This is a genomic window from Kitasatospora sp. NPDC054768, assembly GCF_053612025.1.
This window is the reverse complement of record NZ_JBSHBN010000001.1, coordinates 57672-143658: the sequence shown is the minus strand read 5'-3', so window position 1 is coordinate 143658 and position 85987 is coordinate 57672. Positions and strand designations below refer to the sequence as shown.

75 protein-coding genes, 1 rRNA gene and 5 pseudogenes (1 of these 81 running past the window's edge) are annotated in these 85987 nt (G+C 73.9%); 46 read left to right on the top strand and 35 right to left on the bottom strand.

The window, feature by feature from the left end:
- Positions 1 to 177 precede the first annotated feature (177 nt).
- Positions 178 to 294, top strand: a 5S ribosomal RNA gene (gene rrf / locus ACWGKU_RS00655).
- A 63-nt stretch (positions 295 to 357) separates the two neighbouring features.
- Here rrf and ACWGKU_RS00650 read toward each other — a convergent pair.
- Together ACWGKU_RS00650 and ACWGKU_RS00645 are read right to left on the bottom strand one after the other, a co-directional pair.
- Positions 358 to 819, bottom strand: coding sequence for a GNAT family N-acetyltransferase (locus tag ACWGKU_RS00650; RefSeq protein ID WP_401049643.1), 462 nt, complete (start codon positions 817 to 819; stop codon positions 358 to 360).
- A gap of 115 nt (positions 820 to 934) precedes the next feature.
- Positions 935 to 1726 carry a VOC family protein gene (locus ACWGKU_RS00645; RefSeq protein ID WP_401049641.1) on the bottom strand — a complete coding sequence of 264 codons (792 nt, stop codon included), beginning with the start codon at positions 1724 to 1726 and terminating at the stop codon, positions 935 to 937.
- Positions 1727 to 1909: 183 nt separating this feature from the next.
- Between ACWGKU_RS00645 and recD2 the strand changes: the two genes are divergently transcribed.
- The 3 genes from recD2 (at position 1910) to ACWGKU_RS00630 (ending at position 6939) form a co-directional block, all read left to right on the top strand.
- On the top strand, positions 1910 to 4147 hold the full coding sequence (recD2, locus tag ACWGKU_RS00640; protein WP_452180206.1) for an SF1B family DNA helicase RecD2: 2238 nt from the start codon (positions 1910 to 1912) through the stop codon (positions 4145 to 4147).
- A gap of 225 nt (positions 4148 to 4372) precedes the next feature.
- Positions 4373 to 5662, top strand: a complete 1290-nt coding sequence (locus ACWGKU_RS00635; RefSeq protein WP_401049637.1) for a citrate synthase — start codon at positions 4373 to 4375, stop codon at positions 5660 to 5662.
- A 557-nt stretch (positions 5663 to 6219) separates the two neighbouring features.
- On the top strand, positions 6220 to 6939 hold the full coding sequence (locus ACWGKU_RS00630; RefSeq protein ID WP_380550267.1) for an SDR family NAD(P)-dependent oxidoreductase: 720 nt from the start codon (positions 6220 to 6222) through the stop codon (positions 6937 to 6939).
- A 100-nt stretch (positions 6940 to 7039) separates the two neighbouring features.
- Here the strand turns inward: ACWGKU_RS00630 and ACWGKU_RS00625 are convergent, their stop codons facing one another.
- Complete coding sequence (locus ACWGKU_RS00625; protein ID WP_452191298.1) at positions 7040 to 9289, bottom strand: heavy metal translocating P-type ATPase; 2250 nt, start codon at positions 9287 to 9289, stop codon at positions 7040 to 7042.
- A gap of 230 nt (positions 9290 to 9519) precedes the next feature.
- Here ACWGKU_RS00625 and ACWGKU_RS00620 point away from each other — a divergent pair, with 230 nt between their 5' ends.
- On the top strand, positions 9520 to 9801 hold the full coding sequence (locus ACWGKU_RS00620; RefSeq protein WP_452178173.1) for a metal-sensitive transcriptional regulator: 282 nt from the start codon (positions 9520 to 9522) through the stop codon (positions 9799 to 9801).
- Between the two features lie 50 nt (positions 9802 to 9851).
- On the top strand, positions 9852 to 10751 hold the full coding sequence (locus tag ACWGKU_RS00615) for a hypothetical protein (RefSeq protein WP_452178172.1): 900 nt from the start codon (positions 9852 to 9854) through the stop codon (positions 10749 to 10751).
- Positions 10752 to 10854: 103 nt separating this feature from the next.
- On the opposite strand, the gene ACWGKU_RS00610 is transcribed toward ACWGKU_RS00615, so the two are convergent.
- From ACWGKU_RS00610 to ACWGKU_RS00595, 4 genes are all read right to left on the bottom strand, one after another.
- Positions 10855 to 11640 (bottom strand): helix-turn-helix transcriptional regulator, encoded by a 786-nt coding sequence (locus tag ACWGKU_RS00610; RefSeq protein WP_401054229.1) that lies wholly within the window; start codon positions 11638 to 11640, stop codon positions 10855 to 10857.
- 32 nt (positions 11641 to 11672) lie between these two features.
- The gene (locus ACWGKU_RS00605) at positions 11673 to 13355 is read right to left on the bottom strand and encodes an amidohydrolase (protein WP_452178171.1); all 1683 of its coding nucleotides are present in this window, start codon (positions 13353 to 13355) and stop codon (positions 11673 to 11675) included.
- A 173-nt stretch (positions 13356 to 13528) separates the two neighbouring features.
- Entirely contained in the window at positions 13529 to 14665 is a 1137-nt protein-coding gene (locus ACWGKU_RS00600) for a CU044_5270 family protein (protein WP_452178170.1), read from the bottom strand.
- A 122-nt stretch (positions 14666 to 14787) separates the two neighbouring features.
- The gene (locus tag ACWGKU_RS00595) at positions 14788 to 15435 is read right to left on the bottom strand and encodes an RNA polymerase sigma factor (RefSeq protein ID WP_380547576.1); all 648 of its coding nucleotides are present in this window, start codon (positions 15433 to 15435) and stop codon (positions 14788 to 14790) included.
- 94 nt (positions 15436 to 15529) lie between these two features.
- On the opposite strand from ACWGKU_RS00595, the gene ACWGKU_RS00590 reads away from it, so the two are divergent.
- On the top strand, positions 15530 to 17179 hold the full coding sequence (locus tag ACWGKU_RS00590; protein ID WP_452178169.1) for a serine protease: 1650 nt from the start codon (positions 15530 to 15532) through the stop codon (positions 17177 to 17179).
- A gap of 74 nt (positions 17180 to 17253) precedes the next feature.
- Here ACWGKU_RS00590 and metF read toward each other — a convergent pair whose 3' ends face one another.
- Positions 17254 to 18180: a methylenetetrahydrofolate reductase [NAD(P)H] gene (metF, locus tag ACWGKU_RS00585; RefSeq protein WP_452178168.1), complete on the bottom strand. Its 927-nt coding sequence runs from the start codon at positions 18178 to 18180 to the stop codon at positions 17254 to 17256.
- 254 nt (positions 18181 to 18434) lie between these two features.
- On the opposite strand from metF, the gene ACWGKU_RS00580 reads away from it, so the two are divergent.
- Together ACWGKU_RS00580 and ACWGKU_RS00575 are read left to right on the top strand one after the other, a co-directional pair.
- Positions 18435 to 18755, top strand: coding sequence for a heavy-metal-associated domain-containing protein (locus tag ACWGKU_RS00580; RefSeq protein WP_452178167.1), 321 nt, complete (start codon positions 18435 to 18437; stop codon positions 18753 to 18755).
- Positions 18756 to 18828: 73 nt separating this feature from the next.
- Entirely contained in the window at positions 18829 to 19149 is a 321-nt protein-coding gene (locus tag ACWGKU_RS00575; protein WP_452178166.1) for a metal-sensitive transcriptional regulator, read from the top strand.
- 176 nt (positions 19150 to 19325) lie between these two features.
- Here ACWGKU_RS00575 and ACWGKU_RS00570 read toward each other — a convergent pair whose 3' ends face one another.
- Positions 19326 to 19868, bottom strand: a complete 543-nt coding sequence (locus ACWGKU_RS00570) for an MOSC domain-containing protein (RefSeq protein ID WP_452178165.1) — start codon at positions 19866 to 19868, stop codon at positions 19326 to 19328.
- Between the two features lie 60 nt (positions 19869 to 19928).
- Positions 19929 to 20537 (bottom strand): TetR/AcrR family transcriptional regulator, encoded by a 609-nt coding sequence (locus ACWGKU_RS00565; protein WP_452178164.1) that lies wholly within the window; start codon positions 20535 to 20537, stop codon positions 19929 to 19931.
- Between the two features lie 102 nt (positions 20538 to 20639).
- On the opposite strand from ACWGKU_RS00565, the gene ACWGKU_RS00560 reads away from it, so the two are divergent.
- The gene (locus ACWGKU_RS00560) at positions 20640 to 22259 is read left to right on the top strand and encodes an FAD-dependent monooxygenase (RefSeq protein WP_401053182.1); all 1620 of its coding nucleotides are present in this window, start codon (positions 20640 to 20642) and stop codon (positions 22257 to 22259) included.
- Here the strand turns inward: ACWGKU_RS00560 and ACWGKU_RS00555 are convergent.
- Positions 22241 to 22657 (bottom strand): DUF4345 domain-containing protein, encoded by a 417-nt coding sequence (locus tag ACWGKU_RS00555; RefSeq protein WP_452178163.1) that lies wholly within the window; start codon positions 22655 to 22657, stop codon positions 22241 to 22243. The two genes, ACWGKU_RS00560 and ACWGKU_RS00555, sit on opposite strands and share 19 nt — an antisense overlap.
- Positions 22658 to 22758: 101 nt before the next feature.
- Between ACWGKU_RS00555 and ACWGKU_RS00550 the strand changes: the two genes are divergently transcribed.
- Both ACWGKU_RS00550 and ACWGKU_RS00545 read left to right on the top strand, forming a co-directional pair.
- Positions 22759 to 23397, top strand: coding sequence for a TetR/AcrR family transcriptional regulator (locus tag ACWGKU_RS00550; protein ID WP_452178162.1), 639 nt, complete (start codon positions 22759 to 22761; stop codon positions 23395 to 23397).
- Between the two features lie 102 nt (positions 23398 to 23499).
- Complete coding sequence (locus tag ACWGKU_RS00545; RefSeq protein ID WP_452178161.1) at positions 23500 to 24768, top strand: cytochrome P450; 1269 nt, start codon at positions 23500 to 23502, stop codon at positions 24766 to 24768.
- Positions 24769 to 24954: 186 nt separating this feature from the next.
- Here ACWGKU_RS00545 and ACWGKU_RS00540 read toward each other — a convergent pair whose 3' ends face one another.
- Entirely contained in the window at positions 24955 to 26172 is a 1218-nt protein-coding gene (locus ACWGKU_RS00540) for a Dyp-type peroxidase (protein WP_401054017.1), read from the bottom strand.
- A 31-nt stretch (positions 26173 to 26203) separates the two neighbouring features.
- On the opposite strand from ACWGKU_RS00540, the gene ACWGKU_RS00535 reads away from it, so the two are divergent.
- From ACWGKU_RS00535 to ACWGKU_RS00480, 12 genes and pseudogenes are all read left to right on the top strand, one after another.
- Positions 26204 to 27565 carry a right-handed parallel beta-helix repeat-containing protein gene (locus tag ACWGKU_RS00535; RefSeq protein WP_452178160.1) on the top strand — a complete coding sequence of 454 codons (1362 nt, stop codon included), beginning with the start codon at positions 26204 to 26206 and terminating at the stop codon, positions 27563 to 27565.
- Between the two features lie 270 nt (positions 27566 to 27835).
- Complete coding sequence (locus ACWGKU_RS00530; RefSeq protein WP_401055164.1) at positions 27836 to 29146, top strand: MFS transporter; 1311 nt, start codon at positions 27836 to 27838, stop codon at positions 29144 to 29146.
- Between the two features lie 127 nt (positions 29147 to 29273).
- Positions 29274 to 29873, top strand: coding sequence for a hypothetical protein (locus ACWGKU_RS00525; RefSeq protein WP_401055163.1), 600 nt, complete (start codon positions 29274 to 29276; stop codon positions 29871 to 29873).
- Positions 29874 to 30370: 497 nt separating this feature from the next.
- Positions 30371 to 31099: a DUF4097 family beta strand repeat-containing protein gene (locus ACWGKU_RS00520; RefSeq protein WP_401048033.1), complete on the top strand. Its 729-nt coding sequence runs from the start codon at positions 30371 to 30373 to the stop codon at positions 31097 to 31099.
- Positions 31100 to 31198: 99 nt separating this feature from the next.
- A pseudogene (locus ACWGKU_RS00515) lies at positions 31199 to 31465 on the top strand (helix-turn-helix domain-containing protein); the annotation flags it as partial.
- A 312-nt stretch (positions 31466 to 31777) separates the two neighbouring features.
- Positions 31778 to 33412, top strand: coding sequence for a ribosomal protection-like ABC-F family protein (gene abc-f / locus ACWGKU_RS00510; protein WP_452178159.1), 1635 nt, complete (start codon positions 31778 to 31780; stop codon positions 33410 to 33412).
- Between the two features lie 377 nt (positions 33413 to 33789).
- Positions 33790 to 34353 carry a CGNR zinc finger domain-containing protein gene (locus tag ACWGKU_RS00505; RefSeq protein ID WP_452178175.1) on the top strand — a complete coding sequence of 188 codons (564 nt, stop codon included), beginning with the start codon at positions 33790 to 33792 and terminating at the stop codon, positions 34351 to 34353.
- Positions 34354 to 34471: 118 nt separating this feature from the next.
- A pseudogene (locus ACWGKU_RS00500) lies at positions 34472 to 34717 on the top strand (hypothetical protein); the annotation flags it as partial.
- A gap of 316 nt (positions 34718 to 35033) precedes the next feature.
- Positions 35034 to 38210, top strand: coding sequence for an AfsR/SARP family transcriptional regulator (locus ACWGKU_RS00495; protein WP_452178158.1), 3177 nt, complete (start codon positions 35034 to 35036; stop codon positions 38208 to 38210).
- A gap of 504 nt (positions 38211 to 38714) precedes the next feature.
- Positions 38715 to 39134: a BlaI/MecI/CopY family transcriptional regulator gene (locus ACWGKU_RS00490; RefSeq protein ID WP_452178157.1), complete on the top strand. Its 420-nt coding sequence runs from the start codon at positions 38715 to 38717 to the stop codon at positions 39132 to 39134.
- Positions 39131 to 40072, top strand: a complete 942-nt coding sequence (locus ACWGKU_RS00485) for a M48 family metalloprotease (protein ID WP_452178156.1) — start codon at positions 39131 to 39133, stop codon at positions 40070 to 40072. Before ACWGKU_RS00490 ends, ACWGKU_RS00485 begins: the two co-directional genes overlap by 4 nt.
- Positions 40073 to 40185: 113 nt before the next feature.
- Complete coding sequence (locus tag ACWGKU_RS00480) at positions 40186 to 40761, top strand: MarR family winged helix-turn-helix transcriptional regulator (protein ID WP_452178155.1); 576 nt, start codon at positions 40186 to 40188, stop codon at positions 40759 to 40761.
- Between the two features lie 18 nt (positions 40762 to 40779).
- Here ACWGKU_RS00480 and ACWGKU_RS00475 read toward each other — a convergent pair whose 3' ends face one another.
- The 4 genes from ACWGKU_RS00475 to ACWGKU_RS00460 are packed head-to-tail and all read right to left on the bottom strand — an operon-like array spanning position 40780 to position 45639.
- Entirely contained in the window at positions 40780 to 42243 is a 1464-nt protein-coding gene (locus ACWGKU_RS00475; protein ID WP_452178154.1) for an ABC transporter ATP-binding protein, read from the bottom strand.
- Entirely contained in the window at positions 42240 to 43088 is an 849-nt protein-coding gene (locus ACWGKU_RS00470; RefSeq protein WP_452178153.1) for an ABC transporter permease subunit, read from the bottom strand. Before ACWGKU_RS00470 ends, ACWGKU_RS00475 begins: the two co-directional genes overlap by 4 nt.
- The gene (locus tag ACWGKU_RS00465; protein ID WP_452178152.1) at positions 43085 to 44083 is read right to left on the bottom strand and encodes an ABC transporter permease; all 999 of its coding nucleotides are present in this window, start codon (positions 44081 to 44083) and stop codon (positions 43085 to 43087) included. Before ACWGKU_RS00465 ends, ACWGKU_RS00470 begins: the two co-directional genes overlap by 4 nt.
- Positions 44080 to 45639, bottom strand: coding sequence for an ABC transporter substrate-binding protein (locus tag ACWGKU_RS00460; protein ID WP_452178151.1), 1560 nt, complete (start codon positions 45637 to 45639; stop codon positions 44080 to 44082). Before ACWGKU_RS00460 ends, ACWGKU_RS00465 begins: the two co-directional genes overlap by 4 nt.
- A gap of 383 nt (positions 45640 to 46022) precedes the next feature.
- Here ACWGKU_RS00460 and ACWGKU_RS00455 point away from each other — a divergent pair, with 383 nt between their 5' ends.
- From ACWGKU_RS00455 to ACWGKU_RS00435, 5 genes are read left to right on the top strand one after another with little or no spacing between them, the layout of a single operon-like run.
- Entirely contained in the window at positions 46023 to 47012 is a 990-nt protein-coding gene (locus ACWGKU_RS00455) for a TauD/TfdA family dioxygenase (protein ID WP_452178150.1), read from the top strand.
- Between the two features lie 42 nt (positions 47013 to 47054).
- A complete protein-coding gene (locus tag ACWGKU_RS00450; protein ID WP_452178149.1) occupies positions 47055 to 48041 on the top strand; it encodes an ornithine cyclodeaminase family protein in 987 nt (328 codons plus the stop codon).
- A complete protein-coding gene (locus tag ACWGKU_RS00445; protein ID WP_401049757.1) occupies positions 48032 to 49363 on the top strand; it encodes a type III PLP-dependent enzyme domain-containing protein in 1332 nt (443 codons plus the stop codon). The genes ACWGKU_RS00450 and ACWGKU_RS00445 overlap by 10 nt, the downstream gene beginning before the upstream one ends.
- 47 nt (positions 49364 to 49410) lie before the next feature.
- Entirely contained in the window at positions 49411 to 50442 is a 1032-nt protein-coding gene (locus tag ACWGKU_RS00440) for a cysteine synthase family protein (RefSeq protein WP_401049754.1), read from the top strand.
- Positions 50443 to 50466: 24 nt separating this feature from the next.
- Positions 50467 to 51873, top strand: coding sequence for an MATE family efflux transporter (locus tag ACWGKU_RS00435; RefSeq protein WP_452178148.1), 1407 nt, complete (start codon positions 50467 to 50469; stop codon positions 51871 to 51873).
- A 68-nt stretch (positions 51874 to 51941) separates the two neighbouring features.
- Here ACWGKU_RS00435 and ACWGKU_RS00430 read toward each other — a convergent pair whose 3' ends face one another.
- Complete coding sequence (locus ACWGKU_RS00430; RefSeq protein ID WP_452178147.1) at positions 51942 to 52901, bottom strand: pirin family protein; 960 nt, start codon at positions 52899 to 52901, stop codon at positions 51942 to 51944.
- A gap of 132 nt (positions 52902 to 53033) precedes the next feature.
- A complete protein-coding gene (rpe, locus tag ACWGKU_RS00425) occupies positions 53034 to 53717 on the bottom strand; it encodes a ribulose-phosphate 3-epimerase (RefSeq protein WP_359897365.1) in 684 nt (227 codons plus the stop codon).
- Between the two features lie 264 nt (positions 53718 to 53981).
- On the opposite strand from rpe, the gene ACWGKU_RS00420 reads away from it, so the two are divergent.
- The gene (locus ACWGKU_RS00420) at positions 53982 to 54833 is read left to right on the top strand and encodes an SCO6745 family protein (RefSeq protein ID WP_359897366.1); all 852 of its coding nucleotides are present in this window, start codon (positions 53982 to 53984) and stop codon (positions 54831 to 54833) included.
- Between the two features lie 13 nt (positions 54834 to 54846).
- On the opposite strand, the gene ACWGKU_RS00415 is transcribed toward ACWGKU_RS00420, so the two are convergent.
- From ACWGKU_RS00415 to ACWGKU_RS00395, 5 genes and pseudogenes are all read right to left on the bottom strand, one after another.
- Positions 54847 to 55521: a C39 family peptidase gene (locus tag ACWGKU_RS00415; protein ID WP_452178146.1), complete on the bottom strand. Its 675-nt coding sequence runs from the start codon at positions 55519 to 55521 to the stop codon at positions 54847 to 54849.
- 238 nt (positions 55522 to 55759) lie between these two features.
- Positions 55760 to 56248, bottom strand: a pseudogene (locus tag ACWGKU_RS00410) (DUF4188 domain-containing protein); the annotation flags it as partial.
- A gap of 213 nt (positions 56249 to 56461) precedes the next feature.
- Entirely contained in the window at positions 56462 to 57448 is a 987-nt protein-coding gene (locus ACWGKU_RS00405; RefSeq protein ID WP_452178145.1) for an aldo/keto reductase, read from the bottom strand.
- 70 nt (positions 57449 to 57518) lie between these two features.
- Positions 57519 to 58340: an ABC transporter permease gene (locus tag ACWGKU_RS00400; protein WP_380542771.1), complete on the bottom strand. Its 822-nt coding sequence runs from the start codon at positions 58338 to 58340 to the stop codon at positions 57519 to 57521.
- A complete protein-coding gene (locus ACWGKU_RS00395; protein WP_401046083.1) occupies positions 58337 to 59308 on the bottom strand; it encodes an ATP-binding cassette domain-containing protein in 972 nt (323 codons plus the stop codon). Before ACWGKU_RS00395 ends, ACWGKU_RS00400 begins: the two co-directional genes overlap by 4 nt.
- 104 nt (positions 59309 to 59412) lie before the next feature.
- On the opposite strand from ACWGKU_RS00395, the gene ACWGKU_RS00390 reads away from it, so the two are divergent.
- A complete protein-coding gene (locus tag ACWGKU_RS00390; protein ID WP_452178144.1) occupies positions 59413 to 60180 on the top strand; it encodes a TetR/AcrR family transcriptional regulator in 768 nt (255 codons plus the stop codon).
- Positions 60181 to 60187: 7 nt separating this feature from the next.
- On the opposite strand, the gene ACWGKU_RS00385 is transcribed toward ACWGKU_RS00390, so the two are convergent.
- The 3 genes and pseudogenes from ACWGKU_RS00385 to ACWGKU_RS00375 form a co-directional block, all read right to left on the bottom strand.
- Complete coding sequence (locus tag ACWGKU_RS00385) at positions 60188 to 61567, bottom strand: pyridoxal-phosphate dependent enzyme (RefSeq protein ID WP_452178143.1); 1380 nt, start codon at positions 61565 to 61567, stop codon at positions 60188 to 60190.
- A gap of 282 nt (positions 61568 to 61849) precedes the next feature.
- Positions 61850 to 62560: pseudogene (locus ACWGKU_RS00380) on the bottom strand (vWA domain-containing protein); the annotation flags it as partial.
- Between the two features lie 118 nt (positions 62561 to 62678).
- The gene (locus tag ACWGKU_RS00375; RefSeq protein ID WP_401046077.1) at positions 62679 to 63239 is read right to left on the bottom strand and encodes a DUF3885 domain-containing protein; all 561 of its coding nucleotides are present in this window, start codon (positions 63237 to 63239) and stop codon (positions 62679 to 62681) included.
- A 141-nt stretch (positions 63240 to 63380) separates the two neighbouring features.
- Here ACWGKU_RS00375 and ACWGKU_RS00370 point away from each other — a divergent pair, with 141 nt between their 5' ends.
- Positions 63381 to 64523: a serine hydrolase domain-containing protein gene (locus tag ACWGKU_RS00370; RefSeq protein WP_452178142.1), complete on the top strand. Its 1143-nt coding sequence runs from the start codon at positions 63381 to 63383 to the stop codon at positions 64521 to 64523.
- Positions 64511 to 65077 (top strand): hypothetical protein, encoded by a 567-nt coding sequence (locus ACWGKU_RS00365; RefSeq protein WP_452178141.1) that lies wholly within the window; start codon positions 64511 to 64513, stop codon positions 65075 to 65077. Before ACWGKU_RS00370 ends, ACWGKU_RS00365 begins: the two co-directional genes overlap by 13 nt.
- 94 nt (positions 65078 to 65171) lie before the next feature.
- On the opposite strand, the gene ACWGKU_RS00360 is transcribed toward ACWGKU_RS00365, so the two are convergent.
- Together ACWGKU_RS00360 and ACWGKU_RS00355 are read right to left on the bottom strand one after the other, a co-directional pair.
- On the bottom strand, positions 65172 to 65981 hold the full coding sequence (locus ACWGKU_RS00360) for an alpha/beta fold hydrolase (RefSeq protein ID WP_380542756.1): 810 nt from the start codon (positions 65979 to 65981) through the stop codon (positions 65172 to 65174).
- Between the two features lie 275 nt (positions 65982 to 66256).
- Entirely contained in the window at positions 66257 to 67768 is a 1512-nt protein-coding gene (locus tag ACWGKU_RS00355; protein WP_452178140.1) for an outer membrane protein assembly factor BamB family protein, read from the bottom strand.
- Between the two features lie 317 nt (positions 67769 to 68085).
- Here ACWGKU_RS00355 and ACWGKU_RS00350 point away from each other — a divergent pair, with 317 nt between their 5' ends.
- Positions 68086 to 68862: a class I SAM-dependent methyltransferase gene (locus ACWGKU_RS00350; protein ID WP_401050166.1), complete on the top strand. Its 777-nt coding sequence runs from the start codon at positions 68086 to 68088 to the stop codon at positions 68860 to 68862.
- A 119-nt stretch (positions 68863 to 68981) separates the two neighbouring features.
- Here the strand turns inward: ACWGKU_RS00350 and ACWGKU_RS00345 are convergent, their stop codons facing one another.
- Both ACWGKU_RS00345 and ACWGKU_RS00340 read right to left on the bottom strand, forming a co-directional pair.
- A complete protein-coding gene (locus tag ACWGKU_RS00345) occupies positions 68982 to 70385 on the bottom strand; it encodes a carotenoid oxygenase family protein (RefSeq protein ID WP_452178139.1) in 1404 nt (467 codons plus the stop codon).
- Entirely contained in the window at positions 70382 to 71017 is a 636-nt protein-coding gene (locus tag ACWGKU_RS00340) for a TetR/AcrR family transcriptional regulator (protein ID WP_452178138.1), read from the bottom strand. Before ACWGKU_RS00340 ends, ACWGKU_RS00345 begins: the two co-directional genes overlap by 4 nt.
- 130 nt (positions 71018 to 71147) lie before the next feature.
- Between ACWGKU_RS00340 and ACWGKU_RS00335 the strand changes: the two genes are divergently transcribed.
- From ACWGKU_RS00335 to ACWGKU_RS00285, 11 genes are all read left to right on the top strand, one after another.
- The gene (locus ACWGKU_RS00335) at positions 71148 to 71945 is read left to right on the top strand and encodes a hypothetical protein (RefSeq protein WP_452178137.1); all 798 of its coding nucleotides are present in this window, start codon (positions 71148 to 71150) and stop codon (positions 71943 to 71945) included.
- Positions 71946 to 72243: 298 nt separating this feature from the next.
- On the top strand, positions 72244 to 72573 hold the full coding sequence (locus ACWGKU_RS00330; protein WP_359897392.1) for a hypothetical protein: 330 nt from the start codon (positions 72244 to 72246) through the stop codon (positions 72571 to 72573).
- Between the two features lie 32 nt (positions 72574 to 72605).
- A complete protein-coding gene (locus ACWGKU_RS00325) occupies positions 72606 to 73295 on the top strand; it encodes an alpha/beta hydrolase (RefSeq protein WP_452178136.1) in 690 nt (229 codons plus the stop codon).
- Between the two features lie 320 nt (positions 73296 to 73615).
- Positions 73616 to 74803 (top strand): serine hydrolase domain-containing protein, encoded by a 1188-nt coding sequence (locus tag ACWGKU_RS00320; protein WP_452178135.1) that lies wholly within the window; start codon positions 73616 to 73618, stop codon positions 74801 to 74803.
- Between the two features lie 60 nt (positions 74804 to 74863).
- A complete protein-coding gene (locus tag ACWGKU_RS00315; RefSeq protein WP_452178134.1) occupies positions 74864 to 75811 on the top strand; it encodes an aminoglycoside phosphotransferase family protein in 948 nt (315 codons plus the stop codon).
- Between the two features lie 166 nt (positions 75812 to 75977).
- A complete protein-coding gene (locus tag ACWGKU_RS00310) occupies positions 75978 to 76334 on the top strand; it encodes a DUF6204 family protein (RefSeq protein ID WP_401054266.1) in 357 nt (118 codons plus the stop codon).
- A gap of 74 nt (positions 76335 to 76408) precedes the next feature.
- Positions 76409 to 76954, top strand: coding sequence for a MarR family winged helix-turn-helix transcriptional regulator (locus ACWGKU_RS00305; RefSeq protein ID WP_401054267.1), 546 nt, complete (start codon positions 76409 to 76411; stop codon positions 76952 to 76954).
- Positions 76955 to 77147: 193 nt separating this feature from the next.
- Complete coding sequence (locus ACWGKU_RS00300; protein ID WP_452178133.1) at positions 77148 to 77834, top strand: class I SAM-dependent methyltransferase; 687 nt, start codon at positions 77148 to 77150, stop codon at positions 77832 to 77834.
- The gene (locus ACWGKU_RS00295) at positions 77831 to 78154 is read left to right on the top strand and encodes a sulfurtransferase TusA family protein (protein ID WP_452178132.1); all 324 of its coding nucleotides are present in this window, start codon (positions 77831 to 77833) and stop codon (positions 78152 to 78154) included. The genes ACWGKU_RS00300 and ACWGKU_RS00295 overlap by 4 nt, the downstream gene beginning before the upstream one ends.
- 134 nt (positions 78155 to 78288) lie before the next feature.
- Complete coding sequence (locus ACWGKU_RS00290; protein ID WP_452178131.1) at positions 78289 to 79284, top strand: polysaccharide deacetylase family protein; 996 nt, start codon at positions 78289 to 78291, stop codon at positions 79282 to 79284.
- A 41-nt stretch (positions 79285 to 79325) separates the two neighbouring features.
- Positions 79326 to 79775: a hypothetical protein gene (locus ACWGKU_RS00285; protein WP_359897480.1), complete on the top strand. Its 450-nt coding sequence runs from the start codon at positions 79326 to 79328 to the stop codon at positions 79773 to 79775.
- A 71-nt stretch (positions 79776 to 79846) separates the two neighbouring features.
- Here the strand turns inward: ACWGKU_RS00285 and ACWGKU_RS00280 are convergent, their stop codons facing one another.
- The 4 genes from ACWGKU_RS00280 to def form a co-directional block, all read right to left on the bottom strand.
- Positions 79847 to 80851: a MerR family transcriptional regulator gene (locus ACWGKU_RS00280; RefSeq protein ID WP_452178130.1), complete on the bottom strand. Its 1005-nt coding sequence runs from the start codon at positions 80849 to 80851 to the stop codon at positions 79847 to 79849.
- A 211-nt stretch (positions 80852 to 81062) separates the two neighbouring features.
- On the bottom strand, positions 81063 to 82496 hold the full coding sequence (locus ACWGKU_RS00275) for an RsmB/NOP family class I SAM-dependent RNA methyltransferase (RefSeq protein ID WP_452178348.1): 1434 nt from the start codon (positions 82494 to 82496) through the stop codon (positions 81063 to 81065).
- A 113-nt stretch (positions 82497 to 82609) separates the two neighbouring features.
- A complete protein-coding gene (fmt, locus tag ACWGKU_RS00270; RefSeq protein WP_401053234.1) occupies positions 82610 to 83548 on the bottom strand; it encodes a methionyl-tRNA formyltransferase in 939 nt (312 codons plus the stop codon).
- Between the two features lie 124 nt (positions 83549 to 83672).
- Positions 83673 to 84218 carry a peptide deformylase gene (gene def, locus ACWGKU_RS00265; RefSeq protein WP_359897412.1) on the bottom strand — a complete coding sequence of 182 codons (546 nt, stop codon included), beginning with the start codon at positions 84216 to 84218 and terminating at the stop codon, positions 83673 to 83675.
- Positions 84219 to 84472: 254 nt separating this feature from the next.
- Here def and ACWGKU_RS00260 point away from each other — a divergent pair.
- Positions 84473 to 84817: pseudogene (locus ACWGKU_RS00260) on the top strand (hypothetical protein); the annotation flags it as partial.
- Between the two features lie 564 nt (positions 84818 to 85381).
- Here ACWGKU_RS00260 and ACWGKU_RS00255 read toward each other — a convergent pair.
- Positions 85382 to 85987: the 3' end of a primosomal protein N' gene (locus tag ACWGKU_RS00255; protein WP_452178347.1), read on the bottom strand. It continues 1479 nt past the right edge of the window; only the last 606 of its 2085 coding nucleotides appear in the window; its start codon lies beyond the right edge, outside the window — the gene reads right to left on this strand; it ends in the stop codon at positions 85382 to 85384.

The following is an 85987-nucleotide window of genomic DNA, read 5'->3' as shown; positions in this document are numbered from 1 at the left end:
GGCTCCCAGTAGACGACTGGGTTGATAGGCCGGATATGGAAGCCCTGTGAGGGGTGGAGTTGACCGGTACTAATAGGCCGAGGGCTTGTCCTCAGTTGCTCGCGTCCACTGTGTTGTTCTGAAACAACGACCCGCCCGAATCTTTTTGTCGGGTGTGCGGTGACAGTTTCATAGTGTTTCGGTGGTCATAGCGTGAGGGAAACGCCCGGTTACATTCCGAACCCGGAAGCTAAGCCTTACAGCGCCGATGGTACTGCAGGGGGGACCCTGTGGGAGAGTAGGACGCCGCCGAACAATTCTTCAGAAGAACCCCCATCCGGGATCCGGATGGGGGTTCTTCGCGTTTCCCGGCGATTGTCAGAGCTTGAGTTTGAACCCGACGTGCGAGGCCGTGAAGCCGAGCCGCTCGTAGAAGCGGTGCGCGTCCGTGCGCGTCGCGTCGGAGGTGAGCTGGACGAGGTCGGCGCCGAGTTCCCGGGAGCGGTCGACGGCCCAGCGGATGAGGTCGGTGCCCAGTCCGCTGCCGCGTTCCTCGGCGTGGATGCGGACGCCCTCGATGATCGTTCGGGTGGCGCCGGCCCGGGAGAGGCCCGGGACGACGGTGAGCTGCAGGGTGCCGACGGTGCGGCCGGCCCGGTCGGCGACGACCAGGTGCTGGTGGGGGTCGCCGTCGAGGCGGGCGAAGGCGGCGCGGTAGGGGGTGAGGTCGTCGGGGCTCTCGCGGGTGGCGCCCAGTGGGTCGTCGGCCAGCATGGTCACGATCGCCGGCAGGTCGTCGGCGGTGGCCCGTCGGATCGTCAGAACAGCCGTTTCAGTCATGATCAGAGACTAGAAGCATGTGAGGCGGCCACCACACCCTGTCTACGCCCGTAGCACCCCTTCACGGCCCTTCTGAAGGGCCGTGGGTCCCGAGGGGCGTGGGCCCCATCGGCCGTCACTCCCCGGGCTTGGTGCTGGTGATGACGGCGAAGACGGCGCCGTGCGGGTCGACCAGTTGGGCCAGACGGCCGACGCCGTGCACGTCCATGGCCGGGATCCGTACGGTCGCGCCGAGGGTGGCGGCGATGGCGAGGCTGGCGTCGGTGTTGGGGACCTCGAAGTAGGGGAGCCAGTGCGAGCCGGTGCCGCGTGCGGTGTGTTCGGGGCCGAGCTGCATGATGCCGCCGTGGGCGTCGTCGGTGCCGCCGCCGGCCGGGGTGAGGACGGTGTACATCAGCTCGCCGAGCGGGACGTCCTGCTCCTGCCAGTCGAAGACGGCGCGGTAGAAGGACTTGGCGCGTTCGGCGTCGACGCTGTAGCACTCGGCCCAGCAGAGGCTGCCCTCCTCGGTGACGAGGTCCAGGCCGCGGGTGTCGTGCGGCTGCCAGACGGCGAAGTCGGCGCCGGTCGGGTCGGTGCAGCCGGCCATCCGGCCCGCGGTGAAGACGTCGAAGGGGGCGTACCGGACGCGGCCGCCGGCCTGTTCGACCAGGGCGGTGGTGCGGTCGGCGTCCTCGGTGGCGAAGTAGAGCGTCCAGCCGGGCGGGGTCGCCTCGTCGGGGAGCGGGCCGAGGGCGGCGACGGTCCGGCCGTCGAGCTGGAAGAAGCCGTAGCCGCCGGCCTCGGGACCGGCCGAGTCGAAGGTCCAGCCGAACAGCGTGGTGTAGAAGTCGACGGACGCGCGGGTGTCGGGGCTGCTCAGGTCGAGCCAGTCCGGGGAACCGGGGCGGAAGTCGGTGTTGAGCATGGCGGCACTGCTCCTCGGACGGGGCCCGGGCGGGCGCGGTCGACGGCGGTCCCCCTCGGTCCCTCCCAGCCTGGCACCTCGGCCGGGGCGGTGCACGGCAGGCAACGGGTTCCGGGGCTGTCGGTACGGGGCGGTACGGTGCGTAGCGGCATTGATCCACCCGTACCGGTCGAAGGGGGTCCGGTGAGCAAGCAGGCGGCGCAGTCCGGGCAGCAGGTGCCGCACCAGCTCGCGCAGGTCGAGGGCGTGCTGGAGCGGATCACCTATGCCAACGAGGAGACCGGTTACACGGTGGCCCGGGTGGACACCGGGCGGGGCGCGAACGACCTGCTGACGGTGGTGGGCGCGCTGCTGGGGGCGCAGGTCGGCGAGTCGCTGCGGTTGCACGGGCGGTGGGGTTCGCACCCGCAGTACGGGCGGCAGTTCACGGTCGAGAACTACACCACGGTGCTGCCCGCCACCGTCCAGGGGATCCAGCGGTACCTGGGCTCGGGGCTGATCAAGGGGATCGGGCCGCGGTTCGCCGAGCGGATCGTGGAGCGCTTCGGGGTGGAGACCCTGGACGTGATCGAGAACGAGCCGGGCCGGCTGATCGAGGTGCCGGGGCTGGGGCCGAAGCGGACGAAGAAGATCGCGGCGGCCTGGGAGGAGCAGAAGGCCATCAAGGAGGTGATGGTCTTCCTGCAGGGGGTCGGGGTGTCCACCTCGCTGGCCGTGCGGATCTACAAGCAGTACGGCGACGGCTCGATCGGGGTGGTGCGCAACGAGCCCTACCGGCTGGCCTCGGACGTGTGGGGCATCGGCTTCCTGACGGCGGACCGGATCGCCCAGGCGGTGGGCATTCCGCACGACAGCCCGGAGCGGGTGAAGGCCGGCCTGCAGTACGCGCTGTCGCAGAGCACCGACCAGGGGCACTGCTTCCTGCCGGAGGAGCGGCTGATCGCGGACGGGGTGAAGCTGCTCCAGGTGGACGTCGGGCTGGTGATCGACTGCCTGGCGGAGCTGGTGACGGCGGAGGGGGTGGTGCGCGAGGCGGTCCCGGGGGAGGGCGGCTTGCCGGTGACGGCGGTGTACCTGGTGCCGTTCCACCGGGCGGAGATCTCGCTGGCCAACCAGTTGGTCCGGCTGCTGCGGTCGGACGCGGACCGGATGCCGTGGTTCGGGAACGTGGACTGGCCGGTGGCGCTGGAGTGGCTGGCGAAGCGGACCGGGGCCGAACTGGCGCCGGAGCAGGAGCAGTCGGTGCGGCTCGCGTTGACCGAGAAGGTCGCGGTGCTGACGGGCGGTCCGGGGTGCGGCAAGTCGTTCACGGTGAAGTCGATCGTGACGCTGGCGCTGGCGAAGCGGGCCAAGGTGGTGCTGGCGGCGCCGACCGGCCGGGCGGCGAAGCGGCTGGCGGAGCTGACCGGGGTGGAGGCCTCGACGGTGCACCGGCTGCTGGAGCTGAAGCCGGGCGGGGACGCCGCGTACGACCGGGACCGGCCGCTGGACGCGGACCTGGTGGTGGTCGACGAGGCCTCGATGCTGGATCTGATCCTGGCGAACAAGCTGGTCAAGGCGGTGCCGCCGGGGGCCCACCTGCTGTTCGTGGGGGACGTGGACCAGTTGCCGTCGGTGGGCGCCGGGGAGGTGCTGCGGGATCTGCTGGCCGAGGGCGGGCCGATCCCGTCGGTGCGGCTGACCAGGATCTTCCGGCAGGCCCAGCAGTCCGGCGTGGTGACCAACGCGCACCGGATCAACGAGGGCAGGCCGCCGCTGACGGACGGTCTGGCGGACTTCTTCCTGTTCGCCGAGGACGACGCGGAGCGGGCGGCCGGGCTGACGGTGGACGTGGTGGCGCGCCGGATCCCGCAGAAGTTCGGCTTCGACCCGCGCCGGGACGTGCAGGTGCTGGCGCCGATGCACCGCGGCCCGGCGGGCGCGGGGAACCTGAACACCCTGCTCCAGGCGGCGGTGACGCCGGCCCGGGAGGGGTTGGCCGAACGCCGTTTCGGCGGGCGCACGTTCAGGGTGGGGGACAAGGTCACCCAGATCCGCAACAACTACGACAAGGGGCGCAACGGTGTCTTCAACGGCACAGTGGGAGTGGTGACCGCCCTGGCTGTCGACGACCAGCGGCTGACGGTGCTCACCGACGAGGACGAGGAGGTGTCGTACGACTTCGACGAACTGGACGAGCTGGCCCACGCGTACGCGGTGACGATCCACCGCTCGCAGGGCAGCGAGTACCCGGTCGTGGTGATTCCGGTCACCATGTCCGCTTGGACGATGCTCCAGCGAAATCTGCTCTACACCGCTGTGACCAGGGCGAGGAAACTGGTGGTGCTGGTGGGGTCACGCAAGGCGATCGGGCAGGCGGTCCGGGCCGTCAGCGCAGGTCGGAGGCACACCGCGCTCGACCATCGGCTGACAGCTGGATGATTATCCAACGGGATGGTTGCCTCTAATGTTCTCTTGACGTGAAGAGATTTACGGCAGAGCCTAGGGTGGTGCCGATCTTGTCCGGTTCGTACCGGCTGCGGCGGCAGGTTTTGTAGGGGCGGGCCCTTTCGGGCCACCCCGGGTGCGCGACTGTCCTCCGGATGGGGGATGGTAGAGACAGTCAGGGCACCTTGGAAGAGGATTCATTTCGTCGGTGAGGAAGACGTGAGCGACAACTCGGTAGTACTGAGGTACCAGGACGGCGAGTACGAGTACCCCGTCGTCGAGAGCACTGCGGGCAACTCCGGCTTCGACATCTCGAAGCTGCTCCCGCAGACCGGCCTGGTCACCCTGGACAACGGCTTCGGTAACACCGCCGCGTACAAGTCCGCGATCACCTTCGTGGACGGTGACAACGGCATCCTGCGGTACCGCGGCTACCCGATCGAGCAGCTCGCCTCCGATGGCGGCTTCATCGAGACCGCGTACCTCCTGATCAACGGCGAGCTGCCCAACACGGACCAGCTGGCGGAGTTCAACCGCGAGATCACCCAGCACACCCTGCTGCACGAGGACGTCAAGCGCTTCTTCCAGGGCTTCCCGCGGGACGCCCACCCGATGGCCATGCTGTCCTCGGTCGTCGGCGCGCTGTCCACGTTCTACCCGGAGAGCCACAACCCGTTCGACGCGGCCCAGCGCCACCTGTCGACGGTCCGCCTCCTCGCCAAGCTGCCGACGATCGCCGCGTACGCGTACAAGAAGGCGATGGGCCAGCCCTTCGTCTACCCGCGCAACGACCTGAGCTACGTCGAGAACTTCCTGCGGATGACCTTCGCCGTCCCCGCCGAGGACTACGAGCTCAACCCGGTCGTCGTCAACGCGCTGGACAAGCTGCTCATCCTGCACGCGGACCACGAGCAGAACTGCTCGACGTCCACCGTGCGCCTGGTCGGCTCCAGCCACGCCAACCTGTTCGCCTCGATCTCGGCCGGCATCTCGGCCCTGTGGGGCCCGCTGCACGGCGGCGCCAACCAGGCCGTGCTGGAGATGCTGGAGAGCATCCAGAAGGACGGCGGCGACGTCGACGCCTTCATCACGAAGGTGAAGAACAAGGAAGCCGGCGTCAAGCTGATGGGCTTCGGTCACCGGGTCTACAAGGCCTTCGACCCGCGCGCCGCCCAGGTCAAGCTGCTCGCGCACGAGGTCCTCGGCCAGCTCGGCAAGAGCGACGAGCTGCTGGACATCGCGCTCAAGCTGGAGGAGCACGCCCTCAAGGACGACTTCTTCATCTCGCGCAAGCTGTACCCGAACGTGGACTTCTACACCGGCCTGATCTACCGCGCCATGGGCTTCCCGACCAGCATGTTCACCGTGCTGTTCGCGCTCGGCCGGCTGCCGGGCTGGATCGCCCACTGGCACGAGATGATCAACGACCCGACCAGCCGGATCGGCCGTCCGCGCCAGATCTACACCGGCACCGCGATCCGCGACTACGTCCCGCTGGACGCCCGCTGACCGTGGCGGAGCCGACCACCGGCCCGCGCGGAAGCTGAGAGGGGCCCGGCCGCTGTCGAGCGGCCGGGCCCCTTCGCGTCCCGGTGGCGCGCCCGAGGGCCCGCGCGGGGACGGAACCGTACGGCGCACGACTCCGGGGTCGGCCGCAGCCGGGGACGGCCGCTCAAAGCGTCCCAGGCCCGCCAGGACCCCGGCGTCGTGCGCGAAGGCCGTCGGGTTCGACGACCGTTCCCGGGGCCCGCCGGAGCCCCGTCGGCGACAGTCCTGGAAGCGCGGGGACACATTGCCGTTCAGCGTGTCCCCGCCCATCGGAAAAACTGCCGCACTACCAACCTAAGACGTATCAGGGTGCGAGAAGTTACGCCCGGGGGGTGTGAGCTGCCTCTCGCCACGCTCCGTGTGCGCGTCGTACCACGCCCATATCACACCTTCGCTCGCGCGGGACGTCACCCTCCCCGCAGTCACGGCAACCGAGCGTGATAGGAATCGTGGCATTCCGGTACGGACCGTCGCGCACATTCGCCGCGCGACGGCGGAACTGGGGAGGGAGTGCGCAGATGGCCAGGAACGTCGTCGTCACCGGCGGTGGCACGGGAATCGGGTACGAAGTCACGCGGCGGTTCGTCGAGGCCGGCGACCACGTGGTGATCGTGGGGCGCCGCCGGGAGGTCCTGGAGAAGGCCGCGGCCGACCTCGGACCGAACGTCACCCCGCTGGTGTGCGACCTCGCCGACCCGGACGCCGTCGAGGCCGCGCTCGCCGAACTGCCCGAGCGCATCGACGTCCTGATCAACAACGCCGGCAGCCGCGAGACCGTGGTCGGCGGCGGGCCGCACGCCCTGCTGGCGCGCTGGCGCGGCGACTTCGAGCGCAACGTGCTGACCGTGGTGCTGCTCACCGAGTCGGTCCGCGACCGGCTCACCCCGGGCTCCGGCCGGGTGGTCACCGTCAGCTCCATCGCCGCCCTGCGCGGGGCCGGCTCGTACGGCGCGGCGAAGGCCTCGCTGCACGCCTGGAACCACTTCCTGGCCGCCCAGTTGGGCACCTCGGGCATCACCGCCAACATCGTCGCGCCGGGCACCGTCGCGGGCACCGAGTTCTTCGGGCCGCGGCTGGACGAGGCCGAGGTCGCCCGCCGGGCCGCCCGCACCCTGCTCGGGCGGATCGGCGAGAGCGGCGAGGTCGCGGCGGCGGTGCACTTCCTGGCCTCGCCCGAGGCCGGGTTCATCACCGGCGAGATCCTGCACTGCAACGGCGGCGAGCTGCTGGGGCGTTGAGCCGCCCGGACGTTCGGGCGCCGGAACCCCGGGGCGCCGGGCGTCGAGACATGCCGCAGGCCCCGACCGGAACCGGTCGGGGCCTGCGGCGTGTACGGGCTCAGGCGGGCCGGAAGCGGCGCAGCCGCAGGCTGTTGGTGACCACGAAGACCGAGGAGAAGGCCATCGCGGCCCCCGCGATCACCGGGTTGAGCAGGCCGGCCGCGGCCAGCGGGATCGCCGCCACGTTGTAGCCGAAGGCCCAGAACAGGTTGCTCTTGATGGTGCCCAGGGTCCTGCGGGAGAGCCGGATGGCGTCGGCCGCCGAGCGCAGGTCGCCGCGGACCAGGGTGAGGTCGCCGGCCTCGATGGCGGCGTCGGTGCCGGTGCCCATCGCCAGGCCCAGGTCGGCCTGGGCGAGCGCGGCCGCGTCGTTGACGCCGTCGCCGACCATCGCCACGACCCTGCCCTCGGCCTGCAGCCGCTTGACGGTGTCGACCTTGTCCTGCGGCATGACCTCGGCGATCACGTGCTCCGGCGCGATGCCGACCTCGGCCGCCACGGCCTCGGCGACCAGCCGGTTGTCGCCGGTCAGCAGCACCGGGGTCAGGCCCAGTGCGCGCAGCTTGCCGATCGCCTCGGCGCTGGTCGGCTTGACCGCGTCGGCGACCTCCAGCACGGCCCGCGCCTCGCCGTCCCAGCCGACCGCGATCGCGGTGCGGCCGGCCGCCTCGGCGGCGGACTTGGCCTCGGCCAGCGTCTCGGGCAGGTGCTGCGACCACGCGTTCAGCAGGGCCTCCCGGCCGGCCACCACGGCGTGGCCGGCCACCACGCCCTGGACGCCCAGGCCCGGGACGTTCTCGAAGCCCTCGACCGCGGGCAGTTCGCCGGCCTTGGCGGCGGCGGTGGCGATCGCCCGGGCGATCGGGTGTTCGGAGGCGTGCTCCAGGGCGCCGGCCAGGCGCAGCACCTCGGCCCGGTCCACGCCCTCGGCGGTGTGCACCGCGAGCAGGGTCATCTGGCCGGTGGTGACGGTGCCGGTCTTGTCCAGGACGATGGTGTCGACCTTGCGGGTGGACTCCAGCACCTCCGGGCCCTTGATCAGGACGCCCAGCTGGGCGCCGCGACCGGTGCCGACCAGCAGGGCGGTCGGGGTGGCCAGGCCGAGGGCGCACGGGCAGGCGATGATCAGCACGGCCACCGCTGCCGTGAAGGCGGCGGTCCAGCCCTCGCCGGTGCCCAGCCAGTAGCCGAGGGTGGCCACCGCGAGGGTGATCACGATCGGCACGAAGACCGCGGAGATCCGGTCGGCGAGGCGCTGGGCGGCGGCCTTGCCGTTCTGCGCGTCCTCGACCAGCCTGGCCATCCGGGACAGCTGGGTGTCGGCGCCGACCCGGGTGGCCTCGACCACCAGGCGCCCGCCCGCGTTGACGGTGGCACCGGTGACGGCGTCCCCGACCCCGACCTCGACCGGAACGGACTCGCCGGTCAGCATCGAGGCGTCCACGGCCGAGGCGCCCTCGACCACCGTGCCGTCGGTGGCGATCTTCTCGCCCGGCCGGACCACGAAGCGGTCGCCCACCGCGAGATCCGCGATCGGGATGCGCAGTTCGGTTCCGCCGCGCAGCACCGTCACGTCCTTGGCGCCCAGTTCCAGCAGCGCCTTGAGCGCGGCCCCGGCGGTGCGCTTGGAGCGCGCCTCGAAGTAGCGGCCGGCCAGGATGAAGGCGGTGACGCCGGCCGCCGCCTCCAGGTAGATGTTGGACGAGCCGTCGCTGCGGCCGATGGTGAACTCGAAGCCGTGCCGCATGCCCGGCATCCCGGCGTCGCCGAGGAACAGCGCCCACAGCGACCAGAGGAACGCGGCGAGGGTGCCGAGCGAGACCAGGGTGTCCATGGTCGCGGCGCCGTGCCGGGCGTTGGTGAACGCGGCCCGGTGGAACGGCCAGGCGGCGTAGGTGACGACCGGCGCGGCGAGGGTCAGCGACAGCCACTGCCAGTTGTCGAACTGGAGGGCCGGCACCATCGCCATCGCGATCACCGGGACCGCGAGCGCCACCGCGGTGAACAGCCGCTGGCGCAGCGGGGCCAGTTCGTCGGCCGGCTCGGCCTGCTCGCCGCTCCCGCCCTCGGCGACCGGGGGCTTGGGCAGCGCGGCGGTGTAGCCGGTGGCCTCGACGGTGGCGATCAGGTCGGCGACCTCGACCCCGCCCTCGAAGGAGACCTTCGCCTTCTCGGTGGCGTAGTTGACGCTGGCGGTGACCCCGTCCATCCGGTTGAGCTTCTTCTCGATGCGGGCCGCGCAGGAGGCGCACGTCATTCCGCCGATCGAGAGTTCCACCTCCGCGGAGGCGGGTGCCTGGGTAGTCATCGTCGCTCCTCGTGACGTCGTCGTGCGGTACGTTCGGCGGCCGGGCCTTCATACCTAGGAGGGGTATCGGGCGGTGCCGGGTTCATTTATACCCCAGAGGGGTATCGACCGCAAGGGTTGAGCGATACCCCCGGCAGGTATTTTTCCGGGGTGGCGACCGCTTGAGTGAATACCCCCATGGGGTATTCACTCAAGGCATCGAACCCCGCCGGAACCCCGAGGAGGACCCCATGGCCGGCTACCACGACGACAAGGACCGGCTGCTGCGCCGGCTGCGCCGCGTCGAGGGCCAGATCCGCGGCCTCCAGCGCATGGTCGACACCGACACCTACTGCATCGACACGCTCACCCAGGTCTCGGCCGCCACCAAGGCCCTCCAGTCGGTCGCCCTGCAGCTGCTCGACTCCCACCTCGCCCACTGCGTCCACGACGCCATCGCGGCCGGCGGCGCCGAGGCGGACGCCAAGGTCGCCGAGGCCACGCAGGCCATCGCCCGGCTCATGCGGGCCTGAGCGCCCGCCCCGCCCCCCTTTCGCTCCGCGCCACGAGGAGAAACCGCGTCATGAACACCCCGCTGCGCATCACCGCCTTCGCCGCCGGACTCGCCGCCGCCTTCGGCCTCGCCCTCGGCGTCGGCCACGCCACCGGCAGCGGCGGCCCCTCCCCCAAGCCCGCCATGGCCGGGCACGCGGGGCACACCGAGGAGTCGGGCGGCGGCGCCGAGCACCTGCCCGGCGGGCTCCAGATCTCCGAGCGCGGCTACACGCTCAGCGTCGAGAACCCCTTCGTGACCGCCGGCTCCCCCACCGACCTGCGCTTCCGCATCCTCGGCAGCGACGGCAAGCCCGTCACCGCCTACCGGCAGGAGCACGAGAAGGACCTGCACCTGATCGTCGCCCCGCGCGACCTGTCGACCTTCCAGCACCTGCACCCGACCCTGGCCGCCGACGGCACCTGGAGCGCCCGCACCGCCGTCCCCGCCGCCGGGGAGTACCGGGTCCTCGCGGACTTCACCCCGTCCGGCGCCGCCGAGGGACTCACCCTCGGCGCCGACCTGCACGCCGCGGGCGACCTGCGGCCGGCCCCGCTGCCGGAGACCGGACGGACCGTCACGGTCGACGGCTACACCGTCACCCTGGGCGGCGACCTCACGCCCGGGCGCAGCGGCAGGCTGACCCTGAGCGTCAGCAAGGACGGCAGGCCCGTCACCGACCTCCAGCCCTACCTCGGCGCGTACGGCCACCTCGTCGCGCTGCGCGCCGGCGACCTCGCCTACCTGCACGTCCACCCGGACACCGGCGCCCCGGGCCCGGAGATCGGCTTCACCACCACCGCCCCGAGCACCGGCGGCTACCGCCTCTTCCTGGACTTCAAGCACCAGGACACCGTCCGCACGGCGGCCTTCACCGTGACGACGGACGGCGCCGCCGAGGCCCCGGCCCCCGCCGACCACCAGCACTGAGCGGGCCCGTCCGCAGGGTGCCGGACGATCCCGCGCCGACCGCCCCGCCCGGACGGCTCGGACGGCTCGGACGGCTCGGACGGCCGCGGGCCGCCGGTCAGCGTCAGCGGGAGCAGCCGATCCCCCAGGCCGCGGCCCGGGCCGCGGCGGCCGCGCGGTTGGGGAGGTCGAGCTTGGCGAGGATGTGCTCGATGTGGGTCCCCACCGTGCGCGGCGTGATGTACAGCCGCTCGGCGATCTCCCGGTTGGTGCGGCCGGCCGTCAGTTCGGCCAGGACCTGGAGCTCCCGGGGCGAGAGTCCGCCGGGCCGGGACGACGCGGGCGGGACGGCCGCGGTCGCGCCCTCGGGCCGCGAGCCCGCCCGGGGGGCGACGGCCGCGGCGAGCGCCTCGCTGAGCAGGGTGACCACGGCCCGGGCGGGATCGGGCGCGCGCCGCGGCCGACGGGTGCTCACGTTCAGCATCCCGACGTACCGGCCGTCGACGGCGAACAGGCACTGGGCCACACCGCCCTCGATGCCGAGGGGGCGCAGCACCTCCCGGAAGCCCGGGGAGGCCGCGAGGAGCCGCCCGGGGACGTCCCCGAGCCACAGGCCGCCCCGGGCCGGACTGCGGAGCACGGGGAACACCGGATCGTGGTGCAGGCGGGTCTCGATGTACGCCGTGGCGTCGTCCGGGTAGCTCCCGGCCAGGGTGGTGTGGTGCCCGCGCAGCGGATCCCACCGGGCCAGGGAGGCGTGCTCGTACTCCATCACCTCCGACAGTGCCGCCAGGACCGCGTCGAGGCCGGTCGTACCGGCCGCGGCACCCCTGGCGGCCTCGCGGACCCGGACGGCCGCGTCCAGGATGTCCGTCCCGTTCCGTTCCGCCCCGCTTCGCTCCGCTGCCACCGTCCAAGGATGATCATGTGCCCGGAGTTACGTCAATCGCGCGGGGCCTCGTGCACGATCCGCCCGTCCATGACGGTGAGGACGACGGGCATCGTCGGGATGTCGCGGGGGTCGGCGGCGAGCAGGTCCCCGTCGAGCACGCACAGGTCCGCGGCCTTGCCCGGCTCCAGGGAGCCCTTCCAGTCGTCGGCGAAGTCCTGCCAGGCCGCGTCGATCGTGTAGGTGCGCAGCGCCTCGGCCAGGCCGATGCGCTGCTCGGGGCCGCTGACCCGGCCGGCGGCCTTGGACTCGCGCAGCATCATGGTGGCGACGCCCTGGCGCCAGTCCGGGTGGGTGACGGGCGCGTCGGATCCGCTCGTGACCCGCACACCGGCGTCGACGGCGTCGCGGTAGGGCCAGGCGTACGCGGCCCGCTCGGCGCCGACGAGCTCCTCCTCCATGTCGGCGACGGTCCACTTGATGGTGGGGTTCATGTTGACGCCGAAGCCGTGCGCGGCCAGCACCTCCATGCTGTGCGCGGTGAGGAAGTCGCCGTGGATGACGTAGTGGCGGGCGTCGGGCCGCGGGTGCTCGGCCATGGCCGCGGCGAAGGCGTCCGCGACGGTGTCGATGGCCCGGTCGCCGGTGACGTGGACGCCCAGCTGGTGCCCGGCGGTGTGGGCGAGCCGGATCATGGCCCCGATCCCGGCGGTCCGCTCGCTGTCGGTGTCGCCGCCGACGCACAGGGAGCCGCAGCCGCCGCCGACGTACGGCTCGTGCATCCAGGCCGTCCTGTTGGGGACGATGCCGTCGGCGAAGACCTTGACCCCGTGGACCGCGAGGCGGCGCGGATCCGTGTCGCCGAGCCCGCCGAGGGCGGCGAGGCCGCGGGCGAACTCCCCGGTGGTGCTCGCCATGCCGGTGGGCAGCAGCAGGACGCCGACGCGGGCGGTCAGTTCGCCGTCGGCCAGCAGCCGGCGGTAGACGTCGAGGGTCTCCTCGCCGAGCGCGCCCCGCATGATGCCCTCCCCGCCGGGGCCGAGCCCGGGCTCCGTGTAGCTGGTCACGCCGAGCCGGGCGAGGGTGGCGAGGGTCGTCCTGATCGCGTCGGTCCGCTCCTGCCGGCCGAGCGGCGGCAGCGCGTTCTGGACGAGGGCCTGGGCCCCCTCGTGGAGCAGCCCGGTGGGCTCCCCCGCCTCGTCCACGACGATGGCTCCGCCGGGCGGGGCGACGGTGTTCCGGTCGATCCCGATGAGCTCCAGGGCCTTGGAGTTGACCCAGGTGGCGTGTCCGGAGAAGGAGTACAGCACGACGGGGTGGTCCGGGCTCACGGCGTCGAGGTCGTGCCGCGAGGGCTGCCGCGACGGGTCCAGGAGGCACTCGTCGAGGTACCCGGTGTCCCAGCCGTGCCCCGTGGTCCACTGCCCGGCCGGGGTCCGTCCGACGGCCTCCCGTACCGCCTCGGCCACGTCCCCGAGCGAGGACACCGCGGGGTGGCCGAGGTCGAGGGAGAGCGGCGGCGTCGCCATGCCGAAGGCGCATCCGTGCAGGTGGGAGTCGTTGATGCCGGGAAGCAGCGTCGCCCCCCGCAGGTCGACGACCCGGGTGCGGGGCCCGATGAGCGGGGCTACGTCGTCCCTCCCGCCGACGGCGCTGATGACCCCGCCGGTCACCGCCAGGGCCGAGGCGACGGAGAAGTCCGCGTCGACCGTGACCACCCGCCCGTCGAGAAACACCAGATCCGCATACGCCGCACACGAGTCCACAGGACGTCCTTTCGGTAACCGGGCGCACCGCGGCCACCCGCGGACGCTCCTGCCAGGACTATGGCCGCGCCCCCGCCGCCCGCACATCGGTCATCCCACCGATGCGCGCGGGCCCGGGGAGGAGCGCGGGGCCGGTGCGGCCGTCAGTGCGCCGGCGGCCCGGATCGGTCTGCCGCCCGCGGGAGTTCGCCGACCCGGTCGACCGCCCCCTTGACGAGGACCGCGGACGTGCCGACCACCGTCCCGGCCGGCCCCGCCTCGCCGGCCTCGCTGAGGACCGTGCGCTCGCCGAGGAACGCGTACGTGGTCCGGTCGAAGACCCACTGCGTCTGCCGCCCGTGCGCCGTACGGGCCACGGCGACGCCCTCCCGGCCGGCGGCGTCCCCGGCGGACGGGACCACGGTGACCCCGGGGATCCGCTCGGCGGCGCGGTAGAGCGCGGCACTGACCTGCGGCGGCGCCCAGGTCTCGGCCAGCAGGTCGCCGATCGCCGCGAAGGCCCGCTGGTCCGGGTCCTGGCCGTCGCCGCCCCGGCCCGCACCGTCCTGGCCCGCACCGTCCTGGCCCGCACCGCGGGTCTGTTCCCGGATCAGCCTCAGCAGGGCTTCCGGGTCGGTGGGCAGGGAGGCGACGTACGCGTGGGTCGGTTCGCCGATCGATGGGCCGCTCCCGCGCGAGGCATCGGGCCGCGGCGACGCCCCCGGCCGGTCGAGAAGGAGGACCGGCCCGTCCTCGCCGAGCCGGGTGTCGGGCCCGCCCTCCTCGCGCAGCAGGCCGGGACGGCTGCCGTCGGCGGACAGCCAGACCTGCCGGGTGTGCGCGGGAGCCATCGTCACCGGGCCACCCGCCGCACTCTGCGCGGCGTAGGCCACCCTGCTCTCGATGAAGACGAACCGGTCGGCGCCGACCGTCGGCTGCTCCGGCCCCGCCGCGGCGGCGAGCGCGATCCGGTCGAGGAGCCGAACCGCTTCGGAGGCGACGGCGGCACCGCCCTGCGCCGCCGTACGGTCGCGCCCGGCCGTCCCCGCGCCCCCGAGGTCCACCACCAGGACACCGGCGACCGCGAGCGCGCAGGCCAGCGCCGGCACCGCGATCCGGAACCTTGCCGGACGCCGGAACGGGGCCCGCGGGGCGGAGCGGCGGCCCGGCGGCTCCGCGGATGCGGCGGCCCGGCGCAACACCTGCTCCCTCAGCCGCAGTTGACGATCCGCACGCAGGCCGGGCACCGCCGGCGGCGGCAGCAGCTCGGCGAGCTCGCGGCGCTCGGACTCCCCGGACACGTCCGATCTCCCGGGTTCCCCCGACTCCTCGGGCTCCCTGGGCTCCTCAGGTTCCCCGGACTCCCCGGGCTCCCCGGGCTCCCCGGACGACGGGCGCGGCCTACCGCGCCATGGGGTGGCGTTCATCCGTGGCTCTCCTGGGTCGACGGCCGGAGCGCGGGGAGGCGGCCCGGTACGGGCAGGGCGGGGACGGCGGCGCGGGCCCTGGCGTGCGCCCTGGCCGCGGCTCTGGCCTCGGCATGGGCCTCGGCCTCGGTGAGTTCGCGCAGTCGGGCGCGGGCCCGGGACAGCCGCGAACGGACCGTGCCGACCGGCGTGCCGAGCGCCTCGGCCGCGCTCGCGTAGTCCAGTCCGGCCCACACCACGAGGGTGAAGACCTCCCGGTCGCGGCGCCGGAGCCGGGCGAGCGCCCGGCGCGCGGCACGCAACTGCTCCACGTCCGCGAGATGCGCGACCAGGTCGTCTGCGAAGTCCGGGACCGAACCGCGCTCCGGGATCCGGGCGAGCGCGAGGTCACGACGCCGACGGGCACGGGCGTTGCGGCGCATGACGTTGGTCGCGATCCCCAGCAGCCACGGGCGCAGCCCGTCGCCGTCGGGGTGCAGCCGCTCCCGGCCGCGCCACGCCTCCAGGAAGGTCGTCGAGACGACGTCCTCGGCCTCCGCCCAGTCGCCCGTCACGCGCAGGGCGTAGCGGTACAGCACCTGGGCGTGCTCGTCGTACAGCTCGCCCAGGACGTCGGGGTCGCCGCGGCGAAGACGCGTTCTCATGAGTGCTTCCACACTCTGCCCTGCCCGGTCCGGCGCCCGGGTTCCGGTGACGTGCGTCACAGGAACTCCCCCGTCCGTCCGAGCAGTACAGGACATGACCGCAACCTCCGCTCCCCGTTCCGCACGCCGCTCCGTCGCTCGTTCCGTCCCTCGTTCCGCCACCCGCTCCGTTCCCCGCCGGAACGCCCTCCGGGCCCTGGCCGTCGCCGTCGCCCTGGTCGGCACCTCGACCCCCGCCTTCGGCGGCACGGCCTTCACCGGCACGGCCTTCGCCGCGGAGCCGGAGACGTACACCCTCACCGTCAAGCACCTGGACCGCGCCGGCCGCGCGACCGCGCCGTACCGGACCAGCGTCACCGGGATCTCCGGCCCCGGCGCCGACACCTCGGTCCAACTGGACGCCCCCTCCGGCACCACCACCGTGCGGCTGCCCAAGGGCCGGTACCTGCTGGACAGCAACCTGACCTCGGGTCTGGAGCCGGGCGGCACGATCTGGACGGACTGGATCGTCCAGCCGCGCCTCGACCTCGACCACGACACCACCGTCACCGTCGACGCGCGGACCACCGCCCTCGTCGACGTCCGGCCGCCGGACGACACCGCGCGCTTCCGGCACAGTGGGATGTTCGTCGAGGTCACCCACGAGGGTGCCACCCGGACCGTCAACGTCGCCAACGGGTCGCCGAACCTGCGCGTCGCCCACCTCGGGCCGGAGACCGAGACCGGGGAGGTGAAGCAGTGGTTCGACGTCAACTGGGAGACCGGCACCCGCGGCTACCTGCTCGGCAGGACCTTCTCCGGCACCCGCGCGCTGACCGGGCTCAGCAAGCACTACTCCGCGCGGGAACTGGCCACCGTGAACATCCGCGGTGCCGCCGGCCCGGGCGGCGCCGGCACCGCGCTCGTCAGCCTCCAGCCGACCGACGGAGCGAGCATCGGCGAGTCCCGGAGCATCGCCACCCCCGGCACCGCCACCTTCCTCGTCGCACCCGAGCGCGGCACCTGGGACATCGGCGTCACCGTCCCCCGCGCCGACGGCACCCGGCCGAACCACTACACCGCCGACCGCCTCGCCGTCCGGGCCGGCACCACGACCACCCACACCTTCGACGGCCCCGTCTTCGGCCCCGCACTCACCGACCGGCCCGCCGTCTCCCGCGACGGCGACCGGATCACCGCCGACGTCCCGCTGCTCGCCGACGGCGACGGCCACGCGCCGTGGACCCCGTCGTTCGACACCGCCTACACCTCGCTGTACCGCGACGGCGTGCTGGTCGGCGCCGCGTCCGGCGCGGCGGGACGCGGCGAGTTCACCGTGACCCCGGACAAGGCCCCGTACCGCCTGGCCGCCACCGCGACCCGCAAGGCCGCGGCCGGCGCGACCACCCGCGTCAACGCGTCCTGGACCTTCACCTCGGCCGCCACCACCGAGCCGACCGCCCTCCCGGTGAGCGTCGTACGGTTCTCCCCCGAGCTCACCCCGGCCGGCACCGCGACGGCCGGCAGCCCGCTGCGCATCCCGATCACCGTGCAGGGCGCCGCTGCCGACGGCCGCACCCGCTCCCTGACCGTCTCGGCCTCCACCGACGGCGGCGCCTCGTGGACCCGCCTCCCGGTCGAGGCCGGCGCCGTCACCGTCCAGAACCCGCCGACCGGCACCGCCGTCTCCCTGCGCGCCGAACTCACCGACGCCGACGGCAACACCCTCGACCAGACCATCACCGACGCCTACCGCACCCGGTGACCCCCGCCCACACCTGACGGCCGCCCACCGGAAGTCCCGGCCTCGCGGAACGGATCCGTGGGGGGAGTTCGGGGTCAGGCGGGGGTGGCGGTCAGGAGGCGGGCCGTCGGGTCGAGGTTGCGGTGGATCTCCAGTGCGGCGGTGGAGCGGTTCAGGGTGATGTAGTGCAGGCCGGGGGCTCCCTCGTGGAGGAGGCGCTCGGCCATCCGGGTGGCGTGGTCGACGCCGATGCGGTGGGCCGCCGCTCGGTCGCCACGGGCCGCTTCCAGTCTCCGCGCCAGGCCGGCCGGGAAGGACGCGCCGCTGAGCTCGGCGAAGCGGCTGATCTGGCGCACGTCGGTGGCGGGCATGATCTCGGGGATGACCGGGGTGTCGCAGCCCGCCGCGGCCAGCCGGTCGCGCAGCCGCAGGTAGTGCTCGACCTCGAAGAACATCTGGGTGACGGCGTAGTCGGCGCCGGCGCGGCACTTGGCGACGAAGTGCCGGATGTCGCCGTCCCAGTCCGCCGAGCGCGGGTGGCGTTCCGGGAAGGCGGCCACGCCGACGGTGAACGCGCCGCAGTCCTTGACCAGTTGGACGAGCTCGGCCGCGTACCGCAGGCCCTGCGGGTGCGGCTGCCAGGCGCCGTTGGGGTTGCCCGGCGGGTCGCCGCGCAGGGCGAGGACGTCGCGGATGCCGGCGTCCGCGTAGCGCCGCAGGACTGCCTGGAGTTCGGCGGTGGAGTGGCCGACGGCGGTCAGGTGGGCCACCGGGCGCAGGGTGGTCTGCGCGGCGATCAGCTCGGTGGTGCCGATGGTGCGGTCGCGCGAGGAGCCGCCGGCGCCGTAGGTGACCGAGACGAAGGTCGGCGCGACCGCCTCCACCCGCCGGATCGCCGCCCACAGGGCGCGTTCACCGGCCTCGTCCTTGGCGGGGAAGAACTCGAAGGAGTAGGTCCGCTCGCCGGCCGCGAGGATCTCGCGCAGGCCGCGCGGGGCGGCGGGCCGGGTGCTCTGGTCCATGGGGTTCACCTCTGGTGGTGGTGTCGGTCGTCCGGGGATGCGGGGCAGCTCCCCCACCTTGCCCGGCACCCGCAACAGGACTGCCACAGAGCCGTGTTGACGCCCGCGTCGCGCCGGACGGCACTGCGCCGGCCGGACGGGAGGCGCCGCGGGGAACCCTCTTCATTACCCTAGGGGGGTATGGTATGTTCACCAGCGAAGCAGCCGCCCGGACAGCCCGGCCGGCGCCGGGCATCCACGACAGGAGCACACCCATGAGCGAGACCACCGTCACCGTCGAGTCCGCCGCCACCGAGACCTCCTCCTGCTGCGGCTCGTGCGGCACCGGCGCCGGCGCGGCCCCGGCCGCCGACTCCGCCCGGACCTCGGTCTTCCAGGTGAAGGGCATGACCTGCGGCCACTGCGTCACCTCGGTGACCGCCGAGCTGAAGAAGCTCGACGGCGTCGACGACGTCGCCGTGGACCTCGCCACCGGCAAGGTCACCGTCGGCAGCACCCGGTCGCTCGCCGACTCCGAGGTGGCCGCCGCCGTCGACGAGGCCGGCTACGACCTGGTCGGCCGCGTCGAGGGCTGACCCGCAGACGTCGGCCCGGGCGGGCACCACCCCGCCCGTCCGGGCCGACTCCCCCTACCGCGCCGCCGGTAGAGTGTGGGCACGCCTCACCGCACAGGAACCGGAGACGGCCATGGCCAGCTACAGCTCCCACAAGGACGACTTCCTCAAGCGGCTCCGCCGCATCGAGGGCCAGATCCGTGGTCTTCAGCGCATGGTCGAGCAGGACACCTACTGCATCGATGTCCTGACCCAGGTCTCCGCCGCCAGCCGCGCCCTCCAGTCCTTCGCCCTCCAACTCCTCGACGAGCACATCGAATGCTGCGTCCGGGACGCCATCGCCGAGGGCGGCCAGGAGGCGAGCACCAAGATCCGCGAGGCCAATCAGGCCATCGCCCGTCTGGTCAGGTCCTGACCCTCGTCAGCGACGCAGGCTCCACCCCGGCTCCCGGCTGCTTACGCGCCGGGAGCCGTCGCCATGACGGGGTGGGGGTATGCTCGACGGGCCATCCGGCCTGTGGAGCAGCCGACTTGGGGGATCAACCGGGTCGTCGATCGACGACGCCCCGACGCCCTGACGCCCTGACGCCCTCAGACCCGGTCGAGCGGGCGGTGCGGGCCGTCGGGCAGCTCGACCGCGATGGTGTCGCCGGGCCGGACCGGGCCGCCGGTGCGGACGATGCCCATGATTCCGGCGCGGCGCACGATCGTGCCGTCCTCGGCGCGGCCGACGACCTGCTTGAGCAGGCCGGGCCGGTAGGCGTCGATCTGGGCGCACGGGTTGCGCAGGCCGGTGATCTCCACCGCCGCCTCCGGGCCGATCCGCAGCACGGCGCCGACCGGCAGGCCGAGCAGGTCCACGCCCTCGGTGGTGATGTTCTCGCCGAGCGCGCCCGGTGCCACGTCGAAGCCCGACTCGCCGAGTTCGGCGAGCAGTTCGCGGTGGATCAGGTGGACCTGGCGCAGGTTGGGCAGGGTCGGGTCCTGGGCTACGCGGGAGCGGTGCCTGACCGTCACCCCGGCGTGCACGTCGCCCTCGACGCCGAGTCCGGCGAGCAGCGTGATGCCGTCCCGGTTCGGCTTGGTGAACGAGTACTCGGCGTTGCTGCTGACTGCCACCACGATGCCGCTCATGTTCCGGGCTCCCTTCACGGACGTTCGTTCGATCGACACTGAAGCACAGCCACCGTGCGGTCAGCCCTCCGAGGGTGCCCGCAGCAGCGGCAGCACGACCTCGTCCAGGATCTCCTCCACCACCTGGTCCGGCGCCACCGTCCCGCCCGTCAGGAAGGCGTCGCGCAGCAGGTCGAGCGGGAGCGAGACGACCCTCGGGGTGATCCGGTCGGGGTTGATCTCGCCCCGGTCGGCGGCTCTGCGCAGCATCGTCTCCAGGGTGTTCACCGGGCCGCCGGAGGTCAGCGAGCCGGTGAAGCGGGCCCGGAGTTCCGGGTCGCGGAGCAGGTCGACCAGGAAGGCGTGCACGGCCTCGCCCGGCAGGTCGTCGAAGCGGTGCAGCAGGCTGCGCATGAAGAGCAGCATGTCGGTGCGCAACTCGCCGGTGTCCGGCGGTTCCTGGAAGTCCGGGGCGTTGTGACCGAGGGCGGCGATGACCAGGGCGGGGCGGTTCGGCCAGCGTCGGTAGAGCACCGGTTTGCTGGTCCGGGCGCGGGCGGCGACGCCGTCCATGGTGAGCCGGTCGTAGCCGTGCTCGACGAGTTCGCCCCAGACGGCGTCCAGGATCGCCCGTTCCAGTTCGTCGCCGCGCCGCCGCACCGGCTTGCCCTGCTCCACGGGTTTCCGCACCCACCCCTCGTAGATACGTTGCGTTTCTTGTGGGCCCGAGTCTACAGTCGGAAGCAGGAAACGCGCCGTATCTTATGGCCGGACGGCCGAGGGGGATCCGTCATGCTCACCGTTCACAGCACTCGCCCCGCCCACCCCGACCGTGCGACCGAGGTCCTGGTGGTCGGCGCCGGCCCGGTGGGCCTCGCCCTCGCCCTCGGCCTGGCCCGCGCCGGGGTCGCCTGCCGCGTCGTCGAGCGGGAGCCGGGCTTCCGCGACCGGGGCGTGCGCGGCAAGGGGATCACCCCGCGCACGCTGGAGGTCTTCCACGACCTCGGCGTCGCCGACGCGATCCTCGACCGGGGCACGCTCAACCTCAAGGTCCGCACCTACGAGGGCGACCGGATCGTCGGGGAGGTCGACCCGGCGCCCACCAACCGCCCGACCCCCGACCGCCCGTACAACGGCATGCTGCTGCTCGCCCAGCACCACACCGAGGCCGTGCTGCGCGAGCGGCTCGCCGGGTACGGCGTCACCGTCGAGACCGGCACCGAGCTGGTCGGCCACACCCAGGACGCGGACGGCGTGCTCGCCACCCTCCGCCGCGACGGCCGCACCGAGCAGCTGGGCGCCCGCTACCTGGTCGGCTGCGACGGCGGCCGCAGCACCGTCCGCAAACTGGCCGGCATCCCCTTCCTCGGCGAGACCTGGGACGAGGAACGCTTCCTGATGGCCACCCTGGACGTGGACGGCCTGGACGCCGACCGCATGCACCTGTGGAACCACCCCCGACTGGGGGTCGGCGCCCTGGTGCTGGTCCCGATGCGCGAGGACGACACCTGGGCCGCGCACGTCCTCGTCGAACCGGACGGGCACGGCGAGCTGCCGGCCCCGACCCCGGAGACCTTCCGCCGGTTGTTCGCCGAACGGGCCGGTCTGCCCGGGGTCCGGCTGCACGAGCCGACCTGGTCCACCGTCTGGCGGCCGACGGTCCGGATGGTCGAGCGCTACCGCGACGGCCGGGTGTTCCTCGCCGGGGACGCCGCGCACTGCCACTCGGCGGCGGGCGGCCAGGGCATGAACACCGGCATCCAGGACGCGCACAACCTGAGCTGGAAGCTGACCGCCGTGCTGCGCGGCGCACCCGAGGCACTGCTGGACAGCTACCAGGCCGAGCGGCTGCCGGTCGCCGCCGCCGTCCTGACCGCCACCTCCACCCAGCACCGCAGGCTGTTCAGCGCCGACGGCGCCCGCGCCCTGACCGACCAGTTCCGCACCATGTCCAACGCGGCGGGGGCCGACTTCACCGGGCTGTCGGTCGGCTACCGGGGCGGGCCGCTCGGCCGCGACCTCGACGACACCACCGGCATCCGGGCCGGCGACCGCGCCCCCGACGCGCCCTGCACCACCGCCGACGGCACGCCGACCCGGCTCTTCGACCTGTTCCGCGGCCCGCACCTCACCCTGCTGACGGTCGGCGAGCACCCGGCCCTGCCCGCCGACTCCACCCTGTCCGACCCGTCCGACCCGTCCGACCCCTCCGACCCGTTCGATCCGCCCGCCCTCCCGGGCCTGCGCCGGGCCGCCGTGCTCGATCCCGGCGGCCACGTCGCCCGGGCGTACGGGCTCCGCGGCGACGCCGTCGTGCTGGTCCGCCCGGACGGCTACGTCTCGCTGACCGGCGCCACCGTCGACCGGGCCACCCTCGCCGCCCACCTGGCGGACTACGCCCCGGTGGGCTGAGCCCCGGTCCGGGCCCGCTCGTCGGCGTCGGCGTCGGCGTCGGCGAGCCACAAGTACACCGGCGCGAGCCCGAGTTCGATCGCCATCAGCACCAGCTGGAACCAGTGCGGCCGGCCGTCCACCACGATCGACAGCACCCGCGCGAGGCCGCCCAGCAGGAGCACCGCCGCCAGCCACCGGACCGCCCGGGCGGGCACCGGCGCCTGCCGGGCGGCCCGGATCCAGGCGACGCCGTACCCGGCGAAGACCGCGCCCATGAAGCGGCCGAAGCTGCCGACCGTCGGACCGGCATCCGCGATCCCGGGCATCGCGGCGTTTCCCAGCAGGATGTGGAGGAACCCGATCGCCACGCAGGCGATCCCCATCGTCCACGTGAGCACCCGTAACGCCTTGGCCATGACCCACCCACCCGTCAGAGGTCTGGTTGACACGTGTCTACCAATCGTGCCCCACCATGCCGGCGCCGACAAGTAGACATGTGTCAAGTAGCCTGGCCCGCATGCCAGTCCACGAACGACGCCGTCGGCTCTCCCTCGCCGAGCGACGCGCCCAGCTGCTCTCCGTCGGCGCCCGACTGTTCGCCGAACGGCCGTACGAAGAGGTGCTGATGGAGGAGGTCGCCGAGCGGGCCGGAGTCTCCCGCGCGCTGCTGTACCGGCACTTCGCGAGCAAGCACGACCTCTTCGCCGCGGTCTACCGGGAGGCCGCCGACGGCCTGCTCGCCAAGACCCGCTTCGACCCGGCCGACACCCTGATCGAGCAGCTGATCGAGGGCATGGACGCCCACCTGGACTACTTCATCGCCAACCGGCACGCCGTGCTCACGGCCAACCGGGTGCTGGCCGGGGACCAGGTGATCCAGACGATCATCGCCGAGGAGCTCGACGCCCTGCGCGGCCGGCTGCTCGGCGTCCTCCCGCTCGCGGACGAGCGGGCGCGGCAGGCCGTGTCACAGGTCCTGCGCGGCTGGCTGGTGTTCGTCCGGGTGCTGGTCATCGACTGGCTGACCGAGGAGACCTGCACCCGCACCGAGCTGCGGGACGCCTGCATCGGTGCCGTACTGGGCGCCCTCCGGCCGCTGCTGCCCGCCGATCCGGCACCCGACCGGGGGCGCCGAGGGCATATCATCGGGGCGTAACGGGAGAAGCACCGCAAGCGTCCAATTGCCTATGAATATATGACAATTAAGCGCTTCGACTCCTCTCGACCAGCCGGACCTCCGAACCCCGCGAAGGGACCCATGGACTCCGTCGCAGCCGACCCCCGGACCACCCTCCCCCCACTCCACCGGCTCCCCCTCACCCCTGCCCAGCCGCCCCACCCCACCACCCTCCCGGACGGCACCCCCGCGTGGCTGATCACCCGCTACCACGACGTCCGGCAGGTCCTCGGCGACCCCCGGGTCACCCGGGCCGACCTGCATGACGTCGGCACCGCGGGTGCCACCGCCGACGTGGCCGCCAACCCGGCGTCCCTGTTCAACCAGGACGGGCCCGCCCACCGCCGGCTGCGCGGCACCGCCCAACGGGCCTTCACCCCGCGCGCCATCGCCGGCTGGCAGCCCTGGGTCGCCGCCGCCGTCCAGCAGTCCGTGGACCGGCTCGTCGCCGCCGGCCCGCCGGCCGACCTCGTCCCCGCGTTCGCCCGGCCGGTGCCGTTCGCCGTCACCACCCGGCTGATGGGGCTCGACGGGGACGGGCCCGACCACCTGGACGAGGAGCGGCTGCACCGCTGGACGCTCGCCCTGCTCGCCCAGGGCGAGGACGAGGGCGAGAACCAGAGCTCGAACCAGAACGAGGGCCACAACGAGGGCCAGGCCGAGGACCGACGCGGCGCCGAGACCGGTCACGACGACACCCTCGCCGAATTCGGCGCCTTCATGGGCGAGTTGGTGGCCCGTCGGCGCCGCGCGCCCGGTGACGACCTGGTCAGCCGGCTGGTCCGGGCCGCGGACCAGGACGGCGGCGTCCCCGAGGAGTCCCTCGTCTTCCTGGTCGCCGGGCTCACCGCCAGCGGCAACGAGAGCGTCGCCGGTGCGCTCGCCAACGCCCTGGTCTATGTGCTCGGCGAACGCCCCGAGCACTGGCCGCGCCTCGCCGACCCGGGCATCGCCGAGCGCACCGCCGAACGCCTGCTGCACTACATCCCGCTCGGCGACGACGAGGCCACCATCCGCCGCACCACCGCGCCGATCGAGGTCGGTGGCGTCGCCATCCCGGCCGGCTCGGTCGTCGCCGTCAGCCTCGGCAGCGCCAACCGCGACCCGGCCGTCCATCCCGAGGGCCTCGACGCCGACCTCGGCCTCCCGCTCGCCGCCCCCACCCTCGCCTTCAGCGCCGGACCGCACTACTGCATCGGCGCCTGGCGGGTCCGCCTGGAGATGCGCGAGTCCCTGCACCGCCTCGCCACCGCGCTGCCCGGCCTGCGCCTCACCGTCCCGGTCGCGGACCTCGCCTGGCAGCTCGGCGGCACCACCCGGAGCCCGGCCCGCCTCCCGGTGGACTGGTAGCCGCGTCCGGGAGCGCGGTCGGCGCCCGCTCGGCGTCAACAGTCGGGCAGGGCACTCGGCCACCGCTCCCGGCGCCGCTCGACGCACTCGGCGTCGCTGCGCCGGTGCTCATGTTCCCGCCGGACAGCGGCTGTTCCTCCGCACCGTTCGCCCGAACAGCTCGTCCGAACGGCTCGTCCGAACGGCTCATCCGAACAGCCCGTCCCCCAGCGTCCCGCCCTCGGGCGCGCCCGGCAGCACGTAGGCCACCGCCGAGGCCGTGTGCTCGACGAAGGCGTTGAGGGCGTCGCGGGCGGCCAGCCGGTTCTGGACCCGGGTGAACTGGGCCGGGTCGCGCATGAAGGCGCAGAACAGCAGGCCGCGGTCGCCCGGGCCGTCGTCATAGCTGTAGCCGCGCCGCAGCATCCGGGCGCCGCCGTCCAGCCGGGGGCTGGAGAGGCGGACGTGCGCGGTGGCCGGGATGACGTACGAGCCGTCCGGGTTCTTGGTGTAGATGTCCGGCTCGTCGTGCTCCGCCGTGCCGGTGAGCGGGGCGCCGTCGCCGGCCCGGCGGCCCATCACCTGCTCCTGGCGGTCCCCGGGGAGGGCGGCGAAGGCGGCGGTGTCCATCCGGATCCGGCGGTAGACCAGCGTCGTCCCGTGCTCGTACGGTCCCGGCGGCCCCCAGACCCACTGCCCGCTGTCCGCACCGTCCGGGTTCGCCGTGCCGTCCTTGAAGCCGAACAGGTTGCGCGGGGTGGCGCCCCCGGTCGTCCGGGCCAGGAAGCCGGACTGCGTCCAGCGCACCGTCGCGCCGGCCGCCCGGGCCGCATCGCCCACCTGCTCGGCGACCACGGACAGCGGCCAGCGGTCCACCGCGCACAGCTGGACCACCAGGTCGCCGCCGCCGCGCGCCGGGTCGAGCCGGTCCCCGGGGAAGGCGGGCAGCTCGGTCAGCAGGGCCGGCGGAACGTTCAGCCCCAGCCGGGCGGCGAGGCCCGGCCCCACCCCCACCACGCTGCTGAGCCCGGCCGGCCGGCCGTCCCGCAGCCGCGCGTCCGCCGGGCGGTCGCCCGCCGCCTCGGCCAGCACCCGGGTCAGCCCGCCGAGCAGGCCGCGCAGGGCGGCCCGCCCGTCCGAGGTCGCGGCCGGCGCCAGGTCGAGGGCCAGCAGCTGGGTGGCCGGCTGCTGCGGGGCCGTCACCCCGGCCTGCCGTTGGCCGTGGAAGGGCACGGCGGACGGCTCCGGCGCCGCCGCCGGCCGGCCGGGGTCCGCCCGGCCGTCGCCGCCGCCCAGGGCCAACGCCGCGGCCCCGGCACCGAGTCCGGCGGCCGCCACCGCCCCGCCCGTGATCAGAGCCCTCCGACCCACACCGGTCCTGACGGTCGGTGTCCGGTCCTGCGCCTTTCCGGCTTCGGCATGCATGGGCGACATTGGAGACGATAGAACACGCCGTATGCAACTTTTGACCGCCCGTCACCCCGGACCGACCGCAACACCCTCACACGGGACCCGAACCGTCAGGCGCCTGCCCGCGCTGCTCGCCGCCGCCGTCCTCGCCCTCGCCGGCTGTTCCTCGGGCGGCTCGGCCTCCTCCGACGCCAAGCACCCGGACGGCACGGTCATCCGGGTCCCGCAGCACTTCCCGACCGTCCAGCAGGCCGTCGACGTGGCCCGCGAGGGGGACACCGTGCTGGTCGACCCGGGCACCTACCGGGAGAGCGTGCGCCTCACCAAGCCCAAGATCGTGCTGCGCGGCACCGACCGCAACACCGTGGTCCTGGACGGCGGCCTGCGGCTGGTCAACGGCATCACCGTCTCCGGCCCCGGCTCGGTGGTGGAGAACCTCACCGTCCACGGCTACCTCGCCAACGGCGTGCTGTTCACCGGCGTCACCGACGAGAAGCTGCAGCAGCACGGCGCCGGCGGCTCCGCCTACGACCCGCTGGACACCGTCCGCTTCCCGCCCGTCCAGGGTTTCCGCGCCAGCAACGTCACCGCGTACAACAACGGCCTGTACGGCATCTACGCCTTCGACGCCCGCGGCGGAGTCATCGAGGACTCCTACGCCTCCGGGGGCGCCGACTCCGGCATCTACGTCGGCCAGTGCAAGCCCTGCGACACCCTGGTGCGGGGCAACACCGTCGAGCGCAACGCCGTCGGCATCGAGATCACCAACGCCTCCGACAACCTCACCGTCGTCGGCAACCTGGTCCGCGGCAACCGGGTCGGCGTCACCCTCAACTCCAACGACCTCGAAGCCCTCGCCCCCCAGCACGGCGCGGTGCTCGCGGGTAACGTCGTCACCGACAACAACGCCACCGACACCCCCCAACAGGCCGACGGCGCCTACGGCATCGGCATCGGGATCGGCGGCGGCACCGTCAACCAGGTGCAGCGCAACCTGGTCCGGGGCAACCGCGCGGCCGGGATCCTCGTCACCGACCCGCCCGGGCACCCGGCGAGCGGCAACCGCGTCGAGGACAACCGGGCCACCGGCAACGGCACCGACCTGGTGCTCGCCTCCGTCGACCCGGGCAACTGCTTCACCGGCAACCAGCCGGCCGTCCAGAGCCCGGACGGCCTGGAGGGCCTGGCGGGCTGCGCCGTCCAGGGCCGCGGCGCCCCGCCCCTCGGCCGGACCAGCCCGGTCCAGTCGCCGCCCGGCATCCCGTTCAGCCAGGTCCCGGCCCCGCCGGCCCAGCCGTCGCTGCCGGACCCGACCGCGCCCGGCCGCCCGGCGACCGACCTCCCGGGCCCGGTCGACCCCGGCGCCTACCCGCTGCCGGAGTCCGCGGACGCCGTGCCGAAGCACTGACCCCGGGCGCGACCGGGGGCGCGCTGGCGCTCGCGTCGCGGGCGCGTCCGGCTTCGCGTTCGCCCGCCCCGCCCCGCCCCGCCCCGGCCGGGCGGGCGGGCGGGCGGGCCAGGGCGGGCCGGGAACCCGGCCGGATCCACCGAAGCCCACCGGACACTCCGGACACCGGTGGATGAGCCCGACACCCCTCCCGACACGGACAGTTCGGGACACCTCAGGCAGTTCGGAAACCGCCCGAACGACCCTCCGCGGACATGACATACTGCGTCGGTGACCTCAGCCGACCTGGCCGCGAAGCCCTCGAAAAGCCGTCCTCAACTGGGCCGGAAGTTCCACCTGCTGTGGTCCGCGTCGGCGATCTCCTCGGTCGGCGACGGCATGCGGGACTCCGCCCTGCCGCTGCTGGCGGTGGCCGTCTCCGACTCCCCCGGCGCGGTCTCCGTGGTCTCCGTCGCCGCCTCCCTGCCCTTCCTCCTGATGTCCCTGTACGGCGGAGTGCTCGCCGACCGGGCCGACCGGCGACGGCTGATGTGGACGATCGACGCGGCGCGCGCCGCCGTCGTCCTGGGCTTCGCCTGCTGGATCTTCGTCGCCGACCCGCCGCTGGTCGCGCTCGCCGCACTGGCCTTCCTGCTCGGCTGCGGCGAGACGGTCTTCTCCAACGCCGCCACCTCGGCCGTCCCCGAGCTGGTCCGCCCCGAGCAGCTCGACGCCGCCAACGGCCGGATGCAGGCCAACATGCTCGTCGGCGGCAACCTGATCGGCCCGCTGCTCGGCTCGGCGCTGTTCGCCGTGGCCGCCGCGGCCCCCTTCACGGTGGACGGCGTGTCCTTCGCGCTCGCCGCCGTCCTGGTCGCCGCCACCGGCCGCTCCACCGCGCCGCGCACCCGGGCCGACCGCCGCCCGGTGCTCACCGAGATCCGCGAGGGCGTCGACTGGCTGCTCCACCACCGCGACGTGCGGATGCTCGCCGTGCTCTCCACCCTCGGCGCGCTCGCCTGCTTCATGGGCACCACCATGATGGTCCTGATGGTCACCAGGGTCATCCACGCACCCGCCGCCGCCTACGGCATCGTCCTCGCGGCCGGCGCCATCGGCGGCACCGCCGCGAGCACGCTGGCCGGCCGGCTCAGCCGGCTGCTCGGCCGGGGCACCCGGATCGCCCTCGCCTTCCTGCTGATGGGCGTCTCGCTGATCCTGATGGGCCTGAGCACCTCGGTGGCCGAAGTGGCCGTGCTGTACGGCGTGGTCGGCTTCGGGATCGTCACCTGGAACATCCAGGCGATCTCGCTGCGCCAGCAGGCCGTGCCGAAGGAGCTGCTCGGCCGGGTCAACAGCTGCTACATGCTGCTGAGCCGCCTCGGCATCATGGCCGGCGCCGCCCTCAGCGGCTGGATCGCCTCCGCCGTCGGCATCCGCACCCCGCTGCTGATCGGCGGCGGCCTGCTGCTCGCCCTGCTGGTCGCGGTGCTGCTCCTGCTCCCGCGGATGACCGCGCTGGAGACCGTCCCGGCGGGCGCCGCGTCGGACTCCGGCGCCGGCGTCGAGGCCGGGTCCAGGTCCGGGTCCGAGGCCGAGTAACCCCGGTGCCGGAAGGGCGGCTTTCGCGTCCTCCCACTCAACGGCCCCTGCCGGCCGGTATGGTGACCCGAGGGGTGGCGCCGGGAAGACTGGTCGGTGCACAGCACCGCATGCCCTGAGGAGAGCCGTGAACGCCCACCACTCCACCGCCGCGGACCGGTCGACCGCCTCCGACTCCCCCGATTCCCCCGGTGCCTCCCGCGCCGAAGCGCCGCCCGTCGGCCTCGGCCCCCTGGTGCGGATCGACGGCGGCTGGTTCATCGGCGACCACGAGAGCACGGCGCACCTCGCCGTCCTCCCCGGGGGATTCGAGCACCGCGTCGCCGGGCGGGATCCGTTCCTGGTGCCGTGGGACCGCCTGATGAGCCTGCAACTCGGTTTCACCCGCGGCCGGTTCCCCAGCACGCCGGTCGGCGGCCTCCTGAACTCGTACGACGGCGCGATCGGCGCCCACGGCTCCTGCCTCAGCGCCATGGTCCGGCACCCCTACGACCTGTGGCGGCCCCGGTTCGTCCACCACGGGTGGTGGTACCCGGCGCCCGAGCTCACGGTGCTGCGCCAACTACTGGGGGACATCGTCGACCTCGGCCACGTCGAACGGCTCGGTGACGACGCCTGGCTGACCTCGGCCGTCGAGGAACTGGCGGCGGACCGCCACCTCCGGAAGTGGCGGACCGGCAAGGCCGTCATGGAAGGCGTGAAGGAGATCATCACCCGCGGGGCGTGACCTTCGCCCGGAGCCCGGACTCCCCATGGACAGGTCAATCCGTTGTCCGTAGAATTCTTCTGACAGGTCGACAGATCGGGGCGGCCGTGACGGCGCAGCCCCGGTCGGCCCGTACCGGGTGATGCGGCAAGGCCGCAGCCCCCGACGCCGAGCCGGGCGCCGGATCGCTCCCCCGTCGATCCGGCGCCCCTCCGCCCGAATGTCGCCCACAGGGCACGTCGTACCACCCACCGGGACCGTGATCTCGCCGCCGCTTCCGAGGGCCTCTTCTCTTCCTGCGAGCGTCGCGCTTGCTTCGGGCGCCGCTTCCGCCAGGCCTCGCCCTGCGCCGGTTCGCCGGTGATCCGCGGGCGCCCGGCGCTCCCGAGGTGGGGGAACTCCCCACCCGGGAACGGGGGTTAGCCCCATGGCCGATGACTTTCGCACCGGGATAGCGTCGTCGGGTCCGCCCCGCGACGGGGCCCGTTCAGGAACGCCCTCCAGATCTGGGGAATGACATGCGCCAGCAGTCCGGCCGTCTCGCGTCCTTCGTCGTCCTCGCGGCCGCCGTGGGCGGTCTCAGTGCCTGCGGGTTGGCTCCCGACAACACCTTCGACGACGACGCCGCGGTGAGCGGGACGATCACCGCGGTGAAGCTCGACACCACCTCCGGCGGCGTGACCCTGCGCGGCAAGGACGGCCTCGACAAGGTCTCCGTGCACCGGTCGGTCAGCTACAAGAACGACAAGCCGGGCGCGACCAGTCGGGTCGAGAACGGCGTGCTGGTGCTCGGCGGCTGCGGCCAGTACTGCTCGGTCACCTATACCGTCGACGTCCCCGCGGGGCTGCCGGTCAGCGGCCGGACCTCCACCGGCGCGGTCAGCCTCTCCCGGGTGGGCGCCGTGCAGGTCTCCACCCACTCCGGGGCGGTCGACCTGGACGGGGTGAACGGCAGCACCGAGGTGACGACCACCAACGGCGCCATCACCGGGCGCGGACTGAACGGCGACCGCATCCAGGCCGAGACCCACAACGGCGCGATCGACATCACCTCGACCAGGCCGCAGGACGTCTCCGCGTCGACCTCCAACGGCGCCATCACCCTGCTCGTGCCGGCCGCCACGTACAAGGTGTCCGCGAAGAGCGACAACGGCCACCAGGACATCGGGGTCTCCGACGACCCGTCCGGCCGGTACCGGCTCACCCTGAGCACCGGCAACGGGCGCATCACGGTCAAGCAGGCCTGACGATCCCCGCGGCGTGCTGCCGCCCGCGCCACCGCCCACTGACGACCCGCACCGCACCCGTGCCCGGCACCGTCACCCGGCGGTGCCGGGCACGGGCCTGCGCAGGGGCCAGCCGCGGGCCGTGTCGCGGCCCTGACCTGGCAGGAGCGCCGGATCGCGGACCTCGCCGCGGGCGGTCTGACCAACAAGGAGATCGGCCTGCGGACGCGGCTGTCCCCGCGCACCGTCGGCTCCCACCTCTACCGGGCGTTCCCCAAGCTCGGGATCACCTCCCGCGCCGCCCTGCGCGACGCCCTCGACCGGATGCCCGCCGCCCCGGACGCCCGACCCCGCCGTACGGCGGCGGCGCCGGGCCCGCCCGCTTGAATCGCCACGGGGCGAAAGCGGCCACGGCGAAGGGCAGTTGCCGGTCGACACCCGTCGGGGCGCACACCCGTCCGGCCATCCGGCCGGCCGGCGGCTCCTGCTACAGTGGCCGTGACCTGTAGTCGTGTGATCGAGGAGTGGCAGACGTGGCGGGTGACGACGACATCTCCGGGTGAGACCCGGATCTGACGGCCACCGGCCGGTGCTTCAGGAGCGCCGCCGAGGTGGTCGGCTTCGTCGTACCCCTCTTCCGCACGTCTGCCCAGGGCAGAGGTCCGTCTTCCTGCCCTCATTCCCTTCGAGGTCATCCCCATGTCCGACGCTGCCGTCGTCTGCTCCAACGTCTCCTTCGCCTGGCCCGACGACACCCCGGTCTTCCACGACCTGTCCTTCACCGTGCCCGCCGGCCGGACCGGCCTGGTCGCCCCCAACGGCTCCGGCAAGAGCACCCTGCTCGAACTGATCGCCGGCGAACTCAAGCCCGCCACCGGCTCGGTGACGGTCACCGGACGGCTCGGGCACCTCCGCCAGAGCCTGCCCCTGACCTCCGGCCTCACCGTCGCCGAGGTGCTCGACATCGCCCGGATCATCCGGGCCATCGACGCCGTGGAATCCGGGGACGTCGACGAGCGGCACTTCACCACCATCGGCGACGACTGGGACATCGAGGAGCGCACCCGCGCCCAGCTCGACCGTCTCGGCCTGGCCGACCTCACCCTGGACCGCAGCCTGAGCACGCTCAGCGGCGGCCAGATCGTCTCCCTCGGCCTCGCCGCCCAACTGCTCAAGCGCCCCGACGTGCTGCTGCTCGACGAACCGACCAACAACCTCGACGCGCACGCCCGGCACAAGCTCTACGACGTGCTGGAGGACTTCAACGGCTGCCTGCTGCTGGTCAGCCACGACCGCGCACTGCTCGACCGGATGCAGCACATCGCCGAACTCGGCAACGGCGAACTGCGCTTCTACGGCGGGAACTTCACCGCGTACGAGGAGGCCGTCCGGGCCGAGCAGGAGGTCGCCGAGAAGAACGTCCGCAACGCCGAACAGGAGCTGAAGCGGGAGAAGCGGGAGATGCAGCAGGCACGCGAACGCGCCGAGCGCCGCCAGAGCAACGCCGCCCGCAACCTCAAGAACGCCGGCCTGCCCCGCATCTTCGCCGGGAACATGAAGCGCGGCGCCCAGGAGTCCGCGGGCCGGTCCGGCCAGATGCACGCGGCCCGGGTCGGCGAGGCCAAGGCCCGGCTCGACGAGGCCGGGCGCGCCCTGCGCGAGGAGCAGCGCCTCTCCCTGGAACTGCCCGACACCCAGGTGCCCGCCGGACGCAACCTCTTCCTCGGCGAGGGCCTTCAGGTCCGCCACGCCGGCCGGCCGGTGTTCGCCGAGGGCGGCGTCGACCTGAGCGTCCGCGGCCCCGAGCGCATCGCGCTGACCGGGCCCAACGGCGCCGGGAAGAGCACCCTGCTGCGCCTGGTCACCGGCGAACTCGCCCCGGACAGCGGGGAGATCAAGCGCAACGACGGGCGGATCGCCTACCTCTCGCAGCGCCTGGACCTGCTGGACCTCGACCGCTCCGTGGCGGAGAACTTCGCCGCGTTCGCCCCCGAGCGGCCCGAGACGGAGCGGATGAACCTGCTCGCCCGCTTCCTCTTCCGCGGGGCCCGGGCCCACCTGCCGGTCGGGGTGCTCTCCGGCGGCGAGCGGCTGCGCGCCACCCTGGCCTGCGTGCTGTGCGCGGAGCCGGCCCCGCACCTGCTGCTGCTCGACGAGCCGACCAACAACCTCGACCTGGTCAGCGCCGGCCAGCTGGAGAGCGCCCTGAACTGCTACCAGGGCGCCTTCCTGGTGGTCAGTCACGACGAGCGCTTCCTCGCCGAGATCGGGGTGAACCGCTGGCTCCGGCTGGCCGACGGCACGCTGAAGGAGACCGGGGCGCCCGCGGTGTGATCCGCCGACGTGCGACGCGGCCCGCCGAGGCACCGTGCCCGGCGGGCCCGCCACCCCTCACCTCGGAAGGTTCCCCGTGCTCCAGCACGCCCTGATCGCCCACGACCTCGTCCGCGACCTCGGCGGCCGGCGCGTCTCGGCGGCACCGGGGAGGGCCCGCGACCGCTGGCGTCGCTCCGGGCGTCCGGCTGCCCGGCCGGCTCGTGCTGGACGCCCCGGAGGTGGCGGCGACCGACCGGCTGCTGGTCACGGGCGGCAACGGGACGGGCAAGTCGACGCTGCTCGCCGTGCTCGCCGGGCCCCTCTCCCCGCGGCTGTGCGACGACCGGAGCCACGCGTCATTGCACCTCGACACAGTCACCTGTCAGCATGGTGACGTGAACCTTGACTATGTCTTCGTCTGCGGGCACCCGGCCCTGGACTTCGCGGCCACGCTCCGTGCACGACGCACGGTCCGGTTCGAGATGTTCGTGACGCCGGAGCGCCTGAACGCCTGGTATCTGGACTGCGGGCTGGTGGACACGATCACGCCCGGTGACGAGCACGACGTCCGCGAGGCGACGACCGTCCGCGAGGCGATCTACCGGCTCGTCACCAACCGGCGACTCGACGAGCCCTTCGACCGCGAGGCGCTCGCCGTGCTCAACGCCGCCGCGCGCAAGCCGCCCGTGACACCGCAGCTCACCATGACCGGGCGGCACAACGAGGCGACCCCCGAGCAGGCGCTGGCGACCGTCGCGCGCCAGGCGGTCGAACTCCTCAGCGGCCCGGACGTCCCCCTGATGAAGGAGTGCGGCAACCCGGAGTGCACCCGGGTCTACATCGACCGCTCCCGGGGCATGCGCCGCCAGTGGTGCGGCATGGAGTCCTGCGGCAACAAGATCAAGGCCGCCGCCTACCGCGCGCGGAAGAAGACGCCGTCCACCGCGGGTGCCCGGTAGTCCCTCCACGACCGCGCGCCTCGGCGGCCGGACCCCGGCACGGGTACCGTGCATCACCGTCCATGCCGAGGGAGTGAACGGTTGCGACCCGCCGGATGCCCGCACCACGGACGCCGGCACGACGAAGGCCGGTGCGAAGGGGGCCTCGCACCGGCCTCTGCTCGGTGACCTGCTCGCGGAACTCCTGGGCCGGCACGACGAACCGTGCCCGGCGAAGGACCTGCGGGACGAACTCATGGAGAAGCACCCGAAGCGCGCCCCGACGCCCCAGGTCGTGCGGAACACCCTGGAGTCGCTCGTCGCCAAGGGCCGCGTACGGCGCCACCAGCAGCAGCGTTCCGTCCTGTGCACCCTGGTGCGGCCGGGCCCGGCCGCCCGTGGACACGCGTGCACCGGGAAGCCATGTGCCGGCCCTATCGTCACCAGTCAAGCCGGTGACGCACTCCGATGGTCTTCGTACCGCCGCCGAACCGCCTGCGGGAGAACGGCCCCGACCGACGCCGGGCCCGAGCGACGGCGACCCCGGGGCAGATACCACACAGCAGGCGGAAAGCCGGAGAACATGCCGAAGCCGAACCGCCCCGAGGCCGGTACGTGCTATGGCCGACCGGCCGCACACATGCCATGCTCTCCGAGGCGACGGATGGGGACCGACCGGCGGGGGTACCGTGGAGTTCCATGTGCTCGGAGCAGTCGAACTGTCCGTCCACGGAAGGCCCGTGGCGCTCGGGACCAACAAGCTGCGCTGTCTCGCCGCGGCACTCGCACTCGACGTCGGCCGACCGGTACCGCTGGACACCCTGATCACCCGGCTCTGGGGCGACGAGCCCCCGGCCAAGGCCCGGGAGGCCGTGCACTCCTACGTCTCCCGGCTGCGCTCCGCGCTCCGGAAGGCACAGCACGCCGACGACGGCGCGCCGCCCGCGGTGATCAACCGCAAGTCGCACGCCTACGCCCTGGACACCGATCCGAACCAGGTCGACTGGCCCCGGTACGTCCGGCTCGGGCGACGCGCCCGATCGCTCGCCGACGCGGGCAACGACCGCCAGGCGCTCGAACTCCTCCGGCGCGCCGACGACACCTGGCGGGGCGAGCCCCTCGCCGGCCTGCCCGGCCAATGGGCCCGGGCCACCAGAAGCACCATGCGCGACCAGTGGCTCGCCACCATGCTGACCCGCTGCGAAGTCGAGCTCAGACTCGGACACTTCGCCGAACTCGTCCCCGAACTGGCCGCGTTGGCGGAACAGCGACCGACCGACGAGCGGGTGGCGGGCCACCTGATCACCGCGCTCTACGGCTGCGACAGGTTCGCCGAGGCGCTGGACGTGTTCCGGCGGACCCGGCGGGAACTGCTGGAGTACCTCGGCGCCGAACCCGGCGAACAGCTCAGGGCACTTCAGCAACGCATCCTTCGCCGCGCCCCGATCGGCGAGATCCTGACCCGCCCGGGACGGCCCGTCGCTCCGCCCATCGCCGCCGAGCACGGCCCCGCGCGCAGCAACTACCTCCCCGTGCGGCACCGGATGGTGGGCCGCGACGCGGAACTCCGGCACCTGTTGTCGGCGCCCACGAGCGGCTCGCCGGACGGCGCGGGCGGCTGCATCCGCGCGGTCTCCGGCATGGCCGGCACCGGGAAGACCAGCCTCGTCGTCACCGCCGCGCACCTCCTCCGGGACCGCTTCCCGGACGGCCGGTACTACGTCGACCTCCGCGCCAACGGGGGCGCTCAACAGCCGCTGGACACCGAGGCGGTGGCGACGTTGCTGCTCAGACAGTTCGGGGTCCCGGCCGCCTCGATCCCCACCGACCGGGACGAGCTGGCGTCCCGGTGCCGCGGCCTGCTCGCCGAGCGCCGGGCCGTGGTCGTACTCGACGACGCCCGAGGGCCCGGACAGGTCCGCCCCCTGCTCCCGGGCAATCCCGCCTCCTGCATCCTCGTCACGAGCCGTCACCGGCTCGCCGAACTCCCCTGCAGTCCGCTCTACCTCGACCCCATGTCGCCCGAGGACGCGGCCGGACTCTTCACCGCGCTGGTCGGAAAGGAACGGGCCGGCGACCCCGCGGGGGTCGACGCGCTCGTCGAGCGGTGCGGCCGGCTCCCGCTCGCCCTCGACCTGGCGGCGAGCCGGTTCAAGGCCCACCCCACGTGGTCCCTGGACCACTTCGTCCGGCGGCTGTCCCGCAGCGGCGGCCGGCTGAACGAGCTCCGCCACGGGCTCGAAAGCGTGGCCCTGGCGTTCGACGTGTCGTACCGCTCGCTCTCCCGCACCCAGCAAGAGGCGTTCCGCCGCCTCGGCCTGCACCCCGGTCCCGACTTCGGCCCCGACACCGCCGCCGCCCTGGTCGGACGGCCGCTGCGGGAGACCGACCGGATCCTGGAGAGCCTGCACGACCTGCACATGCTCCAGGAGAATTCGCCGGAGCGGTACGTACTGCACGATCTCCTGCGCGAGTTCGCCGTCGATCTCGTCACGGCCGAGGAACGGCAGCAGGCGGTTCGACGGCTCATCGGATTCGCGCTGCGGGCGGCCGATCGAGCCGACCGCACGCTCAATCCCCGGCGCTTCCGGCTGCCCCTCCCCCGAGCGCCGCACCCCGCCCCCGTGGACGCGCTGGTGGACGGGCTCGACTGGCCCGACGACAAGGCCGTCAGGGCCTGGCTGGGGGTGGAACTCCCCGGCCTGGTCTCCGTGGAGGCCCACGCCCGGGCCACCGGCATGACCGAGGAGGCGGCCTGGCTCGCCCACGCCCTCGCCGACCACCTCGAAACCGAGGGGCTGTGGCGCGAGGCCGACGAGATGCACCGGGCCTCGGCACACCACTGGCACGGCCGCGGCGAGGACCTGGCCGAGGGCCACGCCCTCCTGGCCCTGGCCTCGATCCGGATCCGCACCGCCCGGTACGCCCTCGCCCAGCGGGCCTCGGAGCGCGCCCTCGCCATAGCGCGAGCGGCAGGCAGCGCCGAGTGCACCGCGGCGGCGCTGGAGAGACTCGCCCAGATCCGGTGGAGCCAGAGCGATCTTTCGGCTTCGCTGGCGACGCAGCGCGAGGTCGTCGAGATTCACCGGCAATCGGGGGACGAGTGGAACACGGCCCGCTGCCTGAACAATCTCGGCACCATCCTCCTGCACCTCGGCGACAGCCAGGCAGCGCTCGACGCCTTCTCCGAGGCCCTCCCCCTCGCCAAGACCCTCGGTGCCGCACGACTCGGTCTGCAGCTTCTCGGCAATCTCGGCGGAATACACCTCAGCAGTCAAAACCCGAATGCCGCGCGCGACGCATTCGAGCAAATCCTGGCAACCGGGGAAAACATCCTGCCGCCGAACGATCTCGCCGCCATCCGCGTGAACCTCGCGGCGTCCCTGCGACTCCCCGCCGAAGCCGACCGAGCCGCAGAACTCTACCGGGCCGCGCTCCGAACCTTCCGCCAGACGGGAAACCGACGGGCCGAGGCCGACGCCATGAACGGACTGGGCGCCGTGCATCTGGAGACAGGGCAGTACGACGCCGCCCTCGACCAGAACTCGCGCGCACTCGAACTCGCCCGATCGATCGGCGCCCAGCGCGAGGAGGCCGGGGCGCTGCGCGGGTCGGGCCGAGCCGAGCACGCACTCGACCGGACGTCCGAGGCGCTCGACCATCTCCGCCAGGCCGTCGCTCTCGCCCGGCAGATCGAGGCACCGGAGGAGGAGGCCCACGCTTGCGAGGCATTGGCCGAATTGCAGCTGCGAACCGGTCGGACGGACGCGGCCCGCACGACAATCCGACGCGCCATTGAACTTTCCGAGTCGACGCGCACTCCAGAATCGAAAACAATGCGCAATCTCCGCAGGCAATTGGATCAAACAAGCGAATAGAACTCGCCCGGCCGGCCATGGCAGACCTAGGACTCGATTTGATGGGCCGGGCAGCTCTGGTGTATCAATTCCGGTGTTATGTTCAGACGAACACCTGGAAGAATGCTCATGCGTAAAATTTTCTCGTGTGCGGCAGCCATTCTGACCATAGGTCTGGCCGTCCTGTCCGTTCCCGTACTCGCCACTTCGCACCAGCCGGCGGCGACCGCCAAGGCCTGGCTTCCGATCTGGGCATTCCGCGCGGCGGTCGATACCCCCGCCGCCGGGACCGAACCCACGGCCGACACGGCCGCCTGAAGCACCCCGGCGCAGGAATCGGGCCGGCATCCCCCTCGCCGGCTGGCACCGGCTCGGCGGCGATCCGCATGCCCCGTAAAGTTAGCTGAGGCACACCTAAGTCACCCAGGCCGTACCCCTTCTCGCCGCACCGGCGCGGGCGGCCTCGTCTCCGACCGGTGTCGGCGTCGGGGTGTGCCGGGCGAACGCTTCGGGACAGGGAGAGAGATGCCGAGGGACGGTCAGGAGGCCAGGCGTCCGCACGGGGAACTGGTCGCGGACGTGATGACGGTGCTGTGGGCGGCCGGTGAGCCGATGACCGCGCAGCAGGTCAAGGCGGCGCTGCACCAGGACCTCGCCCGGACGACCGTGGCGACGATCCTCACCCGCCTGCACGAGAAGGGGACCCTGGAGCGCACGCGGCCAGGGCGTTCCTTCGCCTACGCGCCGGTCGCGGACGCCGCCGGGCTGGCGGCCGGGCGGATGCGCCAGGAGCTGGAGAAGGAGCCGCAGCGGGACCTCGTCCTGAAGCGGTTCGTGTCCTCGCTGTCCACGGACGACGGGGACGTCCTGCGGCGCCTGCTGATCGAGGCGGAGGCCGCACCGGCTCCGGCCGGGGGCGAGGCCGTGCTGGAGGGCGGGGCGTGACGCTGTTCCTGGTGGTCGTCGCCCTCACCGTCGTCCTTCCGTGGGGAGCGGCGCCCGCGGCCCGTCGGCTGGCCGGGCTGCTCCCGCCGCGCGAGGCCTCGCTGACCCTCGCGGGGGCGGCCGTGCTGCTCGCGGGCGGCACGGTCGCGGCGCTGACGGGGCTCTTCCACGTGCCGTTCCTGGCGGGGCTGGAGCACCTGCGGTTCGCCCGGGTGACGGCGGACTGGCCGGCGGTGGTGCCGGTGTCCGGTGCCGCCGGGGTCCTGCTCGCCGTGCAGGCGGTGCGGCTGGTGCCGGCCGCTCGCCGGCAGCGTGCGCTGCTGGCCCGCGCGTGGGCGCTGACCGGCGAGGGGACGGCCGAGGGCGACGTGCTCGTCGTCCCGGGTGAGGAGGCGGAGGCCTTCGCCCTGCCGCGTTTCCGTGGCCGCGCCGCCCGCGTCGTCGTGTCGGAGGGCATGCTCAGGGCGCTCGGGCCGTCGGAGCGCACGGTGCTGTTCGCCCATGAACGGGCTCATCTCCGCGGGCGGCACCATGTGCTCTCGGCCGTCGTCGACCTGGCCTCGGCCGTGCATCCGGCGCTCGCGCGCCTGGGGCCCGCGCTGGAGTTCCACCTGGAGCGGTGGGCGGACGAGGCCGCCGCGACGGCGGTGGGGGACCGGAGGGTCGCCGCGACCGCCATCGCCCGCGCCGCGCTGGCCGGCTCGGCCGGGACGGGGGTGCGCGGCAGCCGGCTCCTGTCCGTGAGCACGGGCCCGGTCCCCCGGCGGGTTCAGGCCCTGCTGGAGCCGGAGCCCGCCGGGCCCAGGGGGCGCGGGCCACGTGCGGCCGTGTCCGGTCTCGTCGCCGCGGTGGTGGTGTCGGCCCTGCTGGCGCTCGGCCTCGCCTACGGCCTGCACGAGTACGTGGAGCATGCGGCCAGGAGGATCGTCGGCCCCTGACCGATCTGACGACATCGATGTAGACCAACGATCGGAAGCGTGGGTATGGTGAGCCTCGGCTTGCTGCTTTCGACGCCGAGGGCGTCGCGCTTTTCCGATGATGGGGACACGGTTTGTACGACGGACGGCAGGGATCGTCGAGTCCGTTCGAGCAGTCCGTCTACCTCCTGTCGGAGGCCGGGCGGGCCGTCGACCGTCTGCTGGCGGAGCGGCTGGAACACCGGGGGCTGACCCCGGTCCACCACGCGCTGCTGTCGGCGCTGGCGCGGCTGGGACCGCACGGTCGGCACGATCTCACCTCCCGTGTCACGGCGCCCGCGGCCGAGGTGGACCAGGCCCTCGACGATCTCCTGTCGGCACGCCTGCTGCAGTCGATGGTCGTCCACGTCGGTGGTCGGCAGGAGGTGCTGACCATCACCTCCACGGGCGAGTCCGCCCTGGACGTGCTCCACACCGATGCGTCGGCGACACAGGACGACCTGCTGGCGTCCTTGACGAAGGGGCAGCGCGTCGAGCTCAACTCCCTTCTCCGGCGCGTGTGCGCGGCCGCCGCCCGCGGAGCCGGGCAGCGGCCGCGGCTCCGCGGGACGAGCGGCTGGACCCTGACCCCCGGCTCCCGGCGGACCTGGGCCAGGGTTCGGGAGGGCGTCGGCCCGGCCGAAGGACCGGACGTCGGAACGCCGGACTGACCCCCCTGCGCGGAGAGCTCAGTTCGGCACCGGGCTCGGGGCCGCGCGGTGCTTGGTGAGCGGCACCCCGTCGGCGCCGTCGAGGGTGAGGAGGAGGTCCGCGTGGGCCGAGAGCAGCGCCAGGTCGTGGCTGACGAGGACGACGGCGAGGCCCCGGTCGGTCCGTAGGCCGCGCAGGAGTTCCATGATGTCCTCGGCGGTGTCGGCGTCGAGGGCGGAGGTGACCTCGTCGCAGAGCAGGACATCGGGTTCGGCGGCCAGGGCGCGGGCGATGGAGACGCGCTGGCGCTGTCCGCCGGAGAGTTCGTGGGGGTGACGGTCGGCGTGGCCGGGGGTGAGGCCGACCGCGGTGAGCAGTTCGGCGACGCGGGCGTCGCACCGGTCGGCGGGCCGTACGGAGTGGAGCTTCAGCGGGCGGGTGAGGGTGGCGCCGACGGTGTGGGCGGGGTTGAGGGCGCCGAGCGGGTTCTGCGGGACGAGTTGGACGCGGCGTCGTTGGTCGCGGGTGCGCCGACGGTAGGAGGAGGCCAGGAGTTCGCCGCCGAGGGTGATCCGGCCGGCCTCGGGGCGGTGGAGTCCCGCGAGGGCGCGCAGCAGCGTGGTCTTGCCGCACCCCGACGGGCCGGTGATCCCGGTCAGCGTGCCGGGCCGCAGGACGAGGTCGAGGCCGGTGAAGACCCGGTGGCGGCTGCGGCCGGTGCCGACCCGGGCGTCGAGTGCCTTCACCTCGACGACGGGCACCGCGTCGGCGCGGACGCGAGCCGGTGCGGGCGCCGGGGGCGTTGCGGGCGTGCCCGGGGCCGTGACCGGACGGTCGGGCCGCAGGGCGAGGACGTCGTCGGCGCAGCGGGCGACGACGTCGGGGTCGTGGCTGGTGAGGGCGATGGCGATGCCGTCGCGGTCGGCGATGTCGTGCAGCAGGTCGGCGATGTCGTCGCGCAGGGCGGCGTCCAGGCCGGCGGTGGGTTCGTCGAGGAGGAGGATCGCGGGGCGGCGGGCGAGGGCACGGGCGAGGGCGACGCGCCGCTGCTGTCCGCCGGAGAGGTGCTCGGTCCGGCGGCGTTCGAGGCCTTCGTCGACCGGCAGGCGGACGGCGCGCAGCAGGTCCGTGACGGAGGTGCCGCGGCGGTCGGCGGCGGTCTCGGTGATGAGGCGATCGACGCGCATGCGGGGGTTGAGTCCGGAGCCCGGGTCCTGGCCGACGAAGGCGAGCCTGTGGCGGCGCAGCCGGCGCAGCTCCTCGGGCGGGAGGGCGAGGATGTCGTGGCCGAGGACGGTGAGGCTGCCGGCGGTGACGCGCGCGCCCGGCGGGAGGGCGCCGACGAGGGCGCGCAGCAGGGTGGTCTTGCCGGCGCCGGAGGGCCCGGTGACGGCGGTGACGCGGCCCGGGGCGAGGGTGAGCGTGGCGTCGGTGAGCAGCGGGGTGTCCCCGAGGGTGACGGACAGGGCGGCGGCACGGGCAGCGGGGTCGGTGGTGCTCACAGCGGGGTCTCCGGGGTGGGCCGGGCGGGGGCGAGGGCTTCGGCGGCGAGGGTGACGCTGATGGCGAGCAGGCCGATGGCGAGGCAGGGCGCTCCGACGGCCCACGGGTTGAGGGTGATGCCGGCGGCGTTCTCGCGGATCATCAACGCCCAGTCGGCTTCCGGGGGTTGGGGGCCGAGTTGGAGGAAGGCGGCGACGGAGACGATGTAGACGCCCTCGACGAAGCGCAGGCCGAACAGGGCGAGGAGGGTGGAGCGCAGGTTGGGGAGGACCTCGTGGACGGTGAGGTGCCAGAGGTTCTCGCCGCCCGCGGCCGCGGCCTCGACGAAGCCGGCGGTGGCGAGGGGGGCGGCCGCGGCAGCGACGATCCGGACCGCGTAGGGGATGCCGAGGAGGGTGGCTGCGGCGGCGACGGCGAGGCGTCCGCCGCCGGGCCAGGCCAGGGCGATCAGCATGATGGCGAGGACGGACGGTAGCAGGATCGTCAGGTCCGCGGCGCGTTCGATCCACCGGCCGAGGGCCGGGCGCAGCACGGCGAGGATGCCGATGGCGGTGGCCGCCGCGGTGACGACGAGGGCGATGGCCAGGGCGGTGGCGATCAGGGGCGCGCCCCCGGTCAGCAGGCGGCTGAGGACGTCGCGGCCGAGCTGGTCGCCGCCGAGCGGCGCGTCGCCGCCCGCTTCGGCGAAGGGGAAGGTGACCGGGGTGTCGACCGGGTGCGGGGCGAGGAGCGGCCCGGCGAGTGCGAGGGCGACGAGGGCGAGGGCGGGAACCGCGCGCATGAGCACCCGTCGCTTCCCTCGGGTGGCGGGCGCGGGGGCCGCTGTCGGGGCGTCGGCGGTCATCGTCGCTCTTCTCCGAGGGTGGTGGTGCGGACGAGGTCGGCGAGCAGCAGGAGCAGGCTGATGGCGGCGCCGGCCGCGGCCACGACTCCGGCGACGAGCGGGGTGTCGCGGTCGGTGATGGCGCCGGCCAGGACGGCACCGACGCCGGGGTAGTTGAAGAGGGTTTCGACGACGACGGTGCCGCCGAGGAGCATGCCGGCGGAGGTGGCGATGCCGACGGCGACGGCGGGCAGGGCGCCGGGGAGCATGTGGTGGCTGAGGATGCGCCGGCGGGGCAGGCCGTCGAGGACGGCGGCCTGGACGTGCGGCAGGGCGGCCTGGTCGGCGAGTGCGCCGCGCACGATGCGGGTGTTCCAGCCGATCTGGGGGACCGCCAGGGAGAGCAGGGGCAGGACGATCATGGTCCACGACTCGGGTCTGCCGTCCGCGCCGGTGAGGGTGACGGCGGGCAGCCAGCCGGTCCACTGGGAGAGCAGCAGGAGCAGGGCGACCGAGACGACGAACTCCGGGAGGGCGAACGCGGCGGTGGACAGGGTGTCGACGGCGCGGTCGACGCGCCCGCCGGGGCGCAGCGCGGCCCAGCCGCCGAGGGCGAGGGCTCCGGCGGTGCTGAGGGCGAGGGCGAGGGTGCCGAGCAGGAGGGTGTTGGGGAAGGGGCCGGCCAGGACGTCGGTGACGTGCTGTCCGCGCGCGGTGGTGCCGAGGTCGCCGGTGGGCAGGCCGGTCATCCAGTCCAGGAAGCGCTCGGCGACCGGGCGGTCGAGGCCCATGGCGGTGCGGCGGGCGGCGAGGTCGGCGGCGGTGACACCCCGGTCGGAGCTCGCGCCGGCGGCGTCGCCCGGGAGGAGCTCGACGGCCGCGAAGACGGCGGCGAGCAGGACGACGAGCAGGACCAGGCGCCGTACGGCCTGCCGGGCGACCCGGCCCGCACCGGGGAGGATGCGGGCCGGGAGGCTTCGGGGCGCTTTCGCGTCCACCGGGTGAGGGGTGGTCAACGCGCCAACCAGGTCTTCTCGAACTGGACGCGGCCGTAGCCGGGGAGCTTGGGCAGGTCGCGCACGGCCGCGCCGGCGAGGTCGATGCCGTCGGCCATGCCCCACAGCAGGTAGCCGGACTTCGCGAACTCGATCTCCTGGAGCTGGTGGAGCAGCTTGCCGCGCTCGGCGGTGTCGGCGGTGCCCATGGCCTTGCGGTAGCTCTCGTCGAAGCCCGGCTCGTTCCAGCCGGACTCGTTCTGGCCCGCGTCCGAGAGCATCGTCTTGGAGGCGAAGAAGACGACGGAGTCGTTGGTGCCCCAGTAGCTGGTGTAGAGCGTGCCCTTGAGCCAGGTGTCGTCCCAGAACACCTTGGAGTCCTGCTTCACCACGTTGATCTTCACGCCGGCCTCGCGGACCTGGGTGGCGAAGAGGGTCGCGGACTCGGCGAGTCCGGCGATGTCCTCGGTGGTGGTCAGGTCGTAGGTCCTGGAGGTGTCGAAGCCCGCGTCGGCGAGCAGTTGCCTGGCCTTGGCGAGGTCGCGGGTGCGCTGCGGGATGTCCTTGGCGAAGGCGGGGTCGCCGGTACCGAGGACGTCGTTGGCGACGCTGCCGTAGCCGGAGAGGACCTGCTTGACCATGGCGTCGCGGTCGACGGCGAGCTTGAGGGCCTCGCGCACCCGTACGTCGGCGAACGGGCCGTCCGCGGTGCGCATGACGACGGGCATCGCCATGTCGTTGGGCCGGCGGACGATCTGGACGTCCTTGCGGGCCTCGGCGGTGCGGGCGGCGACGGCACCGACGTTGGAGGCGACGTCGATCTGTCCGGCGAGCAGGGCGTTGGCCATGGCCTGGGGGCTCTCGAACAGGCGGACCTCGACGGCGTCCAGCAGGACCTTGCCGCCGTACCAGTTGTCGTTGCGCACCAGGCGGGCGTTGCCGTCGCGGTACCAGTCGAGCTTGAAGGGGCCGGTGCCCGGGGCGCCGGCGACCGCGTCGTCCTTGGTGTCCTTCTTGAGGACGAAGGTGGTCAGGCGGGTCAGCAGCGGCAGGTCGGCGTTGGCGTAGTCGGAGACCAGGACGACGGTCCTGGCGTCCTCGGCGGTGATGCCCTCGGGCTGGATGCCGGGCAGGCGGCTCTTGCCCGCCGGGGTGTTGCGCAGCCGCTTCAGCGACCAGACGACGTCGTCGGCGGTGACCGGGGTGCCGTCGTGGAAGGTGGCGCCGTCGGCCAGGGTGAAGCGCCAGGTCTTCAGGTCGTCCGACGGCTTCCAGGAGGCGGCCAGGCGGGGAGCGGTGTTGGCCGTGGCCCCGGGTATCGCGAGCGTGTCGTAGATCAGGCTGATGATGAGGTAGTCGCTCTCGTTGGCCTGGGTGCCGTGCGGGTCCCGGGTGACCGCCGAGGCCTTGCCGAGCGCACCGACCTTCAGCGTCCCTCCGGGGCGGGGCTGCTGGCCGGTCCCACCGGAGACCGCGGCTTCCCCGGCGCCACCCTTGCCGCCACCGCAGGCGGCGAGCACGCCGATCGCCCCGGCTCCGGCTCCGGCCCACAGCAGCTGTCGTCTGGTGACGCCCACGTTCGATCCTCGTCTCGGTTCCGTGCTCGATTTGCTTAGGGTTACCTACCCTAAATTCAAGACAAGTCGCAAGCCGTCCGACGGGGCGCACTCGACTTCCGGCCATGCGCCCCAGCGCCCCAACCCGGCCCGCGAGCAGGGAAGTTGCCCCTGCGCCGCACGTGCGCCGCCGCCCGGAACCGAGACTACGCAAATGTAGACATCCAGCCGGGTAAGGCTTGCCTTACCTAAAAGTCGTTGTTACGTTTCCTGTCGTCCGGCCGTTCGAGCCGCCCCGGACCGATGCCCCACGCGCAGCTCCCGTCGCCGTCCCACACCGGCGAGGTGACGCCACGTGCCCGCACCCCGCACCTCTTCTCCCCCTGTCCCCGGAAGGTCCCGCCGTGCCCACCTGCCCTGCCCCGGTACGCCGTCTCGACGCCGACGCCGTCGCGGAACTCACCTCCACCGCGGCCGAACTGCTGGCCCTCCACGGCTCCGCGACCAGCCCCGCCCTGCTGGCCGACCTGCCCGAGAAGTGCGCCCGGCTCGGCGAACCGCTGCGCCACCGACTGCGTCCGGTCGACACCGCCGACGGCCTGTTCGTGCTGCGCGGACTGGAGATCGACGACACCCGCCTCGGGCCCACCCCCGACCACTGGTCGACCGTCGGCGACTCCGGCGCGCTCTGGGACGTGGTGCTGCTGCTCGTCTCCACGGCGATGGGCACCCCGATCGCCTGGGACGGCCAGCAGGACGGCCGGTTCGTGCACAACATCGTCCCGACACCGGGCCACGAGAGCGAGCAGACCGGGGCCTCCAGCTCCGTCCTCCTCACCCCGCACACCGAGGACGCCTTCCACCCCGGCCGCGCGCACCTGCTACTGCTGTGCTGCATGCGCAACCACGACGCCATCGCCACCACCGCGGCCAGCGTGCGCCTGACCGACCTCCCCGACGCCGACGTCGAGCAGCTGAAGCGGCCCGTCGCACCGATCCTGCCCGACGACGCCTACGAGCAGGCCCGGAAGTTCGGCGGCCGGCCCGCGCCGGTCCCCACCCTCTTCGAGGCCCCCGAAGGCCTGACCATGCGCTACGACCCCGCCTACACCCCGCTGGACGAGGCGGACGAGGCATGGCGCGCGGCCTACCGGCGCCTCGGTGACGAACTGGCCCGCGTCTCGGTCGCGGTGAGCCTGGAACCGGGTGACGTCCTGGTCGTCGACAACGACCTCGTCGTCCACGGCCGGGTGCCGTTCCGGGCCCGCTACGACGGCACCGACCGCTGGCTCAAGCGCGCCTCGGTACGCGTGGAAGGCCGCCCCACCCGCCCGCTCGCCGAGCACGACGAACACGGCTACGGCCAGGCCGCCCTCACCGCCCGGGCCGCCTGAACCACCACTGCCGCCGCCTCACCACCTCGAAAGGGCACCCTCATGGACCGGGACGACACCACCCTGCGCGTACTGTCCACCAGCGACCTCGCCGGCCTGGACATCACCCTCGCCGACGTCGTCGACACCGTCGAACAGGCCTACCGCACCCTGGCCGCCGGCCAGTCCGACAACCCGCGCAAACTCACCGTCAAACCCGCCGACGGCCACTCCGTCTCCTACGCCATGCTCGGCCGCGACGGTGTGCGCAACGTCGTCGCCGTCAAGACCTCCTACAAGCACGGCCTCGACCGGAGCCGCGCGAACCAGCACTACTACACGACGCTGACCATCTACGACGACGTCACCGGCCTGCCCGTCGCCATGATGGACTGCTCCCGCATCGGATCCCTGCGCACCCCGGCCGTCTCCGCCCTGCTGGCCCGCGAGTGCGCCGCCCCCGACGCCTCGACCGCGCTGGTGATCGGCACCGGCACCCAGGGGCGCCTGGCGCTGCCGCTCCTACTCACCGCCCTGCCCGGGCTGGAGCGTCTCCTCCTGTCCGGGACCCACCCCGACGGCATCGCCGCCGTCCGCGCCGAACTCGCCCGGCACTTCCCCGACCGCGAGCTCGAACTGGTCACCGACCTCAGGGCCGCCGCCCGCGACGCCGACGTCATCGTCGCGACCGCCGGCGGCCACACCCCCGCCGCCGTCGAGGCCGACTGGCTGAAGCCCGGCGCGGTCTCGATCCTGGTCGGCCACGGCCTCGCCCCCTCCACCCTCCACCGGGCGGACCGGGTGATCGCCACCAGCGAGGCCCAGATGCGCGTCACCGGCACCGACATGGCCGACGCCGACGGCAAGCTCCCGGCCGTCGACCTGGAGCTGCCCGTCGTCATCTCCGGCGCCGCCGCCCGCACCGCCCCCGGGCAGCGGATCTTCGCCTACAACAGCGGACTCGTCGTCACCGACATCGCGCTGGGCCACCGCTTCGCCCAACTCGCCGCCGCCCAGGGCCTCGGAACCGAGGTGGCCCTGTGGCGCTGAGCCTGCCCGCCCACCCCGACCCGCTCACCGACCGGATCCACGACAGCGGGCTGCTCCACGAACTCGCCCACGGGCTGGACGGCCCCTTCCACTACCTGCTGCCCGAACGCTTCGACGACAACCTCGCCGCGTTCCGCGCCGCCCTGGCCGACGCCGGGGTCGAGGGCCGCGTCCACTACGCGAAGAAGGCCAACAAGGCCTCCGTGTTCGTGGAGCGCTGCGCCGCGGCCGGCGCCGGAGTCGACGTCGCCTCCCTCGGAGAACTGCGCGACGCCCTCGGCCACGGCGTGCGCGGCGAGGACCTCGTCGTCACCGGCCCCGCCAAGAACGAGCAACTGCTGCGCGTCGCCACCCGGCAGGGCGCGCTGATCGCCGTCGACGCCCTCGACGAACTGGAGCGCCTGCTCGGCCTCGACACCGACCGTCCCGTCCGCGTCCTGCTGCGCCGGCACCCGCCGGCCCAGCCGCGCAGCCGGTTCGGCCTGGACGACGTGCAACTGCACCAGGCCCTGCGGCGCTGCGCCGAGGCCGGGGACACCGTACGGATGGAGGGCTTCAGCTTCCACCTCTCCGGCTACGCGGTCCAGCCACGCGCCGACCTCGCCGGAGAGCTCGTCGAACTCTGCCTCAAGGCCCGGTCGTCGGGCCTGCCGGCGGACCGGATCAGCATCGGCGGCGGCTTCCCCGTCGACTACGTCGCCGCCGATGCCTGGGACACCTTCCTCACCGAACAGGGCCCCGGGCACTACCACGGCGAGAAGGCCTTCGCCGCGGGCGACTTCTACCCGTACCACTCCCCCGTCGCCGGCGCGGACGCACTGCGCGCGATCCTCGCCGCCCGCCCCGGCGGTACCGGACCGAGCCTCGCCGAGCGGCTGCGGCAGGCCGGCGTGACGCTCCTGCTGGAGCCCGGCCGCGCCCTGCTGGACCGCGCCGGGTCGTCGGTGTTCCCCGTCCAGGGCGTCAAGGACCGCGCCGGGTACGGCATCGTCACCGTCGACGGCACCAGCCTCAGCCTGTCCGAGCAGTGGTTCAACAGCGAGTACCTGCCCGACCCGGTCCTGCTCGGCGACCGCGCCGGGCCCCCGGGGCAGCCGTACCGGGCCTGCGTGGGCGGGGCCAGCTGCCTGGACTCCGACCTGCTCACCTGGCGCAAGATCGCCTTCCCCGCCCGGCCCCGGGTGGGCGACCTGCTCGTCTACCCCAACACCGCGGGCTACCAGATGGACTCCAACGAGTCCCCCTTCCACGAGCTGCCACTGCCGCCGAAGGTCGTCATCGACCACCACGGCGACCGCCCGCGCTGGCGCCTCGACCGCTGACCCCCCGCACGAACCTCACCGCCCCGCCGTCCCCACGGAGCTCCACCATGACCGACGCCCTGAACCGCCCCCCGGTGGTCGGCCGGATGTCCGACCTCATCGGCCGCACCCCGCTGTTCGAACTCGCCCGCGCCGACAACGGCGCCCGGCTGCTGCTGAAACTGGAGATGTTCAACCCCACCGGCAGCGCCAAGATCCGCATGGCCCGCCAGATGGTCCTCGACGCCGAGGAACGCGGCGACCTGCGCGAAGGCGGCCACATCATCGAGTCCACCTCCGGCAACACCGGCCTGGGCCTGGCCGTCGTCGCCGCCGAACGCGGCTACCGCTTCACCGCCGTCGTCGACAACCACGCCGCCGCCGACAAGCTGCGCGCCATGAAGGCGATGGGCACCGAACTCGTCTTCGTCGACGCCGACACCGACGGCGAGGAACTCCACACCGCGGCCCGCGAGGAACTCGCCGAGGAGATGGCCCGCGGCAAGGACAACACCTTCTTCACCGAGCAGCACAACAACCCCAGCAACGCGGTCGGTTACCACGCCGTCGGCCGCGAGATCGCCCAGGCCCTCGACAACCGGGTCGACGTGCTGATCGGCGCGGTCGGCACCGGCGGCGGCCTGTGCGGCACCGCCCGCGAGCTCAAGCGCTCCGTGCCCGGCGTCGCCGTCGTGGGCGTCGAACCGAAGGGCTCGATCGCCTTCGGGCCGCCCGCCCACGACTACTACCAGTCCGGCACCGGCACCCCCGAGGGCGCCACCATCGGCCTGCTGGTGGACTACGACCTCATCGACGAGGGCGTGAAGGTCGGCGACATCGAGGCCTTCGCGACCGCCCGCGTCGTCGCCCGCCGCACCGGCCTGCTCATCGGCGGCTCCGCCGGAGGCGTCGTCCACGAGGCCCTGAACCGCCTGCCGGCCCTGGCCCCGGATGCCGTTATGGTCGCCTTCGTCAACGACGGTGGCGAGAAGTACATGGACACCGTCTTCAACGACGACTGGATGAACGCCCGCGCACTGCTCGACGAGGCCGTGGAGGCCGACATCGACGAAACGCTCACCAAACTCCGCAGGCCCTGACTTCCGAGAAACGTGACACCCACGATGCAGCAGCTAGCCACCCTCGCCCGCGACAGCCGCGCACTCGCCGCCCTCGCCGTCCCGCTCGCCCTCACCCAGCTCGCCCAGGTCGCCCTCACCACCACCGACACCATCATGATGGGCGTGCTCGGCACCGAGGCCCTGGCCGCCGGCGGCCTCGCCCTGGTCGTCTTCAACCAGCTGCGCACCATGGGCGTCGGCCTCGTCACCTCCGTCGGCAACCAGGTCGCGGCCGCCGCCGCGCGCGCCGAACGGGACGAGGACACGGCCGACGACGGCGACGAGGTCCGCGGCCTGGTCCGGGCGGCGATGGCCGTCGCCACCCTGGCCGGCCTCGCGGGCGCCGTCCTGATGGTGCTCATCGGCCAGGCCGCCACCTGGCTCGGCCAGGACGCGGACGTCGCCCACCGCGCCCAGGGCATGCTCGCCGCCCTCGCCCCCGGCCTGGTCCCCTGCCTCTGGTTCCAGGCGATCCGCCAGTTCACCGTCGGCATGCGCCGCCCCCAGGCCCTGCTGCAGATCACCATCGCCTCCGTCGCCATCAACGCCGGACTCAACTGGCTCTTCATCCACGGCACTTGGGGCCTGCCCAAACTCGGCCTCACCGGCATCGGCGTCGCCACCAGCAGCGTCTACCTGCTCTCCTTCCTCGCCCTCTACGCCTCGGCCCGCCGCGACCCGCAGCTCGCACCCCTGCTGAGCCCGGACTTCTGGCGCGCCGACGCCCCCACCGTGCGCCGCCTGCTCGGCCTCGGCACCCCGATCGCCGCCACCTACGGCTCCGAGGCCGGCTTCTTCTCCGTCACCGCCCTGCTCGCCGGCAGCTTCGGCGCCGCCGCGCTCGCCGCCCACACCGCCGTCAACCAGCTGATCTACATCGTCTTCCAGGTCGCCGTGGGCCTCTCCCACGCGGCCTCCATCAACGTCAGCCGCGAACTCGCCCTCGGCGAGTACGCCGCGGCCCGCCGGATCAAGAACACCGCACTCGCCTGCGGCGCCGCCGTCACCACCCTCGTCGGCATCGCCTACCTCACCGTGCCCGACCTCGTCCTGCGGCCCTACTTCGACCCCGGCGCGGCCGCCGACCAGCAGGGCCTGCGGATCGCCACCGGGCTCCTGGCCGTCGTCGCCGTGCTGCAGTTCTTCGACTGCGCCCAGAACATCGGCGTCGGCCTGCTGCGCGGCCTCGACGACACCCGGAGCGGCTTCCGCATCACCCTGATCGGCTACTGGCTCGTGGGCCTGCCCGCCTCCTGGCTCCTCGCCTACCCCCTCGGCGGCGAGACCCGCGGCCTCTGGCTCGGCCTGCTCGTCGGCCTCGCCACCACCGCCGTCCTCCTGCTGCGCCGCTACGGCCGCGCCCTCTCGGCCAAGGCGGTCACCTCACCCGAAGCGGCCGTCGCCGGCTGAGCCGGCCGGCGGCACCCGTCCCGCGGGTACGGCCCGATGGGTCCAAAGGACCGACACCCGCCCGCGGGTCAGCGCTCGCGCCCCCGCGCCTTCAACGGAATCACCGGCAGCTCCGGGGCCGGCAGCCGCTCGCCGTCGTAGCCGTGCACCTCGCCGAAGCGGGTGCCGGTCATCCAGTCGGCGCGCGCCCGCGCGATCTCCTCGGTGGAGCGCCCGATGAAGTTCCACCACATGACGATCCGCTCGTCGAAGGGCTCGCCGCCGAGGAGCAGGACGGCGGCGTCGCCGTGGGCGCGCAGCGGGAGGTCGGGGCGCCCGCAGCCGAGGTAGAGCAGGGAGCCGGGCTCGACCGGGACGCCGTCGACGTCGACGCGGCCGGACATGGCGAGGACGGCGTACTCGAAGTCGGGGAGGAGCGGGAGGCGGAGGTCCGCGCCGTCGGCGAGGGCGAGGTCGGCGCCGACCAGCGGGGTGTGGGTGGTCCCGGGCGAGGTGGCGGTGTCGAGGGTGCCGAGGATGACGGTGGCGCGCAGGCCCCGGCCGGTGACCACGGGCAGGTCGGGGTGGTGCTCGAAGGCGGGGGCGATGTTCCGGCCGGCCTCCGGGAGGGCCACCCAGAGCTGGGCGCCGTGCAGGTGGCGGGCGTGCGGGCGCGGGGACTCCTCGGAGTGCGAGATCCCCCGGCCGGAGGTCATCAGGCCCAGCTCGTACGGCCGGACGGTCCGGAGGCTGCCGAGGCTGTCGCGGTGCAGCACCTCGCCCTGGTGGAGCCAGCTGACCGTCTGGAGGCCCATGTGCGGGTGCGGCGGGACCCGCATGCCGGGCTCGTCGGCGATGTCGTCGGGCCCGTAGTGGTCCACGAAGCACCAGGCGCCCACCATCCGGCGGCCCAGGTTGGGCAGCAGGCGCTGAACCACCGTGTTGCCGCCGAGCGGGAATTGACGGGCCGTCAGCAGATCCTTCACCGGGCCGGCGCTGGCCTCGCGGCCACAGCCGGCCGGGGCGGGCCTGAGGTCGAGGTTGCTCATCGCGGTTCCACCACCGTACGGAGAGGGGCCGGGCGGGCCCCAGAGGGCGCCGCCACCGATCATCCGCCACGGTGCGGCGTTCCTCCACCCGCGCCCGGCCATCCGGCGGCAGCCGGGACGAGCGGACGGGCCTCAGTGCCCGCAGGCCCACCAGGCGTCCGCCGTCGCCTTGTCGGCGAGGTCCCGCAGTTTGCGGACCGCCTCGGCCGGGTCCTCGGCCCCGTACACCGCCGAGCCGGCCACGAACACGTCCGCGCCCGCCTCCGCGCAGCGCTCGATCGTGTTCGCCGCGACGCCGCCGTCCACCTGCAGCCACAGCTCCAGGTCGTGCTTGGCGATCAGCTCCCGGGTGCGGCGGATCTTCGGCAGCATGATGTCCAGGAAGGCCTGGCCGCCGAAGCCGGGCTCGACGGTCATGATCAGCACCATGTCGAGCTCGGGCAGCAGGTCCTCGTACGGCTCGATCGGGGTGCCCGGCTTGAGCGCCATCGACGCGCGGGCGCCCTTGGCGCGGATCTCGCGGGCGAGCCGGACGGGCGCGGCGGCGGCCTCGACGTGGAAGGTGACCGAGCCGGCGCCGGCCTCGACGTACTGCGGGGCCCAGCGGTCCGGGTCCTCGATCATCAGGTGGAGGTCGAGCGGGGTGTCGGTGGCGCGGGCGAGCGACTCGACCACCGGGACGCCGAGGGTCAGGTTGGGCACGAAGTGGTTGTCCATGACGTCCACGTGCAGCCAGTCGGAACCCCGGACGGCCTCGGCCTCGTCGGCGAGCCGGGCGAAGTCCGCGGACAGGATGCTGGGGTTGATCTGGGCCATGACCGACTACCTTCGTACGAGGACCTGCGGGGCTGGGCGCCCCCGGGGGCGGGCACCTCATCCCATCATCCCGCGCCGTACCGCCGCCGGGCGCACAGCGCCACCTCGGCGTGACCGTCATCACACCCCCCGGCAGGATTACCGGGGCCCTCGCCGTGGTCATCAGCCCTTGAACGGGCCACGGCCCGCCGCGGCTCCCGCCGGGCCGTCCCGACCACCGAGCTCCCCGGCCCGCCCGGAGCTCCGTCCGAGGAAGGTCTCCCGATGACCGATCTCGTCCACCCCGCCCGCGCGCTGTGGTGGCTCTTCGAGCCGGTGCACGCCGTCACCTACTTCCTGCCCGAGGGCCGCGCCGCCTTCGAGGAGGCCGGTCTGCACGGCCGCCTGCACGGCTACTTCGCCACCCGATCGGCCCCGCTCGGCGCGGTGGACGCCCCGCCGGTGACCGCCGCCTTCTTCAACTTCTCCCCCTCGATGGTCGAGCGCGCCCTGCCGGAGGTGTGGAACCACGCGAGCCCGGAGGAGGCGCTGACCGCCCGGCTGAAGGCCTCCGCGACGATCCTGGAGGGGCTGCTGGAGCACGTGGACAAGGAGCAGGTCGAGCTGGTCGCCGAGACCCTGGAGCAGGCCGCCACCCGGCTGGACTGCGCCGGGCGGGTGCTGGCCGCCGCCAACGCCGCGCTGCCCCGCCCGAGCGGCCTGTACGAGCGGCTCTGGCAGGCCGCCACCGTGATGCGCGAGCACCGCGGCGACGGCCACGTGGCCGCCCTGGTGGCGGCCGGGCTGGACGGCTGCGAGGCCCTGGTGGTCCGCTGCGCGATGGACATGCGGCGCGAGATGCTCCAGCCGCTGCGCGGGTGGACGGACGCCGAGTGGGAGGCGGCGGCCGACCGCCTGGTCGAGCGCGGCTGGCTGACCGCCGAGGGGACGGTCACCGAGCTCGGCCGGATCCGTCACCAGACCCTGGAGGCCGCCACCGACCTGGCCGCGGCCCGGGTCTGGGACGACTACCCGCGGACCGAACTCGACCGGCTCGCCGCGGCGTTGAAGCCGATCTCGGCGCTCTGTCGCGGCCGGCTGCCGATCAACCCGATGGGACTGCCGGACAACCAGTGACCGCTCCGCGACGTCAGGGCGAGGAGACCCGGGGCGGGCCGAGCACGATCCCGCGTCCGGCGTAGAACCGCCCGAACGACCGCCACGGCACGCGCGCGAAGGCCTGCGACTCCCCCGGGAACCCGGAGGGGTTGTGGATCAGCAGCGCCGTGTCCGTGGCACCCACCGCCAGGACCAGGTGCCCACCGCGCCGCACCGGCTCCGGCCCGTACGGCTCCCGGATCGACGGGTGCACCGAGACCATCACCAGCCGGCCGTCGGCCACCTCCGACGACACCTCCTCGGGCGTCAACTCCCCTGCCCGCGTGGCCAGTCCCCAGCGCCGCTCGACGTACTCGGCGAACGGCGCGTGGATCAGCCCGCGCAGGCTGTCACCGTCCCGCAGGTAGGCGCCGGCCGCCACGCACTCGCCCGCGAGCGCCAGCGCCGCCGGGGTCACGCCCCACCAGTGCGCCAGCGCCATCCGCAGACAGGCCACCCCGCACAGCCGCCAGGACCACCACGCGTACTCCTCCGCGGTGGCCGCGCCGGACTGCCCCCAGCGCGGATCGGCGGACGCCTCCAGCCGCCCGTCGACGATCTCCCGCACCAGCTCCGCCGACTCCCACTGCGCGCGGTACGGCACCTCGTGCACCACCCGCACCGACCGCGCCGGCGCCTGCGGCCGCGCGTCGCCCCGATCCACCATTCCCCGACGCTCTCACGGCACGGCGGCCGGGCGGCCCACGACACTCCCGGCGCAGCCGTACTCAGGCGCCGGGGGCCGGCGCGGCCCCGACCTCGGACTCGCCCGCCCCGACCTCGGACTCGCCAGCCCCGCCCGGCGCCGTCCGTGCCCCACTGGTCTCCGGCTCCGACCGGCCGGCCTGCGGCTGCGGCTGCGGCTGCGGCTGCGACCCAACGGCCTCCGGCTCCGGTGCCGGCTCCCGGTAGGCCAGCCGCTGCGCCGCGTGCCGGCCGCGCGCCTCCACCGGCAGCGAGCCGGTGGCGCCGGCCAGACCGAACGGCGGCATGTCGAAGTAGATCGACTCGTACCCGCCCGGCGGCGCGATGTACGTCTCGTGCCAGAGCCCGACGTGCCCGCGGGCCTTCCCCTCCCGCAGCTTGCGGTTGGCGATGCCCCACACGGTGTGGTGGAAGCCGTCCGGCGCGCTCGCGTAGCCGTACAGCTTATCCTTCGACTCCCAGTACTGGACCACGTAGTAGGTGCGCGGCGAGGCGGTCAGCAGGATGCGGCCGCGCAGGCCGCGCTCGGGGGCGCGGCGCAGGTCGTACAGCATCCGGAGCATCGAGAACATCACCGGGCCCCAGTGGTGCACGGCCCAGAAGCGGTTGATCCGCATGCCGATCAGCAGCACCACGGTGTCGCCGGTGGCGGCGGCGGTGGTGTAGCCCGGCTGCGGCTTGGCGAACAAGGCCAATTGTGCCTCCCCGTACCCTTGCCCATGTAAGCGGTGACTAGACCAGTGCCGGGCGGCCCGGTCAAGGCTCGCCACCCTCACAATTCGGCTACTGTGCGGGCGGGTTGACGACACCCGAGGCCGGGGGTGCCGGTCCGCGGCCGGCTCCCGCGGGTACGCGCGGGGCCCCGGCGCCCGACGAAGGGGCCGGGGCCGGACGCGGACGGCCTACCAGGCGTAGTCCTCCGGGGCGGGCCGGTGGCCCGGGAAGAGCTCGTCGAGGTGGTCGAGGGTCTTCTGGTCGAGCTTGAGGTCGAACGCGCCGATGGCGGCGTCGAGGTGGGCCGGGGTGCGGGGGCCGATGATGGGGGCCGTGACGGCCGGGCGGGAGAGGAGCCAGGCAAGGGCGAGGTCGGCGGGGTCGGCGCCGAGTTCGGCGGCGAAGTCCTCGTAGGCCTGGATGCGGTCGCGGTGCTTGGCGAGGAGTTCGCCGGCGTAGGGCATGGCGCTGCGGTCGCGGGTGCCCTCGCGCTCCTTGCGCAGGACGCCGCCGAGCAGGCCGCTGCGCAGCGGGGACCACGGGATCAGCCCGAGCCCGTAGTGCTGGAGGGCGGGGACGACTTCGAGCTCGATGGCGCGGTCGAGCAGGTTGTAGAGGGACTGCTCGCTGACCAGGCCGAGGAAGTGGCGGGCGCGGGCGGTCTCCTGGGCCTGGGCGATGTGCCAGCCGGCGAAGTTGCTGGAGCCCACGTAGACGATCTTGCCCTGGGCGACCAGGACCTCCATCGCCTGCCAGATCTCCTCCCAGGGCGTGGCCCGGTCGATGTGGTGCATCTGGTAGAGGTCGATGTGGTCGGTCTGGAGGCGGCGCAGGCTGGCCTCGACGGCCTTGCGGATGGCGAGCGCGGAGAGCTTGCTCTCGTTGGGCCAGTCGCCCATGTCGCCGTAGGCCTTGGTGGCGAGGACGGTGCGCTCGCGGCGTCCGCCGCCCTTGGCGAACCAGCGGCCGATGATCTCCTCGGTCCGCCCCCGCAGCCGGCCCTCGCTGTCGCGGCCGTAGGTGTTGGCGGTGTCGAAGAAGTTGATGCCGCGCTCGTGGGCGGTGTCCATGAGGCGGTGGGCCTCGGCCTCCTCGGTGTGGGGGCCGAAGTTCATGGTGCCGAGGCAGAGGCGGGAGACGGTCAGGCCGGTGCGGCCGAGGTGGGTGTACTCCATGGCGCCCCACCCAAGACCACACCGGCTCCGCTGTCCAGCACATTTGGCGGGAGTGCCGGAACCCGGCGGATCACCGCCCGTGAGTGGCGAACTTCCGTACGGCGAGCGGCATGCAGACTGCCAGCAGCAACGCGCTCCAGAGCAGTGCGGCGAGGACGGCGTGCTGTGTGGGCCAGGCGGAACCGGCCGCCGAGGGGTTGCCGAACAGTTCCCGGCAGGCCTGGACGACGGAGCTGACCGGGTTCCAGTCGGCGAGGAACCGCAGCCAGCCGGGCATGCCGCCGGTCGGCACGTACGCGTTGGTGATCATCGCCAGCGGGAAGACCGCCACGGACAGCTGACCGGCCGCCTCCTCCTTGCCGACGGCCAGGCCGAGCAGGGTGCCGACCCAGGTCATCACGAATCGGAAGAGCAGCAGCAGCGCGAACGCCCCTGCCGCGTCGGCGAGTCCGTTCCGGGCCTGCCAGCCGGTGGCGAGCCCGACCAGGGCCAGCAGGGCCAGGACGACCATGCTGACCAGCAGGTCGGCGAGGGTCTGCCCGAGCAGCAGCCCGGTGCGCGAGACGGGCATGGAGCGCAGCCGGTCGGTGACTCCGCGCGAGACGTCGCGGGCGGCGCCGACCATGGTCGGCATGATGCCGTTGGTGGCCACCATGGCGAACAGGCCGGGCATCAGGAACTCCCGGTAGTCGCCGCCGCCCGGCACCTGCATGGCACTGCCGAGGACGTAGCCGAAGACCACCACCATCACCACCGGCACGCCCAGGGAGGCGGCCAACAGGCCCGGTGAGTGGCGGTAGTTGAGCAGGACGCGGAGCACCGAGGTCCAGGTGCCGGTGGCGAGCCGGCCGATGCCGGACGGTCGCGCCGGGGCGATGTGCGCAGTGGTCACCGGGCGGCCCTCCCGGCGTCCGCGGACTCCTGGGTGAGCGCGAGGAACACGTCGTCCAGCGAGGGCGCCCGCACCGCGACGTCCTGCGCGACGACCCCGGCGCCGTCCAACTCCCGGACCAGCGACGGCAGCAGGACGGACACGCCGGGCGTGGTCAGCACCGCGACGGTCCGCTCGGCGACGTCCACCCGGGCGTCGCCCCCGGTCATCGAGGACAGCACGACGGCGGTGGCGGCGAGTTGTCCGGGGTCGGCCAGGGTGACGGAGACCTGGCTGCCGATCGCCGCCTTGAGGCGGTCGGGCGGCCCGGTGGCGATGGCGGCGCCGTGGTCGACCACCACGATGTCGTCGGCGAGCCGGTCGGCCTCCTCCAGGTACTGGGTGGTGAGCAGCACGGTGGTGCCGCCGTCCGCGAGCTCCTTGACGGTGTCCCAGATCGCCTGTCGACTGCGCGGGTCGAGCCCGGTGGTGGGCTCGTCCAGGAAGAGCACCGGCGGGCTGGTGACCAGGCTGGCGATGAGGTCGAGGCGTCGGCGCATGCCGCCGGAGTAGGTGCGCACGAGCCGGTCGGCGGCCTCGGCGAGGCCGAAGCGGGTGAGCAGTTCGTCGGCGCGCTCCCGGGCCCGGCGGGCGCCGAGGTGGTGCAGCCGGCCGAGCAGGCGGAGGTTGTCGCGGCCGGTGACGCCCTCGTCGACGGCGGCGTGCTGCCCGGCGAGGCCGATGGCGCGGCGGACGTCCTCGGCGGCGCGGACGACGTCGTGTCCGGCAACCCTGGCGGTGCCGCGGTCGGGGGCGACCAGGGTGGCGAGGACGCGGACGGCGGTGGTCTTGCCGGCGCCGTTGGGGCCGAGCAGGCCGCAGACGGTGCCGGCCGGGACGGCGAGGTCGAGGCCGCGCAGGGCCTCGGTGGCGCCGAAGCGTTTCTCCACGCCCGCCATCTCGATGGCGGGTCGGGCGGTGTCGGACATGGCTCTGCCCCTCTCTAGGTACAGCGTACGTAGAAGCGCGCGCAGGCGCATCCTACTACGTACGCCGTACGTATCTACGATGGGGAAAACGAGGTGATCTTCCAGTGCCGTCCAGCAAGCCCACGCCGTCCAGCACGCCCGCACCGGGCGGGTCCGCGCCGGCGTCCAGCAAGCCCACGCCCCCCGAGGCCCCCGAAGTGATCTGGCTGCGCCCCGAGCGCACCGGCCGCGGCCCGCGCCCGGCCCACAGCCGCGACTCGATCGCCGCCGCGGCCATCGGGATCGCCGACGCCGAGGGCCTGGACGCGGTCTCCATGCGGCGGGTCGCGGCGGCGCTCGGCGCGGGCACCATGTCGCTCTACAACTACGTGCCGAAGAAGGAGCACCTGCTCGACCTGATGCTCGACGCGGCCGCCGCCGAGTACCGGTTCCCGGCCGCGCCGAGCGGCGACGTCCGGGCCGACCTCGCCGACCTCGCCCACCAGCAGCTCGGCATCTTCCGCCGCCACCCCTGGCTGCCCGCGCTGGTGCTGGCCCGCCCCGGCATCGGCCCCAACGCCCTGCGCTACACCGACCACTTCCTCGCCGCCACCGCCCCCACCGGCCTCGGCGGGAGCGACCGGATGGAGGCGATGGCCCTGATCAACGGCTTCATCGCCCAGTTCGCCCAGTTCGAGCGGACGGCGGCCGCGGGCGCCAAGTGGCAGTCCGAGCTGGTCGGTTACCTCGGCCGGGCGGCGGCGAGCGGTGAATTCCCGCACCTGGCCCAGGCCTTCGCCGCCGCGGGCCCGCCCGCCGACCCGGACCGGGCGTTCGACCGCACCCTGGACCGGGTGATCTCCGCCATCCTGATGCCGACGGGCGACAACTGACGAACCATCAGCCCGTGAGGACCTCCCTGGTCAGCAGCCCCGCCACCCGGCCGTCCAGCAGCACCAGCACCGCGGGGCGCCCGCCCGCCAGCGCCGCCCGCGCCTCGGCCGCCGACTGCCCGACGCCGACCGTCGGCAGCGCCGGCCCGAGCAGCGCGCCCAGCGGGTCCTCCGGCTCGGCCCTGCCGTCCGCGAGCGCCGCCGTCAGCACCTCCCGGGACACCGAGCCCGCCACCTCGGTCGCGTTCACCCCGAACGGGCGCGCCGGCCGCGCCAGCACCGCCGGGGCGACGCCGCCCGGCGCGTCCCGCAGCGCCCGGGCCGCCTCGCCGACGGTGGTGCCGGCGTCGACCGTCACCAGCGGCCCGGCCGCCTCCAGCAACGGGCGCAGGCCCTCCGCCTCCTCCTCCAGGAAGCCCCACTCCCGCATCCACGCGTCACTGTGCACCTTGGACAGGTAGGAGCGGCCCGAGTCGGGCAGCACCACCACGACCAGGTCGTCCGGCCCGAGCGTCCGCGCCACCCGCAGCGCCGCCGCGACCGCCGTGCCGGAGGACGGGCCGGCCAGCAGGCCCTCCTCGCGCGCGAGCCGGCGCGCCGTCAGCAGCGACTCGCGGTCCTGGATCCGCTCGAAGGAGTCGATCACCTCCGACCGGTAGGCCTGCGGCCAGCGGTCCTCGACGGTTTCGGGGTGGAGGAAGTGCCCGATGCTTTCGACGAACCACGGGCTGCCGTCCCCGCCCCCGTACGAGGAGGACTCCGGGTCCGCGCCGACCACGGTCACCGTGCCGCCGGAGGCCTCCTTCAGGTATCCGCCGGTACCGGTGATGGTGCCGCCGGTACCGACGCCCGCGACGAAGTGGGTGACCCGGCCGCCGGTCTGCTCCCAGATCTCGGGGCCGGTGGTCCGGACGTGCGCGTCAGGATTGGCCAGGTTGTCGTACTGGTTGGCCAGCCAGGCACCGGGGATCTCCTCGGCCAGCCGCTGGACCACCTTGAACAGGTGCCTCGGGTCCTCCTGGGGCACCAAGGTCGGCGCGAGCACCACCTCGGCGCCGTACGCGCGCAGGATGTCCGCCTTCTCGGCCGCCGCCTTGTCCGCCACCCCGGCGATCACCCGGTACCCGCGCTGCCGGCCGACGATCGCCAGGCCGATGCCGGTGTTGCCGGAGGTCGCCTCGATGATCGTCCCGCCCGGCCTCAGCAGGCCGTCCCGCTCGGCGGCCAGCACCATCGACAGTGCGGCGCGGTCCTTGACGCTGCCGCCGATGCTGAGGAACTCCGCCTTGGCGTAGATCGGCGCGGCGATCCCGGCGCCGAGCCGGGCGAGGCGGATCAGCGGCGTCCCGCCGATCGCGTCGAGGACGGATTCGTGAACTGCGGCCATCGTTGGCCCCTTTCGCTGGCGCTGTCCGTCCGAGCCTGCCCAGGCCAGGGGCCCGGTAGACGGCGGCGACACCGTTCCTCACGGACCGCCTTCGTCCAGGCCGTCGACGCCCGCCCCCTCCCCCCTCCCCGCCTCACCGCGCCGGCTCCGCTTCCCCGGGCCCCCGGTCAGGGTGGCCCAGAAGCCCCGGCGCTCCGTCGGCGGGACCGCCGGGGCCGCCGTCGGCTGCGGCTGCGGCTGCGGTTGCGGTTGCGGTTGCGGTTGCGGCGCCGGTTGCTCCGGGACGATGCCCTGGGACCGGGCGGCCGCGAGCCAGCTCGGCAGCTCGGCGAGCAGCAGGTCGTACAGCTCCTCGTCGGAGACCGTCCGGGGATCGCGCCCCAGGTGGACGAAGCCCGCGTTGTCGATCGGCCGCTTCTCCGGGACGGGCAGTTCGTCCAGCTTCCGCAGGAAGTCGAACTGCCTGCCGTCCGGGTCCCCGAAGCCGATGAACTGCCAGAAGATCGGCAGCGTCGCCGCCTCGCACAGCCGCTTCTCCGCCGCGCTCTTGCTGATCGGGCCGCCGTCCGTCTGGAACAGGACGAAGGCCGGCGCCGTGGCCCCGCTCTCCCGGTAGTGCCGGACCACCGCGTCCATCGCCAGGTGGTAGCTGGTCTTCCCCATGTGCCCGAGGCCCGCGACGATCCGGTCGATCCAGCCCGCGTGGTCCGTCAGGGCGATCTCGGCCTGGGCGTCGACCTCGGTGGAGAAGAAGACGACCGGCACGCTCCCGTCGTCGTCCAGGTGGGCCGACAGCCCCAGCACCCGGTCGGCGAGCGCCTGGACGCTGCCGTCCTTGTAGTAGGGCCGCATCGAACCGGAGTAGTCGACCACCAGGTACACAGCCAGCCGCCGGCCGTTCAGCCCGCGCCGCTCGACCGAGGCGCCGGCCGTCTTGTAGAGGCTCACCAGCCCGGGTGCGCTCCGCTCGACCTTGCTCAGACTGACGGCCATGTCCCGCTCCCTTGCCCACTGCGGCAGCCGAGCTGCCGGCGCGCGTGATCGTCAACGCGCTCCCGACACTCTGCGGGGCGGACGACGGCCACGGCAAGCCTTCGCCCCGACCCGCCGCTCACCAGCCGTCCGGGTGCCGCGACAGCCAGTCGGCGTGCCGCTCCTTCAACCGGTCGCGCTCCTCCGGTGTGGCCAGGTGGACGTCCGCGCCGCCGTCGTACGGGTGGTACAGCCGCCGCATCCCGGTGTCCGTGACGATCACCCCGGCCTCCCGCTCGTCGGCGACCCGGCGCAGCAGCCGGTCCAGGCCGCCCCGCCGCCACTGCCGCCGCTCCACGAAGACGTGGCAGTAGGTGCGGAACTCCGGCTCGGGGTCGTCGCTCTGGAGCCAGGTGCGCCAGTGCCTCGCGTCCCGGCGCATGCGGGGGACGCTCGTCCTGCTCGTCCACCTGGGCGTGAGGACGTACACCTCGGCGCCGGCGAACAGCTCGTCCAGCACGGTGTTGTGGCGTTCCAGGACGATCGCGTACTCGCGCTCGTCGTCGGGGTACCGCTTGGACTCCGGCAGGCTGTGGAAGCGCACCCAGACGTCCCGTGCCCGGCTGTCGATCTCGTGCCCGACGGGCTCCGTGCCGGGCCACCGCCGCTCCCAGAGCGCGGTCAGCGCGTCGCGATCCACCAGCTCCCCTCCTCCGTTCCGGCAGACGAGTCTGCCACATCCGTCCCACCAGTCCCGGCCTGGTGAAATCCCCTCGTCACGGCCGCCCGGCTCCCGTAGCGTGGTTCGGTCGATCTTGAGGGCAGAACGGGGCACCACATCATGCAGCAGCACCACGGCTGGGCCGACGAGCGCTTCGGCGCCGTCGCGGACGCCTTCGCCGCCAACTTCACCGAGTTCCCCGAACTGGGCGCCGCCGTCACGGTGTTCTCCGGCGGCCGGAAGGTGGTCGAGCTGTGGGGCGGCACGGCCGACGACCGCACCGGCCGGGCCTGGACGCAGGACACCGTCGTACCGGTGTTCTCCTGCGCCAAGGGCCCGGTGAGCATCTCCGCGCACCTGCTCGCCCAGCAGGGCCGGCTCGACCTGGACGCGCCGGTCGCCCGCTACTGGCCGGAGTTCGCCCGGAACGGCAAGCAGGCCGTCACCACCCGGATGATCCTCGGCCACCGCGCCGGCCTCCCGGCCCTGGACGCGACGCTCTCCTTCGAGGAGGTCGCCGCCTGGGATCCGGTGATCCGGGCGATCGAGGCGCAGCGGCCGCTCTGGGAGCCGGACTCCACCCACGAGTACCACGGCCATGTGTTCGGCTTCGCGGTCGGCGAGGTGATCCGCCGGATCACCGGGCTGACCCCGGGCGTGTTCCTGCGCGAGGAGATCGCCGAGCCGCTCGGGCTGCCGGTCCGGATCGGCCTGCCGGAGAGCGAACTGCCGCGCCTGGCACGGCTGGTGGAGGCCGATGGCCGCCGTCCGATGCCGGGCCCGGAGCACCTGCTCACCCGGATCGTCACCATGAACGGCGCCCTGGTCTTCCCCGGCCTGGACGTGCCGCACGGCTGGAACGACCCGGACCTGCACGCGATCGAGCTGCCCGGCGCGGGCGCCGTCGCCTCGGCCACCGGTCTGGCGGGCCTCTACGCGGCGGCGGCCACCGGCCTGGACGGCGGCGAGCGGCTGCTCTCCCCCGACACCGTGACCGACGCGGTGCGCGAAGTCTCCTCCGGAGCGGGCTTCCTGGGCTTCGACCTGGGCGCCCGCTGGGGCTCCGGCCTGCTGCTGGACTCCCCCGCCTTCCGCCCGCTGCTCGGCGCGCGCAGCTTCGGCAACGACGGCGCCGGCGGCCAGTTCGCCTTCGGGGACGACGAGTTCGGCGTCGGCTTCGGCTACGTCGCCAACCGGATGATCGGCCACGGCGACGCCCGGGCGAACCGCCTGATCGAGGCGGTGCGCGGGTGCCTGGGCTGACGGGCTTCCTCCCGCTCGTCACCGGCCTGGCCACCACCGGCGGCCTCGGCGAGCTGCGCTACGGCGCCTCGCTGCCCGAACTCGCCGCCCACTACGGCGATCCGTGGGACGGCGGCCGCGTCCACCGCGGCCACCGGTGGCCGCACGCCTTCGGCTGGGGCGACGTGCAGACGGTGTTCTGCCGCTGCCGCCGGCTCCACGCGCTGTCGCTGCCGGTCTGGCACGGCGAGCTCGACCTCCCCCGGCCGGGCGGCGGATCGGTGACGCTCGACACCCACGTCTCCGAGCGGGACCTGATGGCGGCGCTGACCGCCACCGGCCACAGCTGGCGGACGGTGACGTACGAGAACCTCCCGGGCCAGCGGAACCTGGAGTTCTCGCCGGCCGAGGAGGTCCGGGTCGAGCTGGTGCTCACCGACCGCGACGGCTACGACCGGCCGCCGCTTCCGGAGTGGGTGCTGCACAAGGCGGTGCTGTGGGGCTTCGAGCACGTCGAGTGCCCCGCGCCGGACGGCGACCTGCCGGACGACGGCTGGGGCGCCGGCGACCGGTAGGGCCGCCGCCGACCGGTAGGGCCGCGGCCGACGCCCGCCCGGGCCGCCCCGTCCCCGGTGGGGGGTCGGCCGGCCGCAACCGCGACGGCGCGCCTCAGCCCAGCGCCCTCGGCAACACCACGCGCACCCACTCCTCCGGCTGCGAGAGGTGCGGGGCGTGCCCGGCGCCCGCGTACAGGTGGCGTTCCGGCTTGGGCAGGGCGAGGTCGATCAGGTCCAGCACCTCGCCGAACATCGGGGCGCTGTCGTCGCTCTGGGTGAGCAGCGCGGGCTCGCCGAACCGGGACAGCCCGGTGAGGTCGAGGTCGAGCGCGTCCGGGTCGCGCAGCTCGTCCAGGTAGGTGGGCGCATTGCGGATGTAGGTGTGCCGGACCGGCGCGGGCAGCTGCTCCCAGGCGCCGGGGCCGAGGGCGAGGCTGTCCACGTACAGTTCGGCGGCGGCGGCCGACTCCGCCTGCTCCAGCAGCTCCCGGACGGCGGCGATCCGGCCGGCGAAGGCGGTGCCGATCGGGCGCAGGTCCGGGTCCGCGAGCAGGATGCCGGTCCCCGGCGGCTCGTGCACGGCGATCCCGCGCAGCAGGTCGGGCCGGGCGGCGGCGAGCCGGAGGGTGACCAGTGCCCCGTAGGAGTCGCCATAGGCGAAGGCGGGCGCCAGGCCCAGCCCCTGGATCAGCCCGGCCAGGTCGGCCGCGTCCTCGTGCACCGAACCCTGGGTGAGCGGGTCCTCGCTGCGACTGTGCCCCCGGCGGTCGTAGGCGACCGCGGTGGTGGACTCGGCCAGGCCCGGCAGCACCCGCGCCCAGGAGTCCGCATCGCTCCAGGAACCGTGCACCAGGACGACGCCGGGGCCCTCACCACGGGCCTCGTAGTGCAGCGCCACCCCGTTCACCCTGATCTCGGCCATCACGAGTCTCCCGATCTCGGCGGTGCTCCCCCACCAGCGTGACACAACCGCCCGGAAGGCTCAGGTCCTCCGGTGGCGGGCCCGTCGAGGGCGGCCGGGCGGATCGCGAGGGCCGCCTCCCCTGGTGATCGGGCGCCGCGCGGCCGTGCCGGACCGCCGTCCCCGGCCACCGCGGTCGCCCGGCGCCCCGCCCACGGCGGTCACCCGGCGTCACCGGCCGCCCCGCCACCGCCCGTTGCGGTGACGGTCCGTTACCGGTGTTCCGGGTGCGGGCCTCAGCTCAGCACCCGCACCGGCGGCTCGTCCCGGGTCCCGTCCTCCGCGACCACCGTGAACCGCTCCGGGCCCGACACCGACAGGTCCACCGGGTAGAGCGACGCGGTGTCGTTGACGTCCAGCACGGCGCTCTGCCGCCCGGTCGCCACCTCCACCCTGGTCACCCGGCCCCGGGTCATCGCCCACACCGAGCCGCCGTCCACCACCAGGCCGGTCACCTGGTCGTCCAGCCCCGCCGTCCAGCGCCTGCCGCCGTCCGTGAGCGAGTACGCCAGCAGCCGGCCGGTGGCGGTCCGGCTGGGGTGCTTGCCGCCGCTGATGCCGATGTCGCCGGGCTTCTCCCCCGGCACGACGAACAGGTCCCCCACCACCGCCCCGCCGAACAGCGGCCGGGCGGTGAACTCGTCGAAGGCGTGCAGCCCGCCCAGCATCACGTCCAGGTCGTACTCGTCCCCGGCGACCGGTATCGCCGCCCGCTGCCGGCCGGTCCGGTCGTAGCTGAGCACCGCGTGGGTGCCGCGCTCGGCCTGGGCGTCCACCCACACCGCGAGCGGGTCGACCGACACCACCGCGAGGTTCTTCAGCCCGCCCGCCGCGGGCAACGCGATCCGCTGCTGCTCCCGGCCGTCCGCCGGGGCCAGCGAGCGCAGCACGGGAGCGGCGTCGCCGCACTGCGCGACCGTGACGGCGTCCCCGGGGCCGCCCGCGACCTGCAGCGGGGCGCAGCCGGGATCGGCCGCGCTGTGCCAGACGTCCCGGCCGTCCGTCAGCCGTACGGCGCGCCAGCCGGCCTTCTCCTGGAGCAGGGCCTGCTGCCCGGCCACCGCGACCACGTCCGGCGTCGCGTCGTCCCCGTCCCGGGCGGGCGCGTCCACGGTGGCGGTCCAGCCCTCCCGGCCGTCGGCGAGGTCGAGCGCGGTGACGGCGGAGCAGGGCCCGTCGTGCGGCGAGTGGCCGATCAGGCCGAGGGCGTCGCCGCGGGCCGTCCCGTCGGGCCCGGTGCCCCGGCTCATCGCGCACACCGTGTCCTGCCCGGGCGGGGACCAGCTCCAGGCGACGGCCCCGGTGGCGCTGCGGTAGGCCACCACCAGGTCCGGACGGACCCGCACCACGAGGTCCCCGCTGGTCCAGCTGCCCACCGCACGGACCGTGGAGGGCCGGTCCAGCGGCGCCTTCCAGGAGTCGTTGAGGCCGTCCCCGGCGAAGCCGACGAAGATCGTGAGCCCCACCAGCGCCCCGACCGCGGCCGAGGGGAACCCGGCCTTCGGGTGGATCAGCGCCCAGACGAAGCCCGCACCACAGGGCATCAGCCCGAGGATGCTGATGATCCCCATGTACGCGAGGCTCTCGCCGCCGAACCCGTTCGCCGGGCCGAACAGCACCGCGAGCCCCATGCTCGCGAACATCGCCCCCAGCACCCCGCCGGAGACCACCATCCAGGTCTCCTTGTCCCAGGCGAACCTGGCTCCCCACCTCGCCCGGACGACAGTGTCCTCGGGCCGAACGGCCATGCCGGTCTCTCCCCTGCGACGCGCCGCCCACCGCGTCGGGGCGACGATCATCGGATCGTCGCAGAGCGCGCCATGATCCGGAACAAAGAGCAGGGAAAACCCCGGCCATGACCCGCACATACCAGGTCCCGAGCGCCGGAACCGTGACGAATCCTCCCTCCGCGCGCCGGCTGCCGCCCGTCCGCGCCCCGTCCACCGTCGGCCCTGTCCGGCCTCCGTACGCCCCCTGCCCGCCCCCGTCCGACCTCCGTCCGACCGCCGTCCGACCGGCGGAAATCGATTGCCGGCCGCTGGGGCGCTGGCTAGCGTTGCCCGACATGACCGCGACCCCCGCCATCCCCGACTGGCGCACCGCCAACCGTGCGAACTGGGACGAGCGCGTGCCCGTCCACGCCACCGGCCCGTTCTACGACCTGCCCGGCTTCGTCGCGGGCCGTGACACCCTCCAGGACTACGAGCCCGCCGAGGTCGGCGACGTCACCGGTCGCACGCTGCTCCACCTCCAGTGCCACCTCGGGCTCGACACCCTCTCCTGGGCCCGCCGCGGCGCCGTCGTCACCGGGCTCGACTTCTCCGCCCCGGCCGTCGCGGCCGCCGCCGACCTCGCCGCCCGGATCGGCGCCGACGAGGCCCGGTTCGTCACCTCCGACGTCTACGAGGCCGCCGAGGCACTCGACGGACGGACGTACGACATCGTCTACACCGGTTTCGGCGCGCTCTGCTGGCTCCCCGACCTCACCCGCTGGGCCCGGACGGTCGCCGCGCTCCTCGCCCCCGGCGGCTTCCTCTACCTCGCCGAGCACCACCCGGTGGCCGACGTCCTCGCCGACGACGGGCGCAGCTTCGAGGAGGACTACTTCGAGCGCACCCCGATCGTCGTCGACTACCCCGGCACCTACGCCGACCCGGACGCCCGGCTCGACTCCACCGTCACCGTCCAGTGGCAGCACGGCCTCGGCGAGGTCGTCACCGCCCTGGCCGACGCCGGCCTGCGCCTGGACTTCCTCCACGAGCACGCCCACGCCCACTTCCGCGTCCCCGCCGGCTCCCCCGCGCCGCAGTCCTACTCCCTCCGCGCCACCCGGCCCCGCTGACCCCTCCCGGGCCGCGCCCGGCTCTCCGCCCGGCTCTCCGCCCGGCCCAGCGGCCTGCCCACGGGCGCGCCCTGAACGGCCTCCCGGCACGGCCTCCCTGGCGGGCACATATTGGCCCCTCAGCCTCGGCCCGGTTCCCCACCCGGCACCCAGTTGCCGTGCAGGCCCAGGGGCACCCGCACCGGCAGGTGGATGCGGGCCACGGGCTCGCCGGTGAAGTCCTGGGCGGCGAGGATCACCAGGTCCGCCGCTCCCCGGTCCGGGTCGTGGACGTACGCCATCAGATACCCGTCGTCCTCCGCCGTCGGCGACTCGGCGGCGACGAACACCGCCTCGCCCACCGCCCCGTCGCGCCCGAACTCGTGGGCCTCGACGGTCCCCCGGCTCAGATCGTGCTTGAGCAGGGCGTTGCTGAAGCCCTCGTCCGGGCGGTCGTCCCCGGGGCCGTTCGGCGGCGCGTAGAGCTCGACGGCGGCCGCGTAGCCGTAGCGGTAAGGGCGGCCGGTGTGAAGGGAGTTGACGCGCGGGAATTCCTGGACCCGGTCGTCCAGCCGCTCCTCCCGCACCGTCCCCGCCGCCAGGTCGATCGTCCAGCGGTCGAGCGTGGGCCGGCTCGCGCCGATGTCGCGCAGGTCGATGCCCGGCGGGTGCCGCACGACGTCGACCACCAGTGAGTCCGCCGTCCGCTCGTACGCGTTGAGGGTGTGGCCGACCAGGTGCGGCGCGAGCTCGAACCACCGCACCGCGCCGCCCTCGCGCGGCATCACCCCGATCCGCGCGGCGCGCCGCCCGTCCCAGGTGAAGGGCACCCCGGTGGCCAGGTGCGCCGCGCTGAACACCACCGGCGTGTCGTACAGCAGCACGAACCGCTCGGTGAGCGCGAAGTCGTGCATGTACGGGTTCCCGGGCACCTCGATCAACGTGCTGCGCCGGACGGCACCGGCGGCGTCCATCACGATGTGCTGCACCTGGTCGGAGCCGTACCGGAAGGCCAGCGAGTGCAGTTCCCCGCTGTGCGGGTCGAGGATCGAGTGGGCGTTGGCGGAGAACCCCTCCGGCGTGGCGCCCAGTTCGCACGGCCCCACCGTGTCCAGCTCGTAGGTGAGTTCGTACGGGCGGATGCCGCCCTCGATCAGCGCGTAGGTGCGCCCGGCGAGGCCCGCGACCTGCACGTTGGGGGAGATGTCCAGCCGCTCGTCGACGGGCGTGCCGCGCCGGGGCTCGCCGAGCCGGTCGGCGACCGCACCGGAGCGGACCCAGCGGTTGCGGTACCACTCGGCGCGCCCGTCCCGGATCCGGACACCGTGCACCATGCCCGCGCCGAGGGTCCACAGGTGCGCGGCCGGATCCTCGATGCCCAGCGGATTGGGGCCGTTGCGCAGGTAGCGCCCGTCGAGGTGGGCCGGTATGCGGCCGGTGACGGGCAGGTCGTGGGCGGTGACCTCCTCGGTCACCGGGGCGAAGTTCCCGCGCAGGAAGCGGTTGCGGCTCGTGCCGCCACGGTCCGGGCCGTCGGTGCTCATGGTGTCGACCTCTCGTCAGGTGATGGGATGGCGGCGGCGAAGGCCCGTCCCAGTGCGGCCATCAGCGCCTCGTAGCGCGCCCCGGCCTCGGCCGGCGCGAAGTGGCCGGCGAGTTCCAGGCTCACCGCGCCGTGGGTGGCCGCCCAGAAGAGCTTGGAGACCTCGCGGGCGTCGCCGGGCCGGAAGACCCCGGCCGCGATGCAGGCCTCCACGGCGGCCACCGAGGCACCGAACGCGCCGTCCGCGACGGCCAACGCCGCGGCGCCAGGGCGGGATCCGGGGACCGGCTGCTCGAACATCACCCGGTAGTAGGCGGGTTCGGCGATCGCCCGCTCCCGGTAGGCCCGGCCGAGCTCGGTCAGATAGGCCAACGGGTCGACCCCGCATGGGACTTGCTCCTGTGCCCGGCGCAGCCGCGCGAAGCCCTCCCGGTACAGCGCGTCCAGCAGCCCCTCCTTCCCGCCGAACATCGTGTACAGCACCTTGGTCGAGGAGCCGATCTCGGCGGCGATCCGGCGCACGGTCAGTGCGGCGGGGCCTTCTGCGACGAGGAGGGCGATGGCGCGGTCGAGGATCACGGCGCGCACGGCATCCTGGCCGACCCGCTGCGCGTCCTGGTAGGGCGTGCTCATGGGTAACAACGTAACCGACGGGAAACAGTGTTACCACCCTTTGCGCGCAACGGTTTTCGAAACCCACCCGACCCGACCACCCAGCCGCCCTGGCTAGACTGGCGCGCTCGAAAGCCGAGGGGAGTCAGCGATGAGCGGTGCCACCCGCTGCGACCAGGTCGCGGCCGAGGCGGGCATGGGTGAACGGCGGCGGCTGTACCGGACGAGCCGCCGGATCGGCGACGGCGTGGGCAAATGGGGCCTGGGACTGCCCGGCATCCTCGTCATCGCCGCCTCCGGCTGGACCTGGTGGGGCGCCGTCCTCGCGGTCGCCGCCGTGACAGCGGCCGCCTGGGCCTACAAGAACGTGCCGCCGCGCTCCGGGCTGGTCGCCGTGGCGCGCTACGAGGGCGGCCTCGTCCTCCACCACGCCGGCGGCGACTTCCGCGCCCTGCCCTGGGAGGCCATCGAGAGCTACGAGTACATACCCTCCCGGACGGAATTCCGCGGCAACCTGAGCATCGAGCACTTCGGCCGCGTCGTCATCCTGGCGCGCGGCCGTGAAACCCCCTTCGTGGTCTCGAAACTGGCGGGCCGTTACGAACCGGGGCTGGCCGAGGCCATCCGCGCGGGCCTGATGCCGCGCTGCACCGCGCCGCTGCACGAGCGGTTCGAGGAAGAGGGGCACGTCGTATTCGGGACGGTGCTCGGCGTGCTGCCCGAGGGACTCCTCGTCGACCCCGGCAGCGACCACCGCACGGCCCCGCTGCCGTGGAGCGACCTCCAGGACGTCACCGCCGAGAACACGCGCGAGCTCCGGATCACGGCGCGCACCGAACTGATCCCGGGCGAACGGGTCGTCACCCGCGTCCTCGCCGATGCGGACGTCGTCGCGGCGTTCCTCCGGGAGACCCGGGAGAAACTCCTGCCGGAGCAGCACGCCGAGTGACCGGGGCCGCGTGACCGAGGCCGCGGCCCCACCCCGAGCGCACCGGTCGACTCGACGGCCGCCCGCCAGGGCGCGCCAACCCTGCGCCACGGTGCGACCGTTGACATGCGCCGGGCATCCGTCGCAGCACCGGCGGCACCGGGTCCGCGCGCCGTGCTGCGCCGACCGGGTCAACCTCGGCACCGGACTGTACGCGGACGCCCGGTCGGCTCGTTCTGCTGTACATGCCTCCCCCGATCCCGACGCCACCGCCGCTGCCCGCACACAGCACCGCACGGAACGCCGCTCGGAGGTTCCCGTGGCCGTGATCGGCCGTGCGGCGGCCACCGTGGTCGCACTGGGCATCCTGCTCATCCCGGCGGCCGTCACGGCGGGCACCGACCTGCCGCCCGAGCTCGGCGCGGGCTGGTGGGAGGTGTCGGCCAACGCCGCCAACGTCCGGGTCGACCACTTCGGCGAGGAGACCGTCGTCGGGTTAGCCCGTTCGGGTGACCGGGTCGAGGTCGTGGACACCTGGACCTCACCGCTCGGCGCCCGCTGGGCGAAGGTCATGGTGGTGCGCACCCGGGTCTCCGGCTGGGTCCTGTGGTCCCTCCTCGCGCACCGGGACCCGTCCTCGGAACCGTAGAATCCGCCTGTACACATCAGGAGGGATTTCGCGTGTTCCGAGCGCAGCGTCCGCGCACCGCAGAGCTGACCGCACGACAGGGAGAGGGGCCGGTCGACGGCATCGCCCTGCTGCTGCCGGGCGGCTTCCTCCGCAGTCGGCGAGCACCGCTGAAGGTCGCCGAGCTGGGCCTGCGGGACCTGGCCACCGAGCTCACCGACCGCGGCCGGCCGCACGGCCTCGCGGTGCACCTGCTGCGCTACCGCCACGGCGGCTGGAACGGCGCCGACGCCGACACCGCCGTCGACACCCGCTGGGCGCTCGACGAGCTGGCCCGGCTGTACCCGGGCAGGCCCGTCGTCCTGATCGGCAACTCGCTGGGCGGGCGGGCCGCCTTCTGGTGCGCCGGGCACCCGTCGGTGGTCGGCGTCGCCGGGATCGCTCCCTGGCTGCCCAGCGGCGATCCGGTCGACCAGCTGGCCGGGCGGCGGGTGCTGATCGTCCACGGCACCGGGGACCACAGCTCGGCCAGTGCCACCCAGTCCCTGGAGTACGCGCTGCGCGCCCGGCGGGTCGTCCCGGACCTCGCGCGGTACGAGGCTCCGGGCGCCAACCACCTGCTGATCCGCGAGTCCCGCGACATCAGCGCGCTGACCACCGCGTTCACCCTCGCCACCCTGGGCGCCGAGCCCGCCCCGCTGATGACGGGAGCGGTCTGCACCCGGCTCCCGGCCCGGGTCTAGGCCCCGGCCCCGCCGCACCCCGCCGCACCCCGCGCCGTCCCGCGCCCCGGGCCTCCCCTGCCGATCGGCAGGGGAGGCCCGGTCACTTTCCGGCGGAATTCCTGCCGATCGGCACATGCGCGAACGGGGTTCCGGCGATCAGTCTTGGAGTCACCGCGACGGCGGCCATCCGGGCCGCCGTGGAAGGGAGTCTCCACCGTGTTCCACGACCACGATCTCCACCTCCGCGCCGACCGGATGCAACTGAACGCCCGTCAATTTCGTGTTCTCCGGGGCGGATCACTCCGCCCCTCACCCGTCCTCACGACACCGGAGAACTCATGCCCGTCACCAAGCCCGCCGCCCTCGCGCTCGGCCTCGCCGCCCTGCTCCTCACGGCCGTGCCTGCCGCACCCGCCCTCGGCCAGGCGCCGCCCGGCGGTCCCGATCCGGTCGTCCTCGATGCCGCGATCGCCCACCGGCCGGGGGACCCTGCGGCGGGCGTGATCGCCCGGGTGACGGTCGACGGCCGGGCCTGGCGCGGCAGTGCCGGCGATCCGGTGAGCGGGCGGCCGGTGGCGTCGAACGCCGCGTTCCGGATCGGCAGCATCAACAAGACCTTCGTCGCCGCGGTGGTGCTCCAGCTCGCCGCCGAACAGCGGATCTCCCTGGACGGCACCGTCCAGCGGTACCTGCCCGGCACGCTGCCCGCCGACTTCACCCTGCCGATCACCGTCCGTCAACTCCTCGACCACACCAGCGGACTGCCACAGGCCGTCGAGGGTCCGAACACCCAGGATCCCGACGAACTGATAGCGCGCCGCTTCGGGCTGGAGACGCTCGACCAGGTCGTCCAGAAGACGCTCCACCCCGAGGACGGGCACGAGGTCACTCCGTCCTTCGCCCCGGGCTCCGCCCAGGAGTACAACAACTTCAACTACCGGCTGGCGGGCCGGATCATCGAGCAGGTGACCAGGCACACGATCAGGGAAGAGGTGACGGCCCGCATCCTGAAGCCGCTCGGCCTGCGGCACACCGAGGTGCCGGAAGGCAGGCCGACGATGCCCGAGCCCCACCTGACCGGCTACTTCACCGACAGGGCCGGCGCCCCGATCGACGTCTCCGAGCAGGGCGGCAACTCGGAGTCGATGGTGTCCACCCCGGCCGACCTGGACGTCTTCCTGCGCGCCCTGCTGGACGGCGAACTCCTGCCGCCCCAGCAGCTGAACGACCTGCTCACCCTGCCGCGGGACGCCTCCGGCCGGCTGCTGCCCGTGCGCGGAGCCGGCGAGTGCCAGTTCGGTCCGGACAAGGGACGGGCCTGCTACAGCGCCGGGCTGATGGCCATCCCCCTACAGGACGGCACGGTGCTCTGGGGCAAGACCGGGCACGACCTCGGGTACTCCGACGGCTTCTTCACCACCCCGGACCTGCGCAGGAGGCTGGTCTACTCCGTCGGCGCCGGGACCGGCACCCCGGCACCGGCGCTCCGCCTCGCCGCCACGACCTTCGGGCCCTTCGCGCCCTGAGCCCGACCGAACCAGCGACCGCACCGACCCCCCTCCTCCCCCACCGTCGAAAGGACCCGAATGATCAGCATTCCCGGCGGGCTCGCCCGCACCACCGTCGACCGCGAGGGAGCCCCCGGCGCGACCTGGATCGCCGAACTCCCCGGTCTCGCCGCCGAACTGCTGGAACGCTGGCACTGCGTGCCGGACGGCGCCGCCACCCACGGCGGCGTCGGCCTGATCCTCCCGGTCCGTCAGGCAGCCGGGCGCGCGGCCGTGCTGAAGGTGTCGTTCCCCCACCCGGGCAACGTGCACGAGCCGGACGCCCTCGCGGTGTGGGCGGGCCGGGGAGCCGTCCGGCTGTACGAACGGGACGACGAGCGCTTCGCGATGCTGCTCGAACGGGCGGGCCCGACGACGCTCGCGGAGGTCCGGGACGGCGACGAGGTGCTGACGGCCGCCGGGCGGCTCAGCCGCCGGCTCGCCGTCCCGGCACCACCGGGCCTGCCCCGGCTGAGCGAGCAGGCGGCCGGCTGGGAGGACCGGCTGCGCACCGACGCGGCCTCCCTGCCCCACGCCCTGTCGGCCCGCGCGGTGGGCTCCGCCCTCGCGACCGTCCGCGACCTCGCCCGCGTCCAGCCGGAGGTGCTCGTCCACGGCGACCTCCACCCCCGCAACATCCTGCGGGCCGAGCGCGCACCCTGGCTGGCCGTGGACCCCAAGGGCTGCGTGGGAGACCGGGCCCACGACGGCGGCACCCTGCTCACCGTCCACGCCCTGACCCTGGTCGACGCGACGACCCTGCTCAACGCGACGGATGTGCGCCGCGCCGTCCTCCGCGCGCTCGACGTTTTCACCGAGGCCGCCGGGCTGGACCGCGAACGCACCCGCCGCTGGACCCAACTCCACGCCGTCCAGGCCGCCTTCCGGGGCCGACGGCACGGATTCCGGCGTGCCCGGGGAGGCCCCGAGCTCGCCCGGCTCACCCGGTACGCGGACGGGCTCGCCGAAGCACTCACCCCCGGCTGACCGCGTCCAAACCCGACCACACCCGCCCGACCGCATCCACCCGGCGCACCCGCCGGGTCCGCGCTGCCGCTCGATCACCGGATCGATCACCGGATCGGGCCGCCGCGCCACCGCGCCGCCGAAATCGCGTTGGCGGCCGGCGGCCCGTGCTGCCTATGGTCGGGGGATGACCACTCGAACCTTCCGCATCATGGTGCGCGGCGTCTTCGACGGCCTCACCGACGAACAGCGCGCCGAACTGCTCGCCGCCGCACCCGCGCACGACGTGCTGCACGCCGCCTTCACCCGCGAGGGCCACCTCAGCTACGACCTCTCCGCACGGGCCGCCTTCACCTTCCGCTTCCTCGACGAGGGCGAGGCCGAGGAGGACATCCTGGAGGCCACCGAGCGGGCCGAGCAGTCGGCGCGGGACTGGCTGGCCGGACGCGGCTACGGCTGCAAGAACCTCCGCTCCCAGGCCGAGGACCTCTCTCGGGCGCCGCTCGGCAAGCGTCAGCGCCGCGCCGCCGCCACTGGTCGCTGAGCCGACCCCTCCCCCTCCGCCACCTCCTTGACGGCTTCCTCCCGGGATATACTTGAGCAGTCAAGGAGGTGGCAATGACAGACCAGCCGGTCCAGCCCGAGCAGCCGGACCAATCGGAGCAGGTGGGACCCGTGCGGCAGACCGCGACCGCACCGGCCACGCCGGGCCCGAGCCCCGACCCGCTGGACACCGCCCTGCGGCTGGTCCGCGCCCAGACGGCCGTGGTCAAGCGCTTCGACGCGAGCCTCGGCGGCCTGCACGGCGTCAGCCTGGCCGACTTCACGATGCTGCTCCACCTCTCCCAGGCCCCCGGCAGCCGGATGCGCCGGGTCGACCTCGCCGAAGCCCTCGGGCTCACCGCCTCCGGCGTGACCCGCGGCCTCGCGCCGCTGGAGCGGATCGGCCTGGTCGCCCGCGAGGCCGCCGCCCGCGATGCCCGGGTCGCCTACGCCGCCCTCACCCCGACCGGGCGTGAGCGTCTCGCCGAGATGCTGCACACCGCCCGCCAGGTCGCCGCCGACCACTTCGCGGCCGAGCAGTGGAGCCCCGAGGACCTCGGCCGGCTGTCCACCCTGCTCACCCGCCTCGGCGGAACCGCCCCCGGCCAGCGCCTCGCCTGATCCGCCCGGACCCGCACCCACCACCCGCCCACCCTGCCCGCACGCACCGCCACCACCCCCGCCAGTCACGCCGTCGGACCCCACCTCCTAGGCTGGCCCCGCACGACACGTACCGCCCGCACCACCCGAACCGACAGCACCGACAGCACCGACAGCACCGCGCGCACCGCACCACCCCGCGAAGGGCAGCACCATGACCGACACCCCCGGCACCGGGCCCGGCCTGGAAAGCGCCCTCGCCGACGCCCAACGCGCGCACTGGCAGCAGACCTACACCGCCAACCCGGGCATGTACGGCGAGCGGCCCTCGGCCCCCGCCGAGTACGCCGCCGAGGTGTTCGCCGCCGCCGGAGCCCGGGACGTACTGGAACTCGGCGCCGGCCACGGGCGCGACGCGCTGCACCTCGCCCGTACGGGCTTCCGTGTGCTGGCCGCCGACTTCAGCCCGACCGCCCTGCACCAGCTGCGCACCGCCGCCACGGACCAGGAACTGGCCGACCGGCTCTCGGTCCTCGCCCATGACGTCCGCGACCCGCTGCCCCTTCCCGACGCCTCCGTCGACGCGGTCTTCGCCCACATGCTGCTCTGCATGGCGCTCTCCACCGAGGAGATCGAGGCGCTCGTCGCCGAGGTCCGCCGGGTCCTGCGCCCGGGCGGCACCTTCGTCTTCACCGTCCGCCACACCGGCGACGCCCACTACGGCGCCGGCACCGGCCACGGGGACGACATCTGGGAGCACGGCGGCTTCGCCGTCCACTTCTTCCCCCGCGACCTGGTGGACGCGCTCGCCGAAGGCTGGCGCCTGACCGACGTCCATCCCTTCGAGGAGGGCGAACTGCCCCGCCGCCTCTGGCGCATCACCCAGGAGACCCCCCGATGACCGCACCCGACGCCGCCACCCCCGACGCCACCGCCCCCGACCTCACCGTCGACGGCACCGGCCTGCTCTGCGTCCAGTTGCTGCTCCGGCTGCGCGCGCAGATCGCGCACCTCCCGGCCGGCGCCGTGGTCCACATCCACACCACCGACCCCGCCGCCCCGCTCGACCTCCCCGCCTGGTGCCATCTGACCGGCCACGCCTACCTCGGTCAGGTCCCGTACGAGGCCACCGACCGCGAGGTGTACGCGCTGCGGCTCACCTCCGCCCCGGTCCGCACCCGCCCCGACCGCCCCTGGCACCCGGCTCCCGCCACCGACTGACCGACCCCACCCTCCGCTCGCCCCACGCCGCCCCACGCCGCCGCTCGCGCCGTCCCGCCGGACGCCCACCCCGCCCGACCTCGTCGCCCGGAAACCCCGCGCATCCACCCCCACCGCCGGGACAGACTGCGTCCATGCCCGCAGCCGACGCCACGCCCGCACCCCCGCCCTCACCCACACCCCCCACCGCCAACCACCTCCTCGGCCACCCGCCCGACGCCCGCCTCCTGCTGCTCAACTGCGACGACCTCGGCCTGGACGAGTCCGTCAACCTCGCCGTGGTCGACGCCGTCCGGAACGGCATCGCCGCCTCCTGCAGCCTGATGACGCCCTGCGCCGCCGCGCCGCACGCGCTCCGGCTGCTGCGCCGGCACCCTGAGGTCCCCTTCGGCGTCCATCTCACGCTGGTCTGCGAGTCCGCGGACCATCGCTGGGGTCCGCTCGCCGCCCGGGACCGGGTGCCCTCCCTCCTCGACGCCTCCGGAGGGTTCTTCGCCCCCACCCCCGCCGGACGCGCCGCACTGCTCGCCCGGGCCCGACTCGACGACGTCGAGCGCGAGTTCCGTGCCCAGATCGACGCGGTCGCGGCGGCCGGCCTCGCCCCGACCCACCTCGACTTCCACTGCCTGGCCGACGGCGGCCGCGAGGACGTCCTCGACCTCACCCTCGCCCTCGGCGCCGAGTACGGCCTGGCGGTCCGGGTCTGGCTGCCGCCCGCACTCGCCCGGCTGCGCGCGCAGGGCCTGCCGGTGGTGGACCACGGCTTCCTCGACAGCTTCACCGTCCCCCTGGAGGACAAGCCCGCCCACTACGCCCGCCTGCTCGCCGCACTCCCCCCGGGCCTCACCGAGTGGGCCCTGCACCCCAGCACGGCCGGCCCGAGGACGGACGCGAAGGCAGACTCGAACCGCCACGGCCCGAACCGCCACGGTCCGAACCGCCACGCCCCGGACGACGGTTGGCGCGTCCGGCGCACCGACCACGCGTTCCTCGTCTCCCCCGAGGCCCGCCGGCTGCTCACCGAGCTCGGCATCACCGTCCTCGGCTACCGCACGCTCCAGGAGGCCTGGCAGCGGGCCCGAGGACGGCTCACGGCCGAGGCCCCCGGGCCGCCCGGTGTGCCACGATGAGGAGGTACGAACGATCCAGCGCCACAGGGAGGTTGACCGCCGTGGACCCGATCATCAGCTGCCGCTGGCAGGACCCGAACGGCGAGTGGGCCCTGACCGTCGGCCACAACGGCGACGACTGGGAACTGCTCGCCTCCGCCCCCGCCTGGTCGGAGTCGATCCCCTTCTCGAACCCGGACGAGGTCCGCCGGCTCGCCCAGGCGCTGCTGGACCTGCCCGCCGACCCCGAGCCGTACGAGTTCGAATGGCAGCTCTCCCGCGCCGGTTCGGCCCCGGCCGAGGGCAAGCAGCAGCCGCACTTCGCGACCTTCGCCGTCGGCCTCGACCCCACCGACGACCACCGCCCCTACCTCGCCTACCAGTCCTACTACGACCTGGGCCGGGCGACCGGAATCGGCCTGGAGGTGATCTGCGAGGACCCGCCGGTCGACCACCTCCGCGCCCAGGCCCACGCCTTCCTCACCACCTTCCCCGGCCCCGCCCGCCGATAGCCCCACCCCGCCCTCCGGCACCCCCAGCCGCATCCGCACCCCCGTCACGCGCCCCCGACCCCCGCACCGGCTCACGCCACGGCGCGCACCGCCCAGTTCACCTCGGCCGCCCAACTCTCCGGTGCAACCCATCCGTTGACCACCGCCAGCAGCTCCAGGTACCGCTCCCGCCGCGGATCGGCCATCGCCCCCAGCCGCTCCGCCAAACGGTCACGCAGCGCCCCGGCCTCTCCCGGCACCGCCCCCGCGCACCACCGCCCGTACCGCTCCACCAACTCCGCGACGACGGCCGCCGCCTCCACCGACTCCGGCTCCACCCCGGCCTCGACCGCCGGTCCGGCCAACTCCCTTACTGCCACGGCCAGTCCGGGCCTCGGCACATGCGCAGCGGTCCGCACCGCCCCGGCCGCCCCCTCCGCCTCGGCCGCCTCGGCCGCTTCGGCCTCGGCGAGCCCGCGCAGCAGCGCCCGGAACCCGGTGTCCCCCGCCAGCCGCGCCAACTCCACCCAGGCCTCGACCTGTTCGACCGACGGTTCCTCCGGCAGCTCCGGCGTCAACGAGCGCGCCACGGCGGCGAACCGCCCGCCGTTCCCGATCCCACCGCCCCCCGTCCCGCCGCCCCCCGTCCCACCGTCCCCGATCCTGCCGAACACCCCCGCCAGGAACTCCCCGATCAGGTGTCCCCGTTCGTCCTCCGTGAGCCGGGCCAACTGGTGCACGAGCGTCAACTCCTCAGGCGTCGAGCCGAGCCTGGCCACCGTCCCGAGCACGGCCCGCCGCAGTCGCAGCACCCGGATCTGGACGTCGATCGCCTCCGCCTGCGCGGCGGCGACATCGGCCGGTGTCAGTTCGCGCTCCACCACCCGCCGGATCGCGGGCAGTCCGAGCCCGAGCTCCCGCAGGGTGCGGACCAGTTCCAGGCGGGCGACGGCGTCGGCACCGTACCGCCGGTGGCCGGCCGGGTTGCGGTCGGCCGGCGGCACGATCCCCTGGTTCGAGTAGAAGCGGACGGTCTTGACCGTCAGCCCCGTCCGTCGGGCCAGCTCACCGATGGTGTACGTCGTGTCGCCGTTCATGGCACCACCCTGCTACCTCCCCCCACGGGAGGTGCAAGCCCCCTCACCCGCGAGGCCCGCGAGGCCCCCGGGACCCCTGGGGTCCGTCGGGCCCGCGATGGAAACCGACGCCTGACACGGTGTCAACCCGCCCCGGGCCGACGGCGGATCCCCGACGGAACGAGCCGCCGGTGTCGCCTCCCCGCCGGGGGGAGGCGACACCGGAAGGGCCTCAGGCGGTGCGGCGCAGCAGCGCCAGGTACATCGCGTCGGTCCCGTGCAGGTGCGGCCACAGCTGCACGTCCGGCCCGTCGCCGAGCGCCGGGACGCCGGGCAGCAGCGGGCGCGCGTCGATCCACTCGACCCGGCCGTCCTCGGCCCGCAGCACGTCGTCCACGACCGCGCGGGTCTCCGCGAGGTGCGGCGAGCAGGTCGCGTAGCCGACCACGCCGCCGACCCGGGTGGCATCGATCGCCGAGCGCAGCAGGTCCCGCTGGAGCGGGCCGAAGGCCGCGACGTCGGCCGGCCGGCGCCGCCAGCGCGCCTCCGGGCGGCGGCGCAGCGCGCCGAGGCCGGAGCACGGCACGTCGACCAGCACCCGGTCGAAGCCGCCGGACCGCCAGGCCGGGCGCGTCCCGTCGGCCGCGATCACGGTGTACGGGCCGGGGTTGCCGGCCAGCGCCCGCGCCACCAGCCGGGCCCGGTGCGGCTGCTTCTCGCTCGCGACCAGGGCCGCGCCCCGCTCGGCGGCGAGCGCGCCGAGCAGCGCGGCCTTGCCGCCGGGGCCGGCGCAGCCGTCCAGCCAGAGCCGGTCCGGCCCCTCCAGCGGCGCCGCCGCCAGCGCCAGTGCGACCAGCTGGCTGCCTTCGTCCTGAACGCCCGCCCGGTTCTCCTGCACCGCCGCGATCGATCCCGGGTCGCCGCCCTCGGCGAGCCGCAGCGCGAACGGGGACCAGCGGCCCGGCTCGGCCTCCGGCAGCGCCTCGGCGAGCTCGCCGACGGTGGCCCGGCCGGGGCGGGCGACCAGGGTGACCTCGGGCCGCTCGTTGTCGGCCCGCAGCAGCTCCTCCATCGCGGTGCGCCCGGAGGCGTCCGGCTGCCAGCGGCCGAGCGAGTCCCAGAGCGCGGAGACGACCCAGCGCGGGTGCGAGTGGACGACGGCCAGGTGGTCCTCGGCGTCCTTGTCGTACGGCGGGGCGACCTTCTCGATCCAGGCGTCCAGGTCGTGGGCGCTGATCCGGCGGAGCACGGCGTTGACGAACTTGGCCTTGCCGTCGCCGAGCACCACCCGGGCCAGTTCGACGGTCGCCGAGACGGCCGCGTGGCTGGGGATGCGGGTGGTGAGCAGCTGGTGCGCGCCGAGCGAGAGCACGTCCAGCACCGGCGGGTCGACCTTGCCGAGCGGCCGGTCGATGCAGGCGGCGATGATCGCGTCGTAGGTGCCCTGCAGGCGCAGGGTGCCGTAGACCAGCTCGGTGGCGAGGGCGGCGTCGCGCCGGTCCATGCCCTTCTGCTCGGCCTCGCGGAGCAGTGAGGGCAGGATCAGGTTGGCGTACGCGTCCCGCTCGTCGACGGCGCGCAGGGCGCGGAACGCGACGATCCGGGCCGGGTCCTTCTTCGGGCGGCGGTGCGGGCGGGGGGCGCGGTTGGTGCTGGGGGTGGTCACAGGTGCCTCAAGGTGCTGCGGTGGTTATCGACGAACTCGGACGAACGACAGATTTGAACGAACAAGGGCGATCTCAATCGATCTCAAACGAACAGTAGCGCCAAACCGGAGCGTCAGCCCCCGAGGCGCTCCCCCTCCTCCAGCCGCGCGCCCCGGGCCCAGTCGGCGGCCCGCATCTCCTTCTTCCCCTGCGGACGCACCTCCCCCAGCTCCACGTCGTGGCTGCCGGTGCCGACCCGGACGCTGTTCTTGCCCGCCATCGCGACCTCGCCCGGCGCCAGCTCGGCGGAGTCCGGCAGCAGCCGGACCGGCCCGGTGACCTTCAGCCGCTCGCCCCGGAACTCCGTCCAGGCGCCCGGCGCCGGCGCGCAGCCGCGCACGACCCGGTCGATCCGCAGCGCGGGGTGGCTCCAGTCGATCCGCGCGTCCTCGACGGTGATCTTCGGCGCGAGCGTGACGCCCTCGGCCGGCTGCGGCACGGCGTGCAGGGAGCCGTCCTCGATGCCGTCCATGGTGGCCGCGAGCAGCCGCGCGCCGGAGTGCGAGAGCCGGGTGAGCAGCTCACCGCTGGTGTCGGCCGGGCGGATCTCCTCGGTGATCACGCCGTAGACCGGGCCGGAGTCCAGGCCCTGCTCGATCAGGAAGGTGGACGCGCCGGTGACCTCGTCGCCGGCCAGCACCGCGTGCTGGACCGGGGCCGCGCCGCGCCAGGCGGGCAGCAGCGAGAAGTGCAGGTTGACCCAGCCGTACGTGGGGATCTCCAGCGTGCCGGGGCGCAGCAGGGCGCCGTAGGCGACCACCGGGCAGCAGTCGGGCGCGAGTTCGGTGAGCCGGGCGACGAAGTCCGGGTCGCTCGGCTTCACCGGCTTGAGGACCTCGATCCCGGCCTCCTCGGCGCGCTGGGCGACGGGGCTGGCGACCAGCTTGCGCCCGCGCCCGGCCGGAGCGTCCGGGCGGGTGACCACCGCGACGACCTCGTGCCGGTCCGAGGCGAGCAGGGCGTCCAGGGCGGGAACGGCGACCTCGGGGGTGCCGGCGAAGACGAGACGCATCAAGGGCCTTTCTGCAAAAAGAAGTTCGAGAAGCCGGCGGAACCCGACCGGAGTCGGCGAGGAGCCGGCGGAAGTCGGTCGAGCCCGGCCGACGTCAGCGGAGATCAGCCGGAACGGGCGGAAGTCAGCGGGCGGAACCGAAGGTGCTGTGCGGCGAGACCTTGACCACCGGAGCCGACCCACCGTCCCAGTCCGCCTCCCGGATCGCCTTCAGCGCGGCCTTGCGCTGCTCGCGGTCGAGCCGGTCGATGAAGATGATGCCGTCCAGGTGGTCGGTCTCGTGCTGGATGCACCGGGCGAGCAGCTGAGTACCCTCCAAGGTCACCGGATCGCCGTACATGTTGAAGCCCCTGGCCACCACGCCGTACGCGCGCTTGGTGTCGTAGCGCAGGCCGGGCAGCGACAGGCAGCCCTCAGGACCGTCCTGCTCCTCCTCGCTCAGCGACAGGTCCGGGTTGATCAGGTGCCCGGTGACGCCGTCCACGTGGTACGTGAACACCCGCAGGGAGACGCCGAGTTGGGGCGCGGCGAGGCCGGCCCCGGGAGCGTCCAGCATGGTGTCGGTGAGGTCGTGGACCAGCTTGCGCAGTTCCTTGTCGAAGGTGGTCACCGGCTTCGCGGTGGACCGCAGAACGGGGTCTCCGAAGAGACGGATCGGCTGGATCGCCACGGGGTACGGGCTCCTGTCCGTAGGGGCGCGGGCTGCGGTCGGCCGCTGGTTCACCCGCCAGTCTATGCAACCCGTACGGCCGTCCGCCGGGGGCTTCCCCGGGGCCCGGATCGGCGGCCGGCACGGCCCGACTGTGCCCAGCCGCGTTACCCCGGCCCCCGCTTCGGCGTTGGTCAAGAGAGATTGACCGGGCCGGGCGCACGGGACACCGCGTGCCGGCCGAGCCGAACCGTACGGAAGGTGGCACGTAGGCCATGGCCGAGCAGATCAACCACGACGCACGGGCGCGGGCGAGCCTGCACCTGCTGGTGCGGGACATCGAGCGGGTGAGGCGGCAGGTCGACGCGCTGCGGACGCTCACCGCTCAACTGGGCAACGTCTACCGTCCGCGCCGACCGAGCACCTCGGCCGGCTTCGTGGTGTACGGGCGGGCGCCGGCGCCGACCGTGCGCCTGGCGCAGGAACTGCGGGAAAGCGTGGAGACCCTGGTGGCGGCGGCGGTCGAGTTCGACCGGGCGCTGGGCTTCTCCTGGGACTCGGTGGGCTCCGCCCTCGGGGTCACCAAGCAGGCCGTGCACCGGCGCTATGGCATGCGCCGCCCGACCAGCGAGCTCCTCGCCGCGAGCGGTGGCGTCCCGGGCCAGAGCCGCCCGGACCGCGTCGACGAGCTGCCCGCGGCCGTCGAGCGCACCGGTCTGGCCACGACCGTCCCGGCGGCCCGCCAGGGCGGCCTGGACCGCAGCAGCCTGGACCGCGGCGCCCTGGAGCGCAGCACGATGGACCGCACCACGATGGACCGCACCGCGATCGAGCGGGCGGCGATCGACCGGGCGACGATGGACCGCACCGCGATCGACCGCGGCCCGATGGAGCGCACCCCCGTCGACCGCGGCACGCCCGACCGCGGCACCCCCGCCGACCGCCCCCAGGCGGACCGACCCGGCATCCCGCTGCGCGGCTGACCGAGCCGCCGCAGCCGGGCCGTCCGGGGCGGGGTGGCCCACTCACCCCGCCCCACCCGCCCACCGGGCCCGAAGACCGCCGGACCACCACCCCCGACCCCGACCAAGCCCCCCGACCCGGACCCCGACCAAGGCCAAAGCCCCCCGACCCCGACCAAGGCCCCCGACCAGACCCCCGAGCAGCGCCCCGGCCGACGCCGCTCAGCCGATGTCCGTCGGATCCACCCGCACCCGCACCGGCTCCGCCGTCCGCAGCGCGATCCGCGCGATCTGCGCCGCCTTGAGCGCCGCCGCCAGCGCTGCCCCCTGCCCGGGCGGCACCCGCAGCAGCGCGCGTTCCTGCTCCTCCCCCCGCAGCGCCGGTACCGGCACCGGCCCGAGCACGTCCGCCCCCTCGGGCAGCCGGATCAGGTTCAGCAGGTCCGTCACCGCCGAGGGGGTCCCGCTCACCGAGGCCATCCGGGAGACCGGCGGGAAGTGCAGCTGGGCCCGTTCGTCCCGCTCCAGCCCGGCGTGCCCCAGCGGGTCCCAGCGCACCAGCGCCTGTACCGGACGGGCCGAGGGCTCGGCCACCACGACCACCGTCCCGCCGTCCGTCGAGGGCCGCACCAGCGCGGCCGCCGCGAGCCAGAGCCGCAGCGTCTCCTCCCCCGCCCGCAGGTCCGGCCGGCCGAGCAGCGCCCAGCCGTCCAGCAGCAGCGCGGCCCCGTACCCGTCGCTGCCCTCCACGACCGGCTCCGCACCGGGCGTGGAGATCACCAGTGAGGGCTCGTCGGGCACGGTGGTGAGCACCGCCTCCCGGCCCGA

Coding starts and splice junctions, on each gene's coding strand:
- ACWGKU_RS00420 (WP_359897366.1), top strand. CDS start 53,982: ATGACCGATCTCGTCCACCCCGCCCGCGCGCTGTGGTGGCTCTTCGAG.
- ACWGKU_RS00430 (WP_452178147.1), bottom strand. CDS start 52,901: ATGAGCAACCTCGACCTCAGGCCCGCCCCGGCCGGCTGTGGCCGCGAG.
- ACWGKU_RS00570 (WP_452178165.1), bottom strand. CDS start 19,868: ATGAGCGGCATCGTGGTGGCAGTCAGCAGCAACGCCGAGTACTCGTTC.
- ACWGKU_RS00405 (WP_452178145.1), bottom strand. CDS start 57,448: ATGGAGTACACCCACCTCGGCCGCACCGGCCTGACCGTCTCCCGCCTC.
- ACWGKU_RS00550 (WP_452178162.1), top strand. CDS start 22,759: ATGCCAGTCCACGAACGACGCCGTCGGCTCTCCCTCGCCGAGCGACGC.
- ACWGKU_RS00355 (WP_452178140.1), bottom strand. CDS start 67,768: ATGGCCGTTCGGCCCGAGGACACTGTCGTCCGGGCGAGGTGGGGAGCC.
- abc-f (WP_452178159.1), top strand. CDS start 31,778: ATGTCCGACGCTGCCGTCGTCTGCTCCAACGTCTCCTTCGCCTGGCCC.
- ACWGKU_RS00625 (WP_452191298.1), bottom strand. CDS start 9,289: ATGACTACCCAGGCACCCGCCTCCGCGGAGGTGGAACTCTCGATCGGC.
- ACWGKU_RS00345 (WP_452178139.1), bottom strand. CDS start 70,385: ATGAGCACCGACGGCCCGGACCGTGGCGGCACGAGCCGCAACCGCTTC.
- ACWGKU_RS00385 (WP_452178143.1), bottom strand. CDS start 61,567: ATGGCCGCAGTTCACGAATCCGTCCTCGACGCGATCGGCGGGACGCCG.
- ACWGKU_RS00360 (WP_380542756.1), bottom strand. CDS start 65,981: ATGGCCGAGATCAGGGTGAACGGGGTGGCGCTGCACTACGAGGCCCGT.
- ACWGKU_RS00315 (WP_452178134.1), top strand. CDS start 74,864: ATGATCAGCATTCCCGGCGGGCTCGCCCGCACCACCGTCGACCGCGAG.
- ACWGKU_RS00595 (WP_380547576.1), bottom strand. CDS start 15,435: ATGAGAACGCGTCTTCGCCGCGGCGACCCCGACGTCCTGGGCGAGCTG.
- ACWGKU_RS00560 (WP_401053182.1), top strand. CDS start 20,640: ATGCTCACCGTTCACAGCACTCGCCCCGCCCACCCCGACCGTGCGACC.
- rpe (WP_359897365.1), bottom strand. CDS start 53,717: ATGGCCCAGATCAACCCCAGCATCCTGTCCGCGGACTTCGCCCGGCTC.
- ACWGKU_RS00290 (WP_452178131.1), top strand. CDS start 78,289: ATGCCCGCAGCCGACGCCACGCCCGCACCCCCGCCCTCACCCACACCC.
- metF (WP_452178168.1), bottom strand. CDS start 18,180: ATGGACCAGAGCACCCGGCCCGCCGCCCCGCGCGGCCTGCGCGAGATC.
- ACWGKU_RS00440 (WP_401049754.1), top strand. CDS start 49,411: ATGACCGACGCCCTGAACCGCCCCCCGGTGGTCGGCCGGATGTCCGAC.
- ACWGKU_RS00535 (WP_452178160.1), top strand. CDS start 26,204: ATGCAACTTTTGACCGCCCGTCACCCCGGACCGACCGCAACACCCTCA.
- ACWGKU_RS00370 (WP_452178142.1), top strand. CDS start 63,381: ATGCAGCAGCACCACGGCTGGGCCGACGAGCGCTTCGGCGCCGTCGCG.
- ACWGKU_RS00415 (WP_452178146.1), bottom strand. CDS start 55,521: ATGGTGGATCGGGGCGACGCGCGGCCGCAGGCGCCGGCGCGGTCGGTG.
- ACWGKU_RS00305 (WP_401054267.1), top strand. CDS start 76,409: ATGACAGACCAGCCGGTCCAGCCCGAGCAGCCGGACCAATCGGAGCAG.
- ACWGKU_RS00590 (WP_452178169.1), top strand. CDS start 15,530: ATGACCGCAACCTCCGCTCCCCGTTCCGCACGCCGCTCCGTCGCTCGT.
- ACWGKU_RS00320 (WP_452178135.1), top strand. CDS start 73,616: ATGCCCGTCACCAAGCCCGCCGCCCTCGCGCTCGGCCTCGCCGCCCTG.
- ACWGKU_RS00620 (WP_452178173.1), top strand. CDS start 9,520: ATGGCCGGCTACCACGACGACAAGGACCGGCTGCTGCGCCGGCTGCGC.
- ACWGKU_RS00615 (WP_452178172.1), top strand. CDS start 9,852: ATGAACACCCCGCTGCGCATCACCGCCTTCGCCGCCGGACTCGCCGCC.
- ACWGKU_RS00630 (WP_380550267.1), top strand. CDS start 6,220: ATGGCCAGGAACGTCGTCGTCACCGGCGGTGGCACGGGAATCGGGTAC.
- ACWGKU_RS00435 (WP_452178148.1), top strand. CDS start 50,467: ATGCAGCAGCTAGCCACCCTCGCCCGCGACAGCCGCGCACTCGCCGCC.
- ACWGKU_RS00280 (WP_452178130.1), bottom strand. CDS start 80,851: ATGAACGGCGACACGACGTACACCATCGGTGAGCTGGCCCGACGGACG.
- ACWGKU_RS00645 (WP_401049641.1), bottom strand. CDS start 1,726: ATGCTCAACACCGACTTCCGCCCCGGTTCCCCGGACTGGCTCGACCTG.
- ACWGKU_RS00310 (WP_401054266.1), top strand. CDS start 75,978: ATGACCACTCGAACCTTCCGCATCATGGTGCGCGGCGTCTTCGACGGC.
- ACWGKU_RS00450 (WP_452178149.1), top strand. CDS start 47,055: ATGGACCGGGACGACACCACCCTGCGCGTACTGTCCACCAGCGACCTC.
- ACWGKU_RS00350 (WP_401050166.1), top strand. CDS start 68,086: ATGACCGCGACCCCCGCCATCCCCGACTGGCGCACCGCCAACCGTGCG.
- ACWGKU_RS00395 (WP_401046083.1), bottom strand. CDS start 59,308: ATGTCCGACACCGCCCGACCCGCCATCGAGATGGCGGGCGTGGAGAAA.
- fmt (WP_401053234.1), bottom strand. CDS start 83,548: ATGCGTCTCGTCTTCGCCGGCACCCCCGAGGTCGCCGTTCCCGCCCTG.
- ACWGKU_RS00470 (WP_452178153.1), bottom strand. CDS start 43,088: ATGACCGCCGACGCCCCGACAGCGGCCCCCGCGCCCGCCACCCGAGGG.
- ACWGKU_RS00580 (WP_452178167.1), top strand. CDS start 18,435: ATGAGCGAGACCACCGTCACCGTCGAGTCCGCCGCCACCGAGACCTCC.
- ACWGKU_RS00520 (WP_401048033.1), top strand. CDS start 30,371: ATGCGCCAGCAGTCCGGCCGTCTCGCGTCCTTCGTCGTCCTCGCGGCC.
- ACWGKU_RS00490 (WP_452178157.1), top strand. CDS start 38,715: ATGCCGAGGGACGGTCAGGAGGCCAGGCGTCCGCACGGGGAACTGGTC.
- ACWGKU_RS00335 (WP_452178137.1), top strand. CDS start 71,148: ATGAGCGGTGCCACCCGCTGCGACCAGGTCGCGGCCGAGGCGGGCATG.
- ACWGKU_RS00300 (WP_452178133.1), top strand. CDS start 77,148: ATGACCGACACCCCCGGCACCGGGCCCGGCCTGGAAAGCGCCCTCGCC.
- ACWGKU_RS00555 (WP_452178163.1), bottom strand. CDS start 22,657: ATGGCCAAGGCGTTACGGGTGCTCACGTGGACGATGGGGATCGCCTGC.
- ACWGKU_RS00340 (WP_452178138.1), bottom strand. CDS start 71,017: ATGAGCACGCCCTACCAGGACGCGCAGCGGGTCGGCCAGGATGCCGTG.
- ACWGKU_RS00540 (WP_401054017.1), bottom strand. CDS start 26,172: ATGCATGCCGAAGCCGGAAAGGCGCAGGACCGGACACCGACCGTCAGG.
- ACWGKU_RS00545 (WP_452178161.1), top strand. CDS start 23,500: ATGGACTCCGTCGCAGCCGACCCCCGGACCACCCTCCCCCCACTCCAC.
- ACWGKU_RS00650 (WP_401049643.1), bottom strand. CDS start 819: ATGACTGAAACGGCTGTTCTGACGATCCGACGGGCCACCGCCGACGAC.
- ACWGKU_RS00295 (WP_452178132.1), top strand. CDS start 77,831: ATGACCGCACCCGACGCCGCCACCCCCGACGCCACCGCCCCCGACCTC.